The organism is Chryseobacterium sp. UF-81, from assembly GCF_058245105.1.
On sequence record NZ_JBSIBX010000016.1, the window covers coordinates 1 to 114,101 of the forward strand.

The following is a 114,101-nucleotide window of genomic DNA, read 5'->3' on the forward strand; positions in this document are numbered from 1 at the left end:
AAGCAAATACAAATTTGCTCTGGTTTAATTATTTATTTTTGTCCTTTAATCTGTATCGGATTTTCAGGACTAGTCATTAAATAAGATTTTAGAGGTTAGAGGGTTAGATATCAGCTAAAAGCTCCCACTTAATTTCTCAAATCTTTAAATCTTCAATTTTTCAATCTTTAAATATTAAAAAATATGGATACCAATTTTTCAGATGACTTCCTGGTAAAGGGAAAGGTTTCGATAAAAAAAATTTCAACAGAGTATAAAGGAAAACTTACAAAAGAAGAAGGTGCGCAGTTGTTGATCGCAGAAAAGGAAAAGCTGCGCGAACTGCAGGAAAAGCTTTATGCTGATGGCAGCAAATCCCTGCTCGTGATTCTTCAGGCGATGGATGCAGCGGGAAAAGACAGTTTGATAGAGCATGTTTTCGGGGGTGTAAATCCACAGGGATGCAACGTTACAAGTTTTAAAGCTCCAAGCTCGAAGGAATATTCCCACGATTTTCTGTGGAGACATTATCTGGCTCTTCCACAGAAAGGAATGATTGGTATTTTTAACAGATCCCATTATGAAAGTGTTCTGGTATGTAAGGTACATCCTGAATATAACCTCAGCGAGAAAACGTGGTCTTCTGTAAAGGAGTTCGATGCAAAGTTCTGGGAAAACAGGTATGAAAGTATCCGAAATTTTGAACAGCACCTTTCACAGAATGGAACTACTATTGTTAAAATATTTTTAAATGTTTCTAAGGACGAGCAAAAGAAAAGGCTTCTGGACAGAATCGATGAACAGGAAAAAAACTGGAAATTTTCTGCTGCAGATCTTCCCGAAAGAGCTCTTTTCCCAAAATATATGGAAGCTTATGAAACCGCTATCAACGAAACTTCAAAGGATTATGCGCCCTGGTATGTGCTTCCGGCAGATAATAAATGGTTTGCAAGAGTGGCTGCAATACAAATTATTATTGATACTCTGGAGAAGATGGATCTTAAGTATCCGCAACTGGGTGAAAAAGAAAAATCCGAGCTTCTGGAAGCTAAAAAAACACTTGAAAATGAATAAAATAATGTAAAATATTATCTCATAGCTAAAGACATATAAATAAATTTAACAAATAAGACACCAAAAAGTGTATAATTTGTTGTTCGTGTGATTTTTTTTTATAAATTTATCAAAAATTAATTTTAAATCACTAATCATTAAACTTTAGCTATGAAAAAACATTTATTATTATCAGCAATCGCTATAATAAGTCTTATTTCCTGTAATAATGAGGGAACAGCTGTAAATACGGTACAAAGCATGAAGACTCCACAAATGGAAAACTTCGACAAAGCTTTCAAAAGCCTTGGTGATCCTCAAAACAGACCTACTGAAGAAGAAAAGAAAAGGAATACTTCTGAATTGAGTGACAGAAGAAAGGCCCTTCTTGTTCCGGCATCCAAAGAACTGATTATCTCATCAGGCGTAACGGAAGCTGAGCTGATGAGAAAAACCGGCGGTGATATGAGCCAGATTATTGTCTGGGCAACGCAGATTTACATGCAGAAAAGTGACGACATCCGCAGAAACTTAAAATCTGATAAATAGATCATGAAAAAGTTTCTACTTGTTCTGGGGATCTGTTCAATTTCCTCAGCATACGCCCAGGGAGGCACACTTATCATTCAGAATTTCACTTCCAATTATGATTTTCATGGAACTATCTATGCCAATAACAACGTAGGAGGAGGCTGTTATCCATTGGTTATCTCCAAAGATCCTGACCCCATAATCATACCGCCAGGCACTACTGTAAAATATGAGAATTACAGAGATCAGTATTCTTTTTCCGGTTACCCGATTTCTACCTGGGATGTTATTTTAGGAGCAGGATCCCCTGCCTCACCAAGACCATGGAACCATCCCAGCCTGATACCCGGCGGTGTTATTTCTAATAATACAAAATGGTCTATGTCTAAATTCCAGATGTATCATGCCGGAACTTCAGTACCCGAGACCTACTTTAATGGAGATATCGGGGGAACTGCCGCTCCGTGTAATACTGCCCCTGACACTGTTACAACAGCGTGGGGAAGCGCTAAATGGTTTACCATCACTTCCGGAACAGATGTTTACACTTACCTGCTCATCCAATAACCCCTTATTACTATGAAAAAGATATCATTACTTTTATCAGCTTTGGCAGGAGTTCTTTCTTTTGCCCAGACTTCTTCTTTGGTTATACAGAACTACAACACTTTTGATGCTGTAGGAAGACTGCGTACCGGTATGCCCGGCGGTGCTCCCGGACCTTATATGTATGCTGCTCCCAATGCTCCATACGGAACATACACTGTACCTGCAGGAGCGGGCACAGTGTATAATACATTCGATACTTCCGGTACTGCCTCACTTCCCATAACGTTATGGTATGTTACAGATCCTACCAATCCGGCTAACAGCGGAACATATCCTTATAACCATCCTTTTATCACAAGTGTAATGAACCCTTCGAATGTTTGGGGAGGATTCCACTTCTGGCTGACAGACCCTTCAACCGGAGTTACGGATACTTACGAGTTGGGGGATCCTACGGTATATCCTGGATTTAGTACTTCAGGAACGGGTACTTTTTCAAGTGCAGACTGGTTTACGATAACCACACCCAGCGGCCCAACCACTTACCTGCAGATCTTTTAGATAAACGGCAGCTGTTCTGCAGCTGCCTATTTTATTGAACAGCATGATACGGAAAACAGCAGTTTTGCTTTCCGGGGATATTATATGTCCAAATTTCACTAATCATTCACCTTATATTTTAATACAATTAACCATGAAAAAAATCTTTTTATCGGCTTTATTGGCCGTTTTGACATTAGCGTCATGCAGCAATGAAAATACTGTTGCAAATACTGTGGAAAGCATGAAAACCCCACAGATGGAAAACTTTGACAAGGCGTTTAAAAGCCTCGGCGATCCGGAGAATAGGCCTACTGAAGAGGAAAGAAAAAGAAATACTTCTGAGCTAAGCGACAGAAGAAAAGCCCTTCTTGTTCCGGCTTCCAGGGAACTGATTCTTTCCACAGGTGTTACAGAAGCTGAACTTTCAAGAAAGACCGGCAGCGATATGAGCCAGATCATTGTCTGGGCAACGCAAATCTACATGCAGAAAAGTGACGATATCAGAAAAAATTTAAAATCAGAGAAATAATTATGAAAAAGTATTTAACTATGATAGGATTAGTATCCTTATCTTTTGGTTATGCACAGGGCGGTCCTCTTGTTATCAACAATTATACATCGTATGATTTCCACACCAGAGTTACTGCAGCTAATCTTGCTACACCGGGGTGTTATTTTCATGTGGCCTTAGACAATCCTGAACTTGTAATTCCAGGTGTAGGTTCTGCTACGTATAACAGCTACAATATTCCAGGTACCAGCTGGAAGGTATCTACATCACCTTCGCCTGCAACCCTGAGACTGGGGAGTCATCCAAGTCTTGCGCTGGGAGGAGCAATTTCCAACAATACGAAGTGGGTGGTATCTCAATTTCAGTTTTATCAGTCGGGAACGCCTTTATCGGTGGGAGCTGTAGGTGATACTTCTTATACATGTGATCCTGTTCCCAATATCTTCAATGCTCCTGAGGCAATGACAGAATGGTTTACCATTACTTCCGGTACAACCACATCTACCTATATCCATATATATTAACCAGTTATCCAATTAAAATCCTATTCCTATTATGAAAAAACATTTTTTACTGACCGCTTTTACTGCTCTGGTTTTAGCATCATGCAGTAATGAAAACTCTGTCGTAAATACTGTGGAAAGTATGAAAACCCCACAGATGGAAAACTTCGACAAAGCTTTTAAGAGTCTCGGTGATCCGCAGAACAGACCTACTGAAGAGGAAAGAAAAAGAAATACTTCGGAACTGAGCGACAGAAGAAAAGCGCTTCTGGTCCCTGCTTCTAAGGAATTAATTCTTTCTACAGGGGTTACAGAAGCTGAACTGATGAGAAAAACAGGGGGAGATGTGAGCCAGATCATTGTCTGGGCTACACAAATCTACATGCAGAAAAGTGACGATATCAGAAAAAGATTGAAATCAAATCAATAACACCAATCCTTAAACAAATTATAACATGAAAAAACTAAGCATTATTTTAGGTACAGTTGCAGGAATAACCATGGCTGCCCAATCTTCTATGCTGGTGATCAATAATTACAGCAGTTATGATGCTGCAGGAAGGTTTATGACGGTTGGATCAGCAGGCTCCGGATCATCCCAGCCTTATATGTATGCTCTTGCCAATGCCCCTTATACCAGATATACAATTCCTGCGGGTGGCTATACCAAATATGATAAATTCGACAATACAGGAGCGGGCAACCCCATTCCTATTCCCGGTTGGTATTATATTGATCCATTAAACAGTGCCAATACAGGGAACTACCCTTATAATCATCCTGTCATCACAGCGGTGACCGCCATAGACGAATGGATGGGCTTTGCTTTTGTACTTACAGACAATACCGGATACAGCTATGACAGTTTTGAGGTAGGAGATCCTGTGCTTTCGGGAGGCTTTTTAAGTACTACCCAAACCGGAGCTAATACAGGCATTACCGCAGACTGGTACACGATCACAACAACCGGAGGGCAAATTACTTATTTCCAAATCTATTAACATCCCATCATATAATCAAACTGAACAATTAAAAAATATCCCTATGAAAAAACTACTGTTATCTGCTGCTTTTGCCATTTTAACTTTGGCATCATGCAGCAATGAAGGCTCCGCCGTAAATACTGTGGAAAGCATTAAAACCCCACAGATGGAAAACTTCGACAAAGCTTTTAAAAGTCTGGGCGATCCGCAGAACAGACCTACTGAAGAGGAAAGAAAAAGAAATACTTCGGAATTGAGCGACAGAAGAAAAGCACTTCTTGTTCCGGCATCCAAAGAACTGATTATCTCATCAGGTGTTACGGAAGCTGAGCTGATGAGAAAAACCGGCGGTGATATGAGCCAGATCATTGTCTGGGCCACTCAGATCTATATGACAAAAAGTGATGAAATCCGTAAAAATATTAAATCTGATAAATAATGACTGCCATGAAAAAAATACTGACAATAGTAGGAATTACAATAGCTTCTCTGGCTTATTCGCAGGGAGGAACAATGATCGTAAACAATTATACCCCTTATGAATACCGAGGAGCCTTAATCGCTAATAATTTTTCCGGGGGATGCTATCCTATCATCGGGACCGATGCCGGAGTTATTATTCCGCCGGACTCTCATACAGGCAATGGCAATGCCTTGATATATACCAATTACAGAGATCAGTATACCACATCGCTGTATCCTACACCGAACTGGACGGTTAGCCTTGCAGCCAACAGTAACAGCATAAGACCATGGAACCATGGCAGTCTTATTCCCGGAGGAACACTTTCCAATAATACAAAATGGTCTGCATCAAAGTTTGAAATGTATGATCCTGCAACGTCTGCTTATGTTCCGGGGTTCAATACGACCGTAAGCTTAGCAGGAAACTCATGCTATATGGCACCAGACTACTTTGTAACTCCAAGCGGGGCCAACAGTGCAGAAATATTTACAATCACAACAAGTACAGGTCTGGTAGAAACCTATCTGCAAATTTATTAATCTGATTTTAAATCATGAAAAAAATATTAACCATTATTACATTACTATTTCTGTTGTCTGTTCATGCCCAACACAGCCTGATGATCGTTAATAATTATTCTACAACCTATGATTTTCAGGGAACAATTGGCGCCCATAATTTCGCCGGGAGCTGTTATCCTTATGTAACGTCAAGTACCCCAACAGCGATCATCGTTCCAGCAGACTCACATACAGGTAACAGCAAAGAACTGGCTTACAAAAACTTCAGGGATCAGTTTACAGGGTCTTTGTACCCTACTACAAACTGGACACTGCAGGTTTCTCCCACTAACTCTTCGGTAAGGTCGTGGGATCATCCGAGTATAGCACCGGGTGGTGTTATTTCTGAGAATGTAAAATGGGCTTCTTCGCAGTTTCAGATGTATTATGCCGGAACTTCTACACCGGAACCTGGTTTCAGCGGTCTTATCGGAGAATCTCCTGACCCCTGTACAGGAGCCAGCGGGTATATTTCAACACCGTACGGAGATGCAGAATGGTTCAATATCACAGTAGCCAATATTACCTATTCTTATTTACAAATTTATTAATCAAAAAAATCAACTCTAAATTCTAATTAATTATGAAAAAACTTTTTTTATCGGCAGCTTTTGCCACTTTAACTCTGGTTTCATGTAACAACGAAGGAAGCGCTGTAAATACGGTGGAAACCATGAAGACTCCACAAATGGAAAACTTCGACAAGGCTTTTAAAAGCCTGGGTGACCCACAGAACAGACCTACCGAAGAGGAAAGAAAAAGGAATACTTCCGAACTAAGCGACAGAAGAAAGGCTCTTCTTGTTCCGGCTTCCAAAGAATTAATTTTATCCACAGGCGTTACCGAGAGCGAATTAATGAGAAAAACAGGCGGCGACATGAGCCAGATCATTGTGTGGGCTACCCAGATCTATATGCAAAAAAGTGATGAGATCCGTAAAAACATTAAATCTGATAAATAATGAAAAAGCTATTAACCATATTGGGAATCACTGCAACGTCGTTCGCATATTCCCAGGGGATGTTTATACTTAACAATTATTCTCCTCACGATTATTACGGAAATCTCCTGGCCATCAATCTCAGTGGCTGTGTTCCGGCTGTCATAAACAATGACCCTGCTACCATTATTGTTCCAGCCAACTCACACATGGGGAACAACCTTGAATGGAAGATCGATAATTACAGGGACCAGTTTGTTAGTTCTCTGTATCCTATCACTAGCTGGCTTGTAACACTGGGACCATCACCTTCAACCGTAAGACAATGGAACAATCCCAGCCTTATGCCGGGCGGTGTAATCGCCAACAATACCAAATGGATGACGTCTAAGTTCGCCATGTATTATGCAGGAACAGGCAACAAGGTTTGGGGATTCAATACGAATCTGGGAGATGCTACCCCGAATACATGCGTCACCAGTGTTGATTATTTTTCTACTCCGGACGGTTCCGCAGAGTGGTTTACCATCACAACAGGAACCACACCAACAACTTATCTACAAATATACCCATGAAAAAAACAGCAGCTTTATTATTGGGCTTAGCGGGAATACTTTCCTCAGCCCAGACTTCTTCTTTTGTGTTTAATAACTACAATGTCTATGATGCTGTAGGAAGGCTGATGACCTGCAGCCCCACCCCGGGAATGATTAAGTATATGTATGCTTCTCCAAACGGGTCCTACGGATCATATACGATGCCGGCAGGAATTTCTTCTTCCTATGCATCGTTTGGGACTACCGGTCTGGCTCCTTTCCCCATGAACATGATTTACTGGAATGTAACGGATCCTGCCAATACCGCGAATAATACATCATATCCTTATAACCATCCTTATATTACCTCTACCATGTCTTCTATTAACGAGTGGGCCTCATTCCATTTCTTTCTGAAAGACAGTGCAGGAAATAACATTGACTCTTACCTTGTAGGAGACCCCGCCGTTGCCATTAATGCAGGAGTAACAGCGAATGCCTATCAGGTGGGAACCAACAGTGGTATAGAAGCGGAATGGTTTACCATTTCAACATCTACAGGAAAGGTGACCTATTTCAGTATTTATCCATAAATAGAAAAAAGCGGAGACTGGTCTCCGCTTTTTTATTTTAAACAGTTTGTATTGAATAAAAATCACGAGAAAATCTGTAAGCCGGATTTTGTTCTTCCGAAGAAGTGCCTGTTATTTATCTGCGTCTTACATTGCTGCAAGACTTGAGCTGATTACCCCTCGGCTTTCAGGACGAGCCGCCCCTATTTCCATTACTGAAAAGAACCGATATACTTATCATTGCACCGCAAAGAGTTTACCTGGTTTCACTACAGCCGAACTGTACCTGCTTTCTGTTGCACTTGTCCTACCCTCACGGGTGACGGATGTTATCCGCTTTGCTGCTCTATGGTGTCCGGACTTTCCTACCCCTGCCGAAACAGGAATCAACAAGCCGATTTTCTCGCGGTTGCAAAGATACGCGATAATTTCGACAATTGAGAATGTGGAAACAGGTCAATTTGAGATCTTACAGTGCAGGGCTTTTTCAAATAAACAAATTATGCCATCACATATCAACAAATTACCGCATTATTATTATCTTCGTGCCATTATATATCTATGACTTCCAGGGAAAAAGAATTTGCGCAGCTTATTAAGGATAATCAGGGCCTGATTATTAAAGTTTCGCGCTTGTATACCAATTCTCTTGAAGATGAAGAAGATCTGTTTCAGGAGATTGTACTCCAGCTTTGGAGAAGCTACGATTCTTTTAAAGGAAATTCTAAAATTTCTACGTGGATGTACCGCGTAGCACTTAATACAGCCATTACTCTTTTCAGAAAAAAAAGCAAAAGCCTTCTTACGAACGAGCTGGATATCAATCACAGAGATTTTGTAGAGGATGACGACGAAAAGCAGCAGCAGATATCGCTTCTGTATACTGTAATCAAAACACTTCCCAATGTAGAACGAGCAATTGTAATGATGTACCTTGACGACCTGCCTTATAAGGATATTGCAGAAAACCTCGGAATCACCGAGGTCAATGCGCGTGTGAAAATGAACAGATTAAAGAAAACCCTTAAAGAACAGATGCAAAAATATGCCTGATTTTGATTTAGACAGTTTTAAAAAAACATGGCAAGAGCAGCCTGTTCAGCCAAAATACGACAGTAATGAAATCCTGCAGATGCTGAACAGAAAATCACGCAATTACGTGAAGTATATTTTCTGGATTAGTGTGGCAGAATTCCTATTCTTTTCCGTTCTTGGATTATTCTATTTCTTTCAGGATGAGGAATCGGATAGTTTCCGTAAAATTTTAGAGAAATTGGGAGCTCAGAAAGCTCCTGAAATAGAGACTAATTTTGACCATGCTTATTTAGCTATAAAAATTTTAAGCCTTTTAATCACGGCCTACTTTGTCCTTAAATTTTATCAGAATTACCGCAAAATAAGGATCGAAGAGAATCTCAAAGGCCTTATTATACGGATCATCAAGTTTAAGAAAACCGTGAATGCTTTTATCCTTATCAGCATCGTGCTGCTGGTAGCTTTTACATTTGTATTCACAGCCTTCATTTTCTACGCTTTAAATTCTCAGAATGTACGCCCGGATAATTCCAACCTGATTATTGTTATTATCGGAATCATTGTAAGTACGGTATTATGCGTCCTGCTGATCTGGCTCTACTATAGGCTTGTGTATGGAATTATCATCAGAAAACTGGACAAAAATCTAAAACAGCTTAAAGACATAGAATCTCAGGAAAATTAGGATAGGCGGGCAGCATTTCAAGATTTTTCATTAATTTTATTCCACCAAATCTTAAACTATGCCATTATCTTATGTCTATGGAGCCTCCGCCATTCCATTACTGGGACAAACTATCGGGGGAAATCTTAAAAAGACTGTTGAAAAATTCTCAAATCATGACGCCTTAGTCTGTGTACATCAGAATTACAGAGCAACCTATCAGGAATTTTATAATCAGACCACTGCTGTTGCAAAAGCTTTAATCTTCTTAGGAGCCAAAGCAGGAGACCGGATCGGGATCTGGTCCTCGAACCGTTATGAATGGGTTCTGCTTCAGTATGCTACAGCCCGGATAGGAACCATACTCGTCAATATCAATCCTGCCTACAGAACACACGAGCTTACCTATGTGATCAATCAATCCGGAATCCGGCTGATGTTTTCTTCTTTAAGCTTTAAAACGAGCAATTACAGGGAAATGGTAGAATATGCCAAGGAAGTCTGCCCCAGCCTGGAACATGAAATTTTCTTTGATGACAACTGGGAAGATTTTTTGAACAACGGACAGGATATTTCGGATGATACGCTTCACAGCTTTGAAGAGCATGTACAATTTGATGACCCTGTCAATATTCAGTATACTTCGGGAACTACGGGCTTCCCAAAAGGTGTTACTCTTTCCCATCACAATATTTTAAATAACGGGTACTTTATCGGCATACGTTTAAAATACTCGGAGAAAGACCGTGTCTGCATTCCTGTTCCTTTCTATCACTGCTTTGGAATGGTGATCGGGAATATATGCTGTACAGCTCACGGTGCATGTATGGTGATTCCCAATGACAGCTTTGATCCTGAAATTACCTTAAAAACAGTTTCTGAAGAAAAATGTACCTCTTTATACGGAGTTCCAACAATGTTTATCGCTGAACTGGCTGTTAAGGATTTTGATACCTACGATTTTTCAAACTTAAGAACCGGTGTCATGGCAGGATCCGTTTGTCCGCCTGAAATTATGAAAAAGGTGGAAAGTCTTATGAACATTAAAGAAATGAGTATCTGTTACGGAATGACGGAAACTTCTCCTGTTTCTACACAAACGCTCATTGGAACGCCATTGGAAAAGCAGGTCAGTACTGTAGGAACCGTGCAGGACCATCTCGAAATAAAAATTATTGATGACAATGGAAAAACCGTAGAGCGTGGTGAACACGGCGAATTATGCACCAGAGGCTATTCTGTGATGTTGAAATACTGGAATGATCCGGAAAATACAAAGAAAGTACTGGATGACGCCCGATGGATGCACACCGGTGATATGGCTGTCATGGATGATGACGGGTATATTACGATCTCCGGAAGGATAAAGGACCTGATCATTCGCGGCGGTGAAAATATTTCTCCTAAAGAGGTTGAAGATTTCCTGTACACATATCCTAATATCCTTGATGTACAGATTATCGGGGTTCCAAGTGAGAAATTCGGGGAGGAAGTGATGGCCTGGGTAAAAGTAAGAAAAGGATTTGAAGTTTCGGAAACCGAGCTTTTAGAATATTGCCAGGGAAGAATTGCTCACTACAAGGTTCCGAAATACTGGAAATTTGTGGATGAATTCCCGATGACGATATCCGGAAAAATAAGAAAAGTGGAAATGCGCGAAATTTCTGTAAAGGAGCTGGGAATGGATAAATTGAAACAGCGTTCTTAAGGAAAATATTTTCTTTTTTTAACGCAAAGTTTTATTTTAAATACGTTTAATTTGAAGAAAGACAAGGAAGTACGGCTGCGCCGTTGATTAAGCTGTATGGATAAAACAAATGCTTAGTCAGATCAATGGAATTGATCCTTCTTAGCTCACTTAAATATGCAATGTTATCATAAAACTTTGCGTGGTAAAATTTCTCACAGAACTAGCCGATTGAGCAGATTTTATTCCATTACTAGCTAAACTGACTTATTTTATTTTCAAGAAATAAAAAAAGCCCAGAAATACTGGGCTTTTATCTATTTTATAGGTATCACTTTTTAAAGTTCTTTTCTTAATCTTGCTACCGGGATATTAAGCTGTTCACGGTATTTGGCGATCGTTCTTCTGGCAATATTATAGCCCTGTTCTTTCAGCATCACTACCAGAGCATCATCTGTAAGGGGTTTTCTTTTATTCTCCTTTCCGATTACTTCCTGAAGATGAGTCTTGATTTCTTTGGTAGAAACTTCCTCACCGTCATCATTTGTCAGGCTGTCAGAGAAAAGATCTTTCAGATAAACGATTCCGTTCGAAGTGTCGGCATATTTACTTTTTACGACTCTTGAAATGGTGGAAATATCAAATCCGGTAATATCGGCAATATCTTTCAGAATCATTGGTTTCAGTGATTTTTCATCACCTGTAATAAAATAATCCTTCTGAAATTTTACAATCGCTGTAATTGTCTGCAACAGGGTATTCTGGCGCTGGTTAATAGCATCTATATACCATTTTGCTGCATCTAATTTCTGCTTGATAAATAACGCAGCCTGTTTATGCTCAGAAGAGTTTTTATCGTGTGAATAAGTAGTCAAAATATCTTTATACTCTTCAGAAACTCTTAAAGTTGGCGCATTTTTACTGTTAAGCATCGGGATGACCATTCCATCTTTCACCTGGATCACAAAATCCGGAATAATTTCCTGATTGATGGTAATCGTCTGGGTATCAAAATTCCCTCCTACTTTTGGTGAAAGTTTGGAAATTTCGTCCAAAGCATCTTTAAGATCATCTTCTTCAATATCATATTTCTGGATAATCTTATTATAATGCTTATTGGTAAGAGCATCGAACTGATATCTTAAAATATTGGCTGCCAGAGATACCGCCTTATCAGAGCTTACTTTTTTCTCAATCTGAAGCAGCAGACATTCCTGAAGACCTCTTGCTCCTACTCCTGGCGGATCAAGCTTCTGAATATAATTTTCCAGAATATCTTCCACCTTTTCTTTAGTCGTATAAATTCCCTGGGAGAAAGCAAGATCATCTACAATAGCTTTGATCTCTCTTCTTAAATATCCGTCGGTATCTAAATTTCCAATTACATATTCAGCAATCTTCTCATCTTCTTCATTGATATTGACTAAATGGATCTGCTCCAGCAGATAGTCGTACAAGGACTGTCCTTCAGTAAGAAGGCTTTCGTTATCGAATTCCTCATCATCCGGAGAATAGTTGCTTGATGCGGTTTTATAGCTAGGTTCGTCATCGTAGATATATTCGTTGACGTCAAAATCTGTCTGGATACTTTCTGTTCCTTCATCCTGATAAGCATCTTCAAGAGAAGAGTAATCATCTTCTTTAGGATCTTCCTTTACAATTTCCAAAGCAGGATTTTCCTCTAGCTCTCTTTCCAGCTCCTCTTCAAATTCCAGTGTATGAAGCTGAATAAGCTTCATCAACTGAATCTGCTGAGGTGCCAGCTTCTGTCCTAATTTGAGTTGTAAGTGTTGTTTAAGCATATTAGTTCCTTGTGTTTTAACATAACATATCTACGAATTTAATAAATTAATTCGACAAAAAACACATTTAGCATGATTTTTGCATTAACTTATTAACATAATAAACTATTAGAAAATAAAAAAAGCCTTAATTTTTACATTAAGGCTTTTTTATTGATCTAGAACTCAGCGCTTTTCGGTGTTCTTGGGAAAGGAATTACATCTCTGATGTTAGTCATTCCCGTTACAAAAAGAACGAGCCTTTCCAGACCTAATCCAAAGCCTGCATGTGGTACAGAACCGAATTTTCGGGTATCAAGGTACCACCAAAGCTCATGTTCATCCACGTGCATATCTGCCATTTTCTGTTTTAATACATCTAATCTTGCTTCTCTTTCCGATCCTCCGATGATTTCTCCGATACCCGGGAAAAGAACGTCCATTGCTGCAACGGTCTTATTGTCATCGTTCAGTTTCATATAGAAGGCTTTGATCTCTTTCGGATAGTCGAACAACACTACCGGGCTTTCAAAGTGTTTTTCAACCAGGTATCTTTCGTGTTCAGACTGAAGATCCGTTCCCCAGTTTTCAACCGGATACTGGAATTTTCCTTTTTTATTTTCTTTTGAGTTCATCAGGATCTCAATTGCTTCCGTATAGCTTACCCGTTTGAAGCGTTTAGCGATGACATTCTGAAGTTTTTCGATAAGTCCTTCTTTTGCTCTGTCTTTTTCTGGTTTTCCTTTTTGCTCCTCCTCAAAACGTTTGTCGAGGAACTCAAGATCATCCTTACAGTTATCAAGAACGTACTGGATTACATATTTTAAGAAATCTTCCGCAAGGTCGATATTGTCTTCAAGATTGTTAAATGCCACTTCCGGCTCTATCATCCAGAATTCTGCAAGGTGTCTCGTTGTGTTTGAATTTTCAGCACGGAAAGTTGGCCCGAAGGTATAAATTCTTCCCAATCCCATTGCTGCAGTTTCTCCCTCAAGCTGTCCGGAAACCGTAAGGTTAGTTTTTTTCCCAAAGAAATCCTGTGCAAAATCAATTTCACCGTCTTCAGTTCTTGGAATATTATTCAGGTCAAAGTTGGTTACCCCAAACATTTCACCTGCTCCTTCTGCATCAGCCCCGGTAATCACCGGTGTGTTGATATAGAAGAACTGGTTTTTGTTGAAGAATGAATGCACTGCAAAGCTAACCGCATGACGCACTCTGAAAACAGCTCCGAACAAATTCGTTCTGAATCTTAAATGAGCCTGGTCTCTTAGAACTTCCAAAGAGTGTTTTTTAGGCTGAAGAATCGTTTTGTCTCTGTCTTCTGTAAAGTTATCCCCTAAAATAATAATTTTTTTAGCTACAATCTCTACATTCTGTCCGGCTCCCTGGCTTTCCACCACTTCACCTACTACCTTTAATGAGGCAGCTGTGCTGATTTTACTGATTACTTCCTCATCGAAATTTTCAAAATCAACAACAATCTGCAAATTATTAATCGTAGAACCATCATTTAGCGCTATAAAGCGATTTGCACGGAATGTTCTTACCCAACCGTAAACCGTAATGTCATGATGTAATACTTTCTTGTAATCCTGTAGGATTTCTTTAATCGTTTGCTTTTTCATTTGTTGATTATAAATTTTCTTATAAAAATTAACGTTGGCAAAGTTACAAAAAAACAGCGTAACCTGATGATTACGCCATCTTTTTAAAAAACCATTTATCCAAATACTGAATCAAAAACTATGTCCTGAATATTATTTAATTAAAGAATACTGTCTTTTTTCTTTCTTTCCCGTTTCGGATTTTCCAGGCGTGATAGGAACTTGGTACATCATATTGCCATTTCGGAAGCAGCAAAACAATCAGAATCACATCAATATGAGATACAAACCCTAATCCTACCGCCAGATAAAACGCCCATCCCGTTTGTTGAAAACCTATTAAATAGGTAAAAGCAATCAGCAGGCTCAGGCTCCACATTTTTGACAAAAAAGCATGGGTACAGGTTTCCTTTCTGAATTTATAGATACTGACAATATAGCAGAGCGCTTCCATAATGAAGATTAAAAGAATTCCCTGGCATTCACTTTTAATGAGTTCAGGATTGAGAAAGTAGGAAGCCAACCCTAATGAAAGCCAGAAAACCAAATCAGTCTGACTATCTAATCTTCGTAATTTTTCCGATGAAACCCCGGTTTTTCGGGCAATAATTCCATCAAAAATATCAGTCAACAATCCGAAATACATTAATCCTACTATCAAAAATCGTGATTCTGCACCCTTACCATAAGCTAATAACAGAATAACCGGAGCAAGGACAAACCTGGCTGCAATCAAAAGATAAGGTAACTTTTTCATGATTTTTTGTTTTTAAAATTCCAGTTGACCAAAGGAAATTTTCTTTTTTCATTTTCGTTCCAAAAGCCAACCTGAATCCCTCTTGAATCTTTGCAGGCATTAATCAATGAAACCTGAACGCCTCTGCATTTCTGGCTTATATTGGCAATAGTGGAAATGGCTACCCCTCTTGTTGTATGATGAAAATTATACAATGGTGAAAAAGCAACGCCATTTGTCACAGAAGGTGCACTTATATTGCTGGATACATTGACTTCCAAACCATTGGTAACCGTAGGTTCCATATTGATGATCGATAGTTGCATGCCATTTATCTTATTTATTTTTTCAGGCAAGGGCTCAACAGCAATATCACTGATAGCCCAATTATCAATGGACGGTATACTTACGAGCAGTAATGCGGGAAAGAAAATCCCCAGACCGTTAAATCCCAATCCAATACCATTAACTTTCTTAGGCTGTATTTCATTATCAATCTCATCATAATATTTAATAAGCAATCCATTAACACTTTTCGTTTTTTTGGAAGGTGAAAAACCAATAAACCTGGGCTTATCCAATTTAGTATTCAAACTGTCCTGGGCATTCATGATCATTCCTGTAAACAGACCGATCATCATCAAAAATCTTATTTTCATAACTTATTGTTTTAAAATTATGAGTCAAAATTATCTGTGAAAATCACAAATCCGAATGCGGAAAAAAATTAAAATAAAGAAGTACATTTGTGAAAATCACAAAACCATGTATCAGGAACTTTTACTTAAGGAAATCCGCAGGAAAATCAGGAATCAATCGTTGAACGATGAGATTGCCAATATCCTCAATATAAGTTATGATGCGGCACACAGAAGAACCTCACTTAAAGCAAAATTCAGCTTTGAAGAGGCGCTGGAACTGGCGAAATATTATCAGATCTCCCTTAACCAATTCATTACCTCGGACCGGCAGCTTGTCGTTCAGAAAACTTCTGCGGTAGACAAAACGGAAGACCTGCAGTCATTTTTCCAGAATAATCTCAGCATTTTTGAAAACCTGCCTCTTTCTGATGAGATGACGATTTATTATTCTGCGAAGGACATTCCTTTTTTCTATACTCTTTCGGATACCTTACTTTCCCGTTTTAAAATTTATGTATGGATGAATCTGCTTAATGCGAAACAGGTCTTTATTCCTTTTCTGCAGTTTTCGCCACCTTATTTTGAATCCAATACTCAGGAGCTCAAGAAAAAATATGAGACCCAAAATGTGGTGGAATTGTGGAATGACAGGACCATTTCCAGTATTCTGCAGCAAATCCTGTTTTATTTTGAGACCGGACTTTTACAAAAAAATGAGGCCGATATTATTCTGAAAGAACTGGTAGAACTTATAAAATACATTGAACAAAAAACGGAAAACAATCCAAAATTCCACCTGTATGAAAATGAGCTGATGCACCTTTCCAATGATATCTTTTTTCACCATCCGCAACAGTCGCTTTTTGCCATACCTACCAATATGTTCGGGTATATTCTGGTTAATGATGCGAAAACCTGCACTGAAACGCGGAATTATTTTGAACACCAGATTAAAAATTCAAAATCCCTGAATACTTCGGGAAACCGGGACAGAAAAATATTTTTCAATAAAATGTATGATCAGGTTGAACATTTAAAACAAAAAATGATCCTATGAAAAACCTTCATAACGGTGAATTTTTCGGAAAAACCAATGAAACCCTGCGTTTCGACGGGCTGACCATCACGGATACTGAATACACGCATCCCTACGTAGACTGGCACTATCATGAAAATGCTTATTTCACATTTCTTTTGCAGGGAAATATGACGGAAGGCAACAAAAAAGAGATTTATGATTGCCAGGCAGGAACATTACTTTATCATCATTGGGAAGATGCCCATTATAATACTAAGCCTGATATTTTTACAAGAGGGTTTCATCTGGAACTTACTGAAAACTGGTTTGAAAATTTTCAGGTCCCAAAAGAAGCTGTTGAAGGAAGCTTTAATTTGAAAGATCCTGCTTTAAAACTGTTGATGTACAAGATTTTCAAAGAAACAAAAATTAATGATTCATCATCTGAGCTGTCTGTTCATGAGCTTTTACTCAGTATTTTCAGCCAATTATCAGAGAAGGGCCGGAATTCCGATAAAAAGCCGGAATGGACCCGTAAGATTACTGAAATACTTCACGAAAATTTTATAGAAAAGCTTAGCCTTACAGAACTTTCAAAAACTTTGGATGTTCATCCTGTTCATTTAAGCAGAGACTTTCATAAACATTTCCAATGTACTTTAGGGGCTTATGTAAGAAAACTGAAAATCAATAAATCTTTGGCACTTCTCAATAGTGGTCTGTCTTTAACCGAAATAGCCCTCGAATGCGGTTTTACAGATCAGAGTCACTTCATCAGATCTTTCAGGGAAACTACAGGGGTGACTCCTTTGCAGTACAGAAATCTTCTGAAAAAATAAAAATGTTAATTTCATTCTATTTTTCCTAAGGGCCAATTTATATTTTTGTCTATATAAAACATTACCATGAAATCTATTCTGCTGTTTGTCTTATTCCTTGGTTTCGGATTTTCTTTGGGACAGTCCAAAAATAGTACAGATCCTGAACCCATTGTACATCCTGTTCAAAAAAAATACCTCAACAGAATTGTTTTTCTGGACAAAACGATTCCCTTAGACCAGTTAAAAGAATCCGATATTATTACTGCTACAGAATTTCAGGAGGATAAAAATCTTGACATCCGTATTTTCATGGACAATTCCCTGGTCAATTATTTACACCAGATCGATCCCTCTTTAACCTCCGATGAATTGCTGAAAAAAGGAAATTATCAATTCAATTTCTATGTTGACGGAAAATTAATTTATACAGAAAATTTAAATACCGGAGCAGGAACGCCGGAAGACAAAAAGAAGAAAACCACATTCAGAATCCCTTTATTAAGTTCAAAAAATGAGGATTCATGGGGAAAATATATGTGGATGAGATTTTATCTGGGCAATGGCGGAATTGACGCACTGGCAGAAGGAAATCATCTTTTAAAAATTGAAATCAAACCTTATTTAAAAACTTCATCGTTAAAAGTTGGAAATACCATTGCAGCGGGTGAAATTCAGCTAACCGTTCCTCACAAAAATATTTCGGAGAAACAAATTGCCATTCAGAAGATCCAGCCTGGCAGTGGATGGAAAGTATCTGATGAACAGCTTGATCAGGAAAAGATCAGACTTTTAAATACCAAAATTGCAGAGAACAGGTTCAGGGACATCACCAGTATCGTGGTCATCAAAAATGAAAAGCTTCTTTTGGAGGAATATTTCAGTAAGTCAGGAAGAGATTCCCTGCAGGACACACGTTCAGTCGGAAAATCTTTTGCCTCTGCCCTGATGGGGATTGCCATTAATGACGGATATATTAAAAGTGAAAACCAGCTGCTGAAAGAATTTTATGATCTGAAACAGTTCAAAAATTATTCATCAGCAAAGGACAGCATTACCGTTAAAAGCCTCCTGACAATGAGCTCGGGATTTGACGGAAATGATTCTGATGAAAATTCTCCCGGTAACGAGGAAAATATGTATCCTACTGAGAATTGGGTAAAATTTGCGCTGGATTTGCCTGCTACAGAAAACAAACCGGGAAAAACCTGGAATTATTTTACGGCAGGTGTTGTGCTGACAGGAGATATCTTAGACAAAACGGTTCCCGCAGGCCTGGAGAATTATGCTGAAAAGAAGTTGTTTCAGCCGCTTGGAATCACCCATTATAAGTGGCAGTTTACGCCACAGCAGAAGCCTTCTCTGGCTGGCGGTCTGCGGATGAGAACGCTGGATTTGGCAAAATTTGGTCAGCTTTATAAAAATAATGGTGTGTGGAACGGCCAGAAGCTTATTGACAGAAACTGGATCAGGAAATCTTTCAGCAATTATTTTATGAATGATAAAGATTTTGAAGGATACGGATATCTGTTCTGGAGGAAGGTTTATAAGGTAGGAAACCAAAATTTTGAAGCTTACCAATCCAGTGGAAACGGTGGAAATAAAATTATCGTTTTCACAGAAATTCCTGTTGTAATCATTATTACCGCTAAAGCTTATAACAGGCCGTATGCTCATGCACAGTCGGATAAAATAGTTGAAGACTATTTACTACCTGCAATAAATGATAAATGATAAATGATAATGATATGATCAGCCAGCCTGAAAAGCCAGATGATTCTACGAAGAGGTCATACAGAATAATCGCTTCTGATCCTAAGAATCGAAACAGAAATATTCTTCAGTAAGTTATTTGAAATAGGCAGGTTTCAGATCTTTATCTGAAATTGATTATTCGTCTTTTTTGGAGGAAACCAAGAAGACATCGATAAGTCCTTCCGGCAGCTGCATTTTGATGAATCTTTCTTCCCGGTTCACCTCAAGAATCCAGTCTTTGATGATAGGAATTACCACTTCTTTGCCATTCAGATTGGTCACGAAATAGTTTTGGGCAGTCTGATCATTTACAGATCTTATGACCCCACATTCTTTGTCATTTTCATCCAGGATATCGAAACCGATGATCTCATGATAATAGAACTGCTTCCCGGAAAGTTTTGGAAGTGTAGAAAGCGGTAAGTAGACATTTTTCCCTAAGGATTGGTCTACCAATGCTTCGGAAGAGTTTTTAAAAGCAAGGTTCAGCGCATCATTTTTACTCCACGCGGATTTTGCAATAAAAAAAGGAACCAATAATCCGTTGATTTCAACGAATATTGATTCCAATTTATTGTAAAGCTCGGGCTGATCGGTATCCAGTTTAAGGATAACGTTTCCCGCAAGGCCATGTCTGCGTGTGATTTTTCCTAATAAATAGCAATCTTCTTTACGCATACAGGGGTATTCTTAAGCTTCAGTGTTTTCTTCAGTTTCAGCAGCAGGAGCTTCTCCTTCTGTAGCTTCAACAACTTCTTCAGCAGGTGCGTTAGCAGCTTCTTCAGCAGCTTTAGCATCAGCTTCAGCTTGTGCAGCAGCAGCGATTCTAGCTTCGTTTACTTTAGCTTCAGCTTCTAAAGCAGCTTTCTTAGAGTCTGCCTGAGCTTTAGATAAACCTTCAACTTTACCTTGTACTTTTTGTTCTTTAGATTCTACCCAAGCATTGAATCTCTTTTCAGCTTCAGCTTCGTCAAAAGCACCTTTAGCAACACCACCTTGTAAGTGTTTTTTGTAAAGGGCACCTTTATAAGAAAGGATCGCTCTTGCAGTATCAGTTGGCTGAGCACCGTTGTTTAACCACTTTACAGCAGAATCAACGTTCAAATCGATAGTTGCAGGGTTAGTAATTGGGTTGTAAGTTCCTAGTTTCTCGATGAATCTACCATCTCTTCTAGCTCTAGAATCTGCAACCACGATGTGGAAGAAAGGCTTACCTTTTTTACCGTGTCTTTGTAATCTGATTTTTACTGACATAATGTTGTGAATTTTATGGGAACTCGTCCCAGTTAAATATTTAAGAGTGCAAAGATAATACTTTTTCTGATATGTTAATAAGCTGATACAATAATTTGTTGATTTTTTCTGTCTCGTATCAAATTATTCTCCTGCCAGGGTACCCATGTAGAAAAGCCCCAGGCATTTCTGGTTTTCTTCGATGGTTAAAGATTCCTTAAGGTGATTTACAATCGCCGGAGAACTCCAATAGCAGCCAATATTATTGGCGGTACAGGTAAGGTACATATTCTGAACGGCCATGGAAACAGCAGCAATTTCTTCCCATTCAGGAACCATGCCACTGAAATTGACCACAATAGAAATTACAACATCTGCTTTATTGATTTTGAAACCAATATCCTGGTATTTTTTCTCCAGAAAAGTCTGTTCGGGTTGTGTAGCTTTGTAAATAGCCTGCATTTCTGAGGCTAATTTCGCTTTTTCTTCCCCTTTGAAAATCTTGAAACGCCAAGGTTTTGTGCGCTTATGATTCGGGGCCAGTGTTGCGGAGTGTAAGATATCGTCTAGGATTTTCTGGGATATTTCGTTTTCAGAATAATCTTTTGGAAAAATACTTCTCCTTTGTTCTATGATTTCTTTTAAAATTTCTGCATTATTCATACTGCAAATTTACAATATGTAATTGAATGCATTACATTGATTCAATCCTGATTTTTAACAATAATTGCCCATAATACTTTTTACTGTGTTGATATAAAGATAAGCAACACTATAATGGTAGATCTTATAGAAATTTTTCGGGATATGGATTTCGGAGCTTCTCAAAAATCGTATAAATCCTGAGTCTCATATCTTGACTCTTGGTTCTTAAATCTTGGTTCTTAACTCTTGACTCTTGACTCTTGGCTCTTACAAACACAATCAAATCACCTCTACAATCTTCTGGTGGATATTATTCAATGTAAAAGCATCACCGGATTTCATTCCCATCATTTTTTTAGCCATGGGACTTTCCGGGGAAATGGCATAAAACCGGTCACCTTCATAAAAGAATTCCCCCAGGGAAACGGAAATATAGAAACGGGCCTTGTTGGTGATCACCAGTGAACCCAGCTGTATTTTTTCCGTGGAGGCATTCAGAACTTTCGACATGTTTCTTTTAAGATCATTCAAAGCTCCTAGCTGGCGCTGCATCTGATAAATTTCCTCCTGCATTTCCTCCCTCATGCTGTCATATTTCGGAGTTTTTTTAATATCACGGCTTGCTTCCAGGGTAAACTCTATAAAATTTTTAAGCTTTTCTATTTTTTCAGAAATCACTGTTTTCACGTAATCTCTTATATCACTTTTCTCAAATACGATCTTCTCCATGAATCTAATCTTTACATAAAGATAATAATTTTTTAAAATAATAATTGATATTTTCGTTCTTCCTCAGCAAACAAATGACTCACAAAATATATTTTTCAAAAGAGCAGATCAGGATATAAATACCACTCCCATAATTCAAAAAACAATAAAAAAGCCTTGTTAGTTCTACAAGGCTTATATTTTTTATTTTTCAGCAATTTTTTTAAGGTCTCCCAACCCTTGACCAAACATCTTTTTCATATTCATATCCATCATAGGTTTCATGATCTTCATCATAGTAGTCAGTTCATAATCAATTGCCCAGGTTACTTTGGTTCCGTTTCCTTCAGGAGTTAACACAAAAGCAGTTTTAGCGTCGCTCTCAAAAGGTTTGATAAAATGAAGCTTGGTAATTAATTTTTCATTCGGAACACTTTCTGTAATGGACTGCTCGCCCTCTCCTACTTTATCATTTCCTTTCCAGTGGTAGGAATCTCCTACTTTGTCGCCGGCTCCGGAATAGGTGATCACGATATCTTTGTCAGCTTTGGAAAAAGGATCCCATACATTGTATTCTTTCAGCGATCCCACATGCTGCCATACCTTTTCTTTAGGGGCATTGATCGCTACGGATTGTTCAAAATGATAATCTTTACTGAAAGCCAGCATTGCAATTACTGCATAGACGATAGCCAAAAGGATGATTACGCCAATAATTTTTAAGAGTGTTTTCATAGTTTTTTGATTATTTTGAGTTATTTGTTTAATTTTTAAACTCTGGCAGTTCAGTAGCTGCCTGAAGTTTATGATTTTCTGTTTTCAAAATTAGTCATTCCACCCTCGCCGCCTCTTTTCATATGACAAGATTATTAAAGATAAAGTATTTTTGTCACATCTTGATATTCGGGCATTATTTTTGTGTATTTCAGCTCTGATTCCCGATGAATCATTAAATTTACGTTTATATAAAAATCGAAAAATGAATATTTTAACAGAGAAATTCAATACACCATATCACGCAGCACCTTTTAACGGTATTAAAAATGAAGATTTTCTTCCTGCCTTCCGGGAGCTGATTCAAAAATCTGAAGATGAAATCAATCATATTGTCAGCAACCCTGAGGCGCCGACATTTGAAAATGTTATTGAGGCATTGGCTTATTCAGGGGAACAGCTGGATGTGGTTTCGAATATTTTTTTCAATCTGAATTCTGCAGAAACAAGTGACGAAATTCAAAAGATCGCCCAGGAAGTTTCTCCGATTCTGACCGAATATTCTTCAAAGATTTCTCAAAACGAAGCTCTTTTCAGCAAGATCAAAAAAGTATACGACGAAAAAGAAAAATATAATCTGAATGAGGAGCAGAAAATGCTGCTGAATGAAACTTATAAAGGTTTTGTAAGAAGTGGTGCTCTTCTGAATGAGGAAGATAAAGAGAAGCTGCAGAAGATCAATATGGATCTTTCTTTAAAATCATTACAGTTCGGACAGAACGTTTTAGCCTCTACCAATTCTTATTTCAAACATATTACCAATAAAGAAGACCTGGCAGGAATTCCGGAAGCTATCCTTGAGCAATATGCTGAGGAAGCTAAAGAAAGAGAACTGGAAGGCTGGGTTGTTACATTACAGTATCCAAGCTATATTCCGTTTATGACCTATGCCGAAAACCGTGAGCTGAGAAAAGAACTTGCTCTGGCCAGCGGTAAAAAATCTTTTGACGGCGGAGAATTTGATAATCAGGAGCTTATCAAAGAACTTCTGCAATTAAAACAGCAGAAAGCAGAATTATTAGGCTATCAGAATTATGCAGACTATGTTCTGGAAGAAAGAATGGCAAAATCTCCGGCAAAAGTTTTTGATTTTTTAAATGAGCTTTTAACGAAAGCAAAGCCCTATGCAGATCAAGAGATTGAAGAGCTGAAATCTCTGGCTAAGGCTGACGGAATAGAGGAACTGCAGGGCTATGACCATACTTTCTATGCTGAAAAGCTAAGAAAACAGAAATATGATTTCAATGATGAAGAACTTAAGCCTTATTTTCCATTGGACCAGGTACAGGAAGCTGTTTTTGGGCTGGCAGGAAAACTTTTCGGACTTCATTTTGTGGAAAGAAATGATATTCCGAAATACCATGAGGATGTGAAAGTGTACGAAGTTTCCGAGGCTGGAAGCACAAATACGGAAGAGAAGTTCAAGGCTTTACTTTATGTAGATTATTTCCCAAGAAAAGGGAAAAGAGCCGGTGCATGGATGACCAGCTATAAAAATCAGTATAAAAAGGATGGCGAAAACTCCCGTCCGCATATTTCTATTGTCTGCAACTTCAGCAAGCCAACGAAAGATACCCCAAGCTTACTCACCTTCCAGGAAGTAACGACTTTATTCCATGAATTCGGGCATGCGCTTCACGGGATGCTGGCAGATACCCAATATCCGGGTCTTTCCGGAACTTCTGTGAAGTGGGATTTTGTAGAGCTGCCATCACAGTTTCTGGAAAATTTCTGCTACGAGCCTGAATTTTTAAAAACATTTGCCAAGCATTACAAAACAGGCGAAGTTCTTCCGGATGAAAAAATTGAAAAGATTGAACAGTCTAAAAATTTCATGGAAGGCTACCAAACCATGAGACAGCTTGGTTTTGGGCTTCTGGATATGAATTACCATACGAAAGTTGGAGAACTGGAAAGTGTGAGTGTGAAAGAATTTGAAGACAAATATACAAAAGCCACTTCGCTTTATCCTGTCAATCCGGAAACGGCTATGAGTCCTAGTTTTTCTCACATCTTCCAGGGTGGCTATTCTGCTGGATATTATTCTTACAAATGGGCTGAAGTTCTGGATGCGGATGCTTTCCAGTACTTTAAAGAAACCGGAATCTTCAATCCTGAAACAGCAGCAAAATACAAAATCCTTCTTTCTTCAGGGGGAACAAAAGATCCTATGGAACTATATAAAAGTTTCAGGGGAAGTGAGCCGAAGGTGGAGAGTTTGCTGAAGAGGGCATTCGGATAATCAATATTGTAACTAATTAATTTATAAAAAGAACAGTGAATAGCTGTTCTTTTTTGTTTAAACTTAAACTATTGAGTAAACAATAAGTTGTAATTTGCATCTCTATAAAAATGTACAACAGAATTTATATGACCCTACAGGAACAGATTGCAGAATACATCAACAGTCAGCCGGAATCCAAACGCAATGATATGCTGGAACTGCACCGCATCATTCTGGAAATAAATCCGACATGCCAGCTATGGTTTCTGGATGGGAAAAACGATGAAGGAAAAACGGTGGCCAACCCCAATATAGGTTACGGACTCTATACTATACAATATGCCGACGGAAAGACCAGAGAATTTTATCAAATCGGTCTCAGTGCAAATAAAACAGGAATCTCTGTTTATATCCTCAGCATCAGGGATAAGGATTATTTAGCGGAAACGTATGGAAAAACAATCGGCAAGGCAAGTGTGACCGGATATTGCATTAAATTCAAAGCCATGAAAGACATCAGCATTGAAATACTTAAATCTGCCATACGGGATGGGTTTGAGGCAAAATAATACCGTCTCAAAAGCTACGACAAAGGACAAACTGAAATTTCTTTACCTTCAGCATAGGTTTTTCCCCAATCACAAAGATTTTCCAAAATTGGAATTAGATCCTGGCCTTTATTCGTTAAAACATATTTAACTCCGGCAGGAACAGTCCCGGGAATTTCTTTCTTAACAATTACTGCATGGGTTTCCAGCTCTTTGAGCTGCCGCCCTAAGACCTGTTCAGAAATATTCGGCAACTCCTTTTTCAGCAAATGAAAGCGGTTGTTTCCCTGTGAAATGGAATACACAATTTGCGATTTCCAGCGGCCTCCAATCATAGCTATCGCCGAATTTAATTCACAAACCTGGAACAGAAACTGTTCATTGATCGCATTGGTAGAATTTTCTTTACGCATAACTCCTCGTTTAATAGCTCACAATTTTGTTCGTTATTGTCAACCACAAATTGCTGGCCGAAATTTGCAATAAAAATACGAAATATGAACAAAGCAATATTTATGATCATCGGACTATTAACCGCAATCTCATCAAAAGCACAGGAAAAATGGATTATAAAATCCAAATATGTAGCAGAATCCGATACTGTTCTGGTTTTTAAGCCAAAAGCATATAACAGAACGGAAAAATTCCCTTTGGTTTATCTTTTACATGGTTACAGTGAAAACTATAAACAATGGTCGCAAACTACAGATTTACAAAAAATGGCTGATCAATACGGTTTTATCATCGTTACCCCAGACGGTTTTACCTCTTATTACATGAACAGCCCGGTCAACAAAGGTTCGCAGTATGAAGATTTTTTCTTCAAAGAATTGGTTCCGAAAGTGCATCATTCTTTTAATATTGATGACAAAAATATTTTCATCAGTGGTTTGAGTATGGGTGGTTATGGAGCTTTACGGTATTTCATTTCACATCCTGGTTATTTTAATACAGCAGGTTCCACAAGCGGAGCCCTGGAAATTGATTATCCTAATTTCCAGAAAGTAAGCCAGCAATTTTGGCAGAACAACAGAATGCCGGCCGACTTAACAACAAAATTGGGAAATCCCAAAACTACAGATTGGAATCAGTTCAGTATATCAACCCTTTTGAAACAGCATCCGGATTTTAAGAAAGCATTTATCTTTGACTGCGGAACAGAAGATATTTTATATTCAAATTCTGTCAGTCTGAAAAAACAAACTGAAAGCCTGAACATTCCTGCAACTTTTATCAGCCAGCCGGGCGACCATAATACGGAGTACTGGAGTAAGTCTATTGAGCATCATTTTGTGTATTTTAAACAGCATTTGATAAAATAGTGAATCAAAAGCGGCTGAAAAATCACTTAAAATCTATAGATTTAAAAATAAAAGTTAATTAGATTCTTTCTCCGGTACGTTTATGAATTCACCATTTTCAATCACAATCCGGTTGCCCCATTCTGTAATTGCTTCTAAAACAGGAATAAACGTTTTTCCAAGATCAGTAAGGCTGTACACTACTTTGATGGGAGGTTTTTTACCAAAAACTTTCCTTGACACCAACCCGTCCTTTTCTAATTGCTTCAACTGTAAGCTCAACGTCATCTCGGTAACCGTTGCCAGCTCTTTACGAAGTTCGCTGTATCTTTTAGCCTCGTTTTTTAAATGGTAAAGTATAACTGCTTTCCATTTTCCGCCTACCAAATCCATGGTAAGACTTACGGTACAGGGATATGTTTTCCCTTTCAATTTCACGTGATCACCAATACATTCTGTTTTCATTTCAATTGTATTTAACCTATCTGTTTAGATAGTTATTGCATATTCATTGTACTAAAAATAATTTTGTAACTCAATTAATTATAGTATAAATTTAGAAAAAATGAAAATACTTATTATTCTTGCTCATCCTGAAGAAAAAAGTTTCAATGCAGCCATGTTTAACACCGCCATCAGCACTTTGGAAAAGGAAGGCCACGAAGTCAAAACGACTAACTTATACCAGGAGAACTATCAGCCTGTAAGCGGAAAAGGAAATTTCACCCGATTAAAAAATGCAGATTATTTCAAACAGCAGGACGAAGAAGTATTTGCCTTACAACAGTCTACATTCATGCCGGATATTGTATCGGAACAAGAAAAGATTGAATGGTGTGAAATGATGATCTGGCAGTTTCCATTGTACTGGTTTTCTGTTCCTGCCATCTTAAAAGGCTGGATCGACAAGGTTTTTACCATGGGGAAATTTTATGACAACGGAAAAATTTTTGAAAATGGATTTTCAGCAGGGAAAAAAGCCATGCTCTCTGTGACGACCGGCGGTCCTGAAAAAAATTATGTGGATGACAGATACGGAAATATCAATTCAATCTTATTTCCAATACATCGCGGAATTCTCGAATTTCTTGGCTTTTCAGTTGTACAGCCGGAAGTGGTTTATTCTGTTGAACGGCTTTCTGAAGAGGAAAGAAACAGGGTATTAGATAACTGGTCAAAAAGGTTAATCAATATTGAGAGTGAAATCACAAGGGACTAAGGAGCAAACCGGATTGAAGTAGTACATTTGTATTTGCGATATAACCTACCCTAAAACCATTCAGGAAATTGAAAAATATACTAAGCTTAATAATCCTATTTTTAACCTGTATCCATTTATATTCTCAAAATACATATGTCTTTTTTGGCTCATTTAACCGGGATAAAACAACCGAAGGATTATATGTTTATAAGCTGGATACTATTAGGGGGAGATTATCCAAAGTAACTTCCGTAAAAGGAATTTTGAACCCCTCATTTCTGACTGTATCTCCAAACGGTCAATACATTTTTGCCTGTACGGAAAGTAAAACGCCCAATGCAGGAAGTGTCAGCAGTTTTAAGTTCAACCCCAAAGATGAAACGCTTACTTTTATAAACAGCCAGAAAAGCGGCGGTGAAAATCCGGTTTATGCAACTGTTCATAAAAATGGTAAATGGTTGGTTAATGCCAATTACACCGAAGGCAGCGTTTCTGTATATCCATTGTCTGAAGACGGAACGATACATGCATATGTACAGAATTTTCAGTTTTCAGAGGGAAGCATCAATAAGGAAAGACAGGACAGATCGCATATCCACGCAGCTGTTTTTTCTCCGGATTTCAAACAGCTGTTTTTACCAGATCTCGGTGCTGATAAAATCAGGTCTTATAAGTTTGACACTGATAAAACAGAACCTTTGCAACCGGCCAGGCAACCGTACATACAATCCGCATCAGGAAGCGGGCCAAGGCATTTTACTTTTCATCCTAACGGAAAATTTGCCTATTGTATCAATGAGTTATCCGGAACTGTCAATGCCTACCGGTATGAAAACTCTGGTATGGAAAGTATTCAGAAAATCAATACACATACTGACCAATACAAAGAAGAGTTTGAAAGTTCTGATATTCACATTTCTCCGGATGGTAAATTTCTTTACGCTTCCAACCGTGGGTACGAAAATAATATCGCCATTTTTTCAATCCTTGAAGACGGGACGCTAAAAAATATTGGTTATCAGCCGACTTTTGGGAAACAGTTAAGAGTTTTTGACATGGATGAGACCGGAAAGTTTTTAATTGTAACCAATGCAGCCACCGGAAATGTTTTTGTATTCAGGCGGAACCCTGAAACAGGTTTATTAAAAAAAGCAGGAAGAAGAACAAAAATTCATGGGGTTTCCAGCGTGAAAATCAGAAAATATTAATCAAATAAAGATTCCCCGAATTTACTGATTTTGATTCTGTTTTATTCAGGTTCATTATTAACGGTCTAGTAACAAATAGGCTTGCATTCATACTTATCTTTAGGGTTGTCGGAAAATCAAATAATCCAATAAAAATATCATCAAAACTTAAAATCATGTTACTAGCCATCTTACTTCCTTTTCTTTCCTTTATGGTTCGTGGAAAAATTCTTACCGGGATCATCTGTCTGATTTTGCAAATTACCCTCATTGGCTGGCTTCCTGCTGCCATCTGGGCTGCTTTATCCCTAAACAGTGCAAGAGCAGAACGGCGCAATGAAAAACTGATTCGCGCGATCAAGCAAAATCAAAGATAATAGATGAGCCCCGTACTTTTCAGATTATCTTCTTTTAGGAAGTATATGTTCCGGAACTTTTAAAATCGACAATAAAACGATAAAAAGACAAATAATATTCACCCCCAAAGCGATAGAGAAAGCACTACGATAATGCTGTGATGAAGGCTTTGCTCCTAGAAAATAGTAAAAGATACTTCCTACTATAATAATTCCGACTATTGCAGCCGCCTGCTGAAAAGTGTTATAAACTCCCGAAGCATTTCCGGCAAGCGTTTGCGGCAATCCGGACAGAGCGATATTAGCCAATGAAGGAATAACGGATCCAACCCCTAAACCATGAAAAAACAGCAGCAGACAGAGCATAAAAAAAGATACTTCTGCATCAAATAAAAAGATCTGCAGAAGAAGAACTGCTATAATCAACCCCAACCCGCTAATTAAGAATGTTTTGCCGTACCTTAAAATAAGCTTTGCAGAAAACAGCGAAGCAAGGATAAAACCAAGGCCCTGGAAAACAATAATTTCTCCTGAAGCCATTGACCCGATCTGCAACCCATCCTGAAAAAACAACGACAGGATATAGAAATAAGAATCCAGCATTATAAAGAAAAAAGAAACGGCCAGTATCCCCAGATTGAAATTTTTATAGCTGAATAAACTGAAATTCATCAGATAAGTTTTGCCTTGCCTTAACCTCATCCTTTGATTTTTAATAAAATAAATTAATATGAGGATTGAAGCCAACACCATTATTATACTTTTAACCTGTATTCCCTGATGTTCGGACATGGTAAGCGAATAAGTAAAGCAGAAGAGCCCTGCAGCCAATATTATTACACCAACAAAATCAAAAGTATTTTTTCCTGCTGAAATTCTAGATTCCTGTAATATTTTCTGACTGAAAAACAGGGCGAGAATACATACCGGAATATTGATAAGAAAAATAAGCCTCCAGGATTCCTGCATCACAGTCATTGATGAAAAATAGCCACCCAGAAACTGCCCCAGAACAGTTCCCGCACCAATCGTGATTCCGTACCAGCTCATCGCTCTTGTTCTTTCTTCATGCCCGGTAAACAGGATTTGTATCATCGATAATACCTGCGGAGACATCAATGCTGCACTGATTCCCTGAATACAACGCGAGATCACAAGAATCACGGCACCCGACGAAATCCCACACGCAACAGAGCTCAACATAAAAAACAGCAAACCTATCATAAAGATCTTTTTCCTTCCATACAAGTCCCCAAGCCTTCCCCCTGTAATGAGAAATGAAGCAAAACCGATCAGATAGGACGCAATTATCAGCTGCATTTCTCCATTGGATGTATGAAGATCACGCTGAATTGACGGTATGGAAACATTAATGATGAAAATATCCATGATCGTTAGCAACTGACCGGATAATATAACCATCATTTTCAAATATTTAGTATTCATTTTTATATAGATATATCTATTTTTTAATAAGTAAAAAAATTAAGGTAGCTGAGCCTTAACCATTTTTTGGATCTGGTCAAAAGAGTCTGAATTTTTATTGATCGTGGAATTTACTACTGCTCCTTCTATCAGCAGGAAAATATTTTCAGTAAGCAGATCAGCATCCATGTTTTTTTTATTGCCCACATAGTCACTTACCAGCTTTCTGATCAATTCTTTCTGTTTCAGTTTGTGTTGCCTGACAAAATCAGAAACTGCCGGGCTGCTGTCTCCTACTTCCGAAACAATTTTGATGAAATGACAGCCTGCGAATTTTGATGATAACTGTAATTTTTTACGGTAATCAATCAACAAAAATATTTTTTCTTTCGGCTCAGAGACTTTTGCAGCATGTTCTTCAAACCCTTTGAACCATTCAACTTCTTCTCTGGTAAGGTAAGCCTGAAGAAGATCATTTTTGGAGGAAAAATGATTATACAGTGAACCTATTGCAATATCAGCTTCGGCAATAATCTGGTTGATTCCGGTTGAATTAAAACCCTGTCTGTAAAAAAGATCTGAGGCCACCCTGATAATCCTTTCCTGTACTTTCTCCTTTTTCATCTGAAAAATTTTTACAAATCTACATAAAAAATAGATAAGTCTATCTATTTTACTTTGCATGTGTGTAAAAAATGAATGATGTTAAAACTAGAATATTGATAAAGCAATGATTGAGATACTTTTATCAAAAAACACCAAAAATATGGATATCCTACAGCAGAATTTAAGGATTACGAAGGAAGTAAAAGATAATTTTATAAAAACATAAATATGATTAATAATTTACTGCATAATATTTTTAGTTTAAATCACTACATATTTCGTATCTTTAGTTACCACTTTACAAAAAGATCATGTGGTACAAAGCAATGGCAGAAGAACTTTATTTCATCAAAACGAATCCGAATATTGCTAAAATCAATTTGTACAATAAACTTTGCCGTGAAGAAGAAAATATCATAAACTTTCTTCAGGCCGATCCCAAAGTAAGTCTTGAGATCATCAAAAATAAAGTAAAAGACTCGGTAGAAAATCTCTCGAAAGAGGAGCTTTCAAGCATTTTTAAGTGGTTCAGCAGTATTTATCCGGCTGACCGTGAAGAGGCTAAAACCCAGCTTTTCATCCATGGACTTGATCTTTTTTATGAAATTCCGAAAGAGCAGAATGTAAAAACTTTCCAGGAGATGCTTTCAGCATATGAAAATTACTCTAAAAAGAAACTGGATTTTATGGTAGACGCTCAAAATTTCAACCAGTTTCTTCTCTACGGATTGTTTTTCACAGACATCTCCTTAAAAGAAAAAGGGAACTCCACCACTCTTTCTCATTATTTGAAGACAGATTATCCTTCATTATACGCCCTTGCGGAAGATCATTTCCGGACAAAGGGTTCTGCTGAGAATAATGATCTTGCTTTGCAGAACTACTTTGGAGAACTGTATGATCTGACTAAGTTTTATAAAGGATCAATTATTCAGCTTCACACCTTATAAATCCTTCTTGCCATTTAAAGTATTACTACAAAATTTAGAAATACTGCCAGATTCAAATCAGGGCAATTGTTCGAATTTTGAAATATGATTTAAACTCTCTTATATTTGGGCCATGAAAACCAAGGATAAAATCTTGTCAAAAGCGATGGAGCTGTTTAATGAAAAAGGCTATAACAATATCACAACAAGGCATATTGCAGCCGGCCTGAACATCAGTGCGGGAAATCTGCATTACCATTTTAAACATTCAGAGGATATTATCAAAATCCTTTTTTCCGAGCTGGTTATTAAAATGGACATTTTATTCAATGATTTACAGACTATAGAACATAAAACACTGGAGGATCTCTATCATTTTACTTTTTCAATGTATGAAATCTTTTATTCTTTCCGGTTTATTTTCATGAATTTCTTTGATATTTTAAATCATATCCCAGCCATACAGTCACAGTATGAATCTATTAACATTACCAGAAAGAAAGAATTTCAGATGATTTTTAAAGGTTTTCAGAAAAATAATATTTTTAGAGATGATATTCCTGATTTTATCATGAGAGGCCTTACTACCCAAATATTCATCATCGCAGATAACTGGATTACCCATAACAACCTTTCCTTTAAACTGGGCAAGGAAGAAGCTATAAAACATTACGTATTGATCCAGATGAACCTGTTTTATTCGCTGCTTACCGAAGAGCAGCAGAAACTTTACGAAGAAAAATATATATTCGGGGCATGAGCAGCAGAAAAGGCAACACAAGGGACCTGACAGAAATGCGTGCGCTTTTGATATTGAATCGGATGACCGATTCCGGAAGATTTTTCGATGATCTGCTTGAGCAGGTCCTGTGAGAGGAATTGGATACTACGGAAGTCTGGCTCAAAAATGGATCTTATAAATAACTTATGAACACGACTATCACTTACAGAAAAGCCTCAGAAAATGACATCGATTATCTTCTTGATCTGAGAACGAAAACCATGAATCCGCACTACGCTGATTCCAATCTTCCAACGGATAAGGAAACAACACTTCAGAGAATCCTGTATCAATTCGATAAAGCCCATATTATCCTTTTAAACAATGAGCCTGCCGGATTACTCAAAATCAGCAGAGCTGAAGACAAAACAGAGGTTCTGCAGCTTCAGATAGATCCCAAACAACAGGGGAAAGGATTAGGAAAGACGATTTTAACAGGTATTCTGAAGGAAGCTTCAGCAGAAGGAAAAACAGTTTCATTAAGTGTCTTAAAGACCAATAAAGCCCAAAATTTATACAAGAGCTTAGGCTTTAGGATAGTGAATGAAGATGATTATTCTTTTTTTATGGAATTTCAAGTTGGCTTCGAGAACCTCAGCCAACTTTAGAGAATACTTACTTCATGACATCAGTCTATCATTAATGACGAAGCTCACCGACTACAAAATCATTAATGAAAAACATTCTGGGAGCTGAGTCGAAGCCCCCTACCAACTCAAATTCTTTTACCACAAAGTCACAAAAGCTTAACATTTAAGTTATTTTTAAATCTAAAACTATCTAGAGAAAGTACACTTAAGTTTCTAAAAAATCTGGTAGATTTTTATGACTGATTAGCCAAAGTAACAAATATCAGCCTCCCGCCTTCTTCGGCAGACAAAAGTACTTTCTTTCCATTCGTCAATTCAACCATAGAACCGGGCGAAATCTCTTTCTGCTCCGTAACATCTTTCATGGAGGTCAGGCTCTGATTGACCAGTACCCATCTTCCTTCATGAAAAGTGAAATACCCTACAGGCATTTTATCCTGCATCGTAAGGTTTTCATTTCTGATCACCTTTCTGGAAACATGCCATTTGAATAAATACTGGTTGTTATATACCATCAGTCTGTGATTTTCAGGTTTCCATACCTCATCATCAAATTTAAAATACAGGTCCAGTACAGGAAGCGTACCGCGGTGTTGGGTACCGCAGAAAGGACATTTCGGATTGCTGCTGTTATCAAAGACATACCATTTTTCAGTACATTCCGGATTGTGGCAGGGCTGGATCAGATCAGCAGTCTTTAACAGTGCAGTTTCCCATTCATTGGCTGTAGGACGCCTGATCGGGTCATGAAGCCCATCTATAAATGCTTTTTTAAACAGTTCGGAAAGATAAGGTCCCGCTGCTGTAAATGGAATTTTTTGAGGATCGCCCCAGAATGCGTCCCATTTTCTGAGATGATCAGCTTTTACTTGGTTGGACGGATCTGTGGGATGTTCTACGAACAGTGCTTGTTCACCCATAGAAATAATTTCATCTTTTTCAGAATCCAAATCCCATATTTTTCCTCCTCTCAAAGGATGCCTCCGGAAAAGATACATATAGATGAGCACTGCCAGTGCATGAAGGTCGGTTTTCTGATTAGGCAGATGCCTGCCGGGATCCTGCATGCTGAGATGCTTGGTCTTTAAAACTTCGGGCGCAATAAAATCCGCGGTCCCGATAACTTCCGGCGGGAAAAGTTTCGGAACTACCAATCCGTCTATATCAATAATACAGGCGGATTTCGTGACCGGATCTATCAGAATGTTATTATACGAAAGATCCGAGTGTGCCAGTCCCATCTGATGAAGCTTTTTCACTCCTCTGCTGATATTGATGGTAATCTGGAAATAACTCAGCCAGTCTCCGAGCTCCGAATGATCCAGCCTCAGCGGATACTGCTGATTCCTGAACATGGGAGCAGTGAACCATTTTCCGACTTTATCCTGTCCCTGAATATTATCTGATCCGACATATCCTTTCGCAAAGAAGAATTTTTTATGGTAAACAGGAACTACAATTCCCGTCAGTTTATCTTTTTCTACAATATCATACGGCCATCTGAATATTTCGTTCAGAAAGTAATCCGCTGAATTTCCGTTCTGTATATTCCCAAGATAAGTGGAAACAATCCTCATAATACGTTCTTTCTGCCCTGCATCCAGAGGGTTCCGGTAAAAAGCTACGACATATTCTCTTTCCGGCGAAAAATAAACATCTTTCACTCCGCCACGGACAGGACTTTCATCAACATATTCATAGGATTTTGCTGTATCCAGAATAGAAACAACTTTAACAGTGTTTTTCATATTTAATAAATTATGGCCAGTGTTCTGTCGTCATGATTTCCCCGGCTCCAGAAATCGGTCCATGCCAGAAGCTGCTGATCAATGTCTGCATCACTGACAAAGTCTACTTTTGTGCAGTCATCGTTATTTCCTTCAAGGTCATTAAAAAATGCTTTCCAGCTTTTTATATCTTCAAGCCTGCTTTCTGTCATGAATTTAGGATCATAAATACCATCGGTCATCAGTACGAGATAGGAAAAATCATCCACACAGGTTATTCCAAATCTTGAAGCCATGTCATCACCGAAGATTTCTTTCATTGTGATAAACCGGGTACCGCCACCAAATTCTCCCACATCCATCCGGTTCAGAAGCTTTACTTCAGAAAAATCGGGACTGATCAGGTTGATGGGACAGTCTCCCACTCCAAAAGTGAGAATGATATAACCGAAATCAAACTTTTTAACCAATGCAAAGATCAGTGTTGTATGAAGGTCTTTTATAGAAAATGAATTCTCTGTGGCTGTTTTGTCCAAAATATTATACACGTTCAGAATTCCTTTATACAGAGTTTTTATAACATTTCCTTCAGCTTCCGACTGTATTTCTTTTGATGATTCAGAGATGGCACTGTTAACAATTTCAATATTTTTTTCGATTTCAGTTAAAATTTCTTCTGAATTGAAAAAACTGTTCACCGAAGATGTAGCCAGCCTGGAACCTTCTCTTGCCATTACCGCAGAACCGGCACCATCCGCAACTGAAACAATGCTCCAGCCTCCGGGAAACTCGTTCACAGCAAAATCATCATCCCTGAATTTTCCTTCATGGGCATGAGAGCGTCCTCTTTTAGAGACAACAGCAATTTTTTTGTTTAAAAACGGTCCTTTGTAAGAAGCCTCATCAGGTTTATAGAAAACAGTATTTTTATCAGCAGGAATATTTTTCCAAAGATCTTTCGGATCAGCATTAACAAACAAATGCACCTTTTTAATCTCGATACTGCTTTCATCATGAGTATGATAGAACTCAAGATCAAAATCATGGACGCTGTTCACATCAGGAATTCCGGATATTTTATTATTTTCAAACGTAAGTCCCGTTTCCTGAAGGTTGGTGATATTTTTGATCCTGATATTCGGAAATTCATCCATTTCAAAACGGTATTCATAAAATCGCTTTGAACTGGCATTTTTAAGCACCAGATGGGCTTCTTTGAATTCTTCTTTTTCCCTGTAAATAACAGATTTCTCCATGGTCTTATGTTTGATCGGAAATAGTTTATCCCAATGTTCTGTTAATATCAAATCCTTCACTGGAAAATCCATAATAATCCGAAGTTCCGCACCACGGACATTTATTGTATCCTTCTCCTTTCAGACAGTGAATTCCGCCACATGAACAGGTTGCCAGTGCAACGGGATTGGCACAATGAGGACATGATGTACCTCCCTGAAGTTCTTCTATGGAAATTTTAAGGTTATTTTTCTGGGAAGATGACAGCCTCAAATATGCTTTTTCATCAATTTTATAGGCTCCGTCCAGCCTGTAATATCTTGTAGACATTCCGGGTATGCTTGATTCGGCAAATGTTTTTTTAAACTTCATCAAATACAGTTTCTCCGTTTCTGAGCATTTTCCGTTTAAAACAACAAAGTTATTGTCCGGAAACTTCTGCTCCAGCTCTGGATCTACTTTTTCAAGGATAATGGAATCGATCTTGGAAAGGTTAATTCCTTCTTTATTGGCTTCGGTAACACTCTGACTGGTCGTTTTGATGGAATCTGTCACCCATTTGAAAAATTCTTTATAGGAATTCTCATCAGAATTATTGAACAGTAAAACATTGTCTGATAAAGTTCCGAGCAGCTTATAATTCGTATTTTCGCCGATAGATACAGCTATGGTATTGGATTTTCCGTGGTATTTGTTGTTCCATCTTTCGATAGCTTTTGTAGCATCATCGGTAGGAACACCGTCTGTAAAAAGAAAAACGAGAGGCTTCCAGTCGCCTTTTCTTTCGTAGGTGGTTTTCACAATATCCCTGTCTATACAGTCCATCACTTTAATCAAACCCTGAGACAGCGACGTACCGCTTCCAATCGGGATCTTTGGCGGATAAAAACTGATGATGTCCTGCAATGGCGTAATAACTTCAGCCTCTCCGGCAAAGCCTATAATGGAAATATAGACCGTTTCCAGTGAATACGGATCTTTCTTTAATTCTCTGATGATATTGGCAATACCTTCCTGTACCTGCTCAATAGGTTCTCCAACCATAGATTCGGAGACATCGACTAAAAAATAAATGGGCAGTCTTCTCATGATTATAAAGACAAATAATTAGATGATAATATTAAGCTCGGAAGGCGGCGGAGGCAGCGGTGTGTTTTCTCCGGTTCCCTGTGATTTCCCTCCCATGGTGATTGAAGAACTTACCCATCTGAAAAATGAGGAAAGTGTAATCGCATCGGTGGTGTCCAGTTTTACTACATGATCTGTAAGCTCCTTCAGAAACTGCTCATCCGCTTTCGGACCTGCAGCGCAGCCTACAATAGCCCCGAATTCCAGATCTCTGATCACAGGAATCATCTGTCTGTATTTCTGGATATCAGATGGTTTTCCGTCCGTAAATATAAACAGCAGCGGCCTCCAGTCTTCTTTTTCATCCGGAGATCCTTTGACCAGCTCTTTTTTCACCAGATCCGAAACCATCTCCAGCGCTGCACCGGTATGGGTAGGTCCGCTGTCCGGACAGGTAATCTCCATTGGATAAAAACTGGCAAGATCGGTCAGAGGAATGATATTTTTAACTTCACGGTCAAAAGTGATCACACTCAGATGAAGGCTGTCCATTGCCTGCGGATCTGCGCGAAGCATGCTTATCAGCCCGTTAAATCCATTATTCAGTGCCTGGATAGGTTCTCCGTTCATAGATCCGGAAGTATCCAGTAAAAAGTATGCTAATAATCTCCTGCTCATGGTAAGACAATATTAATTCTGAAGCCGGCAGCGGAAGTTGAAAACTTCCCTGCCGGCTTGTAAGTTGATAAAAATTCAGGTTTAATTGCTGTAGGCGTATTGCTTCAGAATCTCAATAAAGTTATCCGTCTGATGAGGTTCTCCAATGGCGCGGAACTTCCAGTCGCCATTGTGACGGTATGCTTCGGCAAAAACCATGGCACATTTTCCGTTCATGCTTGCATCTCCTGAAAGGCTGTATTTTGTAATTTCTTTACCTTTGGCGTCTACGGCTCTGATAAAGGCATTCTCGATCATTCCGAAATGTTGGTTATTCTGTTTTCCCTGGTAAATGGTCACCAGGAATAATATTTTCTGATAAGTCTCGTCCAATTGATCCAGTTTAACGATGATCTGCTCATCGTCCCCGTCTCCGGCACCGGTTCTGTTGTCTCCCGTAAGCCATATATTGCCGCTTGGATGCTGCATAGAATTAAAGAAAACCACATCCCCCTGATACAAGGCGATCTGCCTGCCTTCATTGGTCTGTACTGTTTTTCCCAGATTGGCTACTTTACCGTTTCCGTCTAAAAGAAAAGCTACTGCATCAAGATCATATTCTGCTTCTTTACTGAACAGCTTTCCAAAGAAGCCACCCTGCTTTCTTACATCCCATCCCAAACCGATCGTTACTTTTGAAAGGTCGTAAACACTTTCTCCACGGTCATTTTTTCTTAAATCAATCGTCTGACCTTTCTGTAAATTAATTGCCATAGTTATCGTTTTTTTGTATTTGAAATATAATTATTTAATGATCTGTCCTTTGTAATATTTCTCAAGGAAAAAAGCCAGGTCTGCTCTGTATCCTATTCCTGAGGCCTCAAATTTCCAGCTTCCGTTTCTTTTGTACAGTCGCCCGAATTCTACTCCGGTTTCAATAGAGAAATCCTCATCCAGCTCATATTTTGCGATCTCCTGATTGGTACTGTTATCCACAATTCTGATGTATGAATTTCTTACCTGCCCGAAGTTCTGCTTTCTTCTTTCGAAGTCTTCAATGGTTACCACGAAAAGAATTTCTTCAGCTTTCGGATCTACTTTTTCAAGATCTACAATGATTGCTTCATCGTCGTCACCATCACTGTTTTTGCCACTCGGATCATCTCCTGTATGAGTCAGCGCACCATCGGGAGACTGCAGGTTATTATAAAAAACAAAACATTCTTCATTTATCAATTTTCTGTCGGAATCAATCATGATGGCAGAGGCATCCAGGTCAAAATCAAAACCTGTTCCTTCATTCGGGTCCCAGCCCAGTCCTATCGTCATTTTTGTAAGTCCTATCTCGATCTTCTGTCCTTTCTGTAAATTAATTGCCATAGTGTTTTAGATTATTAATTATTTTTTTGTTTAAGATAAATGTGATTTGTGGATTGACCAAATTTATTGATAAAAAAATGAATGGCATGCGGTAATGTTCCATTTTAATAGGGTTTTAACATAAAAAAAGTCCAATTAAAAAATTGGACCTGTATTATTAAAAGTTATTGTTGAACTTAGTTTTCAAATTCTTTATCAGAAACTGCTTTTTCTCTTGCTTTAGCCAGCATAGGAATAGAAATCAAGCCCATTACCAACATGATTGTGATCTGCAACGGAAGAGAAATGAATGAATAAGTCAATCCCATTTCGCCACCCAATTCTGCACTTTTCCCTACTGAGATAAACAATGCCATAAATCCATACTTCATAGCCAGATTAAATGCTCCAATCCCACCGCTGGCAGGAACGATCATTCCCAAAGTACCGACAACAATGATGAAAAAGCCGTCAGCAACAGTAAAATCAGAAGTTTCAGGAAGTGCAAAACACACAAGGTAAGCTGCAAAGTAATAACAAACCCATATTCCTATTGTATAAAGGATAAATTTTCCTTTTTCTTTTAGTTTAAATATTGTTGCTAATCCTTCGAAAATTCCGTCAATAAAATTAACAATCTTTCCCAAAAAAGGAACGTTTGCAAGTCTCTTTCTAAATACAAAAAACAGAACCATTCCCACTGCAAGTATCATGAGAATAATCAGAATCTTATTGGGAATCTTAATATCTGAACTTTTATAAAAAGACAGAATAGCATCATATTTAAAAAGCAATGTCAGCCCCAGAAATCCCAACATACAGATTAGGTCCACTACCCTTTCCAGAATAATTGTTCCGAAAGATTTATCCACCGGAACTTTTTCCACACCATATAATGCTGTAGCTCTTGCTACTTCACCGCTTCTCGGAATAGTAAGATTCATTAGATATCCGAAAGATATGGACCAAAGTGAATTTGAATTGGAAATTTTATGTCCCATCGGTTCCAGCATCAGATTCCAGCGTACCGCCCTGAACCAGTAAGCCAGTATACCGAAAACGGAAGCAAACAGGACCCAAAGATAGTTAGCTTTTGCCAGAGATGCCTTAATTACTTTAAAATCAAGACCTTTTAAGGCCAGCCATAAAAAAAAGCCTGCAAAAGCAAGCGATATTACTATTGTGAGTATAGATTTTAAAGGATTTTTTGATTTTTTCTCCATGGATCAGGTCAGAAGATTTGTTTTTTCATCCGGGAAAACGATTTTCGGCTGGAAAACTTTTGCTTCTTCAGGCGTCATCTGTGCATAGGCAATGATGATAATGATATCGTCTCTCTGTACCTTTCTTGCAGCAGGCCCGTTTAAGCATACTTCTCCGGATTTTCTTTTCCCTTTGATAACGTAGGTGTCAAAACGTTCCCCATTATTCACATTGACGATATAGACTCTTTCTCCCACTACCAAACCGGCAGCTTCTATAAGATCTTCGTCGATCGTTATACTCCCTATATAATTAAGGTCTGAGGCCGTAACCCGTACCCTATGGATCTTAGACTTGAAAACTTCTATTAACATTCTGCAAATTTATTAATAAAAATTAATAAATCGGGCTTTTGAAATCATTTTAAAACTCCCACAGGCCCAGGTATTTAATTTTATATTACACAAGCTTTCAGGCCATTATTTATAAAATCAACAAACATATCGGTAAAAATATTAATACTTTATACGTAATTTAGGATTTAATAAATACAGAAAATAATATTAATTTTTTGCTAAAGTCAATACTCATAAGCATTTGGCATGATTTTAGTGAGCGGTAACGTAGATTTTACGTGAAAAGTGAAATTATCATATTTTAACTGTTTTCATCAAAAAGCAAAAAAATTTTATAACTTTTAATAAAATAATTGCACAATTAGAAAATAGTATTATATTTGCTATAATTACGAACTAACTTAATATTAAAAATTATGAACAAGTCTGAATTAATCGACGCAATCGCAAAAGATGCAGGAATCACTAAAGTTGCAGCTAAAGCTGCTTTAGAATCATTCATTGGTAACGTAACTACTACTCTAAAGAAAAAAGACGGAAAAGTTTCTTTAGTAGGATTCGGTACTTTCTCAGTAGCTGAGAGAGCTGCTAGACAAGGGATCAACCCTGCAACTAAAAAACCAATTAAAATTGCTGCTAAAAAAGTTGCTAAATTCAAAGCAGGAGCTGATTTATCCAATGCAGTTTCTGGTGCTAAGAAAAAATAATCATTCAGATTAAAAAATTCAAAGGCTGTTTCCTAAGGAGCAGCCTTTTTTTATGGATATAAATGACTGTAAGCAGTCATCACAGGAAAAACAGTAATTCTGATACTTTAATTTTGGCTAAAGCCGTTTCATGTGTATAAAATTGAAAGCGGGCTAAAGCCCGCTCCTATTAATTTTAAATGATATTTTTCAAAATTAAAGAGATCAGGAATGTTCTTTGAATAAAAGACTATCAAATTCTGATAAATCTATCAAAACTCCCATCTTCCGGCATCCACTCTCTAACTTCTAATCTCTAATTTCCAGCTTCTAATTCCTATGGTGCCAATCTAGAAATCTTCCAGTCCAGATCTTCCAGCTGATAAATAATTCTGTCGTGAAGGCGGTTGGGTCTTCCCTGCCAGAATTCAATTTCGTAAGGTTTTGCTATATATCCGCCCCAGTTGGCAGGTCTTGGAACCTCACTGGTTTCGTATTCTTTTTCCAGCTCTTTTAATTTTTCTTCCAGAAATTCCCTGTTCGGAATCGCCTGACTCTGGGGTGAAACGACCGCTCCAAGCTGACTTCCTTTGGGCCTTGAATGGAAATATCCGTCACTCAGGTTTTCTGCAATTCTTTCAAGGTCTGCTTTAATAATGATTTGTCTTTCGAGATTAGGCCAGAAAAAACTGAGACATGCCTTATGGCTGTTTTCTATTGCTTTCCCTTTTCTGCTGTTATAATTGGTATAGAAAATGAATCCTTCATAAGTATATTCCTTGAGCAACACCATTCTGGTTCTCGGGCAGCCATCTTCTTCTACTGTAGAAACAGCCATGGCATTGGCTTCTGAAACTGCCGGGCTATTGCTGGCGTCGAGAAACCAGTCCCGGAACTGTTCAATGGGATTTTGTTTTATCTCACTTTCAATAAGTTGGGATTTCTCATACACTTTTCTTTTGTCGTGCAGGTTTTCCATAAATATTTTTTATTAAATTTGAGTATGAATTACTCATACAAAGGTAAAATATTAATTTCCACACCTGACATCTCCGGCGATATTTTTTCGAGATCGGTAGTGCTGATCGTTGAGCATAACGAAAGCGGGGCATTTGGTTTGATATTGAACAAAAAAAACAGCCAGATGAGTAGTAAGTTCAAAAACTTTTTTGATTTCAAAATAGAGGTATATGACGGCGGTCCTGTGGAAAACGACAAAGTCTTTTTTATCGTTAAGGAAAAGAAGGTTACCGAGATGTATTCTGAGATCAGCAAGGGGTTTTATATTACGGAAGACATTGAAAGCATTATCAGTGCTGTTCTTAATAAGGAATTAAGCATCCATGACGTGAAAATTTTCTCAGGATACTCAGGATGGTCTGCCGGGCAGCTTGATGAGGAGGTACAGAGGAGGATGTGGACCGTGGTAGATATTTATAATTTAGACTATACACTTCCTAATGACCAGACTCTGTGGAAGTCAATTATGCAGAATCTGGGCGGAGAATATCTGCTGTGGGCCAATTCCCCTGAAGACATCTCTCTTAACTAACTGATATTCTATTTCATACACTTTAAAACATTAACAAACTTTTAAGATTATGTTAACCAATTTTAAAGAAAGAATTCACGTTATTTGAAAAAAAAATTCACAGACATGAAAGGAATCAAATTACTTGCTTTATCAGCCTTTTCTGCTTCATTTTTATCATTTACCCCTATCAATAAAAAATATATCGTTATAGATGCCGGACACGGTGGAAATGATACAGGAACAGTCTATGAGGGATTCTCAGAGAAAGAGATTACCATAAATATTGCCAAAGAGATTAAAAAACTGAATGAAAATCAGGATCAGTATGAAGTAGTATTAACCAGGGATTCTGATACCTATCCTACTCTTCAGGAGAGAACTGATATGATCAACAAGCTGAACCCCGAAATGGTTATTTCTCTTCATATGAATAACAGCCCTCACAAAGAAACTACGAAACAAGGGACTGAAGTGTATATTCAGAATACTGACGGTTCAAAAAAACTTGCTGAAAAAATTTCCAAGAAATTTAATGTCGCTAAAATCGAGGAACGTAACCTCCATATGCTGAGGGAGACGAAAGCTCCTGCGGTATTGGTAGAACTTGGCTTTATTAATAATACTAAAGACAGAGAATATGTTACCAGCGAAGCAGGCCAAAAGGAAATCGCTCAAAAATTCACAGAGATCATCCGTGAATATTAAATAGAAACAATTTCTGATGTATTCAGAATAAAACCCGGTAAAGGACTTGGGTACTTTGTTGTTTACCGGGTTTGTCAATTTTAAAAACTATTCTTCCAGCTTTCCACCATTTCTATAAAACGGGAGCTCTCAAAAGTCTTATTTCTTATTTTACCTACAGAAAATATGCCTTTCTCATCAGAGATCATTAAAATCTCTTCTGCCTTTTGCGATTCAAAAGCTATTATCTCATGCTCCTGAACGTCTGCAAGGCTGTTTTTGTGTAAGAAAGTCACAAAATTTTCCATCAAAGGTGAGATGTATGCACCTTCGGACTGCTTAGGAACTTTGATCACATTTCCTTCTAAAAATAATAAATTTCCGGAAGTTGTACGGGCAATCCTTTTGTTCGGGTTAAGCAGGATCACATCATCCAGATCATTTTCTTCTGCATAAATGCCTCCGTAAATATTTTCCGGACAGTGAACCCTGATGTTGCTTAATAAATTATTATTTACGTTAATTTCCTTAATAAGATCCAGTTCGAACGGCCTCTGATGAACAGCAAGCACATCGTCTGATTCTGTCACTTCATAAAAATAAGATACGGAAGATTTTGAAACAGTCACCGCATCATTATTTCTGAAAACCTGAAAATTAATTATTGCGTTTTTTATTCCTTTGCCATCGATAACATCTTGATGAAAAAGTGTCTGAAAAAATTCCAGGGTATAGGTAAGCGGAATATTCATTCTCATTTTTCTCATGGAGGCCATTAGAAAGAAATAGCACTCTTCATCCATAATCAATCCTCCGTTTCTCACAAAGAAAGAAACCTTCACTGCGTCGCCCAAAAGGAACGCTCTGTTCTTTACATTTAATCCGTCTGATGTAAAATATTGATTTTCCAATTTTTGATGTGATTTATTTATAAAAAAATAATGAACGATAAATCGTTCATCAGTTTTACCATTTAAGTGTACGGCTTATGCCGCACCTAATTTTATTCTAAGGTTTTCTATAAGGTTTTCCCAATACAATGCATTTTCTTCTTCATCACCTTCCTCACAGAAATCTGTAATATTTAAAGCCAGGTCTTCCGTAATATCATCTATTGTGATAGTCATTTCAAAGAAATGTTTAGTCCCCTCATCTTCTTCCCATCTGAAACGAACAAAACCTTCAGGCTTATATCTAATCAAAGTTGCCTTTTCGGCAGGTCCTCCGCCCCAGCTAAAAAAGAAATCATCGCCTTTCTCTGTTACCTCATCCGCAAACCATTCAGATAGCCCCTCTGCCGTCGCCAGATATTCGTATAAAATCTCTGATAAACAATGCATTGGAAATTCGTAATGGACTTTATGTTTCGCCATATAATCTTTGTTTTTATCGTCCCGCAATATATAAATTAATTTTTTTATTACACTAAAAAGCAATTATTTTTTTAAATAATGTTCATGATATTTATCACAGCTTTTACTATTTTATGAATATGATTTTTCAGACCAAAAACTGCCATGTAACGCATAAAAAACTCTCCAAAACGGAGAGTTTTAGTATCTATTTTTCATTTAGAACATCCAGAATGATCTGGCATCCCTTTCTGATTTCGTCCATTGAAATGGTAAGTGGCGGTGAAATTCTCATATACTCATTTCTGTAGAGCTGCCAGAATACAATGAGGCCCTTTTCCATACATTTTTTAGCCACTTCAAGGGTATATTCCGGTGTTTCGAGATTCACTGCCAGCATTAAGCCTTTCCCATTGATATTTTTAATCTTTGGATGTACAAGAAGCGCTCTGAAGAGTTTTTCCTTTTCAGCGATTTCATTCATCAGCCCGCTTTCTAAAACTTCTTTCAAAGTAGCATAACTGGCGGCTGCGATCAGAGGATTTCCTCCAAATGTTGTAATATGTCCCAGCTTTGGTGAATGTGACAGAGTTTCCATAATCTTCCTGGAACTCATAAAAGCACCTACCGGCACTCCTCCGCCCATTCCCTTACCCATTACAAGAATATCCGGGACGATGCCGAAATGTTCAAAAGAGAATAGTTTACCGGTCCTTCCGAATCCCGGCTGGATTTCGTCGAGAATAAGAAGAGCTCCTACTTCTTCACATCTTTGTTTAAGCTTAATCAGGTAATTGTCTTCAGGGACTAAGAATCCTGCTGCTCCCTGAATGGTTTCCAGGATCACACAGGCTGCTTTCTCTGTAATTTTGTCCAAATCATTTTCATTGTTGAATTCTATAAAGCTGACCATAGGCAGCAACGGGCGGAATTCTCTTTTATGGGTTTCATTTCCTGACACACTTAATGCGCCATGCGTATTCCCGTGATATGAATTTTTAAAGGATATAATTTCTTCTCTTCCTGTATAACGTTTAGCCAGCTTTAGGCTTCCGTCGATAGCTTCTGCCCCACTGTTGACCAGATAAGTAATTTCCAGAGGATCTGGAGTGGCTTCTGCCAGAAGTTTGCATAATGCTACAGGTTTTTCCTGTGCATATTCTCCATACACCATTACGTGCAGGTATTTGTCTGCCTGCTCCTTGATAGCCGCCACCACTTTAGGATGTGAATGCCCTAAAGTATTGGCAGAAACGCCTGCCACGAAATCCAGATATTTTTTTCCATCTGTTCCGTAGATATAACTTCCTTCTGCTTTTTCAACTTCAAAACCTGCTGCAAATTTTGTGGTCTGTGCCTGATATATAAAAAAGTCTTTATGCATTTCCATTTCGCAAAAATTTTCAGCAAAGCTAAAAAAGATTCATCACATGCAGAAATTATCAGTCTTAATAAAAAAATTACCCTTAAAATCTTAAGAGTAATTTTTAAAAGTATACACAGTTATTACAATACTTTTTCGACTGTTACATAACTGTTGTTGATTACATTATAAGCAGTTGTTCCCCCTACTTCAGAAATAGCTTCTAAAGTTATATACTGCCCCTGAACCGCATACACTGAAAAATCAAGACTGATTTTTCTGATCGTGCCATCAAAATTCACTGCATTTTCCAGAAGCTGGAATCTTTTAGCATCATTAACATATAAGCTTGCTCCTAATCTACTACTAAATGTACCTGCAGCTCCTGTAAAGTTCAGGCTTACATTAATTCTGTACAAACCGCTTTGCCGGATATAAAGCCTGTTTAAATCTGCTCCAGTTGTAAGAACATTGGTTTTAAGCTTTAATGGATCCGCTAAAAAATTAGGCTTATCAATTAAGGAATTAATGGGGAGCATCACAGCCCCGGAGGTCGTATTCACAGGATTTATAGTAAATCTGGAAATATTATCAGATTCAATTTCGAAGGCTTTACTCCAGACAAGCCCGTCGAATACCATTACCTGGCCTGTACTTTTCACAAATATAAGCATGCCTCTTAGGACTTCTATCCTCGTAGCAGGAGCGTTTATTCCGGTGTAGGGTAAATCGGTAGGAGTTTCAACCGCAGGTAAGCCGAAACCTTTAACTCCGGTTGCTTCATTTGTATTTGTTATGTACATCATTACCTGATCATTACCGTTAGCATTAGAATCAGGATTGGGTATGTTTGTAAAGTTAACTTGCGCACTGTAAATGCCTAATGAAAACAAGAACAGGCAGAATATATATTTTTTCATCATTAATAGGCTTTAATTAAACGAGCTCCAATATATGAGTTTATAGAATTGGAATCTGTTCCGTATGCGGCAAGAGATCCCCCGGAGCCACCAATAGTGGTTATCGTCGGAACAACTCTCAGCTCAGCGCCAGCAGGTAAGGATATTGTTTGTGAAAAACTGGATGTTTTACTTCCCTGGGTGTCAATAATAAATATTATAGAATAATTACTTTTGGTAACAATAGTTTCCCAATCCGAAGCCGGCGTATATTTAACCTGTAGTGTCAGTTTAAATTCTGTAATACCTATCTGGGCACCAACGCTACCTCCTGTAAAACCTAAGGCTGCAGCTACGTCGTAAACTCCATTCTGTTTTATCGTCACTGAACTTGGATTTTTCAGGAGCAGATTATCAACAAGAACCTGGCTTTTATTATCCGGTGCAAGATAAACGGGTGCCCCTAAAGAAAGACATATTCCTAGACCAAAAGCTAAGCAGGGTATTGTAATTCCTGAAGAAATTCCCAATCTTGAACCTTTAGGCTGAAAAATTCCCTGTATCTGTCTTGCGGGATTCCATGCATAGCCGTCATACTTATAATACTGGTCATCAGCTTTATTATAGATAACCCCACCTACAAGATTAGGATAGTCACTAAAGAGATCCGGTGATGCAGCATCATATTTAGGAAAAGTAGTATACGTATTGGAATATGGAAGTATTGCTCCCCTGGTTCCGTCTTTTATTTTTAATATGTTCTGATTGCTGACAGTGTTGTCACCGATGACTACCTGTGCATTTAAGCCGCATTGAAATAAACACACTAAAATTAATATTATCCTTTTCATTTTATTGCATATTTATTTTTTCAACAATGATTTCTGACACTGCATTTCCTGTAGTATTCATTGAAAAAGACAATATATTTCCGCCAATAATGCCGGTACAGACCCCTGTTCCAATGTTCTGATTCCCATAAAACCTGAGTCTCAGATTATCACCTGCTTCAAAGCTGCCTATATAAGTAAGAACCAGTGACTGTCCTACATCAATTGCTCCCGGAGACAGACTTCCTAAGGATAGTGCACCGCTGGTGGAACTGGTGGTATTATTTGTAATAGGCCTCCATGTAGCAGGAGCTGCTGCAGTACTTGTTTCTAAATCAACCTTTGAATATAGATTAATTGTTACTCCTACGCATAGCGCCGGTGTTTTAACGTCTATAGCACCACTTTTAAAGGAAATTTTATACAGGCCTCTTGTTTTGATATTAATAATATTGCTTGTAGCTGATGCAAGAGCAACATCTGCCGAAATATCATTATAACTTGGGCTGGCACTGGTAAATGGAACATCAATTGCTCCTCCTGCCTGCGGGCAAAGCCTGTTTACACCTCCACACCCCAATCCACATGTTCCGCAATCAGCTGTTATGGCAGCACTTCTTATAAAGCGGGCCATTTTATTGTTCTTCAGGGCCGTTACAATAGGATCTGATATTTTCCATACAGTACCGTCATTCTGAACAATACTTCCTGTTTCTTTGTTAAAGATAATAGAAGCCTGGGTCCCGTTTCCTGTGGTACCAGCAGCAGATGTCGGCAGTACCGAAGCCGTGTTAGCCCTTGGCAATCTGGCTGCGTTATCATCCTGTTTTACATGTAAAAGTGATCTTGTGTCGGGTTCGAAAACTGGATTTTTCGAAATCCCAACCTGTGCGTTAATCCTTATAAAGCAACAAATAAGGACTAAGAGGAAATAGTCGATTTTCATTCTAAATTTTTTTTATCATTCTTAGGTTTAAATTTATGAAATATTATGACTTGGATCATATCATTCATTAAAAAAAAAATGTTAAATAAAAAAAGGAAAAAGAAAAACATAGATTTAAAGCGGTGTCTGGGAGCTAAGCAATCTATTATGATGATTGAAAAAACAATTATTTTACTCCGTTTCGTGCCATTTCCACATTTTTTACAGTAAAAAAAATCACCATTTTAATTCAAAAAATGGTGATTTCATGTTCTTCACTGAAAAATATTAAGGTTATTTCCGCACCCTTTTAGGTTTTTGGGCTTCTTCTTTAGCTCTCTCTTTGTCTATAGCTTCCTGAGCCTGATTAAAGAGCTCATTATCTGCAGAATATTTGATTTCTTCATAATTAGGACTGTCTACAAGGATATCCTGCCATTTTCTGATCCGGTCTTTGGTATTCCAATTAAAATCGGGGAACTTTCTTTTTTCCGGCTCTATTTTACTCATTGGGTAGGTATCTGAATTGGCACCTATACTGCATGATATGATCTGTAAGGCTCTTTCTTCAAATAAAGCTCCGATGATCCCGCAGGTAGAAAGGGTAATTCCTATTCTCTGAGGCTGCTTGGTTTCCTGATCTACGTCATCTACATAAACAATTGACTGTGCATTTCCTACGACTCTGGCTTCTTTAATATCATTATTCTCATAGTAAACGGTCATGAATTTACCTTTCACCTGGTTAAACTCATCTTTAAGGTTTAATGAATCTACTTTGCTGATCGCGAAGGCATTTCCAATGACTTTAAGTGAGTCTATATTTTCAGTCTTGGTATTAAAATAAGCTTCAACCTTATCTCCTGTTACCTGCTTTTCGCCACTCCAAAGAATGGGGTTGGTATACATATGCATGATGCCGTCTGTTTCATTGAAGGCGATGGAATCTGCTCTTCCCTGGGCATTTGATTTGAATATACGTGCTTTTTTATAAGCTCTTAAAAAGCTCTTCTTTACACTTATATCTGCTGAATCGGCCCTCTGGTAAGAAAGAATCTTTTCTGCAGCAAAGTAAATAGAGTCTTTTTCCATGATTTTAACAGCATAAGGACTGTTGGTCATCATGGCAGAATCTTTTTTCTGAAAGACTTCCCCGTAACCGCCTTTGATATATCTTTTTTCTATGGGATCATCGAGTGTAACGTTTCCGGTTGCTTTACCGAACCCGGTGATATTGTTAAAATACATATCATCCCCGGTAAGAATTTTGTCGTTATAAAAGATTCTGGAATTTTTGTTGAGGAAAGCTTCCTTGGTTTCCATTCTATAGGTTCCTCTTTCTGTATAAATACGGTTTTTAGGATTGGCCCGGTTGGTGATCGTAGTGGGTCCGAAAAATTCAGCGACCTTCGTATTTTGATTCTGTTTGATATTGGGACCTTCTATAATGTAATCCGGACTGTCAATTTTAACGTTTCCAACAAAATCGATCATTTTGGTATTGAGAAAGTAGGTCGCAGATTTGGTATACATTACATTCTGCGCATCCGAAATTGTTCCTCCGGTATTGAAGTAGGCCTGGTTGGCCAGCCTGTCGTAATACAGAATATCGGTTTTTATGGTCTGTTTCGGATCGGTAAGAACAACATCTTTTTTAGCGACACCTTTCTGAGTAACCCCATTGTACTCCATTTCATGGGCAGTAATCACAGAGCCGTCAGCATTTTGAAGTCTGGCATTACCAATAGCTTTTACAAGACTCTGATCGTTATAAAGAATAACTTCGTCAGCATAGAGGACAGATCCCTGATGCTCGATCTGAACGTGGCCTACCATGTACTGGTTTCCTTCATACTTGGTGTCTTTTTTAAATTCATCGGAATGGATGATTTTCACCTTATCTTCGGGTCTTACTGCAGGCGAAGGTTTTCCTTTATTTTGGATATAAGGATCCATCTGCGTGGTTTTATTGTCCTGTGCGGAGCTGAACGCAGAAATAAAAATTAACAGAAAAAGGATTATTCTCATTGATTAATCATTCTTAGTGCCATAGAAATACAGCGAATGCGAATCAATATTTACGCCAAATGCTTCTTCAATTGCTTCTTTAATTCCCTGTATTCTCGGATCACAGAATTCGATAATTTCTTCAATTTCTTTATCAGAGCCTTTTTTGTAGATCACCAAATGGTCATGCTGCTTGTCAAAATAAGACTTCTCATAAGATGAAGAGGTCAATGTTTTTTCTCCAAACTGATGCTTACGGATCAAACCTGCATCGAGGAAAATTTCAATAGTATTGTAAATCGTTGCTTTTGAAACATGATATTTCTTCTGCATCATGAGAAGATACAGATCATCCACATTGAAGTGATGATCCATACTATAAATCTCTTCTAATATCGTATATCGTTCAGGTGTGTTTCTGAAACCCTTTTCTAAAAGGTAGTTTCTGAGAACATCCTTAATCAAAGCAATATTTTTTTCTTTTTGTACTGTATCCATCAAAAAAATTATCTACAAATTTATTGATTTTTATTTAAATAGACGATAGCGTTTACCACTCCATGTTTTTAGGAATTATGACGGAAGAAACCGGATTGCTCAATCTTGTTGTCATAAACCGTAAGTTCTGTAATTGGGGCAGATTCCACTTCTACGTTGTGCGAGGATACGCCCCAGGCTTTGAAATCATCGCTTCCGATGTATTTCACAAAGCTGTAGATATTGAGGGTAATCTTTTGTTTAACGGTTAAAAGTATATCGTTGATATATGTATTATCAATAATTACATATTTCAGATCCGGCGGAATGTTGTGCGCTCTCAGGGAAGGATGGCTGCTTCTTGATGGAATGGTTCCTTCTGCCATAAGATCTTTGAGTACCATATTAAAATAGTCATTAATCCTACGGTCTACTTTAAATCCTAAGAGGAAATTGACTTTATATACCGTTCCGGGCAGAATTTCGTCTACCGTATATTTAAAAGTATACGGATCTTCCTGGTTGACAATACTTAATATAAAATAATGATCTGCTCTTTTAGGCTGTTTTTTGATAATGGAATAGATAATTTTTGATTCTACCTCATCATTTCTTTTAGCTCTGCTCAGGTAAGCAAGATTGGTGGCATATTTGGGAATGCTTTCATCCAGCTTCATATCTTTTATGATGGAGACATATTTATCTATTTTTACAAACTGGATAAATCTTGTTTTTATAAGTCTTCCATTATACCATGCGTACATTGAAATTCCGATAGAACCGGCCAGAACAACCGTAATCCATCCGCCTTCCATGAACTTGATGATGTTTGCACTGAAAAATCCTAGTTCAATAGCCATATAAACCAAAGCGAAAAATACAATTAATACTTTGCTTACTCTGTGCTTCAGCAACCAGAACACCAGCAGGACTGTTGTCATCAGCATGGTTACTGTAATGGAAAGTCCATATGCGGCTTCCATTTTACCTGATTCCCTGAAATGGAGTACTACAATAATACACAGAATAAGAAGTCCCCAGTTGATTCTTGGAATATACATTTGTCCTTTAACTCCGGAAGGATAATCGATTTTTTGATTCGGCCATAAATTAAGAGACATTGCTTCTGAGAAAATGGTAAAGGAACCTGTAATCAAGGCCTGACTTGCAATAATTGCTGCTGCAGTTGCCAAAATTACTCCCGGTACAATCATCCACTCTTCCATGATTCCAAAGAATGGGTTGACTACAGAGAATCCAGGTTTCCCATGATTGGTTAATAACCAGGCACCCTGTCCAAGATAGTTTAAAATAAGCATGATCTTAACAAATCCCCAGCTTACTCTTATATTTTTGGCACCGCAGTGTCCTAAGTCCGAATAAAGAGCTTCTGCACCCGTTGTACACAGGAAAACAGCACCAAGAATAACAATTGCGCTTGGAGAATTTGCAATAAGCTTGTAGGCATAATAAGGATTGAAAGATCTTAAAATTTCTAAATTTTCACTTAAATGCATTACACCCAACCCACCTAAAACTAAAAACCAGACAACCATTACGGGTCCAAAAAATTTCCCTATAAAACTGGTTCCGAATTGCTGTACCACAAAAATTGCAATCAGAATTCCAATCGTAATAGGCACAACAGGTGTATGGGGGTTATAGATCTCCAGACCTTCAATAGCTGACATCACTGTAAGCGACGGAGTGATTACCCCATCCGCGACAAGTGCTGCTGCACCTATGATAGCAATAAGATACAGCCATCCTTTTTTAAGATTTTTAACCAAAGAGAACAGCGCTAAAATACCTCCTTCCCCTTTGTTATCTGCCCTTAAAGCGATGATCACATATTTTATCGTAGTCTGAAGAGTAAGTGTCCAAATAATACAGGAAAGAGCTCCTTCTATGTATTCGTTGAAAGGCATATTACTACCTCCGTCTTTTGCATTTACAATTGCTTTCATTACGTAAAGCGGGGATGTTCCAATATCTCCGAACACAATTCCGAGAGAGACTAAAACTCCCATAAAAGAAAGTTTCTTTATGTCAAAATGATAACCATCTTCTGTAAGGTCTGCCATATCAGCTTATTTTTTTAAACGCGCAAATTTATACTAAATTTATGACGTCGAGAACTATTCTTCATGAATAGAATAAATGAAAAAACTTCCTTTCGGAAGTTTTTCTCTATAATAGTTTATTTTACGTACATCGCTTTTTTAATCTCCTCTTTCACTTTTTCAAGCTTAGGGAACCATTCTGCAAATAATGCAGCAGAATATGGCGCAGGCGCATCAGGAGTGGTGATTCTCTTGATAGGTGCATCCAGATAGTCAAATGCTTTCTGCTGTACCATATATGTAATTTCAGAAGATATGGACGCGAACGGCCAGGCTTCTTCCAGGATTACCAGTCTGTTCGTTTTTTTAACGGAAGCTAAAACGGTATCAAAGTCAAGGGGACGAACGGTTCTAAGGTCGATAACCTCTACAGAGATTCCTTCTTTAGCCATATCTTCAGCTGCCTGGATAGCCAGCTTCATGATCTTACCGAAAGAAACCAAAGTAACATCTGTACCTTCTCTCTTGATATCTGCTTTACCTATTGGCAGGTAATATTCTTCTTCAGGAATTTCCATTTTGTCGCCATACATCTGCTCAGATTCCATGAAAATAACCGGATCATTATCCTGGATAGCTGTTTTCAATAATCCTTTTGCATCGTAAGGGTTAGAAGGAACTACTACTTTAAGTCCCGGAACGTTAGCAAACCAGTTTTCAAAAGCCTGAGAGTGTGTAGCTCCCAATTGTCCAGCTGAAGCTGTAGGCCCTCTGAAAACGATAGGACAGTTCCACTGGCCACCGCTCATCTGACGGATCTTAGCTGCATTATTAATAATCTGATCAATACCTACCAATGAGAAATTGAACGTCATATACTCTACAATTGGTCTGTTACCATTCATCGCAGCCCCTACAGCAATCCCTGTAAAACCAAGCTCAGCGATAGGTGTATCGATTACTCTTTTAGGACCAAATTCATCCAGCATTCCTTTAGAAGCTTTATACGCACCATTGTATTCTGCAACTTCCTCCCCCATTAAAAAGATGGATTCGTCTTTACGCATTTCCTCGCTCATTGCTTGTGCAATTACCTCACGAAAAGTATATTCTGCCATATTTATTTGAAAAATTTAGACTACAAAAATAGTGTTTTTTTATTAGTAACATAACAAAAAAGCCATCTCATTGAATGAGAAGCCCTAATTATCTAATCAGAGAGGTTTTTCTTCGATCCGGCTGAGTTCTCTGTAGTTTTTCCTGAGGGCGGACAGAATCTTGCCATATGTTTTTTTATAAATTATATATATAATATAAAATACAAGCAGCATACAAAATGTAAATACGGCATAATTCCCCAGTTCGGGCATCATCCTTTCAGGGCTGGTATGCACTATAATATTATGCCCATTATTCCACCCGTCTTTTGTTCCTGCCATAAAATCTTTTGTATAAAGATCAAAATGGATAAGGTTATCCAGAATGATAAGGAGAAAAGAAATTCCTGCGTACCCGAAAATAAGCTTTCTTATATTCATAATATTTTTCATTAATGACAAGGAATTATTTCCTGTTTTTAATCTTCTGAACAGCAAAACTGCCAGGATTATAAATCCGAAAAACAGGGCTATCCTTAGATATGGAAATTCACCGTTAATATATCCATAGACAGACCATAATACAATTTCTATTACACCGATCAGGAATAAAGTTTTAGCCACAGAAACGGAGTTCTGCTTAATCATGGTATAAATTTCATTTTCGGAATAATCTTTAAATCCGGCTTCATTTTTATTCCAGTCTTTTTTTAAAAGTTCCAGTTCTTCCATATTATTTTATGCTTATTTTGGTTTTCAAATTATTCTTTGCCCTGTTCATTTTCACTCGTGCATTTCCTTCTGTAATTCCGAGAATCTCTCCTATTTCCCTGTAAGACTTATCTTCCAGATACATCATAATCAGCGCTTTTTCTACATCGGACAGTTCATGGATGGCTTTGTACATTTTTTTCAGTTTGTGTTCATCGTCTTCATACACTTCATACTCCATTTTTAAGGAAGAAACATCGATATCCGAATGCTGTAATGCCTTTTTCTGTGGTTTCCTGAAAAGGGTCATCGCCGTATTGAGTGCTACTTTATACATCCAGGTAGAGAATTTAGCTTCTCCCTTGAATCCGGGAAAGGATCTCCAAAGCTGGACGGTAATTTCCTGGAAGAGATCTTTATGGTCTTCGGCATTATCTGTATATATCCTACATACTTTGTGGATAAGCCTTTGGTTGGGCTTAAAAAAATCAACAAAGTTTTTCTCCAGTTCTGTGCTCATATTTTATGAGTGGGGAATTTTTATTTTCGTTACAGAATTTTTTCAAAAAAATAAAAAAACGGCATCTCATTTCTGAAATGCCGTCTGAAATTCTATTTAAACTTATTTAGTTTACTTTGTCCCAAACCTGGGTTCTTCCTAAGATGGAAACTCCCATATACCCTCTTACATTCAGCTTATCACCGCTTCTTGTAATCGTACATTTGTAAGTTTTACCGGTTTTAGGGTCAGTAATAGTTCCCCCGGTAAATTCATTTCCTTCTTTTTTAAGACCTCTGATGATCTCCAATCCTAAGATCGGCTTTCCTTTTCTGTCATCCTTACATCCCGTACAGTTTGGATCTGCCGGCTTTATAAGCAGCTGGGAAACTTTTCCATAATATTTCCCGTCTGATTTTTTATAGATCTCAACAACAGATTTGGCCTGCTTAGTTTCATCATCTATAGTCTTCCATTTACCTTCAATCTGTGCAAACGATAATACGCCAAACAGGGAAAGCACGAATGTTAATAATAATTTTTTCATATTTCTTATAGTTTTAATTCCGATATACGTTTTTGTTATCTATACTATTGCTAAATGTATAAATTAAATTTTAAACAGACAAAAACTTTTACTATACAGAGCATATGATAGGCCAAAGTGTAAAAGGTTAAATTTAACAGTTATGATGATTTCAGGTTTCAGACACGAGATATGAGGTTTTTTGACTGTAGATTTTAGTATCCCATAAGGCTTCGGAGTAAGAACTAGCAACCAGTAACTATACTCTAAAACCCTAAAACTCTCCGACTCTCAAACTTATTTAAGTTTTCTATTGATTACCCTGTCCATATAATCCTGATACCACGCTTTTGCCGTCTTCATTTCCTGTTCTATTTCCGGGGTCTTTAATTTTCCTATTAAATTGTTTGCAAAGCCAAGGTCATTCTTCTCATATACTCCTGTAATTTCCTTGCCGTCGAAACGGTACATATGATTTCCAATGATGAACTGTTCCGAGCTACCATCTGAATTCACTACAATAGACGGATATTTCTTATCACTTACAAGGCTTCTTCCCCAGCTTCTGATCTGTTTATTGTATCCTATAAGGTCTGCCAGCGTAGGATAAATATCTATCTGCTGAGCGGTTTCAGGGTTTACACCTTTAAGGTTGTATGCCGGATTTGGGGAATACAATATCAGAGGAACGGCAAAACGGTTCATGGCTTTTTCATATTCACCGTAAGCGATCTGGTTGGTATGATCTCCTGTGAAAACAAAAATTGTATTATTGAACCAGGGTTCTTTTTTAGCGGTTTCAAAATATTTTTTAATGGCATAATCCGTATATTGGATCGGTTCATGCATTTCTATGGTCCCTTTTTTAAATTTCCCTTTGTATTTTTCAGGGATTTTAAAGGGATGGTGTGACGAGGCCGTAAATATCGTGGTCATAAATGGCTGCGTCTTTCCTACGTTTTTTGCAAAGTACTGAAGAAACGGTTCATCCCATATGGCCCACATTCCGTCGAAATCTTCATCGTGATTGTATTCATTTTTCCCGAAATAATGTTTAAAACCTAATATATTTCCAAATCCAAGGAAGCCCATCGATCCGTTGGGAGCCCCGTGATAAAAAGAAGTATCATAGCCCAGATCATTACACACTGAAACAATAGACTGGATTTTCTGATTGGAATACGGCGAGCTGGTAAAAGCATCGGTCAAGCTTGGAATTCCCGCCAGCACACTGCTCATCCCATGAATGGACTGCCTGCCATTGGCAAACATATTAGGAAAAATCAGACTCTGCCCTGCAAGGCTGTCTATAAATGGTGTATAGGAAACATAGCCGTTGATATTTTTATCTTTATTAAAAGCACCTGAATATTCTCTGCCAAAAGATTCAACGATAAAAATAACAATATTGGGACGGTTCTCCACTTTCCGGTCATATATTTTATAAGGCTGAACATGGTCAGCAATATATTTTTCGTCTACAAAATGAACTTCTTTGAAGTTATTGGTTCCCAATGTTCTGAAAAACGAGAATGTACTGTTCAGAACTATATTGCCCTGAAGCGGGTTCACTACAAAACGATTGGCATCCACTAAATTAATGGGTCTCGTGCTGTGCTTGAAGTCTCCACGGATTCCTCCAACAACCAGAACAGCCGTACCACAAAGAACAAGTACCGACCAGATAAAATAAGGTATAAGTTTTACAGGCTTCTGTTCTGCAATCTTCACTTTTTTGTAAAGGAAGACCCAAAGTGCCATTAAAACAATAAACCATATGAGAACAAAAGGATGCTGCCCTATGGAAACAGTGAACACTTTAAAAACATTGGATTCATGTTTTGCAACTTCTAATGCGGTAGAGGTTAATCTTGCCTGTGAAAATTTATAATAGACAAAGTCCCCGAAATTCATGGCATAGGCAATTCCGTTGGTAACGAAGTACAGCCAGAATAAAACGGTCTGGTATCCTTTTTTTGTATTGATGACAACAGGAACCAGGCTTAACAGAATAAATAAAGAGTTGACATATAAGATCGCCGTGGTATCAAAGGCAGTTCCATGAAATGCCAGGTTGAAATAATCTGAAACGGAATCTACTTTGATGAGCTCTTTATTGAAGTACCAAAACAAAAGCCGGGCAATCTGATAAAAAACGTATGCTAAGAAAATCCGGTAAAAAAGGACCAGAACTTCTTGTTTTCTAAATTCTTTAAAAAATTTCATTCGGCAAATTTACATCAAAAACATATTAATGTATTTTTTCCTTCATAATATTTCGGGATAAAATTTGGAAAAACTGTACTTTTGTTGACATGAATTTCATAAAAAACAATCTTGCCAATGCATTGACCCTTGCCAATTTATTTGCAGGCTGTGTAGGAGCGATACATCTTATTCTGGGCGATTACCAGACTACGGCGGTCTGTGTCATTCTTTCTTCCATTTTTGATTTTTTTGACGGGTTTGTAGCCCGGGCTCTAAAGTCGAACTCCAATCTGGGACTTCAGCTGGATTCGCTGGCAGATATGGTAAGCTTTGGACTGATTCCCGGACTTACGATGTACAAAGCGCTGGAACCATTCGGAAATGAAATATTAGGGTTGCACCTTCCTTTTGATATAAGTTATGCCGGCCTTCTGGTGACTGTTTTTTCATGTCTCAGACTGGCGATCTTTAACCTGGATGAGGAACAGCGTTATTATTTTAAAGGGTTGAATACACCTACCAACACGGTATTGCTGTTTGGATTGTATTATGCTTTCAAAGAAACCGGAACGTTCGGATTTTTATTTGAGAATTCTTTATTTCTAGTTTTATTGACGGTTATCACATCATGGCTTCTGATCAGTCCTGTCAAGATGATGGCGATGAAATTCAAATCGAAAAAGCTCCAAGATAATTATCCTAAAGTTATTTTACTGGTTGGCGGAATTGTTATTCTGGCTCTGTTTCAGATCGTTGGTATTCCTATGCTTGTTATTTATTATATGATAGTATCACTGGTTTTCCAGAAACAGCTGAAGTAGATTTCAGGCTTCAGACATCAGATTTCAGATTTATATTTAGAGAAGAAGAAATCAGATGTCAATCCATTTCAAATCAAACATTTTTAAATTTTCAAATTATAGACATGAATTTAAAACTCCATAAACCTCTCTGCATTTTTGACCTTGAAACCACAGGAACCAATATCGGAAAAGACAAAATTGTAGAAATCTGCATTTTAAAAGTAAACCCGGACTCCTCGAGAGAAAGCAAAACATGGCGCGTAAATCCGGAAATTCCTATTCCGAAAGAGTGCAGTGAGATCCACGGAATTTATGATGAAGATGTAAAGGACGCACCAACGTTCAGAGAAATTGCTCCAAAAATCATGGAAATGCTTTCAGGAAGTGATTTGGGAGGCTTTAATTCCAACCGCTTTGATGTTCCGCTTCTGGCTGAAGAGCTGTTGAGAGTAGAAATTGATTTTGACCTGAGCAAATTCAGACTGGTAGATGCGCAGACTATTTTCCACAAGAAAGAGCCAAGAAATTTAGGGGCTGCCTATCAGTTTTACTGTGGAAAGGTTCTGGAAAATGCCCATTCTGCGGAAGCTGATGTGATGGCCACTTTTGAAGTACTGGACGCACAGGTCGGAAGGTATGAAGATATTCCTAACGAGATTGCTCCTCTAAGCGAATTTACATTCCACAATAAGAATGCTGACCTTGCCGGATTTATTGGATATAATGATAAAACGGAAGCGGTTTTCAATTTTGGGAAATATAAGGGACAAGTGGTAAAAGCTGTTTTCCAGAAAGATCTGGGATATTACGGATGGCTTCAGAATGCTGACTTCCCTCTTTACACGAAGAAAGTCTTCACAAAAATTCAATTGTCAGGTAAATTTTAAAAAATGTCAAACCTAGTCCGTTTTAAATTTTACGAAACTGCCCTTGAAGCCAACAGGGACAAGCAAATCCTTGCCGAAAACGGAGTGAATGGGTTCATTGCCAACGAACAGCTTATCCAGTCTGACTGGCTGCTTTCACAAGCCGTAGGCGGTATTCAGCTTCAGGTTTTTGAAGATGATCTGGAAAAGGCAAAGCAGATCCTGCAGGATTATAATGATAACGAAGCTTATTCCCTGGAAGTTGAACATACTATAAAAGACCCGGCATTTGATTTTGTATGCCCGAAATGCGGTTCAAACCATATTTACAGGGACGACCGGGCGACGAGCTTCTTTGGAATCTCTATTTTGTCAAGCCAGAAGTTTGTGTGCTATTACTGTGGGAATGAATTTACTCATTAATGGTTTAGGATTAAAGAATATAAAAAACTGCTTGGTCATGACTGAACTGTATTCAGATCTACAGTCTGTTAAATTAAATAATTAAAGAGTTATGAAAATCATTTGTATAGGAAGAAATTACAGCGAACATGCAAAAGAATTAGGAAACGAAATTCCTGAAAAGCCGGTTATTTTCATGAAGCCTGATACCGCGGTTTTGAAGGGAAATGATTTTTATATTCCTGAATTTTCCAATGACGTTCACTATGAGCTGGAAGTTGTTGTAAAAATTTCAAAAGGGGGAAAATACATTCAGAAAGAAGCAGCTCACAAGCATTATGAAGAGATCAGCTTAGGAATAGATTTTACAGCCAGAGATCTTCAGAGCGAACTTAAATCCAAAGGCCTTCCCTGGGAATTGGCTAAAGGCTTTGACGGTTCTGCAGTGGTGGGTAACTTCTTCAAAAAGGAAGATTATGATCTTCAGGGACTGCAGTTCTCTTTACTGAAAAATAAGGAAGAGGTTCAGGACGGCAATACAAAAGATATGATTTTCAGTTTTGATGATATCATCGCTTTTGCTTCCCAGTATTTTACATTAAGGGTAGGTGACCTTATTTTCACCGGTACTCCAAAAGGGGTAGGAAAGGTTAATGAAAATGATGTTCTTGAAGCTTATCTGAAAGATGATAAAATTCTTGATATCCGAATATTATAAGTATTTAACATAAAAAACTGGGCAATTTTTCTTATCTTTAAATAACAAAATTAAAGGTCATGATAAATATTGTACTACCCGTAGATTTTGGGGACAAAACAGAACAGCTTGTAGATGGAGCTGTAAAATTTGCAAAACAGCTGAACGGCAGAATTTTTCTGATTCACGTAGCACCTTCGGATATTGGTTTTGCTATCGGTGATATGGGATATCAATATTTTCCTGAAGTAGAAGCCAATGAGATCAGAGAGGAGCTTATACAGCTGAACAAGATTGAGCAAAGGATTATTGCTCATGATATAGACTGCGAGCATTTATTAAAACAGGGCATTGCAAAAGATACCATCCTGGAATATGCAAAAGCCAAAAATGCCGATTATATTGTAATGGGATCGCACGGAAGAAGCGGAATTTACGATGTGTTTGTAGGAAGTTTAACGAAAGGACTTACGAAAGACTCTCATGTTCCTGTACTGGTGCTTCCTATCCACGACTAAAAAATAAATTTTAATCGTTAATAAAAAAACCGATCAGACCAAAGTCCGATCGGTTTTTTACTATATAACCAATTAATTAACCTTCTTTTTTATAGATCTTAGGATCGTAGTAAGGGTTCTTACCCTCAGTCGGAGAATAATAGTCTTTATCTTTATCCCCACCTAGTTTTACAACCAGTACATAGCACCAGTAAGTAAACAATACGCAGCAAACGATAAATAAAATCCAGTTTAGAACATTTCCAAATGTATCAAAAAAACCGAAGGTCCATTTGAAAACTTTACTTAAGAATAACCAGAAAGACGTCATTATTTTCCTTTTTTAAATTAACTTTGTACAAATTTATAAAAAATGTTTAAATTACTTTCAAAAGAAAGCAATATTTTTTCAATTCCTGTTTATATTGGTTTTCTTCTTTTAGTAGTCATAATATTTAACATACTGAATTTCAACACTTATGAAGCAATCATCGCAGGAATAACTTTCCTGGGAATCGCTTTGGGATATTTTTGTTTTCACAGTATTGCTCTTAATTACCAGACGCATCTGCCGTTATTTTTATATACTTTTTTTATTTTTGGACTTTATCCGGGGAATCTGGATATCGGAATTGCTGTTTCACTGCTTACCAATTCTTTTCTGCTGCTGCTTTTAACCAGTGCGGATGAAGATATCAGAAAAAAATCCTATGTTCTGGTAGGAGCCATCGTTGCGCTGAACTTTATTTTTCTTCCTACCACATGGCCCATGGCTCTTTTCGTGATTGTTCACGTAATAGCAACTTCCCAGAAAATAAGCTTAAATCTGTTCAGGTTTCTTTTAGGAACTATATTGATTGCTTTCAGTTATTTTTCGATTATGTTCTTCTTCCGGTTCACGACATGGAATATTGATTATTTTCCTTTTGGAAAAATGAGGCTTATGACAGATTATATTGATCTGGTCCCTTTAATTCCTATTCTCCTGATGCTTATTTATGCCGTATACGACCATTTTAAAAACTATAATAAGAAAAGTCCGATAAGCAGATATAAGTACACGTTTTTGCTTGTATTCTCACTGGCCCAGCTGGTGACTATTATTCTGTACATGAATAAAAACTATGAATATTTACTGCTTCTGGCATTCCCATCGAGCATTATCCTGAGCAGGATGATGAGATTTTTGCCTAAATACTGGATGCAGGAGGTAAGCTTATGGCTTATCATTATAAGTTTGATTGCTTTTAAAGCAGGTACGTATTTTAATTTATTTTAAAGATTATGATTCAGATAGACGATAAATTGATTTCAGAGGATATATTTTCCGAAGAATTTGTTTGCAACCTTACGAAATGTAAAGGTGCATGCTGTGTGGAAGGAGATGTAGGGGCTCCGCTAGATAAGGATGAACTTGAGATTTTAGACAGTATTCTTGATAAAATAAAGCCTTATCTTACACAGGAAGGCATCAAAGCCCTTGAGGAACAGGGAACATGGACAACCGATCCGGAGGACGGAATGTACGTGACGCCTATGGTAGAAGACCGTGAATGTGCCTATGTAACCTTCGACGAAAGAGGAATCACGAAATGTGGCATTGAAAAAGCGTATGAAGATGGTGCCGTAGACTGGCAGAAACCGATCTCCTGCCACCTTTACCCGATCCGTGTCACGGAATATTCTACTTTTACTGCCCTGAACTACCACGAATGGAGTGTATGCAGCGATGCCTGCACGCTTGGAAAAGAACTGCAGGTTCCTGTCTACAAGTTCCTGAAAACTCCGCTGACCAGAAAATATGGTGAAGACTTCTACAATGTTTTAAGTGAGGCTGCTGATGAATGGAAAAAAGCATATGGCTCTTAAATAAAAAAACCGCAGACAGATAACAGCAGATTTCTGATCTTACATATAGAATTTGTTTAAACTTTCTTTGTTGGAAAATCGCAAAGACGCAAAGTTTTTAAACTGTATAGATATTTTCAGGCGCATGGAAATCAAAGATTTCAGGAAAACTTTATAGTAAATTTTATCGCAGATAAAATCTTTGCGCCTTAAAAAACGGCTTTTTCATTATAATCTGCGACTTTGCGACTGAACAGCTATATATGATATAAGTTTAAACAAATTTATATTCTAAAACCGGAAAAACAAGTCTTAAGAGTTCATCAATTCCTGATTTTGTACGCTGATCACAGGACATCCTTCAAAAAGATTAAGAAGGATTTTAAGAATACAATTTAAATTCGCATTTTTGTAAAAAAACAGGCTATGCAAAAAGAAAAATTACGTGCCATAAGAAAACAGAAAGGCTATACCCAACAGCAGATCGCCGACATCATAGCCACTGATGTATCCAACTACAGCAGAAAAGAAAGCGGCGATGTAAGAATTTTCAAAGATGAGTGGGAGAAAATCTCACGATTTCTGGATCTCCCTATGGAAGAAATTTATGAAGATGACGAAGCGAAGACCATTATCCAGAATCCGGTATTCAATGACAGCCCGGGATCTTATGCTATGGGAAATGTTACCCATTTCAACAATGAAATGAGTCTTTCCATTATAAAAAATCTCCAGGAATATATAGAGCTTCTGAAGGATGAAGTGAAAAAGCTGAAGGAGGGGAAGAAATAAATTGATCCAATTTGAAATAAAAAAACCATTTCTTTTACGGAAATGGTTTTTCAAGTTTTATTTTAAAATTTTATAGGTTGTATAATCTTTAATCGTTTTTAATTCATAAATTTCTTCTTTATCTACATCTATGATCCTGATATTATCTAATGGAACATTCTGGCAGTGAATGAAGCTGATGAACATAGCATTAAAATCACCTTTTACAATAATATCAAATCCTTTTTCGGTTTCTAAAGAGCTGTACCATTCCCATTTTTTAATATCTTGGAAGTTATAGATAGTCATATCTATGTCATCTAACAATTCATCATATTTATAGTCATCATCATTTAGCTGTTTTATTTTATTTACAATTCCTTGTGGAAGAAGTCCCTCCCATTTCGGATCTTGGTAATGAAGATTTTTATTCTTTAAAAATGTCAATACAGCATTTTTAAAATTATCTAAAACTTCTTTAGCATTAGTTGTATTTCTCACCCTCACAATTTGATAGCCTTTTGAGAGCTTTTCACCTTTTATATTGTATTTTATGTTTCTTTGTTCATTCATGAATTTATTTACAAAACAGCATTTACAAAATCATTTTAAAATTTTATAGGTAGTATAATCTTTAATCGTTTTCAACTCATAAATTTCTTCTTTATCTGCATCTATAATCCTGATATTGTCTAATGGAACATTCTGGCAGTGGATAAAGCTAATGAATTGTCCAGCATTAAACTTTCCTTTTACAATAATATCAAAACCTTTTTCCGTTTCTAAAGAGCTATACCATTCCCATTTTTTAATATCCTGAAAGTTGTAGATAGTCATATCTATATCATCTAACAACTCATCATATCCATAATCATCATCATCTAATTGTTTAATTTTATTCACAATTCCCTGAGGCAATAATTCATCCCATTTTGGATCTTCATAGTGAAGGTTTTTATTTTTTAAGAATGTTAATACTGCATTCTTGAAATTATCCAAGACTTCTTTTGAATGGATTATATTTCTTACTCTAACTATCTGATAGCCTTTTGAAGGTTTTTCTCCTTTTATATTGTATTGTATCTTTCCTGATTCTGTCATCACTTTATTTTTTAATAATTACTGCTTTTTTATTAAATATATTTTTAAAATCTTCTATCTTCATAGAATAAGAGGTTCCTTGATTCATAGGTAAAGGATCTCTTAAAAATACTTTTTCAGCCTCCACCTTTTCAATTACTACAGCATGACCTTTAAATTCATCCGTCCATACACTTACAATTGCTTTATCTCCATCTTCTAGTTTTTCCAATAATTTAGGGAAAGTTATTCTGTTTTCTGCTATAACAACTATTTCATCTAAATAACTGTTATATAATGCCTCAGGAATATCTTGAATTCTTGCTCCATCTGTTGTCGTGTTTAAAGCACTGGCAAGATATTTTTCACTCTTAATAATTCCCTTATCATCTAAAACCATTCTTAAAGAAGTTGAAACACAAGTGTAATCCATAGATTGTCCAAAGACCTTATTTTCACTTATCCATCGTTCAATTCTGATTCCTGCATTTTCAGCAAAAGATTTTGTTGGGTCACCTCCTCCTCGTTGAAGTTTTCTTCCTCTGATGATTACTTCTTCCAGATCATGAACCTCATCAGCCAGATCCTCAGCTTTAGCCCCATTCTTCGCCCCCTGCATCAGTTCTTCTATAAACCTGAAAAAACCTTTGAACCCATTGGTACAAGCTTTTCCAAATCTAACAATAAATCTTGAAAGAAAAGCCAACAGATCCGGAATTCCAAGAGTCACAACAGAAAAAGTCTCCCGGGACAAAACTTTTAATAGGCTCGTTATTTTAGCCAGATATGTTTCTCCTTTTACAATATTTCCGGCACCTCCTGTAAAGATAATAAGCAGAATATTAATCAGGACTTCAAAAGCAATAATACCTATAAAGAAGGCCACCGTATAACGGGAAACATCTCCAAAGTATTCTTTCATCTTATTCAGCATTCCTTCCATGTCAGAGATTGAAATACCATTTGAGCTGAAAAGGTCTTTTATTCCCTGTAAGAATTTAGGAACATTTTCCGTCACCCAATCCAGTACATCTTCCGCTTTTTCCATCAGATCTCTTCTTTCAAGATATTGCTGGTACGAAAAAGTGGTTGTAGGCTGTAAAAGAAATTCTAAAATATATAGCAGACACTGTATAAGACTGACAAGGCCACTGTGAATACCACAATAAAAAGCATTAATCAGCTTAAGGATTTCTATACCCAGTTTTGCGAGTTCATCAAGATCCTCTTTTACATTGATGAGAAAAGATTTAATATCACTAATGACGCCATAAATTTTATTAATCATCTTTTTAAAGGCATCTGGAAGGTGGTCAATGGAAGCATTCGCAATCTTATTGGCTGCCTGCTCAACCATTGACCACACTTTTGAAAAAGCAATCTCAGCACCCTGAATAAAAGGATTATCTCCCAAACCTTCAAAGAACTGCACGGCCTTATTCATATTAACGGGAACCGGAATACCTCCGATAAGAGGAATTAATGGTGCATAATCTTTAAACTCAGGATTATAATTTTTTTCTGTTGGTTTTAACATTTCCAGCTGTTCTGCACACCATCCTATAGCATCAGCCGGAATAGAAGAAATATTTCCTATGATCTCTTGAAACCTTCTGTCTCCGGTATAAAACTGATATTCTCTCATTAACGCCTGATGAACAAAACCCGCATTAATTTTATCATTTTCAAAAGTATAAGCCAACTGTGTAAGATAGGCTGCTTCATCTTCCATAGAAGTAATATCCCTGAAAAACTGACCGTTTACTTTAGAAGATAATGGTTCTGGAAATCTTTTGAAAAGCTGCACAAAATAATCTCCCATCTTGGCAATGTAAAAGTCACCTGAAAAGTTTGATTTTTTGGAATCGGGCTTCTCGTAAAACAGAAAAAGAGCCTGCTTTTTTCTTTCGTTGACCTGATAGCTCCCGTAAACCTGAGAACCTGTTTCACAAGGAAGAACCTGTGCATAATATTCATATCCTTTTGCCCCCGCTTCATTCACTCCTGTTGAAGCAAAAGAAGAAACAGGATCATCTGTAAGATAAGAGTAACCCAAAGGAGTACCTCTGTAATCATGGAAAGGACTGCGGTAATCTTCAGAGCCTTGATCTGTCATTATACTTTGCAGGGCATTAACAGGCTGGTTCTGAAAATTAAAGATCTTACCTGAAGTAAAAATATTATTCAGTAAAGCCTGACTTTCTTCATCAAATTCATCAAGACTGTCTATTAAATTTTTCATAAATTGTGTTTAAGGAATTAATAATCTTTCTTAAAACGTTTCTGAAACAAAGCTAGCCTTTGAATGCGACAGAACTTGACGTATCTCATTAGAATTAGAAACTTAAAATGGTATAACAAAAAACCGCAGACTGATCTGCGGTTTTTCTTTATCAATTATTTTAAAATTAACTACTGTTTAACTACTGTTGCTCCCATTACGGCTGTTTTCGACTCTTCTTTTTTAGCATTTTCCCATCCGTCTTCCGGCATCAGCGTTGCTGTAATTTTTCCTTTTGCCAGGTATTTTTTAGCAACATCCTGAAGGTCTTTCACGGTAAGTGCTTTCACTTTTTCCTGATAGTTCAGGATATCGTATTTATCACTTCCATCCAGCTGATTTTTAGCAAGAGCGTTCAGCCAGAACATATTATCCTTCAGCTCCGTTTTGTTGTCGTTGTACTCCCCTTCTTTGTATTTGTCAAGGTCTTTCTGTTCAGGACCTTTATCAATCAGCTTCTGAAGTTCGGTAACAGCACTTTTCGTAAGCTTTTCTGCATTTTCAGGTCCGCAAGGGAAACTGATGCTGAAATTGTAAGCACTGTAAGGGATTTTATTCATGCTTCCTCTTGCTCCCCCTCCGTAAATTCCGCTTTCATCTTCTCTAAGCTTTTCAATCACTTTAATGGTAGCTACTTCTCCAAGCGCCGCAAGGGCCAAAGCTTCTTTCTCGTTGTAAGGAGTTTCCCCGCTGTAAGAGATTGTTACCAGACTCTTAGGGTCTTTTCCTTTTTTGTAAACTTTGGAATGATCCCCGGTCAGCTGTCTGTAGCCCGTATCTTTATATGTTGACGTTTTTCCGGATGAAGGGAGACTGCCGATATACTGCAGCACCTGCTCTTTAAATACAGCTTCGTCAATATTTCCTACGAAATAGAACTGGAAATTTCCGGCATTGCCAAATTTCTCTTTGTAGATGTCGTATGCTTTTTTATAATCTGTATTCGCCCAGTCTTTTTCCATTGGGAATAGTCCGATGAATCTCGGGTTCTTCTGGTTCATGAATTTGGCATGTTCATTGGAAAAATAAGCCTGAGGGTTAGACAGCAGGTTGTCCAGCATTGCAGACTGCTTTTCTTTATAAGCATTGAAAGCAGCAGGGTTGTAATTTAATTCTGTAAAATAAGCGTACGTAAGCTCCATAGCAGTTCCTAAATCTTTCTGGGATGTTCTTCCTGAAATCCCTTCATAATAAGGTCCTATCATTGGATTTACACTCACCTGCTTTCCTGCAAGATAGTTGGTAAGATCTGCTTTTGACAATCCACCTACTCCTGCTTCAGATAATGCCGCAAAAGCGAACTGAGTTTTGATAAAGTCTGCGTCTGAGATCAGAGAATTTCCTCCTAAGCTTCTTGCTGAAAATACAATTTCATCATCTTTGAAATCTGTCTTTTTGAAGGTCACTTTTGCTCCGTTGCTTAATGTCCAGGTTGTTGTTCCCAGTTTGGCATCCGTTTCTGTTTTAGCTATTTTTCCTTCTGATTTGAAAGGCTTCACTAAGTTTTTGATAGCTGCTTTCTCCTCGTAAGGCTTAAGATCTGCCATTTTCACAGATTCAAATGTATTCAGAACCATTGCTTCTGTAGGCATTGTAACGTTATCTTTCTTAGGTCCTGTAATGACAATCACTCTGCTGTCATCCTTCACCATTTTCTTGATCACTTCATTGGTTTGAGCCAAGGTAACTTTAGGAAGGAAGGACTTGGTATCTTCATATTCCCAGGCAATTCCCGGCATCGGTTCCTGCTCCAGGAAGTTTCTTACATACTCATCTACCAGCATATCACTTTCGGTCTTGTCGCGGTTGTTATAAGATCTTTCAAGATTGGACAGCATTTGTGATTTTGCCCTGTCGAGCTCAGTCTGAGTAAATCCGAATCTTTTCGCTCTCTCTACTTCTTCCAAAAGAACTTTCAGAGCGTTTAACTGGTTTCCTTCTTTTACCATGGCAAATCCCTGGAAAGCTTCTTTACTTCTTGCATAAGTTCCTCCATGATAAACCGATCCGAAGGTAAAAGGTGGATTATTTGAATTGATCAGTTCCTTTAATCTATTGTTAAGCATTGTGGTGGAAAGACCTTCTACAATGCTTTGGTTGTACTGCTCAACGGTTACATCCGGCCGATATGCCTCGGCATCTTTCATAATGAACTGAACCATTGAATTTGTAGCATCCGGATCAGTTTCTATGGCTACTAATGTTTCTTTATGATTAGGCAGATCAAATACTTTTCTTTCTCTTGGTTTGGAAGGGTTTTTATATTTGCTGAAATTATCTTTGATTTTCTTCTCAACTTCATCTACATTGATATCTCCCACCACTACAATCGCCATAAGATCCGGTCTGTACCAATCCTGATGGAATTTTCGGATCACATCCGGCTTGAAGTTTTCCAGTACCTCTTTTTTACCGATCGGAAGTCTGTCTGCGTATTGAGATTTGTATAATAATTTGGGAAGATATTTATCAGCCATTCTTTTGTCGGCACCAAGACCCAGTCTCAGTTCTTCCAGAACAACTCCTCTTTCTTTATCGATCTGTGCATCGGAAAGGGTTGCATTAAAAGCCCAATCTTCCATTACTTTAAGTCCTGCATCCAGATTTCCTGGTTTATCCAATGGGACAGGAAGCATGTATACGGTTTCGTCAAAGCTTGTGTAGGCGTTAAGGTGCTGTCCGAATTTCACCCCGATAGACTGTAGAAAATCCACCAGTTTATTGTCCGGATAATTCTTGGTTCCATTGAAGTTCATATGCTCCATAAAGTGCGCCAAACCTCTCTGGTTTTCATCTTCAAGAATAGATCCGGCATTGATAGCCAGACGGAAGTCTACTTTCTTTTCAGGTAATGTATTTTTTTTAATGTAGTACTTCATTCCGTTGGGAAGGGTACCAATTCTCACGGAAGAATCCAAAGGGATATTCTGTCCGAAAACATTTGAAGACATCAGGAAGATGACCGCAAATGAGGATAAAACTTTCTTCATATTATTAATTTTATTTTGGGACTAAAAGTATCAATTATTCACCACCTGAAGAAATCTTACAATTTGTATTATAGTTAAATTTGAGTTAAAATTAAAAAGACAGCAAAAAAGCCGGATATTCTCCGGCTTTTCGTACTGTAAATTGGAAGTTCTTATTTAAAATCCGCATCAGATGTAACGGTATTTAAAACCACTTTAGTTGTTTTTATTGTTACTTTTTGTCCTTTCCCGTCAATATCTACTTCAGAAGGGAACTTTATGCCTTCTGCTGTCATATAATTTTTTATGGTAACATTTCCTTCTCCCATGGAAGATTTGTATAAAAGCCCGGTAGCGGCATCAAAGTAAAATTTTCCTTTATCGGAAGACAATACATTGTACTCTTTAGCGTCCAGTTTTTCTACTGTTACTGTCTGAAAATTGGCAGGGTTAAAAGCTAACGCCTCAATAGTTGTTCCTTTTTTCAGTTCTGCAATATTATCGGCAGGAAAATCGGTTTTCTGTCCGGCTCTTTCTATATATCCTTTTTCACCGTCAAAAACCTGGCTTACCGTCTGTCCCATTGCAGTCTGTACAGATTTAAATTTATTGCCCATTTTTGTAGTGCTCATGGTAATATCCATTCCCTGAACATTCAGAGTATTATCAATAACCGTAGATTTTACTGCTTCTAATTTGCTTTTACCACCCAAAGCTTTATAATAATTATCAATAACTTCTTTTGGGGTCAGCTTAGATTTCACGGCTTCCGTCTTTGCGGGAGCTGCACTGGTCTGTTGAGCTGCTGCCGGTACGGCAAAGAGTACGGCACAGAAAAACGGGATGATGATCTTTTTCATATCTATAATAAGTTTAGGGTGTAAATATATGAATATTGACCGCAAGAAAATAAACACAGGGTATTTATAGAGAATATGGGATAATTCCGCCCTAAATATATTAAGGTTTTTTAAGAATATTCGAAATTAAACGATAAGATTATCTCTGTAAAATGGGCATATATGATGACTTCGGGTAATAAAAGATGAGGAATATATTAAAAGAAATATAAATTTGGCCCTGAGATAAAAAAACCTCCGATTTCTCGGAGGTTCTGAAATATTTATATCGGAATACATTATTTTTTAAGCTCTTCTAAAAACTCGTCGTGAGAGATTTTAGTTTCTTTTTTAGATGCTTTTTCAAGAATTACATCTTTCAGTTTAGCCATAGCCACTTCAGAAGAAATCTGTCTTACCTGCTCCTGATCTTTCAACATTTCAACAGCATATTTCTGGATTTCCTCATCACCTAAGTGGTGGATTCCGTAGATAGCCAACTGGTTTCTTACCAATTGCTCAGCCTGTGCCAATACATCAGCATAGTCTAACTGGATATCGTTATCCGTCATTAATTTACCTTCAATGATCTGGTATCTTAACTGGTTTTTCTCTGCTTCAAGAATTCCTTTAGCCTGTTCTTCAGACTGGATATTCTGGTTAGAGAACAATAACCATTTTACAAGGAAATCTTCAGGAAGCTTCACTTCTTCTTTTTCAGTAACCTGCTCCAATACTTTATTCACATAGTGAACGTCAGCATTCTGCTGGAAGTACTCATCCAGCTCAGATTTTACTTTTTCTTTAAGTTCTTCTTCAGATTTGATTGTCCCTTCTCCGTAAACTTTATCGAATAGCTCCTGGTTAAGTTCAGCAAGGTTCAATGAATAGAAATCTTTTACTTTAACTTCTACTTCAGCATGGTGTAAATGCTCAACTTCTTCTTTGCTGAATCCTAATTCTTTAGCCAATTCTTCGTCACCTGCAAGAGTTTCTTTAGATACTTTTACAGAACCGTCCATTTTCAAAGCTTTTACCAATTTGAAAGCTTCTTTGTTTTCAGCAGTAATGGTAACGTTCTTTGGGTGGTGGTGGTGCTCTCCTTCAGCATCTTCTTCTACAACCTGAGAAATCTCCAAAGCTACATAAGAATCTTTAGTGATTTTATCCTGAGGAACCTGCTCTGCAAAACGCTTCTGCATGTTCTCAATGCTCTTCGTAATTTCTTTGTCAGAAGCCTCTACTTTATAATGAGGAGCTTCATATTTAGCTAAATCTATAGTGAATTCAGGCTCGTATCCTACTTCGAAAGCAACTTCAATTTTTTCAGCGTTGTAATCCAGTTGGTTTACTGGCTGAGGAACAGGCTGACCAACTAATCTTAACTTGTTTTCGTTAACATAGTTATTCAATGCGTCAGAAACCTGTTTGTTGATTTCTTCGAATGCAATACCTGCTTCATATTGTTTTTTAACCATACTCAAAGGCACTTTCCCTTTTCTGAAACCAGGAACTTGCGCATTTTTAGCATAATTAATCAACTGCTTTTCTACTTTTTCTTTGTAGTCAGATTTTTCCAATGTCACTGTAAGTAATGCACTTACGTCATCATGGTTTTGTGCGGTAACCTTCATTATTGATTAAAATTTTAGGTTGCAAAAATATGAAATTTTTATGAGAATTACCTACTTATAATCAATTCTTAGCATTCAAATGTGCATAAATAAAAAACCGCTGAAAATCTCAGCGGCTTTACCATTAGGTTTATCTTTTTAATTGATCAGATTGTAGGTTGCCTGAGCATCAGTTTCCCCGCCGGACTGCACACCGTATACTACTCCATTTCCACTTACAGCAGAAGCTTCAGAGACAGAAACCGGCTCATGGTACAGCGTCAGAACAAGTTGACTTGGGGCAGAAGCATTTTTAACCGCTGTATTGACTACCCACTTCGTTTTGAGTCCTACACGTTTGCCGTCTGCTCTTGTAGAAGCAGCACCGTCAGTACGCGTCATTACAATATCAGAATTAGGGAAGTTGTATACTAAAAAGTGTTCGTCTTTTGCCGTTTCGATCTCTTCGTTGGCGTCTTCGTCCCCATTTTTGAAAATAACTTCCACATTGTAGGTATGTCCGTTGACTAATTTAACATTAGGGTTACTGGTGCTGTTTACCTGATAATCATAAGTTACCGCTGTTCCCGTAGCTTCATCCGTTACTTTCAGCAGAACATCAGAAAGTTCCTCCTGTGGAAGATCATCTTTTTCATCGTCATCTCCACGGTTACAAGAAGTTAGGCTTAAAGAAAAAGCAATCATCAATAGACTTATAATAAGTGTTGTATTTTTAAAAATATTTTTCATTTTTTTGATTTAAATAATTAAAATTGATATTTAAGAGTTACAATAAAATTTCTCCCCATTTCGCTGGAGAAGTATCGTAACCTGTTCAGATAATCTCTGTAAGAAGTATTGAATACATTTTTGACAGAGAAATCAACTCCGAAATTTTTTGACAGATTCACCCCTGCCTGAAGGTTCCAAAGCGAATATGCTTTGGGAGGAGTAGAAATATCTACTTCCTGACTGTAAGAATTTCCCTCCGAATCATATCTTTTGATAAAAACATTATAAATTGGGAATCTTTTTTGGGCAAGAACTGTTTTGTTACTTACGTTCACATAAAAGTTCTTCCACTCTTTTTTACTGAATTCCAGTGAATTGTTGAAATTAGCAGGCATCATCATGATCAGTGGCACATCATGGGTAAGGTCCTGACCGTATACATAAGACAGATTTCCCTTGTAAGCCAGATTATCATTAATTTTCAGGGCCAGATCCAGATCTGCTCCATACATTTTCACATCGATCTGCTGATAGCCATACACTACAAAGTCGCCGCCCCACTGGGTATTCCGGTACCCTATAGGAACCTCATTGATAAAGTTTTTGGTATAAAAGAAATATGGATTTACAGAGATATCCAGGCCACCCAGAACATTTAATTTGACATCAGCAATTAAATTAAACTGATTTCCGGTTTCGCTTTTAATCCCCATATCTCCTTCTTCTATAATGGCTGCAGAATGGTGAAGCCCGTCGGCAAAAAGTTCAGCAACATTGGGAGATCTTGAAACCCTTGCATAGTTTAGCTTCAGATTAAAATTATTTGACGGATGGTAGCTGATACCGGCATTACCTGAAAAATTATTATAATTTAATTCAGGCTTGGTAAGGATTCTATTCTGATTAATCCTTACTACAAAATCTGAATAATCCTTGGCATATAATCTATTCCAGTCACTCAGATCATACCATTTGGTCACTTCATAACGGTCAAAATCATAACGTGCTCCAGCCTCCAGATCGAGCGAAGGCAGAAGTTTATATTTATAGACAGAATAAACTCCAGCATAAAAACGGTCATAGTTAGGCACCAGACGTCTCGCTTCTGTTTCCGGATTGGAGTAATTATTCTGATATCCACCATTAATTCCTGTTTCAAGACTCCATTTTGGTCTTTCAATAAGATGGTTGATATTTAAATCATTTGTAATCAGTTCCAGATCCAGTCCCGGTTTTTTGCTAAGCTCTTCACTCCGGCGGATGTCATATTCTTTTCTGTGATTGTACTGAAAACTGTAGGTAGCCGTAAGCTTTCCAAAGTTTTCAAACCTGTGATACCCCGAAAGTTTAGCTATATGATGTTCGATCTCCTGTCTTGGATTATCGATATCATAACTGAAATCTCTTTTAAAAATAGGTTCCTGACTTGACAATGCCTCATACAAATCTTCAGCAGATCCTACATGTGAACTCCTCAAAATGCCTATTGAATTATTCGTTAAATAATAATCAAAAGAAAACCCTGAATTAAAAGTCATTTTTTGAACCCCGAAATTAAAACCGGAATTCTGAATTCCCGTATTCATCAATCCATAGTCAGGAGCTGTAAGGTCACCCAATTTTCTAAAGCTTCCGTTGGTTTTAACAGCCCAGCCGCTTTCCCAGGTTTTTGCCAGCTTTACATTGACATCTGCTCCACGCCCGTTTGAAATACCGGACAGAGAAACAGATCCCATAAGGGTATCTTTTTTAGGTAAGATCTGAGGCTGTAAAACCACGACCCCGCCTACGGCACCATTTCCATATTTAAGGGCTGATGCTCCTTTTACAACATCAATATGTTCGAAATTATTTACATCTACATTCGGAGCGTGTTCTACACCCCATTCCTGTTCGGCCAATTTTACACCGTCATTCAGGATGGAAACCCTGCTTCCATACAGTCCGTGGATGATGGGTTTAGCAATATTATTCCCCGTTTTAAGAACATTGACTCCCGAAATATTGGTAAGTAAATTTCCTAGATTCTCGGTAACATTTCTAGAAAGCACGGATTTATCCAGTGTTTTCATTACCAGACTTCCATTATTTTTATGACTGCCATGAACGGTCACCGTTTCAATATCATGGCTATGATGCTCCAAGGTAATAACTAAGTGTAAATCCTGATCAACTCCTATATTTTCAGTATAATCGTTACAATCAGGATGCTTAGCAATGAGTATATATTTTCCCGCAGGAATTTTATTCAGCGTAAACTTACCTGTATGATCTGTTTTGGCGGTAAATCCCCCGATCTTCACCACTGCATTTTCTAATGCCGTTTTATCGTGAAAATCATGAACAGTTCCTTCTACAGTATATGTTTTTTGTGCATGTATCAACGTCAGTCCACATAGAACCAACATCAGACTATATATCAATTTCATTGTTAATAGATTGATTACGTACCTTTTGCAGGTACATTTTTTTCGTAAAATTAGGTTGAATGGGTTTATTTTAATTGTAAAGTCAACAATGTAAAAAAGCATTTAATGAGTGATAATTAGATGTCAGATATGAGATTCAGATGTCAGACTTGAGATTATTAGAACAATTAATTCTGCCCGGGAACATCAAACTAAAAACGTTCAATCCCCGAATCCCTTAACCTGTATATCCTATCCCTAAAATCCGGAATTCTGAATCACATCTAACAGCTATCTACCAATAGCCTTAAACCCAAAATATTGAACTTTAAACCAAATTAAAGTCAATAAAAAATTTATGATTTATGCAACTGCGGGAGGCCCCCGAAGCTGAAAAGTGAATTTGGTCTGAGACCATACTTTCTCCTGAACAGCAATGACCTGTTTTACTTCGTGCGTAAAATGTTCGAAGGAAAAGCTGAATTCTTCAGGAACCAGTGTATGTCCTGTAGCTAAGAAATGACATGCCAGACAGTCGCCGGGCTTTTCTTTAGCCGAAGTTTTAGCCATCGTATTTTCTGTCTTTTTAAGATTGAAGATCTTAAAATTATCGACAGCATCATGATGGTGAAAACTTTGGGAAAACAGGGCAATGAAGTATATCCCAAACAAAAGTTTGGAGATAAAGTTCTTCAGATTTCTGCTTTCCTTAATCATTCTGTAAAATTATAAAAATAATTTAAGTTTTAAATTAAGTTTTCGTAAAACTATTGAATACGTCGGTGGAAGTGTTTTTTTTTGTTACAAAAAGATACTGCAACGTATATGATTATCTTTTCTATTTATTTTCTATACTAAAAATCCTTCGACTCCGGCTCAGGATGACACTCCTACTACTAACTGCCATTTACCGTGATGATTCACAAAAGTAAAAACATTATTATTGTAAAAGGGTCATCCTGAGCGAAGTCGAAGGATCTGTATTGTATTGTTTTTTATAATAATTGGATATTCAAGAACTCTTAAACTCCAAAACCTACAATCTTAACTTAACTGAGAACCCAAATGCTCCCATTCCTGCAGGGCTACTTCTAATTCTTCTTTAGTTTTATTGTATTTTTCTAAAGTTTCTTCAGAAGGGTTTTCTTTTGCGAATGAAGCTTCCAGTGTTTCAATTTCCGCTTCAAGCTCAGAAATCCTTTCTTCTACTCTCTTTAATTTATTCTGAATATTTTTTTGTTCTTTGCTGACAATGGTTGATGATTTCTCTTCCAATTTTACTTCTTTGGGAGCTGGTTTTGCCTCAACTTTTACATCATCGCTGTGAAGTTTTGCTTTTTCAGCAGATATTTCCCTAAGGGTTTCCTTTTGTCTGTATTCAAGATATTCACCAACACTTCCCAGGAATTCTTTCATTCTTCCGTCACGGAATTCATAAATTTTATCACAGAGCCCGTCCAGGAATTCCCTGTCGTGAGAAATCACGATCAGTGTCCCTTCAAAATTCTGTAAAGCCAGTTTAATGATCTCCTTAGACTGGATATCCAAGTGGTTGGTAGGCTCATCCATAATCAACGTATTGAATGGACGAAGCAACAGTTTACAAAGGGCCAGACGGTTTCTTTCTCCCCCGGAAAGAACTTTTGTTTTCTTGGTTACTGCTTCTCCCTGGAAAAGGAAAGATCCTAAAAGGTCTCTTACTCTGGGTCTGGTTTCTTCCGTAGCTGCATCTTCAGCCTCTTCCAGAACTGTTTTATTCGGAGTCAGTACTTCTTCCTGGTTTTGGGCAAAGTATCCGATGTTGACATTGTGCCCTAAATTCCATGTTCCTGTATAATCTTTGATGTCTCCGGCAAGAATTTTAGCTAAAGTTGTTTTTCCCTGTCCGTTCTGTCCCAAAAGGGCAATTCTGTCTCCTCTCTGAACAATAAAATCTACATCGTCAAAAATTTGTTTTTTTCCGTAAGCTTTTCCTAAATGATTGGCCTCAAAAATAACTTTTCCGGGAACCATAGACTGTACGAAACGGATATTGAATTTTGAAACATCTTCATTATCCACCTCAATACGCTCGATTTTATCCAATTTTTTAATAAGTGACTGTGCGAAAGATGCTTTGGTAGCACTGGCACGGAACTTATTGATGTTATCTTCCATCTGCTTGATCTCCGCATCCTGATTCTTTTTAGCCTGAATCAGCTTTTCACGGCGCTCTTCACGCATGACAAGGTATTTGGAATAATTGGCTTTATAGTCGTCAACTTTTCTATTGTTGATGTCAAAAGTCCTGTTGCAGACAGCAGTCATAAACTGTTTATCGTGACTAACCAAAACAATAGCTCCGGGATAATCTTTCAGGAAGTTTTCCAGCCAGATGATGGATTCCATATCGAGGTGATTGGTAGGCTCATCGAGAAGCATGATGTCATTCTTCTGAAGAAGCAGTTTGGCCAGCTCAATTCTCATTCTCCATCCTCCGGAAAATTCATCTGTAATTTTATGGAAATCATCCGCTTTAAAACCTAAACCGAATAATATTTTTTCCATGTCGCCTTCCAGGTTGTAGGCGTCATGGTTCATCAGAAGATCATTCAGCTCTGTCATTTTGTTGATCAGATCTGTGTAGGCATCGCTTTCGTAATCGGTTCTTGTTGCCAGTTGGTGATTAACTTCTTCCAGCTCATCTTTCCATGCATTAATCTGCTCGAAAGCCTGCATTGTTTCGTTCCAAACGGTTCTTCCTTTTACAAAATCAAGATCCTGTTTCAAGAAACCGATAGTAACATTTCCCTCAGGTACCACGCTTCCTTCGTAGAAATTAATTTCTCCGGAAAGCATTTTCAGCAAAGTAGATTTTCCGGCTCCGTTTTTTCCAACGAGACCTACTTTATCATCCTTTTTAATGGTGAAATTTGTATTTTGAAACAGATAGTTTCCTGAATGATGTAATCCTAAACCTTGAACCGAAAGCATTTTGTTAAATAAAAATTAGTGATGAATAATGAATTTTCGGGTGCAAAAGTACGGAAAAAGAAATGAATAGCCCAGAAATAAAAAGTGTCAGCTCTGGAATACAGCAAAAAGGGATGTCCTGACAGACATCCCTTCGCAACCTAAATTTAAAACTGAAAAGTACTGATGTTATTAACTTAATTCTGTTCGGCAACATAGGACCTCATCTCTATGGTGCGGCTCCAGAGATTATTATTGGGGACATTGGTCCCATACATAAAGTCTGCAATAAAGCTGTCTTCGGGAAGATGCAGCTCGGTAAGAAGATTGGGATGGATTCCTTGGTCTGCGGATGTACTGCTGGGCACATTCAGTCCCATGTTGATCAGTTCCGCTTCTATCTCATCAGCTGATTTTTGTAATGCATCATCATGGTACAGCCCAAAGTTGGCTGAAATATGAGTATATCCTGCAAAACCTGCATAATCATAGTGGGGTTTCGCAGCAGGTGAAAAGTTTTTAACATATGCTGCAAGATCTGTATAAAAGACTTCCAGAAAAGTATCGTCTATGATTTCCAGACCTGAACCGGTAAGATCTGTACTGAAAATTCCGGACACAGCATTATTGGTTTCCTCCAGCATTATTCTGCCGTACACAAACGGAAGCGTATTAAAGACGAGGTCTCTGGAAACGTAAGCCTGGGTGAGAACGACTCCTTTTTCGATCTGAAAATCTGACAGAAGTGCATTCCAGATTTTACTTCCTTCGGCATCGGTTTTTGTATTTCTCACTTCTGAAACATAGGCCTGCAAATCGCTGACATTCATAAAATCGGTAGAAATATAAACTGATTGGGGAGCCTGAAGATACCCACCACCCACATCGGCATGAGCTCCGGGAACGAAAACTTCTTTCCATACGGAACCGGCTGTCTCAATTTTGGTATCCTGCGTATTTTTTGAATTTTCAAAAAATCCGGTGAGCGGAAAAAAGAACCTGCATTCATTCACCGCACACAGATGAAGGGCATTTTCCACTTCCTGAGGCAGACTCATATCGTATGTGTTAAAAGGCTTGGACTCCACGGTATCAAAAACACCTAAAAACTTTATGGTAACATTTGCTGCGGGATAATCTGCCACCAGCTGGTTACAGAATTCTCTTGCCAGCATACTTCCCCTGCTAAATCCATAGATATAAAAATGATAGTCAATATTTTTGTCATTAACTGTATTCTGCACAAAAGTATTGGCTTTCTGCAGCTTGTCATCCGAAGAATACCCTTGTGCATCCGGAGGGTTAGCGCAGGTTCCCATTGCAAAATTGCTGTCTTCCCCGCCAGTAATCGTTCCTATTCCTTCGACATATATTTTGCTGTTTCCGTTGAATAAATTGAAGAGTTTATAAATATTCGTCGGTGCTCCTTTATAGCTTTCATTGTTTGCTGAGGGTATATCGGTTGAGCCTGCATTGATCCCGTTATTTCCGGTACCGTCAAAAAAAATCCCGACAGGCCATACTGTATTGTTTTCCATCGCTGTGCTTGCTTTAATTGTTGAAAGTTTTCCAGTACAGCGTTTTTGAGTTCGGTTCTGCTTTGAAATCTGTAAAACTTATTTTTCAAATTAACGGAAGAAGGAAAAGCGATACTAGCGTGAAAAATACCAAATAAAAAAATCCGTAGAAATACGGAATTACATTTTATCAAGAGAATATATGTTGTTCACAACAGCATAAATAACAATGCCTACTGTATTTTTGGCCCCGATCTTTTCCAGGATTCGCTGGCGGTGGCTTTCTACCGTTCTGGGGCTGATGAAAAGCTTTTCTCCGATCTCATTATTGGTATATTCCTGACAGATCAGCTTTACGACATCTTTTTCCCGTTCGGAAAGCTCATCTTCCATTTCAAAAAGAGATTTCTTCTTTGCGGAACTGTTCATATAGGTAAACAGCATCTGATGGTCTTCTGCTGTAAAGAAAACTCCATTTTTGTAAACCATGGTAATGGCATCAATAAATGTTTTACGGTCTGAATTTTTAGGAAGAAAGGCTGAAACCCCCAGCTTAACCATATAACCTAAAATGGAGGTTTTGTAATGGGAAGAAAGAATAATGATCCTGAGATCGGGGTATTTTTCTTTAAGAATTTCCACAAGTTCAAAGCCGTTCATAGGCTGCATCTGTACATCAACAAGAGCTATGTGGGGAAAATCATCTTCGGAAAGGCTTCCCAGCTTTTCAATAAAATCCGGGCCGTTATTGGAGGTAAGACAGACGGATATATTCTTTTCATTCGAAAGCAGCATTTTTACCCCTTCCAGGATCAGCTGTTCGTCATCAATTAAGGCTATTTTGATTTGGGAGTTCATGGTTGTTTGGAATTAAAATGATTAAACGGCTTCCTTTATTCGGGGTATTTTTCCATTTATGGACAGCATTCATGGATTTTATTCTGGATTCAATATTTTTGATGCCCATTCCTTTTTTTACGAGATCATAATCAAATCCCTGTCCGTTGTCAGAAATAATGACCGCCATATGCCGGGGATAATCTTTAATGTAGATCCATAGGTCTGTAGCTGTAGAATGCTTAATGACATTGGTCGTAAATTCCTGAATGATCCGGTACAGCTGTACTTCTATAAAGATATCTTTTTTCTGATATCCCGGCATTACCCGCATAGAGATATTGATTTTATGGGAAAGGTTGGCAATCATCTCTTCTACATAGAGTACAAATCCTACCGATTCGAGGTTGACCGGATACAGGGAATGGGAAATACTCCGGGCTGCATCAATAAGAGACGACATCTGGCTGTAGATTTTTTTCTTGATGATTTCGTCCCCTTTCGTATCAAGGTTGTTGAGCCACAGGGAAAGGATATTGAGCCTGTTTCCGATATCGTCATGGATCATAACGGCTATTCTTTTTCTTTCTTCTTCCTGGGCTTTGATATTTTCAAGCACAAGTTTTTTCTGATGGAGCACCTCAGCTTCATGCTGAGCATTCTTTTCTTTGATAATCCGGCTGATAAAAGACCTGTAGGCTAAGAGAATAAAGGATACTATAACTGTTATGGTAACAATTATAAGGATCAGCAGGCTAATATTTAAGGTTACTTCTTTAATTTGATGAAGGTATATAAAAATGAACAGTATAAAATGCTTGACAGAATATTATTCACACTGAGAATAATTAAGTAATCATTTTCTGAAAGATTGGCGATCTGATGCTGGATAACAAAAATAAATACTGAAACTGAATAGTAGAAAAAAATACAGGCATCCACAAGAAGAAAACGGTTCTCCGCGGAAGCGCCTCTGATTTCCCGGATCAGGGTAAATCCTGAAAGACAGATAATGATGATATTTGATATTACTTTTACAATATCGCTGTTGAAGGGATCATCAAATCCATATTTCGAGATCATAAATCCGACTGCAAGAAGTGCTGTAATGCCTAAAAAGTATTTTGGAAGCCCGAGTTTCCGGATAAATAAAGCGGTGACCAGAAAAAATTCACCGGCGATATACAAAGGATACAGGAAAGAAGTATCATTAAAATTGAAAAGATAAGGCAGAGCCAAATTTAATAATTCGATAAAAAAAAGAAAAGCAATACAGTAAAAATATTGCTTTTCTTTGGTATTCAGTATACGGTATTTTGCTGCTCCCAAAAATGTAATGGACAGAAGCAGACCATAGTTCAGGAATAAAATTGCTTTAAAAAAATCTGTCATTCCTATTGATGCTACATATTAAGTTCCAAGCTCGGGAATACGGCAGACAGGCGGGCATGGTTTCGCCCAATCATAGGTATTTGAAATAGTTGCCACGTTGCTTCCCTCCTGTAAGAGTTCATGGAAAGAAATAAAGATCAGTGTTACCAGCATTCTTTGGTAAATGTCGTTATATCTGAGTCCAAAAGAGCATTTAATGCCTAAAATCTCCGGACTCGGGTGGGTAAGGTCTTCCATAGAAACATAAAATCTTCTGAAAATTCTTTCCCCTCCAAATTCATTGCATTCACGGAAGAACCATTCCATTCCTTCATCTCTCCAGCGTTCAATAGCATCTACAGCAATATCCTGGTCCAGAACCGGCTGTTCGGTTACCGGGACGGAGGTATTGGTATTGCCGTCTATTTTGGTAAGGTCGCTGGAAAGAACTGCATTTTTGGTAACCGTAAATTCTTTGGTTTCCTGCAGCCTGAGATCATACTTAAGAGGTCCGAGGGTAGTATACTGGTATTCGGTAATACTTTTATCCACATGTCCCTGTGCATCCAGAGGGAGAAAAATCAGGACCAAACTGCCGTTGAATACGCCGACTTCTGCGCACACATCCACATATTTGTTTTGTTGCTTGATTTTATCAATCTGTTCTGAAGAAAGTTCGAAAATGTAATTGGTAGGAATTAAATTTGCGATTCTGGGATAGTCTGACACACATCTGCCCCATTCGGCGGTGGCCAGTTTGTAATCGTTCTCATTCATAAGTTCATAGTTATTTAGTTGCATAAAATTATACAAACTAAATATCTTGCACAAATAATCGCATCATAAATTTATTATTCGTAAAATAAATTTAATTTTAGCCCATAAAAATTTCAGATTACAAAGCGATTAAGGATCAGCTGCCCTATTAATAATTCCTCACTGTGATGTGATAACAACTCTGCTGCCGTTCCCTGATGTAATAAATTCTCCCGGCATTGGCATAATACTTTAAAACTTTTTCCAGTGCGGCCTCCATTTTAGGGTTGTATTTCAGTACATCATTGAACCTGATATAGGAAATATCAAATGAATTGCCGTAGTTATGGGAACTTATTCCTAAAGACGCATTGGAATTCACTCTTCTCAGCCTGCATTGATCTTCCAGTGTTCTTGTGATGGATGAAACGGTAAAAGTATGACCTTTTGTCTGTTTACTGAACCTGGATGCGATATTTTCGAGGGTAGTTTTTGCTTTAGAAACCATATAAGGTCTGCTGTAATCGAGTTTCTGAACCCGGTATCCTTTTCCGGTCTTTTTTATTTTATGAAATTTTCCACTGCCTATATATTTTTGTACTGTTTTGGAATCTTTCAGCAGTTTTACATTAAAACTTTTGGAGGCATCCAGATGCGGTTTGTACAGAGCGGTAGGCTCTACTTTCAGGACCGAGGTCAGATCATAGCAGGGAAGTGCTTTTTTTGCTGCCTGCGGGTAATAAAAGCTATACATAAAGGGCACGAAGGCTACACAAAAATACTTTCTCATTAACCACACTTTTAAATTACTAAACGAAAGATAAACATTTATGATATACTATTCAACTTACTGAAAATGTCATTACAAAAAAATTCTCAACAAACATTAAACCAAATTACTAAATATGTAATTTTATATTAAGAAATCCTGAAACTTTTTTAAGTTTTATCTTTTTATTTCAAAATTTAAATTTTACATTTGAGATACATTTTAATAATAAACATATGATAAAAAAACTTTTTGCTGAATTTTTCGGCACATTTTGGCTTGTTTTCGGTGGCTGCGGAAGTGCAGTTTTTGCTGCCGGAGTTCCCGACATCGGTATTGGACTTTTAGGGGTTTCTCTAGCCTTTGGTCTTACTGTTCTTACGATGGCTTATGCTGTCGGACACATTTCTGGCGGTCATTTCAATCCGGCTGTTTCTTTCGGACTTCTGGCTGGAGGGAGATTTTCGGCTAAAGATCTTATCCCTTATGTTGTATCACAGTGTCTTGGAGCTCTTCTTGCTGCAGGATGCCTGTATGTAATTCTTAATGGCTCAGGAGCTGTAGACTTTTCGAAACCGGGGGCATTTGCTACCAATTTCTATGGAGAAGCAGTCTACAACGGAAAGGCATTCAGTATGGGAGCGGCATTCCTTGCAGAGTTTTTATTAACAGCTTTCTTCCTGATTGTTATTATGGGAGCTACAGACAAGTGGGCTAACGGGAAATTTGCGGGTATTGCCATCGGTTTGGCTCTTACCCTGATCCACCTTATTTCCATTCCTATTACCAACACTTCGGTAAACCCGGCCAGATCGCTTTCACAGGCTGTTTTTACAGGCGGACTCGCGATGTCCCAGCTTTGGCTGTTCTGGGCAGCACCTATTTTAGGCGGAATTACAGGCGGACTGATCTACAAGTTCCTTCTTCAGAGAGATACTATTGAAGTTACTGATTAACATTAATTTTAATATTTATACAAAATCCTGTCGTCTGGCAGGATTTTTTTTATGTTGAGAATCATTCGTTTGTAAACAAATTTTAGTTTATTCCTTCTCATTTACGGGGCTGTTGCTGTTTTACATTTATGAAAAGAACAGAAACAGTTACTGGATAATCTTCCACATTTGCTAGTTACTCTTTTGGCAGGTAAATAATAAGCTTCAACTTTAGTTAAGATTAAATAAAATAATAACTTAAAATTTAACTAAAATGAAAAAAATTCTCTTTTTACTATTCTTTGTATTGATTTGCGAAAACCAATTGACCGCACAAAGAAATACAGCTCCCGCACCAACTTATAACATCACGGTTACCAGAAATGATATTTTTGGCGAAAATGTACCCGGTCATGCCCATACGGATGTTAAATTTGACATTAAAATCGGGTCCAATGAACGGGTCGCTACACCTTTTCCTCCAGATATCAGTACATTCAGAACTTATAACTTTCCTGTAACTTTCACACTTCCCGGAGGAACTCCCCCAATCAGATACGGCAAAGTAAGCTTTAGCAATCCGTCTACATTATACAGCGGATATTACCCGCTTCCAACTGCCATTGGAGACCACACTACAATTCCTTCAGATCCCACTATGATCTATTATCCGGGTCAGTTTGGATATGGCGTAGACATTACCTGCACAGGCCCTAATCAATATCTCATAGGTGTTACCAGGTTTGAATGCTATATATGTGTTCCGGGTGGTGGCACAGTATCAAAACAGGTAACATCACAGCCTAAAACAGCCATAGTATCAAATCCTGATATGGGAATAAGCGAACTTTACTATACAGCTGCAGACAGAGAAACTGTTTCAGTACGTGTTATTGACCTTAACGGTAAAACTGTGAGAGCATATACTACGGATATAGGAGCCGGACAAAATAAACTGCCGATTGATCTTCAGAATCACCCGGGAGGCACATATCTTGTTAAATGGAGCTCCAGCACCGGCGCAAACGGCACATTAAAAGTGGTGAAAAACAAATAACCATGGTTTAATACTTATACCCGACTCCTGTAGAAATGCAGGAGTTTTTTATTTATTTTTTCCTGATTTCAAAAGGATTTCTGAAAATAAGTTCTTCCTGCCTGCCTTTGATCTCCATTTTACGCTGGAGTAAATTCAGGGCCATTTTCCGGATAAAAAGATCTTTGTCAGTCAGTTTCCAGTAAGGATCCTCATGGACTCTTTTGGGCTTGCGTATAAGATAGAATTCAGTTTCCCAGGCATCTGCATTGTGGTAAAATTCAATAATCCCGCAATGCTCCGGAATCAGACTATGCTCTATCATGCCCATGGGGAGCAGAAAGCTGAAGGCATTGCAGATATAGTCGCCGCATGAGATCTTATCATGTTTCAGGAATTTCTCACCGGTATCTTTATTGAGGTACGATTTTTTGAAATCGTTTTTGAAATCACTTTTTGAAAGCTTAATTTCAATTTCATGGCTAAATCCTTCAGCATCTATCAACAGCATATCCGCTTCCCAGTCGGCCTGGAAATAATTCGTCAGTACGATCTCTTTTTCGAAATCGCAGTGGGAATGGATGTATGCGTGAACAAGCTCTTCTATTTTCAGCATTACAATTAAAATTTTTTAATTAAGTTTACTTTTTTTGAAGCTCTACTATCCCATAGTGCAGCCATATTCCAAATACACCTGTTTTGGTAACATACTTTTCATCTTTTCCAAATGTGACGGAAGTACCGGGCTGTGTCTGGCAAATAAAAAAATGTCCACCATCTATGCAATTCATTTTCCCGGCTTTATGCAGATTTGTCCAGCCGAATTCTTTATAGGCATCACGGCCATTTTCCACATCAAATATGAATCTCTTAATCGTAACCTCATCTTTGCCTCCATCTCTTTTTGAGGTCATAGACCACCGTACCAGATCAGATTTTTCTTTAGCAGGAATTTCGTCTGGATCAGCATCTTTAATTCTCGAAACTACTAAAGTATCTGTAATCCCGGCAACTCCGTTATTGATTTCATTTACCAGGTAGGTTCCGGACCAGATATCTTTTCCGGCCGTTTTTTGTGCTGACAAAAGGCCGGATAAACTTATGAGCAGTAAAAAGAAATTTTTCTTCCAGTCCATCGTAAAAATCTTTATCTGTTTATTTCTGATATCAGGAGACCAATAAGCTGCATCCGCGGATATCGGAATGATCTATTCTTCCGAGCACCTGGAATGTATCTCCCGGAAGGATTTTCCCCAAGTCCTGCGTTGCTATAAAACAACAAGAATGGATATTGGCAAGATCTATAATATTTATCGCTCCGGTTCTTCCCTCTTTTTCGTAGGAAAAAGGGTCTTCTGCATTCCGGACCATTATCTTCATCCAATTAGGGCATTTATATTCATTGTTTCCAAGAGAATAGGCTTGCGAAAGCAATTCTGTCATTGAATATTCTGAGTAAATTTTTTCTGTTTTAAAGCCATTCTGCAGAATCTTCAACAGCTCATCTTTGGTCATTTCTTCTTTTCTTCCCTTCATACCCCCTGTTTCAATAATCGTCAGGTTCTGAGATCCGGAAACTGAAAGGTTCAGAGATTCAACGGAATCCAGAAAGTCCAGCAGGGCAAAAGATACTCCGAAAAGAATGACTTTTTTGTCTTTCAAAGTGCTTAAAAGCTGAAACAATTCTGAATGGTTGTAAAGAAAATATCCGTTCTCCGGCTTAGCAGATTTCTTCATGAGATAATCCACCATATAGATCAGTGAAGAGTTCTTCTTTTCCAGATAGCTTGGAAGCAGACCGAGAAAAATAAAATCTTCCGGTTTTCCTATAAACTGTTCAAAGCTTTTATAGATACTTTCTTCATAGACCGCCGGATCTGCAATAAAATGTTTCGAAAGATTCATCTGGGTGGTTCCTGAACTCTGAAAAAACAGATCAGCCGATGTACTTTTGTCTAAGATCTGATGGTTTTTAAACATTTCTATCGGCAGGAAAGGAATTTTTTCCAGACTGCGAACCTCATCCGGGTTTATTTTCAGAAAATCCACGAACTTTCTATATATCCCAACATTTTCATACTGATAATGAAAAGCTGCCAATGATGCATCCAGGAAATCCTGTTCTGTCTGTATGCTGAATATATTTTTCAATTTTTGGGGATTTTTTTTAAAGCCATTACCAACTCATAATGAATCAGTTATACAAAAGACTGTTTTTTTAATTTTTTTTTAATCTAAGATTTACACTTTGGTAAACTTCTTGCAATCGTTAATTCGGAATATGGATTAAAAACAAGAGTGGACCTTGGTTCATTCGGAAATTACCTCTCTCAGGGGTAATTTTTTTTTGTTCCGTCCGCAAAGGTTTTGAGTTCAAATTCCTGCTCAAATACTCCATAGGTAAAGTAGGAAATCCAATCACCCAGATTAATGTATTTTGCTTCAGAATCAAGATCCAGCACCATCGGAAGGTGGCGGTGGCCATAAATAAAATAGTCAATTTTCTGAGTCTTCAGCTTTTCTTTTGAATAGATAACGAGAAATTCTTTATCTTCTCCTAAAAATGCTTTATCTTCTTCTCCGGAGATCATTTTATTTTTCTGTGAAAGATACAGTGCCACCTTCATGGCAATATCGGGATGAAGCCATTTGAAAAACCATTGTGCCACAGGATTTGTGAACAGTTTTTTCATTCTTTTGTAACCTTTATCGCCGGGCCCCAGGCCATCTCCATGAGCCAGCAGAAACTGTTTTCCGCCCATTTCAAAATACTGCTTCTTATAAAAAACGGTACATCCTATTTCTTCTTCCAGATAATCTTTCATCCACAGATCGTGGTTTCCCACAAAGAAATAGATATGAATTCCGCGGTCTTTCAGTTCGGCTATTTTTCCGAGAACACGCACATATCCTTTAGGAATAACGTGCTTCCACTCGTGCCAGAAATCAAAAAGATCACCCATCAGAAACAAAACCTGGGCATCTTCCTTAATCTCATCCATCCAGCGTATAAATTTCTCTTCACGCACTTTGCTTTCCTTCGGTGTAGGAGCACCAAAATGCTGATCTGAAGCGAAATATACTTTTTTTCCAGGTTCTAAATTAATAATCGTTTTTAACACCGGTCTGAATTTTTATTGGTCAATACTGTTACTTATTGTCTTCTGCGAACCATTCTCCATAGGAGTTTTCTGTTTCGTGAAGTTTAAGATAGGCCAGAGAAACCTCAGCAGGAAGCCTTGATTTTATTTTGGCAGCAATGGCATACAGCATATTCTCACAGGTAGGCTGAAAGCTGCAGTAGATCACTTTGTGACCTTTATTTTCAAGGTCTTCGCCCAATCCTTTATGGGGAGACAATGCATTAACAAGAACTGCATGATCCCAGACATCCACAATTTCAGATTTTACGATACTTTTAATATCTCCAAAATCCACCACCATCCCGTTTTTGGGATTTTCCAAATCATTAACCGGCTTCCCCTTTACTGTTACAAAGAGCTTATAGGAATGGCCATGCATATTTTTACATTTCCCATCATAGTTATACAGCACATGGGCTGTCTCGAATGTGAAAATTTTTGTAATACGTATCATAGTGCAAAGATATGACAAAACATAATGATAAGTTGCGTACGGGGAAAACAGAATTTAATGGAAGGTGTAAATTAGTGCAGTTTACTATCTTAGTATGGTATGAATAATTTTTTTATCATTTCAAAAATTTCTTTTAGTCACTAAATAAGTAAGAGCAGGCTATCCTGCTCTTACTGTTTAAATTTAATGGTTTTATTTTATTTGATATTCATAGCAGTTAATTATAGTAGTAATAGAATCACTGCTTTAAAATATTTACTCATTATCCCTTAATATATTCTTGACAATAGAATAAAACTTAAAACAAAAAAGGCCAAAATACCTACTATAATTCCAAAACTAATCCCAGCCCATTTGCGTCTTATTTCTTTAGGCTCTTTATCAAACTCACTGAAATATTTTAAATATTTATCATTTTTAAATAATAATTGTTCATTGACAATCCATGGAATAGCTAAAAAAGCTATTATAAATATCCATTTATATGAGTTCCCTGGTTCCCAAACAAATTGTATTAATGATTTCTCTAATATTGCCTGAAAAATATTGAATAATCCATATTCTATAAGAATTATTAAACCACCCATTTGAATACCTGAAATAATAATATTTTGACCAGATATACGGTTATTTATTGCATTCTCACTCGCTGCTCTTATTTCTTGTGGCGAACTATTTTTCTTCTTTAGTGCATTTGCTATAAAAGGAATTTTATAAATTAAATCAAAAATTAGAGTAATAGGATAAGTTATTATTTTGGAAGCTATTACTTCAAATAAATAAATAAAATAGTGAATATAATTCCAAATTCTTTCCATAAGTTCTATATTTTTAAATTTTAATAGCTTTATTAAAAAAATCGCGTTGATTTTCACCGCGATTTTTCATTATCAGTATACTTGGAACGTTGTCCAAAGTCGTTAAAAATTAATGGCTTTTATATTCATTATAAAATTTTGAAATAACTTTTTCAAGCTCATCAAAATTATAAGCTAATGTATTTGAAGAAATCGAAATGGGTGTATCATATGTTTTATAGGTTCTCTCTAATAATTTTTTCTTTATACCACTTTCGTTATTTAAGTATTTATTAGGATCTTTTACATTAATAATCAAAAATTTTGTTGACATAACATTAATACTTTTTATTGAAGTAATATCACTCCAAAAAATCATTCCTACACTTACATAACTAGAATTATCAATAATTCCTTTTTCATTTATGATAAGATTAAATTTCTTTGTGAAAAAGCTTTTTATTAAAATAATTAAGCATAATCCAAAAAACAACATTGCTGCAATTCCTGCAATACGTATAAATATTACATTTCTAAATATAGCAGAAGTAAATTTGTCAGGATTAACTGTTAAAAAGATACCTAATATTATAAATATTAGTGAACCTAATAGCAGTAATATTAATTTTGTTCTACTACTTTTGATTTCAATTGTATTCATTATTTTATTTATATTTAATTATCTGCTTTATTCAATGCACTACTCACCCAATCTTCTGCAATATCACCACCCCAAACTCCTCCTACAATACCTCCTACAATGCCACCAACTGCGGCACCAATAAGTGTTCCCTCGGGTCCAATAAGAGTGCCTATAGCTCCACCAGCTTTACCTAGTGCCCACGCACCTGCTGCGGCTCCAGCCATTCCTCCAGCTACATTCGCTGTTGCTACTTGAGCCCTAACACCGAATTTTCCACCATCTTGATAAACTCCATAAGTGATTTGTGCAGCACTAATTGCATAACCCACGTATCCTGCTCTATTGGCATATTTTCCATACATTGCTGTAGTTCTTAAATAGCTACTTCGCAAACCTATTTGTGAATCTACAGCTCTACCCGCGTAAGCAGTACTTCTTACATTTCCTAAATTATCTACCCAACTTCCACTGTTGTAAAAAGAGGTACGTTGATCAGCAACATATTTAAATCCACCTCCTATCGCAGTTGAGCCCCAGTCTGCCCAATTTTTATAAGCATCCAATGGTAAATCTCCTAAATTTTGAAGTGGAATTCTATGCAATACTCCTAAATCCAGTTCGACATTTGCCTCACCATTTGTTAAAGATCCACTTGAGCTCATTGCTCCAGTCCAATATAGCAGATGACCATTACTTATACCACTGGCACGTCCAGACATAACGTCTCTATAAGCCTGTGATTCTATAAACAATCCTCCAGTGCCAGGAGTTCCCCCCTGATTTCCCGAACCGTCTCCTCCGCCTCCGGTAAAGCCTTGAGATAAGAAAGAAGATCCTCCAAATCCACTATATCTTACATCTGGACCTCCAAACCAATCTGAACCGTTTATAGTAGTTAGTGGGTCAAATTCCCAACGCATCACTCCGTTCGCATTATAAATCATTGGCTTCCATCCGGATCTGTAAAACTTACGGGATTATTAAATGCATAATTGTATGGAGAATATCTTCGCATCTGCTCTGCCAGTGGGTCTATCACACCCCATCGGCCAATGTCAGCCATATACATTCTGGCTCCATAATCACTCCATCCGGTTTCTTTCTGCAGCTCTTTGCCTGGTAATTGTAAGCCGCATTTCCTGATAAGGCATTATAACTTTCAAGTTTTAATCCAAAAGCATAATAGGCATTTAAAATTTCAGATTGTCTGCACTATTTTTATAAAATAAGAGTATTGACTTCAATACTCTTATTTACTATTTAAAACTATTAATAATTCTTTCTTGGAACTACCATGAACATTAAAATTATAGTTAATATGAATAATATAAATAATACTAAATATCCTTTGTAATTTTCTTTAAAATTATAATCTAAATATGCTTGCTTATTTATTAGTAAATAATAAACAAAAAACATAAATATTGGTATAATCAAAATAAAAATATACTTATGGTAAATGTGTAAATAGTTACCAAAAAATACATTATCAATACTTGAAAAATTTAATTCGAGAAAAATAGTAATAGCACCAGCTAACCAAAATTTCTCATAACCAATATCTTCTGTTTTGAATGTATTCATTTTTTGAAATAATATTCTTAAATGGAATATAAGATAAAATATGAATTTTACCATATCAATGCTTTACAGGCTTAACCATTGCCATTAAAATGATCATTATTACAAATAAAATAAACAGTATAAAATATCCTTTGTAACTTTCTTTAAATCCATATTCTAAAAATCTTTCATTTTTTATAAAGAAATAATAATAGAATAATAATTGTGCCGGATATAGTAAAAAAAATATGTATTTATTAATTAAAAATAAGTAATTGTTAAAAAATATACTATCTATACTTGACAATATTAGACCCGTAAACATTGACATTATCACACATAACCAAAACCTCTCTGTCCCTCTATCTTTATATTTAAATTTATCCATTCTTTTATAAAGACAATCCATATGAAAGATCAAATAATCTATTAGTTTTATCATTATTATCATTTTTTAGGACCTAGTCCCATATCATTAAAAATACTCCTTCCAGTTACTACTTGATATCCCCCTGTTACAACTCCATATAACAATGCTGCGCCCATTGTCCAAGGGCTTGGAATGACACCAACACCTGTCATTATATGGCTTACAATCCTCTCAGTATCACCTATTTGACCATCCCTATACTGAAGCTCTGTAGCATAAATGGCTGCTCCCGCTAGAGCATATCCTCCATATCTGGCTACTTTACTTAAAGTTGCAGCCGTAGCTGGCTTTATTTTAATGCCTGCCATAGTTGTTATTCTATAGGGTTTCGCTGCATCATCTAAAACCGTATAATTTACAGAATAATCAGGCCTTAGGGCTTTGCTTAAGGAATATGCTCCAAAGCGGGCTACAGACTCACTTGCAATTAAGTGCCCAGCACTAAAATATCGATTGTTTGCAACATCTGTAAGACTATTTTGAAGTCCATTAGCTAGATTTATCATATGTGCAACCATTTCCTGAGAAGTACTTTCATATCCTGCAGCTCCTCCTGTCCAATATGACAGATAGCCATTCTTTGAGATTTTGGCGTCTATACCTCTTGATGCCCATCCAGCTCTAAGATTATCCAGCAAATAGTCATTTGAGTTACCCAATGATGATAAAACAGAATAGCCATTTCCTCCTCCATACCCTCCTGATTCAATACTTCCGGTATTTCCTAGTCCTAGCCAGTTTGGATTATTACCTCCTGAATAAGCATCAGGGCGGGAATCGCCAGGCATCTTAAACTGATGCGGTGCCATCCCATCCGGATCTATAAAGCTTACAGGATTGTTAAAGGCATAATTATACGGAGAATATCTTCTCATTTGCTCTGCCAGGGGATCTATCACACCCCATCGGCCAATATCCGCCATATACATTCTCGCTCCGTAATCTCCCCAGCCGGTTTCCTTCTGCAATTCTTTGCCGTTATACCCGTAATTATAGGCAGGATTTCCGTCTAAAACATTATAACCTTCATGCTTTAAACCAAAAGCATAATAGTTATTTTCTTCAAGAGCTTCTGCGCTGCCAACTGCGTTTTTAAAATAACTTAAACGAACATTTCCCAAGTGGTCCGTATAGCTGTAAATATACTTATTATTTTCAAAAATTATTTATAACTAACTCTGATACACTAGGAATAATCTTCAACCATTTAAAATGTTTTTTAGTGGCTAAAAAAGTAAGAGTAGGCTAGCCTACTCTTACTTTTTAAATTTTTATGTTTTATCTTGTTTGATTCAATAAGGAATATATTTTTTAATGTATTTTTTTTAATATAAACAAATTAATGAATATTAGACACCATGAAAAAATAATTGTTAATATAATTATTAAGCCATTGACTGTTTTTTCATTCTTTTTTTCATTAACCCATTTATTTCTTAATTCCAAATATTTATTCTTATATTTTCTTTTGTTGTAAATTAGAATTCCAACCATTACTAATAGAAAAACAATCCATCCATATTTAAGTTTCTCATTTTGAAAAAAAAGTTCTTTTATAAATAATAAAACATTAATTATAATCCAGGTCTGGACTGCTGATACGCTTATCAATGCGGTCGTAGCATCCGCTCCGTCTCTTTTGTAATAGAATTTTGCAACCCTATAATAATGGTAATCAAAAAAATCTTTAATCATAAATTAATTATTAAAATGGCTAAAAATATTATAATCTGTTCCTAGCCGACTATTATCTATTCCTGAAGCAATCCTGTCGGTAATAGTAGTTCCTGTAATTGCTCCAACAGCCAAGTCTGTAATACCATATACTATTCCTATGGGACCTGCATATATTAAACCAACACCTAAAGCAACTTTAGCTACAGTTCCCCAACCAACTTTATTGTCTGAAACATCTTCTATTATACTTAGACCCACACCTAGATAGCCTAAATACTTTCCAGCTTTTCCAACTGTTTTTAAGTTTTTTGATAAATTTCTCAAAGTACTAATGGAGCCTCCTTTTGCCCCAAATCTTAAAAAAGCTTCATACTTATTTAAATGAAGACCAGTATAACCTATTAAAGCAGACCCAGATAAAAAATTGCTCTTGTCTGAATATTTAATGCCTTCAATAAAATCTCCAAAAAAGCTTGGTTCATAAGTATTTTGCATTGATGCTAATGACTTATCATTCATTACGCTTATCCTATGCCCAACTCCCCAATTACCTTCACTGTATATTTCGTTACCTAACCTATAAGTGGTTTGACTAGCATTTCCAGCCCACCAGATAAGATCGCCATTACTATTCATACTGGAAAATATTCCCTTATCCCTACTGGCCCATGCAGCTCTAAGATCATCCAAAAGATAATCATTTGAGTTACCTAATGATGATAAAACAGAATAGCCATTTCCTCCACCATATCCTCCTGATTCAATACTTCCGGTATTTCCTAGTCCTAACCAGTTTGGATTATTACCTCCTGAATAAGCATCAGGACGGGAATCACCAGGCAACTTAAACTGATGCGGTGCCATCCCATCAGGATCTATAAAGCTTACAGGATTATTAAATGCATAATTATATGGAGAATATCTTCTCATCTGCTCCGCCAAAGGGTCTATTACACCCCATCTGCCAATATCAGCCATATACATTCTGGCTCCGTAATCTCCCCAGCCGGTTTCCTTCTGCAATTCTTTGCCGTTATACCCGTAATTATAGGCAGGATTTCCGGCTAAAACATTATAACCTTCATGCTTTAAACCAAAAGCATAATAGTTATTTTCTTCAAGAGCTTCTGCGCTGCCAACTGCGTTTTTAGCATAGCTTAAACGCACATTTCCCAGATGGTCTGTATAGCTGTAAATATACTTATTATTTTCAAAATTGTAATAACCTTCAGCTGTTGGTACAAATCTTAAGGTGAGAGGAGCAGTTGCTGACAATCCCTGTGTCTCATACTGGAATCCGTCAAGGTATTCCGTTGTTTTGGAAGTCTCTGTATTCTGCCTGCCCATACCATAGCTGTATATCTTTTTCAGCTTGGTACCATCTGCCCTGTAGAAATGCCTGGTATTGACATTATAGTCACCATCTGTGGCTCTTGGTACGAAGGTCTGATCAAACTTTACATAATTTGGTAAATTAAAGAAGTTATAATCAATCTGTAAAACCCCTTTATCTACATGATCCTTCATATTCCCGTTATCATCATAAGAAATAGTGTTCCCGGAAGTATCAGGATAGCCACTGTAGTTTCCTGAAGCATCAGTAACGGTATTGAGCTTATTTCCTGTATAATTATAGGTAAGATCGTCAATAAGCTGTGCTGTTCCTGAGCTGCTTTTCCCATTTCTCTGCAGAGAGGTGATGTTTCCGTTCAGGTCATAGGCTAAGGTTTCATCAAAGAATCCGTTCTGCGGAACAGAAGCCGCCGGTTCAGAATAGATTCCTTTTTTTAGCCTGTTCAGACCATCATACTGGTAATTATACTGTTTTAAAACCTGATCTAAAGCTGTTTTCCAGGTCACTTCCGTAATATTGCCGTTGTATTTCCCTGTAGAACCCTGAGAGGTATTCTGGGGATTAAAATACTTCATCTCATAGCCGAATAGCTTGGTTCCGAGTGCAGCCGGATCATTGATTTTGGTCAGCGCACCACGGATGTCATACTGGTAATCGATGCTTTGAAGCCCGCCCCCCACTTTTTTATTGGAAAGCTGTGACAGCTCATTATAGGTATTTTCCGTCAACAGTTCCACAGGACCGCTGTCTACCTGATGACGGTGCCTGGTTACCCGGTTCTGGTTGTCGTAATCAAAGCTTTGGGAGATTACCTTTTCTGTATCCATGTTCAGTCTCTTGTGATACACCTTGGTCTGTTTGGCCATCCCCACAAAATCCAGCTCCGATTCTGTTCGGGTATATCCACCCAAATGATTAATGCTGTACGTGCCTAATGCTCTTCCTTTTTTATCATAATAGACATAGCTTTTGGTCCAGTTATCATCTTCTATATTCTTTACAAGGCTCAGGGTAGGCATCGTCTGGGTATTCACCGGAGCATTCTGTGTATCGGTAATCACCGGCTCTCCCAATATGGTGGTAGGAAAAGCAGGATTAAAATCATATCCCGGATAGGTATCGTAATAATTTAAGGATAATAAGGTGACCCATTTGGTAGAATTCGGATAGGTACTGTCCTGGTTTCCATAATATACATTCATTCCCTGCCTTTCAAAAAGAGCCGCACTTAACCTGTTTACATTATTGGAATCATACCCGTCTACAACAGATTGTTCAGTGCTTCTTGCCGCTCCAGTTCCTATCCCTGTAATGGCAATTCTCCCAAACTGATCATATTTTGTATACAGCCACTGTCCTTTCACTCTCAGATTGGCATCCTGAGTAGCTACTAACCGGTCCTGATTATCATAAAGCATATATTCCCAGCCTTTCCCCGGAACTTTTTTCTCCACCAGTCTTCCCAATCCGTCGTAGCGGTACTGGTAACACAGCTTGTCCAGCATCGCCTGATCGGGAGCCGAAGTGCCCACCGCCAATGGCGGAATCACATAGACCAGCTGGCCATATTCATTGTAAAGGTAATAGGTATCTACATTCTGGGTGCCGTCATTTTTTCTCACCAGTATGGTCTGTCCTTTGCCATTCCTGAATTCCGTGGTGATGTTTCCATCCGGATCGGTAACGGAAGTTTTCATCAGCTGGTTCGTAGCATAGGAAGCTGAAAAGGAAATCCCTGAATCCGTTCTCCCTTCTATCCAGCTTGTTGTGATCCCATATTTTTTTACTTCATTAGCTGCGTTGGTACCGTAAGCCATATTGGCAGGCTTCTGGGACCAGGCGGTTCCGGCCGGCACAACCTGGCTTACTCTTGTGGTAAACAGGTCGTCATAGCGTTTTTCAGCATAGATCTTTTCACTTCCGTATCCGGCGGAAGGGGCATTGGCCAGCGGATTGGTATAGATGGCTCCGTTCGCTGTGCCCGGTTGGGGAACAGGAAGGTAGCTTTTGGCCTGTCTTCCTTTTGCATCATATTCTATAGGAACAACAACGTCTCTTCCAAGCGGCGTAGCTTTGATGGCAACGGCCTGAATAGGTCTTCCGAGCCCATCAAAATACTGCACATTCTCTGCTTTCTTAATACAGTCTGCATCCAGACAGTTTTTGGTATAGGTATAATTCTCAGTGGTACTGGGAGTTGTTTGCGCGGAGATGGTTAATGAAAAGAGAAGAGTGAAGAGTGAAAAATATTTTTTCCCCGATAATTTTTTTTCGGATATTACTTTTTTTCCTCTATCATATTCTTCATTTATCATTTTTATTTTTTCATTATCTGTATTCATTTGTTCAGTTTTAATTTTGAGGTTTTGATGCTTGATACCAGCATGCTGATAAGCTCATTGATGTATTTGGATGATTTCTCAAAACGTTCCGCATCTATATAATGTGTACCATGCAGAAGTTCAAGCCAGTAACAGGTTTCGTTAGCTTCCTTAAGCGAAATAGACAGCTTGCTGATAAAGTCTGCCCTGCTTTGGGCAAATTCTGCTTCACGGATTAATGCGCCAATGGCTGTTCCGCTACGCAATAACTGTTTTGACATGACAAACTCTTTGGATTCTGTTAACCTTTTGTATTGCTCAACGATATGAATGCTGAAAGCAAAACTTTTATCTTTCAGTACATTCTTACTTTTAATTTTTAATTCTTCATTCATCATTCACTAGTGTTTGTAGTTGTACTGGTTCTCCTGCAAGGTTTTTCCGTCTGCGTCCTTTACCCGGATCAATCGACCTGCATTATCATAGATATTGACGGTTCTGATTCCGTTCGCAGAAATGGAGTTTGTCACTCCTACCAGAGGATCATACGTGGTTGCTGTAACACCGAAATTCTTCAGGGCAGGATCTTTTCTAAGGTTTTCCAGGGCTTGTATAAGCGCAGGTTCGTTAGCCGGATTGTCACGATCCGCATTGGAAGCGGCTATGGCAGCGGTCACTGTAGAAAGGGAGGCTACCTGGGAATAGGAGGCTCCTGAGATAACAGCAATAGGCAGGGTCTGGTAATATCCCCAGATCGTTGTGGCCGGAACTCCGCTTTTCCCGGTTACCTGTACCAGATTCCCTTTGTTGTCATAGACATCCAGTGTGGAAGCGGTAAAAGGACCCTGGGTCTGCCTGTTGTAGCCGATTACCGAGCTGGGGTATATATTCGCTGAATGATCAAATCTGGTTTCAGATTTTCCGGTGGTTTTACCCTCTTCTTTTACTTCTGTTTCTACCGGTATACCTGTCATATTAGCAGCCAGCAGCTTGGTGAGGTTTTTATCCTGGGCGTATTTATAAAAGCTTTCAGTCACCGTTCCGTCCGCAGCTGTACTTTTTGAATAGGAAGGTTTGTAATTATCCGACCTTACATTGTTCTCGCTTGCGGTTTGCAGGAAAGATGCTGCAGATCCTGAAGGGTAAGCTATGGATGTGCTCTTTGTCTGGCTGATAAATGCAGTTTTGGAATAAAACCCTTCATCGGTCTGATAATCAAGATTGTCTGCAATACCAAATGTGTACTGATAATCATCTTTTCCCAGAAGCTGGTTGGTCTCACTATACATTTCTTTTTTCTCCAGGATTCCTGATCTTAAAAGGTTGTAGTAAGGCTGGAAATTAACGGTATTGCCACCTACCGTAGTCTGATACGATGGATAATCCTTATCCAGTTTGAAGAAGTATTTTGCATATCCGTTTCCTGAACCATCTGTTACTTTTACATTTTTAAACATGATTCTGCTGTCTTGGGAAGTATAGCCACTTGAAGCGTTTGGAATGGAAAAATCATCATAATTGTAAGAAATTTCTTTTACCGGGGTACTGCTGTTCAGATCATTGTATCTTTTAATGGAGCGTATTCTGTATGATGTAGATGGATTTGCATTACGGTAAGGTCCAGGCTTTGCCACGACTTCTATCAGCCCAAAATTAACCTGCCCGTTCTGCATCGGTACATTGGCGGTGACGGTATACTGACCGGGATAGTTATAAAATTTTATCCCGCTTCCTTTCTGGTTGGTGGTCAGCACCTCAGTCCCTCTTTTCAGGGTATAGGTGATCCTTTTATTCTCAGGTACGGGAGGAAGGAGAATAGGCTCTCCGGTATTGGGATCAACTGAAGTATAAACGTCGCCATAGTTTACCCAGAATGTTTTTTTCTTTGAAGAATCCCCCGGGATCGTAAAAGAATAGGTCAGGGTTTGTTGGGTATCAAAGCTGAAATTTAAAAACTCCTGTTGCTGCTGTGTACATGGATCTGTATAATCCAGGGTCAGGGATTCCAGGTAAGCGGCTGAGTTTTTATCAGTATAGGTCTCTGAATTTTCATATTCATACTGGATAGCGCCTTTTGTAGGATAAATAATTTTATTAAGAACACCGGATGGATTAACGGGTACACTTCCCTGACAGGATCCGCCTGGCGAAGCCTCCAGGTTGAGAGGATTATAAAGAAATGCAGTCTCTTCAAGGGTATTCTGCCCGTCCATTTTCTTTATTTTATCCAGCTGCCTTTTTTTGTAGGTAGCATCCCCAGGATTTGAAGGGAAAGGATAGGAATACTCAAAGGTATATTCCGCCACTTTACCGTAAAAATTATTCAGCATTACTTTTTTAATGCTGTAAGGGTCATTCATGGTTTTTTCCAGGGTCTGGTCATAATCATAAATGATCTCAATATTTCCAAGAGCAGTATTTATTTTCTGAAGCTGGCAGCTTTTATACAGCAGTGTTGTATTATCAGTATCGTACTTTGTATTTTTCTGATAGGTGAAATTCGCAGTTTCCACACCATCGGCATTGGTAATTCTGGTCAGGAAAAAGGCTGATTTGTACTCCCATCCCCAAAGCCCTTTTTCATCATAAAAACTATCATAAACGGCTGCTGTAGAATAATCATTAAAGTAATAGGTGCTGCCATCATCGTCCGTAATGGTAAAGGAGTCTATAACCAGTGTAGCGGTATTATTCTGTTGGGTATACGCTATTTTGACGTGGTTAAGAGGGGTAAGATCCACAAGACGAAAAGTATTCTGCTCAATGTTTCTTTCTATTTTAAATTTCCCGGAAAACCCGGGAAGGCTGTAATAGTATTCATCATCGAAGACGTTTTTTTCATAATGAGCGCTTGCTGCATTCTGAAACGCTTCATCCACCATAATCCCGTTGATTTTTCTTGAGATCACCCCGCCCTTGAAGATAGACCAGCCTGCTCCAACTTCGCCTGCCGCATCGTCTGAAGAAACATCTGTTGGATTATAGCTCAGCTGCAAACCAAAATTCGATCCTCCATATCCTGAAAGACTCATCAGTGGTACGGAAATTTCAGGTATACCCACCGCTACTGATGGCGGCGTATCTGTATGCCCGGCAAGGGAAGCGAGCGAAGGCACCGGATTGGAAGTATCTCCAAAGTTAACACCCTGAAACTGGTGCTGTGCCTTGAGATTTCCAGATAAGCTTACCAGGCTTATAAGACACATGTAGATTTTTTTCATTATTTATGTTTATTTTTTTATTAATTTGGCATTTGCCGTTTTATTCGCATCCGTTTTTATCGTCACCAGATAAGCCCCCTGAATCAAATTCTGGGTATTGATCTTCGTTACTTTATTCTTAGTTTTTAAGCTCTGAAGCTGTCTTCCGCCCATATCATACAGCATAATATCAGCCTCCTTAAAATCAAAGCCTATTTCCACATAAGCATAATCTGAAACAGGATTAGGATAAATCTTAATGTCCTGCTTTTCAATCAGCTGGTCAAGCTGTTTATCTCCCAGCTTCACGATCTTCCAGTTCTCTTTTCCAAGTTCCTCCGCACTTGTTCCTGCCAGAATAATGGAACCGTCCCTGTTCAGCTTAATATCTGAAAGTCTCTCCTCTCTTTTCCTGGATTCTCCTTTGACATGTTTTCTCCACTGCTCATTGCCATCGGCATTGAGATAGAGCATCCAGAAGGTTTCATCATCTGCCTCAATTCTTCCTTCTGCCTGAGTGTAACCGCCTAATAAGATTCCTTTGGTCAGGTCTTGGTTCCTGGCTCCCCGATCCTGGCTCTGAATAACACTCGTTCCCATCAGAATATCACGGTTTCCGAAATTGTAGGATTTCTGCCAGATCTCTTCGCCTCTTTCGTTTAAAGAGATTAACCATAGATCGGTTCCTTCTTCTATTCCTGCAGTTTTGTTTCCTGATCTCTCGGATCTGGATTCGCCACCAATGACGTATCCATTTGAAGTTAAAGCAAGAGTTCTCAGATGATCATCTCCTTTTCCTCCAAAGTTCTTTTCCCATTCTGTTTTTCCGGTTTTATCCAGCTTGATCACCCAATAATCTCCTTCACCAAAATTTTCAGTTTTCTTTGAACCGCCCAGGTTGCTTCTTGAATATATCCCAACCAATACACCTCCATCCTTTGTTGGAATCATCTTTTCAATTTCATCCAAGCCTTTTCCGCCTAAAATTGACTGAGAGATTTCTTTTCCATCCTTATCGAGCTTTATAATCAAAACATCTTTGGAGCCATAACCTTTAGTAGTACCCTGAGCCTGTCGAAGGGTGATATTCCCGGCTACAAAGAATCCGAGATCTGTCGTCTGAATAACTGATCTTGCTTCTTCATCGGATGCTGATCCTAACGTTTTCTGCCAGAGTTCATCCCCAAATTCATTAAGCCTTATCAGCCAGATATCGGAGCCACCTTTGGAGTCTTCTTTTTTATCCAGACCTTTTCCTGAATATGAGGTGCCTGAAATCAAAAAACCTCCGTCCTGTGTAGAAACAGTTGCGGAAAGATAGTCGTGGTTATTTCCTGAGATGTATTTCTCCCAGACCTCTTCGCCTTGTTGGTTAAGCTTTACCAGATGGAAATCGTAGCCGTTATTCTGCTTACTGCCTTCAGCCTGAAGCTTACTGCTTTGAATACTGCTTCCCGTGATCAGATACTGTTGATCTATGGTTGTGGTCACCTGGCTTAGAAAATCCTGTGTAGAGGATTTCATATCTTTTTGCCATAATACTTCCTGGGCCGACAGACCCAAGATGGTGCACATCGTAAATGCACTGATGTAGAGTTTTCTCATCTATTTGTGTATATTAGTTCGTATATTTTTGCAAATTTAACATTTTTTAACACACATGCAAATCTCATTGCTGAGATTTAATATAGATCATGTCACTTATCTGTGTTTTATAATGTTTCTTATACAACAAAGGTATTTCTTCAAAGCGACAAAGCGTGTCGTATTATAAATTTTACAAAATAAATTACAGTTGTATTAACTGAAAGAAAAACATAATGTAATGACCCTAAGGTCAAGCGGTTTATCCCAGCTTATCCAGCCAGTCGCTTTCCAGTCTTTTAATCTTTTGAGTTTTTGAATCAACCAGGACCCAAAGGGTGCTTGAATCAACAACAAGCTGATCATTGCAGTAGAACTCGACTTTTCTGGGCTGCCGGATTCCTTCCGGAGCTTTCGGATAGGTTTTAACGGTGATCACATCTCCAAGGTAAACCTGCTTTTTGTATTGGATATGATGATCAACGAGCATCCATATATCTTCCGGATACTCGGTCTTTTCCTTTACTTTTTCCCAGTGTTCACCAGCTATTTCTTCTACCCAGTGCACATACTGCACATTGTTGACATGGTTGTTCCGGTCTATATGTTCTTCCGTTACCTGAATCTGTTTTTGGTATATTAAATTCATTTTTTTCAGCTCCATTAATAATCAAATATATGGACTTTAAGTTTTTTTATTCTTATTTGAACGAAAAACCTTCCCAAAACTGAGAAGGTTTCACCTCTGAAAATTTTATTTTAATATGGAAAATGATCAATGGAACTGTGCTGTTTCCGTAGAGTCTTTCATGGCTACGGTCGTCGAAGAACCGTTAGTTACCACATTCTGAACCTCATCAAAATAGCCGGTACCTACGAATGATTGGTGTTTTACCGCTCTGAATCCTTTCTGCTGAAGGGCAAACTCCCGTTCCTGAAGTTCGGAATAGCCTGCCATTCCTCTTTCTTTATAAGCCAAAGCAAGTTCAAACATTGCAGTATTCAGTGCATGGAAACCTGCCAGCGTAATGAACTGGAACTTATAGCCCATTTTTGCAAGCTCCTCACGGAAATTAGCCATTTCTTCCACACTAAGCCTTGCAGCCCAGTTGAAAGATGGCGAACAGTTATACGCCAGCATTTTCCCGGGAAACTGAGCATGGATTCCTTCTGCGAATTTTCTGGCCTGTTCCAGATCAGGATTAGAAGTTTCCATCCAGATCAGGTCAGCATAAGGTGCATAAGAAAGACCACGGTCAATACCCTGCTCCACTCCATTATTTACAACGTAAAAACCTTCGGAAGTTCTTTCTCCGGTTACAAATTTTTTATCTCTGTCATCAATATCCGAAGTCAGAAGATCTGCCGCATCTGCATCTGTTCTTGCGATAATAATACTTGGCACACCCAATACATCCGAAGCCAAACGGGCCGCAACCAGCTTATTAATAGCTTCCTGGGTAGGAACCAAAACTTTTCCACCAAGATGCCCGCATTTCTTTGCCGAAGAAAGCTGGTCTTCAAAATGAACCGCCGCCGCTCCGGCCTCGATCATCTGCTTCATCAGCTCAAAAGCATTCAGGTTTCCTCCAAATCCTGCTTCTGCATCTGCAATAATCGGAACTAGATATTCTTTATCCCCATTACCACTTACCGACTGGATCTGATCTGCTCTCAGTAGAGCATTATTGATCTTTTTCACGACAGAAGGCACTGAGTTGGCAGGATACAATGACTGGTCAGGATACATTTCCCCGGAAAGGTTCGCATCAGCAGCCACCTGCCATCCCGAAAGATATATCGCTTCCAGCCCTGCATCAACTTCCTGAACCGCCTGATTTCCGGTTAAGGCACCCAGCCCGGCTACATAATCCTGGTTATTCAGCTTGTCCCAGAATTTTTTGGACATTTCTGTCGCAATGGTATACTCAATGGTATAGGAACCGCGAAGCTTCAGTACTTCTTCAGCCGTATAGGTTCTTTTTACTCCTTTCCAGCGGGGATTGTTCAGCCAGTCCTTTTCCAGAGCCTGGATTTGTTCTTGTCTTGTTTTCATAATATTTGGATTTATTGTTTGTTTATTAGGGATTAGGTGAAAGGTTGCAGGGATTAGGGTTTGAGGGTTGTTTGAGTTATAATTTATGAAATATGAAGGTGAGTTAAAGCAGATTGCTTCAGTATAGTAGAATCTTCTGGTTTTTTTACAAAGTCAATTTTCCTACACTCAAAACTCTCCTACACTCCTACTCTAAGACTCTTAAACTCTCCCACACAAAACTCCTTTCACTCAATAAACGGGTATGCTTTCAGAGTCAGGAATTCTTCAAATTGTTCTGAGAATATCAGTTCATTGAAAAGTTCTTTGGCTAAATTGAATTTTCCGTTTTTGAAACGCTGTTCGCCTACATATTTTTCGATATGTTCTATTTCTTCGGCCTCCCATTGGAGGATCATTTCACGGGTCAGGGTGAGACCGTTGTCCAGTCTGGCTTCGTTTTTCAGCCATTGCCAGATTTGTGTCCTTGAGATCTCAGCAGTGGCGGCATCTTCCATCAGATGGTAAATGGCAGCCGCACCGGTTCCCATCAGCCAGCTTTCAAGGTAAAGAATGCCTACATTGATGTTTTTTCTCACTCCTTTTTCGGTAATGTCACCTTGTGGAACTTCCAGCAGATCTGTTTCTTTGATATGGTATTCAAATTTTTTATCAATCTGATTTTCTGCCGGCATATATTGATCAAAAACATCTTTTGCAACAGACACTAAAGCCGGATGCGCCACCCAGGTTCCATCATGCCCGTTCTTCACCTCACGTTTTTTGTCATTACGCACTTTTTCAAAAGCAATACTGTTGGCTTCATAATTATTTTTTACAGGAATCTGTGCAGCCATTCCTCCAATAGCATGAACGTTTCTTTTATGGCAAATCTCGATCACTCTTTTTGAATAAGCGCTCATAAACGGAGAAGCCATAGTTACCTGATCTCTGTCCGGAACCATAAATTCGGGAAGGTTTCTGAATTTTTTGATGAATGAAAAAATATAATCCCATCTTCCGCAATTCAGACCTGCACTGTGTTCCTTTAATTCAAATAAAATTTCATCGATCTGAAAGGAAGCTGTGATCGTTTCTATCAAAACGGTAGCTTTAATAGTCCCTTCAGGAATTCCCAGGTAATTTTGGGCAAAAACAAAAACTTCGTTCCACCATCGGGTTTCTTTGTAATGTTCTAATTTCGGAAGGTAGAAATAGGGACCACTCCCGTTTTTCAGCAACTGTTCAGCATTAGAAAAAAAATAAATTCCAAAATCGGTCAGTGAGCCGGATGCTTTTTCGCCATTGATCTCGATATGTTTTTCCGGAAGATGCAGTCCTCTTGGCCGTACCTGAAGAACAGCTGTTTTTTCATTGAGCTGATAAGATTTTCCATTTTCAGCAGTAAAATCTATCTTACGCCGCACAGCATCTGCAAGATTAATCTGTCCCTGGATACAGTTTTCCCAGGTTGGCGAACTGCTGTCTTCAAAGTCAGCCATAAAAGTTGATGCACCGGAATTTAATGCATTGATGATCATTTTCCGGTCTACAGGGCCTGTGATCTCTACTCTTCTGTCCAACAGATCGGCAGGAAGTGGTGCGCAGCTCCAGGTACCATTTCTCACTTCTTCAGTTTCAGGCAAAAATGCGGGAAGGTTTCCCAAATCAAAAAACTGCTGTGTATTTTTTCTTTCTTCTAAAAGTATCAATCTTTTTGGATTGAAATTTTGATGAAGAGCTACCAAAAAATCTGTTAATTCCGGAGTAAAAATCTCTCCAAACTGCTTCTGAGCTTTTATTTTTAATTGAGTTTCTGTTTCCATAACCTGTTGATTTTGTGATTTGACATTACAAACATAAATAAAAATATTCACAATCAGCGAACGTTCGCTATTTATTTTTAAAAATTATTATGCGAATAATCGCATTCATTTTTCTATATTTGATTATGAATTCAGAAAGTGATTTTATTAAAACCGTGTTCGGACTGAAGCTGAAACAGCTGAGACAGAAGAAAAACTGGTCTCTGCAGGATCTTGCTGTAAAGACCGGTCTGTCGAAATCTTATTTAAACGAAATTGAAAACGGAAAGAAATATCCAAAGCACGATAAAATCATCCAGCTTTCAGAATCCCTGGGCTGCACCTTCGATGAACTGGTTTCCACCAAGCTGGATAAAAGCTTAGCTCCTTTTAATGAGATCCTGCAATCGGATTTTTTCAAGGAAGTACCGCTGGACCTTTTCGGTATCAGTAAAAATAATCTTATCAGCATTATCAGTGATGCTCCCAAAAAAGTAACCGCATTTATCAATGCACTGATTGAAATCTCCCAGAATTATAATTTAGGTAAGGAGCGTTTTTATTTTGCCGTACTGAGGTCTTTCCAGGAGCTCTACGATAATTACTTCCCAGAAATTGAGGAAAAAGCAACGGAATTTATCCGGGAAAACGGACTGGATATCCGAAAAGACCTGAGATCTTCTGTTTTGGAAAGCATTCTTACAGAAAAATTTAATTACAGCATAAGGTCTGAAGATTTTGAAAAATTCGGAACTCTGGACAACCTGCGTTCTCTTTTTATTCCGGAGCAGAAGCTTCTCCTTCTGAACCGGAAGCTTGAGAAAGACCAGAGAACATTTATTCTGGCCAAAGAAATAGGATTCAATGTTTTGGAATTAAAGATCCGCCCGAACACTTATTCATGGCTGGATTTCGGAAGTTTTGAGGAAATTCTGAACAATTTTTACGCTTCGTATTTCGCCGGAGCTTTATTGATCCCTAAAGAGCAGACTATTGGAAAAACCACCGAATTTCTGCTTCAGCATACCTGGGAACCGAAAAGCTTTGAGGAACTGATCGAAGGCTTTACAGATTCTCCTGAAACTTTTTATTACAGGCTTACCAATCTGCTTTCTTCTGAATTAGGTATTAAGGATTTATTTTACCTGTGTCTGGTGAAGAAAAAGGGTTCTGACAAGATCCAGATCTTAAAGGAACTTCACCTCAACCATCAGCAGGCTCCTCATGCCAATGCAACCAACGAACATTACTGCCGGAGATGGATCGCCGTAAAAAACCTGCACCATTTAAAGGAAAATGAAACGCTCACGGATGCCCAGATCTCACATTACAAAGATCAGGGAGTCAGCTATCTTGTTATTTCAACATCACAGAAAAATCCTTTTTCAGACGGAAGCAACAGAAGCTACTGTCTGGGAATTTTATTAAACACACAAACGATAAAAAAGATCGGTTTTATAAAATCTCCGACTTTAAAAACAATCAATGTAGGAGTTACCTGTGAATCCTGCAGCATTCCGGATTGTGAAGTAAGGCAGGCACCGCCGGTCCGGCTGGAAAAGGAACATTTTAACCTGAGTATGAAGAATGCGGTTGAAAAGATCAGAAAGCAGTTGATAGTTGATAGTTGATAGTTGATAGTTGATAGTTGATAGTTGATAGTTGATAGTGTAAAATTAAAACTTTGAAATCTAACTTCTAACCTCTAGTTTCTAACTTCTCATAAAACACACACAAATGATATTAGATTTATTTTTCCCTAACCGGTGTATTGAATGCAACCGGATCATAGATGCGGATCTTTTAGTCTGCAGTTTATGTTTTGAGCAAATTCATTTTACCCATTTTGATTATTTCAGTGAAAACATCATCAAAGAAAAATGCAGGCTCCTGTTTCCAGTTGAAAACACTTATGGACTGATGAAGTTTGAGGAAAATGGACTGAGCCGGAAACTCATCCATGAACTGAAATACAAAAGCAGGGAAAATGCGGGTAAAACTATTGCCGAATGGACTCTGGAACGTCTGGACTTCAGAGATGAAAAACCTGATATTTTAGTATCTGTTCCGCTTCATCCCAAAAAATTAAGGGAAAGAGGTTACAACCAGCTGCATTTATTTACAGAGGTTTTGTCCAGGTTTTACCAGATCTCATTTGACCATGAACTGATTGAAAGAAATCATTATTCAAAAGCCCAGGCTTTAAAGGATAAGAAACACCGTCTGGAAACAGTAAATCCTTTTTCTCTTTCGAAACCGATCTCCGGGAAACACGTTCTTTTAATTGATGACGTTTTCACTACCGGAAATACGGTATCATCCATTGCCTGGGAGATTTTAAATGTAGGAGATAACAGGGTGAGTGTTCTGGTGATGGCAGTGGATGCGTAATAATGGGTTTGAGGGGATTAGAGTTTGAGAGTTTTAGAGTCTTAAGGAAGGAAAATACAGTTTACGGATTCCAGGTGGAGATGCCTGTGATTTACATGGCTATTAAAACCAATACTTTTACTCATCAAACCCTAAACCTCTCAAACTCTATAACTCTCCCACTCAACACCTTTTCTCTTCCGATTCTTTTTCTTAATTTTCCGGTAAACTATTGATCATGAAAAATTTGCTTTTGCTGCACGGCGCACTGGGACACAGTGATATTTTTAAGCCTTATGAAAAGGAGCTGTCAAAGCACTTTAATATTCATACGCTGTTATTTTCCGGGCACGGGAATACAGAGCTCCCTGAAAAAGAAATCAGTATCGAAACATACACTGAGGAAATAAAAGATTATTTAGAAAAAAAAGATCTACAGGATGTCTGTATTTTAGGGCACAGTATGGGAGGTTATGCAGCACTTTGCTGTGCGCTAAGGTATCCTGAGAGAATCAATTCCATTATGACTTTGGGTACAAAATTCGACTGGACTGAAGAGCAGGCTTTAAAGGAAAGCAAAATGCTTGATCCGGAAGCTATTCTTGTAAAAGTTCCTAAATATGCAGAACAGCTGGAAAATCAGCACGGTGCAAAATGGAAACAGCTGCTGCCTGCCATTGGAGAGATGATGGTTTCGCTGGGAAAAAATCCTCCTTTGAATGAAAACAGCCTTTGGGCAATTAGTATTCCCGTACAGATCATGACCGGAGATAAGGATAATATGGTAAGTATAGAGGAAAGCATCGGTGCTTACCGCAGTATTCCTAATGCAAAATTGGCCATACTTCCGGATACCAAGCATCCTATGGAAAAAGTACGGCCTAATTTATTATTTGATCTGATGAAAGATTTCTGGAACCTTTCTTAGAGACTGTTTAAATTTTTAAAATATCGCTGATTTGACAGATTACGCAGATTTTTATAACTGAAATAAACCTGCTGCATCCTCTTAATCTGCAAGAGAAATATTTCTTCAGTATTATTTCTGGATAATAATTATTGAATGCAACTTAAACAGGTTCTTAGTATTTATCGTTGAAGTTTTTCACCGTAGCTTAAATCTCCGGCATCACCAAGTCCTGGTGTAATGTATCCTTTTGAAGTCAATCCCTCATCGATGGCCCCTACCCATATTTTTGCATCAGGATAAGCTTTCTCAATGGTTTCCACCCCTTGTCTTGAAGCAATTGCCGCAACAATATGCAGCTGGGTCGGAGTTCCGTTGGTCAAAAGGTCTTTGATAGCCTCAATTAAAGAAGCCCCTGTTGCCAGCATAGGATCTGCTACGATCAGTGGTCTTCCTTCAATATTCGGACAGGTAAGATAATCCTGTTTGATGGAGAAGTAATCATTGGCATCGTGCTTTCTGTAAGCAGCCACGAAACCGCAGTCTGCCCTGTCGAGATAACTCAGGATTCCTTCAAACAAAGGCACTCCTGCTCTCAAAATTGTAGTGATGACTGGCTGAACGGCTATTTCCTGAACCTTAATCTTATCTAAAGGGGTCTGGATCTCTACTTCTTTATACTCCAGTCCTTTGCTGATCTCAAAAGCTGCAATTTCACCGATCCTTTCCATATTTCTGCGGAATCTCATTCTGTCATGCTGGATGTCTATATTCCTAAGCTCATTGATCCAGGAGTTTATTAAAGAAGACTGTTTTGAAAGTTCTGTTACCATAGTCAATTTGATAATATAATGATGTGATGATTTGGTAATATGTTGATGTGATGATTGTTGAATCGATTACTGTTTCTTGGCAGTTGAGATTATTTTAGATAATAATTTCTGAATACTTAATAACTGTATTTTCAAAGCCGGGTCAAAGTTATAATTTTCAGAGTTTTCACAAAGCAATAACCAATATTCCGTCTCTTTTGCTTCTTTATCTGCGATTTTCAGCTTGTGGATAAAGTCTGCCCTGCTTTCAGAACTCTGTGCTTCAAAAATATTAGCTCAATCGATGTTCCTGATTTCATGAGCTGGTTTGCAATGACAAACTTTCTGCTAATCTCAAGTAATTCAGTATATTTAATGATGTCCAATGAAAACCTGATACTTAAATCTAAAATTTCATTCTTCTTTTCCATATCTTAATTGACATTAGCACATCATCAAATTAACTTATCAGCAAATATCTTATTTCTGTCTGAAATACACTTCAATAGGAACACCGGTAAATCCGAACTGCTTCCTCAATTGGTTTTCAGTAAATCTTTTGTATGGCTCTTTTACATACTGAGGAAGGTTGCAGAAAAATACAAACTGAGGTGACGGCGTAGGAAGCTGTACACAGTATTTGATTTTAATATATTTTCCTTTGTTGGCCGGTGGCGGAGTCTGCTCAAAAATAGGAAGCATTACCTCGTTCAGTTTTGAAGTTTTGATCTTTTTCTTACGGTCTTCGTACACAACCATGGCCATTTCCACAGCTTTCAAGATTCTCTGCTTCGTTAATGCTGAAACAAAAAGAATTGGAATATCGCTGAACTGACCGATCTTTTCCTTAATTGAATTTTCAAAATCCCTAACCGTGTTGGTTTTCTTATCTTCAATAAGATCCCACTTATTCACGACAATTACAATTCCTTTTCTGTTCTTTTGTGCTAAACCGAAAATATTCATATCCTGAGATTCCCAGCCCAGCGTTGCATCCACCATAATGATCACAACATCTGAAAATTCAATAGAACGGATGGATCTCATCACGGAATAGAATTCCAAATCCTCATTTACTTTAGATTTTCTTCTCATCCCGGCAGTATCGACTAAAACAAATTCGTACCCGAATTTATTATAAAGAGTCTGAATACTGTCTCTTGTAGTCCCTGCAACATCAGTTACAATGTTCCTTTCCACATCAAGCAAAGCATTTGTTAAAGTAGATTTCCCAACATTGGGACGACCAGCAATTGTAATTTTCGGCAATCCCTCGAAAGGATCTTTATAATCTGTGGTAGGGAAATCTTTAACGATATCATCTAAGACTTCTCCTGTTCCGGAACCGGTTGCTGAAGATAAAGTGTAATATTTTTCAATTCCTAACTGATAGAATTCAGTAGCGTTTATTTCCTCTTTGGCTGAATCTACTTTATTGATAACGATATAAACGGGTTTGTTTGATCTTCTAAGAAGTTCGTGAATTTCGTAATCGGTATCAGTAAGACCTTCCTCCACATTCATCATAAAGATGATGGATGTAGCTTCGTCTATTGCCAGCTGAACCTGCTTGCGGATCTCTTC

Annotated in this window: 120 protein-coding genes and 1 other RNA gene (1 of these 121 running past the window's edge); 45 read left to right on the plus strand and 76 right to left on the minus strand. The window is 37.9% G+C overall.

Going from position 1 to position 114,101, the window contains the following annotated elements; all coding sequences use genetic code 11:
• Positions 1-183 precede the first annotated feature (183 nt).
• From AC4IFE_RS18505 to AC4IFE_RS18570, 14 genes are all read left to right on the plus strand, one after another.
• A complete protein-coding gene (locus AC4IFE_RS18505) occupies positions 184-1,053 on the plus strand; it encodes a polyphosphate kinase 2 family protein (protein WP_490758606.1) in 870 nt (289 codons plus the stop codon).
• A gap of 150 nt (positions 1,054-1,203) precedes the next feature.
• Positions 1,204-1,581 carry a hypothetical protein gene (locus tag AC4IFE_RS18510; protein WP_490758607.1) on the plus strand — a complete coding sequence of 126 codons (378 nt, stop codon included), beginning with the start codon at positions 1,204-1,206 and terminating at the stop codon, positions 1,579-1,581.
• Positions 1,582-1,584: 3 nt separating this feature from the next.
• Positions 1,585-2,130 carry a hypothetical protein gene (locus tag AC4IFE_RS18515; RefSeq protein WP_490758608.1) on the plus strand — a complete coding sequence of 182 codons (546 nt, stop codon included), beginning with the start codon at positions 1,585-1,587 and terminating at the stop codon, positions 2,128-2,130.
• A gap of 12 nt (positions 2,131-2,142) precedes the next feature.
• Positions 2,143-2,673, plus strand: coding sequence for a hypothetical protein (locus AC4IFE_RS18520; protein ID WP_490758609.1), 531 nt, complete (start codon positions 2,143-2,145; stop codon positions 2,671-2,673).
• 133 nt (positions 2,674-2,806) lie between these two features.
• Positions 2,807-3,184, plus strand: a complete 378-nt coding sequence (locus AC4IFE_RS18525; RefSeq protein ID WP_490758610.1) for a hypothetical protein — start codon at positions 2,807-2,809, stop codon at positions 3,182-3,184.
• A 2-nt stretch (positions 3,185-3,186) separates the two neighbouring features.
• Entirely contained in the window at positions 3,187-3,690 is a 504-nt protein-coding gene (locus AC4IFE_RS18530; RefSeq protein ID WP_490758611.1) for a hypothetical protein, read from the plus strand.
• A 31-nt stretch (positions 3,691-3,721) separates the two neighbouring features.
• A complete protein-coding gene (locus AC4IFE_RS18535) occupies positions 3,722-4,099 on the plus strand; it encodes a hypothetical protein (RefSeq protein ID WP_490758612.1) in 378 nt (125 codons plus the stop codon).
• 25 nt (positions 4,100-4,124) lie between these two features.
• Complete coding sequence (locus AC4IFE_RS18540; RefSeq protein WP_490758613.1) at positions 4,125-4,670, plus strand: hypothetical protein; 546 nt, start codon at positions 4,125-4,127, stop codon at positions 4,668-4,670.
• 43 nt (positions 4,671-4,713) lie between these two features.
• A complete protein-coding gene (locus AC4IFE_RS18545; RefSeq protein WP_490758614.1) occupies positions 4,714-5,091 on the plus strand; it encodes a hypothetical protein in 378 nt (125 codons plus the stop codon).
• Positions 5,092-5,099: 8 nt separating this feature from the next.
• Positions 5,100-5,657: a hypothetical protein gene (locus AC4IFE_RS18550; RefSeq protein WP_490758615.1), complete on the plus strand. Its 558-nt coding sequence runs from the start codon at positions 5,100-5,102 to the stop codon at positions 5,655-5,657.
• A 14-nt stretch (positions 5,658-5,671) separates the two neighbouring features.
• The gene (locus AC4IFE_RS18555) at positions 5,672-6,229 is read left to right on the plus strand and encodes a hypothetical protein (RefSeq protein WP_490758616.1); all 558 of its coding nucleotides are present in this window, start codon (positions 5,672-5,674) and stop codon (positions 6,227-6,229) included.
• Positions 6,230-6,261: 32 nt separating this feature from the next.
• A complete protein-coding gene (locus AC4IFE_RS18560; protein ID WP_490758617.1) occupies positions 6,262-6,639 on the plus strand; it encodes a hypothetical protein in 378 nt (125 codons plus the stop codon).
• The gene (locus AC4IFE_RS18565; RefSeq protein WP_490758618.1) at positions 6,639-7,193 is read left to right on the plus strand and encodes a hypothetical protein; all 555 of its coding nucleotides are present in this window, start codon (positions 6,639-6,641) and stop codon (positions 7,191-7,193) included. The genes AC4IFE_RS18560 and AC4IFE_RS18565 overlap by 1 nt, the downstream gene beginning before the upstream one ends.
• Positions 7,190-7,747, plus strand: a complete 558-nt coding sequence (locus tag AC4IFE_RS18570; protein WP_490758619.1) for a hypothetical protein — start codon at positions 7,190-7,192, stop codon at positions 7,745-7,747. The genes AC4IFE_RS18565 and AC4IFE_RS18570 overlap by 4 nt, the downstream gene beginning before the upstream one ends.
• 61 nt (positions 7,748-7,808) lie before the next feature.
• On the opposite strand, the gene rnpB is transcribed toward AC4IFE_RS18570, so the two are convergent.
• An RNA gene (rnpB, locus tag AC4IFE_RS18575) (RNase P RNA component class A) lies at positions 7,809-8,132 on the minus strand.
• A gap of 155 nt (positions 8,133-8,287) precedes the next feature.
• Between rnpB and AC4IFE_RS18580 the strand changes: the two genes are divergently transcribed.
• Genes AC4IFE_RS18580 through AC4IFE_RS18590 form a run of 3 tightly spaced genes read left to right on the plus strand, consistent with a single transcriptional unit; the run spans position 8,288 to position 11,133 of the window.
• Positions 8,288-8,779 carry an RNA polymerase sigma factor gene (locus AC4IFE_RS18580; RefSeq protein WP_034706592.1) on the plus strand — a complete coding sequence of 164 codons (492 nt, stop codon included), beginning with the start codon at positions 8,288-8,290 and terminating at the stop codon, positions 8,777-8,779.
• Entirely contained in the window at positions 8,772-9,446 is a 675-nt protein-coding gene (locus AC4IFE_RS18585) for a DUF8845 family protein (RefSeq protein WP_490758620.1), read from the plus strand. Before AC4IFE_RS18580 ends, AC4IFE_RS18585 begins: the two co-directional genes overlap by 8 nt.
• Positions 9,447-9,504: 58 nt before the next feature.
• Positions 9,505-11,133 (plus strand): AMP-binding protein, encoded by a 1,629-nt coding sequence (locus AC4IFE_RS18590; protein WP_490758621.1) that lies wholly within the window; start codon positions 9,505-9,507, stop codon positions 11,131-11,133.
• A gap of 317 nt (positions 11,134-11,450) precedes the next feature.
• On the opposite strand, the gene rpoN is transcribed toward AC4IFE_RS18590, so the two are convergent.
• From rpoN to AC4IFE_RS18610, 4 genes are all read right to left on the minus strand, one after another.
• The gene (rpoN, locus tag AC4IFE_RS18595) at positions 11,451-12,914 is read right to left on the minus strand and encodes an RNA polymerase factor sigma-54 (protein WP_490758622.1); all 1,464 of its coding nucleotides are present in this window, start codon (positions 12,912-12,914) and stop codon (positions 11,451-11,453) included.
• A 158-nt stretch (positions 12,915-13,072) separates the two neighbouring features.
• Positions 13,073-14,521, minus strand: coding sequence for an asparagine--tRNA ligase (gene asnS / locus AC4IFE_RS18600; RefSeq protein WP_490758623.1), 1,449 nt, complete (start codon positions 14,519-14,521; stop codon positions 13,073-13,075).
• A gap of 136 nt (positions 14,522-14,657) precedes the next feature.
• The gene (locus tag AC4IFE_RS18605; protein WP_490758624.1) at positions 14,658-15,257 is read right to left on the minus strand and encodes a CDP-alcohol phosphatidyltransferase family protein; all 600 of its coding nucleotides are present in this window, start codon (positions 15,255-15,257) and stop codon (positions 14,658-14,660) included.
• Positions 15,254-15,895, minus strand: a complete 642-nt coding sequence (locus AC4IFE_RS18610; RefSeq protein WP_490758625.1) for a hypothetical protein — start codon at positions 15,893-15,895, stop codon at positions 15,254-15,256. The genes AC4IFE_RS18605 and AC4IFE_RS18610 overlap by 4 nt, the downstream gene beginning before the upstream one ends.
• Before the next feature lie 106 nt (positions 15,896-16,001).
• On the opposite strand from AC4IFE_RS18610, the gene AC4IFE_RS18615 reads away from it, so the two are divergent.
• The 3 genes from AC4IFE_RS18615 to AC4IFE_RS18625 all read left to right on the plus strand — a co-directional run bounded on the left by AC4IFE_RS18615 (position 16,002) and on the right by AC4IFE_RS18625 (position 19,447).
• Positions 16,002-16,934 (plus strand): XRE family transcriptional regulator, encoded by a 933-nt coding sequence (locus tag AC4IFE_RS18615; RefSeq protein WP_490758626.1) that lies wholly within the window; start codon positions 16,002-16,004, stop codon positions 16,932-16,934.
• Positions 16,931-17,734 (plus strand): AraC family transcriptional regulator, encoded by an 804-nt coding sequence (locus AC4IFE_RS18620; protein WP_490758627.1) that lies wholly within the window; start codon positions 16,931-16,933, stop codon positions 17,732-17,734. Before AC4IFE_RS18615 ends, AC4IFE_RS18620 begins: the two co-directional genes overlap by 4 nt.
• A 66-nt stretch (positions 17,735-17,800) precedes the next feature.
• Positions 17,801-19,447, plus strand: a complete 1,647-nt coding sequence (locus AC4IFE_RS18625) for a serine hydrolase domain-containing protein (RefSeq protein WP_490758628.1) — start codon at positions 17,801-17,803, stop codon at positions 19,445-19,447.
• Between the two features lie 156 nt (positions 19,448-19,603).
• Here the strand turns inward: AC4IFE_RS18625 and rimM are convergent, their stop codons facing one another.
• The 5 genes from rimM to AC4IFE_RS18650 form a co-directional block, all read right to left on the minus strand.
• A complete protein-coding gene (gene rimM, locus AC4IFE_RS18630; protein ID WP_490758629.1) occupies positions 19,604-20,146 on the minus strand; it encodes a ribosome maturation factor RimM in 543 nt (180 codons plus the stop codon).
• 12 nt (positions 20,147-20,158) lie between these two features.
• Positions 20,159-20,722 carry a 30S ribosomal protein S16 gene (locus AC4IFE_RS18635; RefSeq protein WP_490758630.1) on the minus strand — a complete coding sequence of 188 codons (564 nt, stop codon included), beginning with the start codon at positions 20,720-20,722 and terminating at the stop codon, positions 20,159-20,161.
• Between the two features lie 123 nt (positions 20,723-20,845).
• Complete coding sequence (locus AC4IFE_RS18640; protein ID WP_490758631.1) at positions 20,846-21,364, minus strand: nitroreductase family protein; 519 nt, start codon at positions 21,362-21,364, stop codon at positions 20,846-20,848.
• A gap of 261 nt (positions 21,365-21,625) precedes the next feature.
• A complete protein-coding gene (locus AC4IFE_RS18645) occupies positions 21,626-22,075 on the minus strand; it encodes a hypothetical protein (RefSeq protein WP_490758632.1) in 450 nt (149 codons plus the stop codon).
• A 183-nt stretch (positions 22,076-22,258) separates the two neighbouring features.
• Positions 22,259-22,789 (minus strand): SRPBCC family protein, encoded by a 531-nt coding sequence (locus tag AC4IFE_RS18650; protein WP_490758633.1) that lies wholly within the window; start codon positions 22,787-22,789, stop codon positions 22,259-22,261.
• 244 nt (positions 22,790-23,033) lie between these two features.
• Between AC4IFE_RS18650 and AC4IFE_RS18655 the strand changes: the two genes are divergently transcribed.
• On the plus strand, positions 23,034-25,070 hold the full coding sequence (locus tag AC4IFE_RS18655) for a M3 family metallopeptidase (protein ID WP_490758634.1): 2,037 nt from the start codon (positions 23,034-23,036) through the stop codon (positions 25,068-25,070).
• Positions 25,071-25,180: 110 nt separating this feature from the next.
• Positions 25,181-25,621 carry a DUF1801 domain-containing protein gene (locus AC4IFE_RS18660; RefSeq protein ID WP_490758635.1) on the plus strand — a complete coding sequence of 147 codons (441 nt, stop codon included), beginning with the start codon at positions 25,181-25,183 and terminating at the stop codon, positions 25,619-25,621.
• A gap of 14 nt (positions 25,622-25,635) precedes the next feature.
• On the opposite strand, the gene AC4IFE_RS18665 is transcribed toward AC4IFE_RS18660, so the two are convergent.
• Positions 25,636-26,013, minus strand: coding sequence for a winged helix-turn-helix transcriptional regulator (locus AC4IFE_RS18665; RefSeq protein WP_490758636.1), 378 nt, complete (start codon positions 26,011-26,013; stop codon positions 25,636-25,638).
• Between the two features lie 84 nt (positions 26,014-26,097).
• Between AC4IFE_RS18665 and AC4IFE_RS18670 the strand changes: the two genes are divergently transcribed.
• A complete protein-coding gene (locus AC4IFE_RS18670) occupies positions 26,098-26,922 on the plus strand; it encodes an alpha/beta hydrolase (RefSeq protein ID WP_490758637.1) in 825 nt (274 codons plus the stop codon).
• Positions 26,923-26,976: 54 nt separating this feature from the next.
• Here AC4IFE_RS18670 and AC4IFE_RS18675 read toward each other — a convergent pair whose 3' ends face one another.
• Positions 26,977-27,366: a winged helix-turn-helix transcriptional regulator gene (locus AC4IFE_RS18675; RefSeq protein ID WP_490758638.1), complete on the minus strand. Its 390-nt coding sequence runs from the start codon at positions 27,364-27,366 to the stop codon at positions 26,977-26,979.
• A gap of 100 nt (positions 27,367-27,466) precedes the next feature.
• Between AC4IFE_RS18675 and AC4IFE_RS18680 the strand changes: the two genes are divergently transcribed.
• The 3 genes from AC4IFE_RS18680 to AC4IFE_RS18690 all read left to right on the plus strand — a co-directional run bounded on the left by AC4IFE_RS18680 (position 27,467) and on the right by AC4IFE_RS18690 (position 29,666).
• Positions 27,467-28,120 (plus strand): NAD(P)H-dependent oxidoreductase, encoded by a 654-nt coding sequence (locus tag AC4IFE_RS18680; RefSeq protein ID WP_490758639.1) that lies wholly within the window; start codon positions 27,467-27,469, stop codon positions 28,118-28,120.
• A 68-nt stretch (positions 28,121-28,188) separates the two neighbouring features.
• Positions 28,189-29,310: a lactonase family protein gene (locus tag AC4IFE_RS18685; protein ID WP_490758640.1), complete on the plus strand. Its 1,122-nt coding sequence runs from the start codon at positions 28,189-28,191 to the stop codon at positions 29,308-29,310.
• Positions 29,311-29,465: 155 nt separating this feature from the next.
• Positions 29,466-29,666, plus strand: a complete 201-nt coding sequence (locus AC4IFE_RS18690; RefSeq protein WP_306843268.1) for a YqaE/Pmp3 family membrane protein — start codon at positions 29,466-29,468, stop codon at positions 29,664-29,666.
• A 24-nt stretch (positions 29,667-29,690) separates the two neighbouring features.
• Here the strand turns inward: AC4IFE_RS18690 and AC4IFE_RS18695 are convergent, their stop codons facing one another.
• On the minus strand, positions 29,691-31,070 hold the full coding sequence (locus AC4IFE_RS18695) for an MFS transporter (protein WP_490758641.1): 1,380 nt from the start codon (positions 31,068-31,070) through the stop codon (positions 29,691-29,693).
• Between the two features lie 60 nt (positions 31,071-31,130).
• Positions 31,131-31,694, minus strand: coding sequence for a TetR/AcrR family transcriptional regulator (locus AC4IFE_RS18700; protein ID WP_490758642.1), 564 nt, complete (start codon positions 31,692-31,694; stop codon positions 31,131-31,133).
• 293 nt (positions 31,695-31,987) lie between these two features.
• Here AC4IFE_RS18700 and AC4IFE_RS18705 point away from each other — a divergent pair, with 293 nt between their 5' ends.
• The 3 genes from AC4IFE_RS18705 (at position 31,988) to AC4IFE_RS18715 (ending at position 33,994) form a co-directional block, all read left to right on the plus strand.
• Positions 31,988-32,626 (plus strand): hypothetical protein, encoded by a 639-nt coding sequence (locus AC4IFE_RS18705; protein WP_490758643.1) that lies wholly within the window; start codon positions 31,988-31,990, stop codon positions 32,624-32,626.
• Between the two features lie 112 nt (positions 32,627-32,738).
• On the plus strand, positions 32,739-33,365 hold the full coding sequence (locus AC4IFE_RS18710; protein ID WP_490758644.1) for a TetR/AcrR family transcriptional regulator: 627 nt from the start codon (positions 32,739-32,741) through the stop codon (positions 33,363-33,365).
• Between the two features lie 167 nt (positions 33,366-33,532).
• The gene (locus AC4IFE_RS18715) at positions 33,533-33,994 is read left to right on the plus strand and encodes a GNAT family N-acetyltransferase (RefSeq protein WP_490758645.1); all 462 of its coding nucleotides are present in this window, start codon (positions 33,533-33,535) and stop codon (positions 33,992-33,994) included.
• 215 nt (positions 33,995-34,209) lie between these two features.
• Here the strand turns inward: AC4IFE_RS18715 and AC4IFE_RS18720 are convergent, their stop codons facing one another.
• The 8 genes from AC4IFE_RS18720 to panD all read right to left on the minus strand — a co-directional run bounded on the left by AC4IFE_RS18720 (position 34,210) and on the right by panD (position 41,600).
• On the minus strand, positions 34,210-35,724 hold the full coding sequence (locus tag AC4IFE_RS18720) for a helix-hairpin-helix domain-containing protein (RefSeq protein ID WP_490758646.1): 1,515 nt from the start codon (positions 35,722-35,724) through the stop codon (positions 34,210-34,212).
• A 2-nt stretch (positions 35,725-35,726) separates the two neighbouring features.
• Positions 35,727-36,959 (minus strand): PP2C family serine/threonine-protein phosphatase, encoded by a 1,233-nt coding sequence (locus tag AC4IFE_RS18725; protein ID WP_490758647.1) that lies wholly within the window; start codon positions 36,957-36,959, stop codon positions 35,727-35,729.
• A gap of 25 nt (positions 36,960-36,984) precedes the next feature.
• Positions 36,985-38,028, minus strand: a complete 1,044-nt coding sequence (locus AC4IFE_RS18730; RefSeq protein ID WP_490758648.1) for a TerY-C metal binding domain-containing protein — start codon at positions 38,026-38,028, stop codon at positions 36,985-36,987.
• Positions 38,029-38,046: 18 nt separating this feature from the next.
• The gene (locus AC4IFE_RS18735) at positions 38,047-38,685 is read right to left on the minus strand and encodes a vWA domain-containing protein (RefSeq protein ID WP_490758649.1); all 639 of its coding nucleotides are present in this window, start codon (positions 38,683-38,685) and stop codon (positions 38,047-38,049) included.
• A gap of 81 nt (positions 38,686-38,766) precedes the next feature.
• Positions 38,767-39,438 (minus strand): TerD family protein, encoded by a 672-nt coding sequence (locus AC4IFE_RS18740; RefSeq protein ID WP_490758650.1) that lies wholly within the window; start codon positions 39,436-39,438, stop codon positions 38,767-38,769.
• 30 nt (positions 39,439-39,468) lie between these two features.
• Positions 39,469-40,044, minus strand: coding sequence for a TerD family protein (locus AC4IFE_RS18745; protein ID WP_111956392.1), 576 nt, complete (start codon positions 40,042-40,044; stop codon positions 39,469-39,471).
• A 176-nt stretch (positions 40,045-40,220) separates the two neighbouring features.
• On the minus strand, positions 40,221-41,246 hold the full coding sequence (locus tag AC4IFE_RS18750) for a lysylphosphatidylglycerol synthase transmembrane domain-containing protein (protein ID WP_490758651.1): 1,026 nt from the start codon (positions 41,244-41,246) through the stop codon (positions 40,221-40,223).
• Between the two features lie 3 nt (positions 41,247-41,249).
• A complete protein-coding gene (gene panD / locus AC4IFE_RS18755) occupies positions 41,250-41,600 on the minus strand; it encodes an aspartate 1-decarboxylase (RefSeq protein ID WP_034706528.1) in 351 nt (116 codons plus the stop codon).
• Positions 41,601-41,998: 398 nt separating this feature from the next.
• On the opposite strand from panD, the gene AC4IFE_RS18760 reads away from it, so the two are divergent.
• Positions 41,999-42,289: an HU family DNA-binding protein gene (locus tag AC4IFE_RS18760; RefSeq protein ID WP_002976900.1), complete on the plus strand. Its 291-nt coding sequence runs from the start codon at positions 41,999-42,001 to the stop codon at positions 42,287-42,289.
• A 316-nt stretch (positions 42,290-42,605) separates the two neighbouring features.
• Here the strand turns inward: AC4IFE_RS18760 and pdxH are convergent, their stop codons facing one another.
• Positions 42,606-43,247 (minus strand): pyridoxamine 5'-phosphate oxidase, encoded by a 642-nt coding sequence (gene pdxH / locus AC4IFE_RS18765; protein ID WP_490758652.1) that lies wholly within the window; start codon positions 43,245-43,247, stop codon positions 42,606-42,608.
• Positions 43,248-43,271: 24 nt separating this feature from the next.
• Between pdxH and AC4IFE_RS18770 the strand changes: the two genes are divergently transcribed.
• Complete coding sequence (locus AC4IFE_RS18770) at positions 43,272-43,820, plus strand: YqgE/AlgH family protein (RefSeq protein WP_490758653.1); 549 nt, start codon at positions 43,272-43,274, stop codon at positions 43,818-43,820.
• A 105-nt stretch (positions 43,821-43,925) separates the two neighbouring features.
• On the plus strand, positions 43,926-44,507 hold the full coding sequence (locus AC4IFE_RS18775; protein WP_490758654.1) for an N-acetylmuramoyl-L-alanine amidase family protein: 582 nt from the start codon (positions 43,926-43,928) through the stop codon (positions 44,505-44,507).
• Between the two features lie 80 nt (positions 44,508-44,587).
• Here AC4IFE_RS18775 and AC4IFE_RS18780 read toward each other — a convergent pair whose 3' ends face one another.
• The 14 genes from AC4IFE_RS18780 to AC4IFE_RS18845 all read right to left on the minus strand — a co-directional run bounded on the left by AC4IFE_RS18780 (position 44,588) and on the right by AC4IFE_RS18845 (position 59,461).
• Positions 44,588-45,397: an aminotransferase class IV gene (locus AC4IFE_RS18780; RefSeq protein ID WP_490758655.1), complete on the minus strand. Its 810-nt coding sequence runs from the start codon at positions 45,395-45,397 to the stop codon at positions 44,588-44,590.
• 75 nt (positions 45,398-45,472) lie between these two features.
• Positions 45,473-45,859 (minus strand): START-like domain-containing protein, encoded by a 387-nt coding sequence (locus AC4IFE_RS18785; protein ID WP_490758656.1) that lies wholly within the window; start codon positions 45,857-45,859, stop codon positions 45,473-45,475.
• Between the two features lie 187 nt (positions 45,860-46,046).
• The gene (locus AC4IFE_RS18790; RefSeq protein ID WP_490758710.1) at positions 46,047-47,222 is read right to left on the minus strand and encodes an aspartate aminotransferase family protein; all 1,176 of its coding nucleotides are present in this window, start codon (positions 47,220-47,222) and stop codon (positions 46,047-46,049) included.
• Between the two features lie 122 nt (positions 47,223-47,344).
• Positions 47,345-48,121, minus strand: a complete 777-nt coding sequence (locus tag AC4IFE_RS18795) for a hypothetical protein (RefSeq protein ID WP_490758657.1) — start codon at positions 48,119-48,121, stop codon at positions 47,345-47,347.
• A gap of 2 nt (positions 48,122-48,123) precedes the next feature.
• Positions 48,124-48,951: a hypothetical protein gene (locus AC4IFE_RS18800; protein WP_490758658.1), complete on the minus strand. Its 828-nt coding sequence runs from the start codon at positions 48,949-48,951 to the stop codon at positions 48,124-48,126.
• 1 nt (position 48,952) lies between these two features.
• Positions 48,953-49,876, minus strand: coding sequence for a hypothetical protein (locus tag AC4IFE_RS18805; RefSeq protein ID WP_490758659.1), 924 nt, complete (start codon positions 49,874-49,876; stop codon positions 48,953-48,955).
• Positions 49,877-50,149: 273 nt separating this feature from the next.
• Positions 50,150-51,883, minus strand: coding sequence for an OstA-like protein (locus tag AC4IFE_RS18810; RefSeq protein ID WP_490758660.1), 1,734 nt, complete (start codon positions 51,881-51,883; stop codon positions 50,150-50,152).
• A 3-nt stretch (positions 51,884-51,886) separates the two neighbouring features.
• Positions 51,887-52,360 carry a Fur family transcriptional regulator gene (locus tag AC4IFE_RS18815; RefSeq protein WP_034706517.1) on the minus strand — a complete coding sequence of 158 codons (474 nt, stop codon included), beginning with the start codon at positions 52,358-52,360 and terminating at the stop codon, positions 51,887-51,889.
• A gap of 68 nt (positions 52,361-52,428) precedes the next feature.
• A complete protein-coding gene (locus tag AC4IFE_RS18820) occupies positions 52,429-54,423 on the minus strand; it encodes a KUP/HAK/KT family potassium transporter (protein WP_490758661.1) in 1,995 nt (664 codons plus the stop codon).
• 116 nt (positions 54,424-54,539) lie between these two features.
• Positions 54,540-55,520, minus strand: coding sequence for a pyruvate dehydrogenase complex E1 component subunit beta (locus AC4IFE_RS18825; RefSeq protein ID WP_034709939.1), 981 nt, complete (start codon positions 55,518-55,520; stop codon positions 54,540-54,542).
• Between the two features lie 96 nt (positions 55,521-55,616).
• Positions 55,617-56,231 (minus strand): DUF8845 family protein, encoded by a 615-nt coding sequence (locus AC4IFE_RS18830; protein ID WP_490758662.1) that lies wholly within the window; start codon positions 56,229-56,231, stop codon positions 55,617-55,619.
• A gap of 1 nt (position 56,232) precedes the next feature.
• Positions 56,233-56,730, minus strand: coding sequence for an RNA polymerase sigma factor (locus AC4IFE_RS18835; protein ID WP_490758663.1), 498 nt, complete (start codon positions 56,728-56,730; stop codon positions 56,233-56,235).
• A 106-nt stretch (positions 56,731-56,836) separates the two neighbouring features.
• Positions 56,837-57,256, minus strand: coding sequence for a DUF2147 domain-containing protein (locus tag AC4IFE_RS18840; protein ID WP_490758664.1), 420 nt, complete (start codon positions 57,254-57,256; stop codon positions 56,837-56,839).
• Between the two features lie 276 nt (positions 57,257-57,532).
• Positions 57,533-59,461 carry an LTA synthase family protein gene (locus AC4IFE_RS18845; RefSeq protein WP_490758665.1) on the minus strand — a complete coding sequence of 643 codons (1,929 nt, stop codon included), beginning with the start codon at positions 59,459-59,461 and terminating at the stop codon, positions 57,533-57,535.
• Between the two features lie 89 nt (positions 59,462-59,550).
• On the opposite strand from AC4IFE_RS18845, the gene AC4IFE_RS18850 reads away from it, so the two are divergent.
• From AC4IFE_RS18850 to AC4IFE_RS18870, 5 genes are all read left to right on the plus strand, one after another.
• The gene (locus tag AC4IFE_RS18850) at positions 59,551-60,264 is read left to right on the plus strand and encodes a CDP-alcohol phosphatidyltransferase family protein (RefSeq protein ID WP_490758666.1); all 714 of its coding nucleotides are present in this window, start codon (positions 59,551-59,553) and stop codon (positions 60,262-60,264) included.
• A 104-nt stretch (positions 60,265-60,368) separates the two neighbouring features.
• Positions 60,369-61,133 carry an exonuclease domain-containing protein gene (locus AC4IFE_RS18855; RefSeq protein WP_490758667.1) on the plus strand — a complete coding sequence of 255 codons (765 nt, stop codon included), beginning with the start codon at positions 60,369-60,371 and terminating at the stop codon, positions 61,131-61,133.
• 3 nt (positions 61,134-61,136) lie between these two features.
• Positions 61,137-61,535, plus strand: coding sequence for a putative signal transducing protein (locus AC4IFE_RS18860; protein ID WP_306843203.1), 399 nt, complete (start codon positions 61,137-61,139; stop codon positions 61,533-61,535).
• A 91-nt stretch (positions 61,536-61,626) separates the two neighbouring features.
• Complete coding sequence (locus AC4IFE_RS18865) at positions 61,627-62,232, plus strand: fumarylacetoacetate hydrolase family protein (RefSeq protein ID WP_490758668.1); 606 nt, start codon at positions 61,627-61,629, stop codon at positions 62,230-62,232.
• 59 nt (positions 62,233-62,291) lie between these two features.
• Entirely contained in the window at positions 62,292-62,729 is a 438-nt protein-coding gene (locus tag AC4IFE_RS18870; protein ID WP_111956352.1) for a universal stress protein, read from the plus strand.
• Positions 62,730-62,805: 76 nt separating this feature from the next.
• On the opposite strand, the gene AC4IFE_RS18875 is transcribed toward AC4IFE_RS18870, so the two are convergent.
• A complete protein-coding gene (locus AC4IFE_RS18875; protein WP_474928414.1) occupies positions 62,806-63,039 on the minus strand; it encodes a DUF6341 family protein in 234 nt (77 codons plus the stop codon).
• 42 nt (positions 63,040-63,081) lie between these two features.
• Here AC4IFE_RS18875 and AC4IFE_RS18880 point away from each other — a divergent pair, with 42 nt between their 5' ends.
• From AC4IFE_RS18880 to AC4IFE_RS18890, 3 genes are all read left to right on the plus strand, one after another.
• Positions 63,082-63,987: a DUF6427 family protein gene (locus AC4IFE_RS18880; protein WP_490758669.1), complete on the plus strand. Its 906-nt coding sequence runs from the start codon at positions 63,082-63,084 to the stop codon at positions 63,985-63,987.
• 5 nt (positions 63,988-63,992) lie between these two features.
• Positions 63,993-64,577, plus strand: a complete 585-nt coding sequence (locus AC4IFE_RS18885; RefSeq protein WP_490758670.1) for a DUF3109 family protein — start codon at positions 63,993-63,995, stop codon at positions 64,575-64,577.
• Positions 64,578-64,982: 405 nt separating this feature from the next.
• Positions 64,983-65,348, plus strand: a complete 366-nt coding sequence (locus tag AC4IFE_RS18890; protein ID WP_490758671.1) for a helix-turn-helix domain-containing protein — start codon at positions 64,983-64,985, stop codon at positions 65,346-65,348.
• A 57-nt stretch (positions 65,349-65,405) separates the two neighbouring features.
• Here the strand turns inward: AC4IFE_RS18890 and AC4IFE_RS18895 are convergent, their stop codons facing one another.
• The 16 genes from AC4IFE_RS18895 to AC4IFE_RS18970 all read right to left on the minus strand — a co-directional run bounded on the left by AC4IFE_RS18895 (position 65,406) and on the right by AC4IFE_RS18970 (position 85,472).
• Positions 65,406-65,900, minus strand: coding sequence for a hypothetical protein (locus tag AC4IFE_RS18895; protein ID WP_490758672.1), 495 nt, complete (start codon positions 65,898-65,900; stop codon positions 65,406-65,408).
• A gap of 30 nt (positions 65,901-65,930) precedes the next feature.
• Positions 65,931-66,428: a hypothetical protein gene (locus AC4IFE_RS18900; protein ID WP_072921720.1), complete on the minus strand. Its 498-nt coding sequence runs from the start codon at positions 66,426-66,428 to the stop codon at positions 65,931-65,933.
• A 4-nt stretch (positions 66,429-66,432) separates the two neighbouring features.
• Entirely contained in the window at positions 66,433-68,649 is a 2,217-nt protein-coding gene (locus AC4IFE_RS18905; RefSeq protein ID WP_490758673.1) for a cysteine peptidase family C39 domain-containing protein, read from the minus strand.
• A 170-nt stretch (positions 68,650-68,819) separates the two neighbouring features.
• On the minus strand, positions 68,820-71,678 hold the full coding sequence (locus AC4IFE_RS18910; protein WP_490758674.1) for a M16 family metallopeptidase: 2,859 nt from the start codon (positions 71,676-71,678) through the stop codon (positions 68,820-68,822).
• A 152-nt stretch (positions 71,679-71,830) separates the two neighbouring features.
• Complete coding sequence (locus tag AC4IFE_RS18915; RefSeq protein WP_490758675.1) at positions 71,831-72,517, minus strand: hypothetical protein; 687 nt, start codon at positions 72,515-72,517, stop codon at positions 71,831-71,833.
• Positions 72,518-72,795: 278 nt separating this feature from the next.
• A complete protein-coding gene (locus tag AC4IFE_RS18920) occupies positions 72,796-74,130 on the minus strand; it encodes a trigger factor (RefSeq protein WP_490758676.1) in 1,335 nt (444 codons plus the stop codon).
• A 138-nt stretch (positions 74,131-74,268) separates the two neighbouring features.
• The gene (locus AC4IFE_RS18925; RefSeq protein ID WP_490758677.1) at positions 74,269-74,859 is read right to left on the minus strand and encodes a hypothetical protein; all 591 of its coding nucleotides are present in this window, start codon (positions 74,857-74,859) and stop codon (positions 74,269-74,271) included.
• A gap of 17 nt (positions 74,860-74,876) precedes the next feature.
• A complete protein-coding gene (locus tag AC4IFE_RS18930; protein WP_490758678.1) occupies positions 74,877-77,270 on the minus strand; it encodes a TonB-dependent receptor in 2,394 nt (797 codons plus the stop codon).
• 342 nt (positions 77,271-77,612) lie between these two features.
• Entirely contained in the window at positions 77,613-77,966 is a 354-nt protein-coding gene (locus tag AC4IFE_RS18935) for a hypothetical protein (protein ID WP_490758679.1), read from the minus strand.
• 327 nt (positions 77,967-78,293) lie between these two features.
• Entirely contained in the window at positions 78,294-80,222 is a 1,929-nt protein-coding gene (locus AC4IFE_RS18940; RefSeq protein ID WP_490758680.1) for an ABC-F family ATP-binding cassette domain-containing protein, read from the minus strand.
• Between the two features lie 176 nt (positions 80,223-80,398).
• A complete protein-coding gene (locus AC4IFE_RS18945; RefSeq protein WP_490758681.1) occupies positions 80,399-81,739 on the minus strand; it encodes a T6SS phospholipase effector Tle1-like catalytic domain-containing protein in 1,341 nt (446 codons plus the stop codon).
• A 159-nt stretch (positions 81,740-81,898) separates the two neighbouring features.
• Positions 81,899-82,576, minus strand: coding sequence for a response regulator transcription factor (locus tag AC4IFE_RS18950; protein ID WP_490758682.1), 678 nt, complete (start codon positions 82,574-82,576; stop codon positions 81,899-81,901).
• Positions 82,545-83,174 carry a sensor histidine kinase gene (locus tag AC4IFE_RS18955; RefSeq protein ID WP_490758683.1) on the minus strand — a complete coding sequence of 210 codons (630 nt, stop codon included), beginning with the start codon at positions 83,172-83,174 and terminating at the stop codon, positions 82,545-82,547. Before AC4IFE_RS18955 ends, AC4IFE_RS18950 begins: the two co-directional genes overlap by 32 nt.
• Positions 83,175-83,323: 149 nt before the next feature.
• Positions 83,324-83,947, minus strand: coding sequence for a hypothetical protein (locus AC4IFE_RS18960; RefSeq protein ID WP_490758684.1), 624 nt, complete (start codon positions 83,945-83,947; stop codon positions 83,324-83,326).
• An 18-nt stretch (positions 83,948-83,965) separates the two neighbouring features.
• A complete protein-coding gene (locus tag AC4IFE_RS18965) occupies positions 83,966-84,703 on the minus strand; it encodes a hypothetical protein (protein ID WP_490758685.1) in 738 nt (245 codons plus the stop codon).
• A 148-nt stretch (positions 84,704-84,851) separates the two neighbouring features.
• Positions 84,852-85,472: a DUF5715 family protein gene (locus tag AC4IFE_RS18970; RefSeq protein ID WP_490758686.1), complete on the minus strand. Its 621-nt coding sequence runs from the start codon at positions 85,470-85,472 to the stop codon at positions 84,852-84,854.
• Positions 85,473-85,690: 218 nt separating this feature from the next.
• Between AC4IFE_RS18970 and aqpZ the strand changes: the two genes are divergently transcribed.
• Together aqpZ and AC4IFE_RS18980 are read left to right on the plus strand one after the other, a co-directional pair.
• Entirely contained in the window at positions 85,691-86,407 is a 717-nt protein-coding gene (gene aqpZ / locus AC4IFE_RS18975) for an aquaporin Z (RefSeq protein ID WP_490758711.1), read from the plus strand.
• A 253-nt stretch (positions 86,408-86,660) separates the two neighbouring features.
• Positions 86,661-87,443, plus strand: a complete 783-nt coding sequence (locus AC4IFE_RS18980) for a T9SS type A sorting domain-containing protein (RefSeq protein ID WP_490758687.1) — start codon at positions 86,661-86,663, stop codon at positions 87,441-87,443.
• Positions 87,444-87,495: 52 nt separating this feature from the next.
• On the opposite strand, the gene AC4IFE_RS18985 is transcribed toward AC4IFE_RS18980, so the two are convergent.
• The 19 genes from AC4IFE_RS18985 to aceB form a co-directional block, all read right to left on the minus strand.
• Positions 87,496-88,038 carry a hypothetical protein gene (locus tag AC4IFE_RS18985; protein ID WP_490758688.1) on the minus strand — a complete coding sequence of 181 codons (543 nt, stop codon included), beginning with the start codon at positions 88,036-88,038 and terminating at the stop codon, positions 87,496-87,498.
• A gap of 25 nt (positions 88,039-88,063) precedes the next feature.
• A complete protein-coding gene (locus AC4IFE_RS18990; protein ID WP_490758689.1) occupies positions 88,064-88,558 on the minus strand; it encodes a phosphate ABC transporter permease in 495 nt (164 codons plus the stop codon).
• 31 nt (positions 88,559-88,589) lie between these two features.
• The gene (locus tag AC4IFE_RS18995) at positions 88,590-89,573 is read right to left on the minus strand and encodes a LuxE/PaaK family acyltransferase (protein WP_490758690.1); all 984 of its coding nucleotides are present in this window, start codon (positions 89,571-89,573) and stop codon (positions 88,590-88,592) included.
• 179 nt (positions 89,574-89,752) lie between these two features.
• Entirely contained in the window at positions 89,753-90,544 is a 792-nt protein-coding gene (locus tag AC4IFE_RS19000; protein ID WP_490758691.1) for a UDP-2,3-diacylglucosamine diphosphatase, read from the minus strand.
• Positions 90,545-90,572: 28 nt separating this feature from the next.
• Positions 90,573-91,019 (minus strand): 6-pyruvoyl trahydropterin synthase family protein, encoded by a 447-nt coding sequence (locus AC4IFE_RS19005; RefSeq protein WP_490758692.1) that lies wholly within the window; start codon positions 91,017-91,019, stop codon positions 90,573-90,575.
• Positions 91,020-91,288: 269 nt separating this feature from the next.
• A complete protein-coding gene (locus tag AC4IFE_RS19010; RefSeq protein ID WP_490758693.1) occupies positions 91,289-91,837 on the minus strand; it encodes a hypothetical protein in 549 nt (182 codons plus the stop codon).
• A gap of 109 nt (positions 91,838-91,946) precedes the next feature.
• Positions 91,947-92,477, minus strand: coding sequence for an STM3941 family protein (locus AC4IFE_RS19015; protein WP_490758694.1), 531 nt, complete (start codon positions 92,475-92,477; stop codon positions 91,947-91,949).
• A 14-nt stretch (positions 92,478-92,491) separates the two neighbouring features.
• Positions 92,492-93,403, minus strand: coding sequence for a hypothetical protein (locus AC4IFE_RS19020; protein WP_490758695.1), 912 nt, complete (start codon positions 93,401-93,403; stop codon positions 92,492-92,494).
• Positions 93,400-93,528 carry an RHS repeat-associated core domain-containing protein gene (locus AC4IFE_RS19025; protein ID WP_490758696.1) on the minus strand — a complete coding sequence of 43 codons (129 nt, stop codon included), beginning with the start codon at positions 93,526-93,528 and terminating at the stop codon, positions 93,400-93,402. Before AC4IFE_RS19025 ends, AC4IFE_RS19020 begins: the two co-directional genes overlap by 4 nt.
• A 200-nt stretch (positions 93,529-93,728) precedes the next feature.
• On the minus strand, positions 93,729-94,043 hold the full coding sequence (locus tag AC4IFE_RS19030) for a hypothetical protein (RefSeq protein ID WP_490758697.1): 315 nt from the start codon (positions 94,041-94,043) through the stop codon (positions 93,729-93,731).
• A gap of 426 nt (positions 94,044-94,469) precedes the next feature.
• Positions 94,470-95,573 carry an RHS repeat-associated core domain-containing protein gene (locus AC4IFE_RS19035; RefSeq protein ID WP_490758698.1) on the minus strand — a complete coding sequence of 368 codons (1,104 nt, stop codon included), beginning with the start codon at positions 95,571-95,573 and terminating at the stop codon, positions 94,470-94,472.
• Between the two features lie 190 nt (positions 95,574-95,763).
• Complete coding sequence (locus AC4IFE_RS19040) at positions 95,764-96,147, minus strand: hypothetical protein (RefSeq protein ID WP_490758699.1); 384 nt, start codon at positions 96,145-96,147, stop codon at positions 95,764-95,766.
• Positions 96,148-96,150: 3 nt separating this feature from the next.
• Entirely contained in the window at positions 96,151-99,825 is a 3,675-nt protein-coding gene (locus tag AC4IFE_RS19045; RefSeq protein WP_490758700.1) for a DUF6443 domain-containing protein, read from the minus strand.
• Positions 99,822-100,202: a four helix bundle protein gene (locus tag AC4IFE_RS19050; RefSeq protein ID WP_490758701.1), complete on the minus strand. Its 381-nt coding sequence runs from the start codon at positions 100,200-100,202 to the stop codon at positions 99,822-99,824. Before AC4IFE_RS19050 ends, AC4IFE_RS19045 begins: the two co-directional genes overlap by 4 nt.
• 3 nt (positions 100,203-100,205) lie before the next feature.
• Positions 100,206-103,025 carry a hypothetical protein gene (locus AC4IFE_RS19055; RefSeq protein ID WP_490758702.1) on the minus strand — a complete coding sequence of 940 codons (2,820 nt, stop codon included), beginning with the start codon at positions 103,023-103,025 and terminating at the stop codon, positions 100,206-100,208.
• 9 nt (positions 103,026-103,034) lie between these two features.
• Positions 103,035-104,609, minus strand: a complete 1,575-nt coding sequence (locus tag AC4IFE_RS19060) for a T9SS type A sorting domain-containing protein (RefSeq protein WP_490758703.1) — start codon at positions 104,607-104,609, stop codon at positions 103,035-103,037.
• Positions 104,610-104,850: 241 nt separating this feature from the next.
• Positions 104,851-105,237: an acyl-CoA thioesterase gene (locus AC4IFE_RS19065; protein ID WP_490758704.1), complete on the minus strand. Its 387-nt coding sequence runs from the start codon at positions 105,235-105,237 to the stop codon at positions 104,851-104,853.
• Between the two features lie 126 nt (positions 105,238-105,363).
• Positions 105,364-106,644, minus strand: coding sequence for an isocitrate lyase (aceA, locus tag AC4IFE_RS19070; RefSeq protein WP_490758705.1), 1,281 nt, complete (start codon positions 106,642-106,644; stop codon positions 105,364-105,366).
• Positions 106,645-106,871: 227 nt separating this feature from the next.
• A complete protein-coding gene (gene aceB / locus AC4IFE_RS19075; RefSeq protein WP_490758706.1) occupies positions 106,872-108,449 on the minus strand; it encodes a malate synthase A in 1,578 nt (525 codons plus the stop codon).
• Between the two features lie 125 nt (positions 108,450-108,574).
• On the opposite strand from aceB, the gene AC4IFE_RS19080 reads away from it, so the two are divergent.
• From AC4IFE_RS19080 to AC4IFE_RS19090, 3 genes are all read left to right on the plus strand, one after another.
• Entirely contained in the window at positions 108,575-110,059 is a 1,485-nt protein-coding gene (locus AC4IFE_RS19080; RefSeq protein WP_490758707.1) for a helix-turn-helix domain-containing protein, read from the plus strand.
• Between the two features lie 106 nt (positions 110,060-110,165).
• A complete protein-coding gene (locus AC4IFE_RS19085) occupies positions 110,166-110,819 on the plus strand; it encodes a ComF family protein (protein ID WP_490758708.1) in 654 nt (217 codons plus the stop codon).
• 217 nt (positions 110,820-111,036) lie between these two features.
• Positions 111,037-111,726 (plus strand): alpha/beta fold hydrolase, encoded by a 690-nt coding sequence (locus AC4IFE_RS19090; protein WP_490758709.1) that lies wholly within the window; start codon positions 111,037-111,039, stop codon positions 111,724-111,726.
• A 161-nt stretch (positions 111,727-111,887) separates the two neighbouring features.
• On the opposite strand, the gene upp is transcribed toward AC4IFE_RS19090, so the two are convergent.
• The 3 genes from upp to der form a co-directional block, all read right to left on the minus strand.
• Complete coding sequence (gene upp / locus AC4IFE_RS19095) at positions 111,888-112,538, minus strand: uracil phosphoribosyltransferase (protein WP_259839156.1); 651 nt, start codon at positions 112,536-112,538, stop codon at positions 111,888-111,890.
• 66 nt (positions 112,539-112,604) lie between these two features.
• The gene (locus tag AC4IFE_RS19100) at positions 112,605-112,808 is read right to left on the minus strand and encodes a four helix bundle protein (RefSeq protein WP_490758712.1); all 204 of its coding nucleotides are present in this window, start codon (positions 112,806-112,808) and stop codon (positions 112,605-112,607) included.
• Between the two features lie 189 nt (positions 112,809-112,997).
• Positions 112,998-114,101, minus strand: partial view of a ribosome biogenesis GTPase Der gene (gene der / locus AC4IFE_RS19105; RefSeq protein WP_111961019.1) — the 3' portion only. Its footprint extends 207 nt past the window's final position; only the last 1,104 of its 1,311 coding nucleotides appear in the window; its start codon lies beyond the right edge, outside the window; it ends in the stop codon at positions 112,998-113,000.

What these genes read in the sequence shown, in the direction of transcription:
- AC4IFE_RS18505 (WP_490758606.1), top strand. Translation starts at nt 184, where the DNA reads ATGGATACCAATTTTTCAGATGACTTCCTGGTAAAGGGAAAGGTTTCG.
- AC4IFE_RS18510 (WP_490758607.1), top strand. Translation starts at nt 1,204, where the DNA reads ATGAAAAAACATTTATTATTATCAGCAATCGCTATAATAAGTCTTATT.
- AC4IFE_RS18515 (WP_490758608.1), top strand. Translation starts at nt 1,585, where the DNA reads ATGAAAAAGTTTCTACTTGTTCTGGGGATCTGTTCAATTTCCTCAGCA.
- AC4IFE_RS18520 (WP_490758609.1), top strand. Translation starts at nt 2,143, where the DNA reads ATGAAAAAGATATCATTACTTTTATCAGCTTTGGCAGGAGTTCTTTCT.
- AC4IFE_RS18525 (WP_490758610.1), top strand. Translation starts at nt 2,807, where the DNA reads ATGAAAAAAATCTTTTTATCGGCTTTATTGGCCGTTTTGACATTAGCG.
- AC4IFE_RS18530 (WP_490758611.1), top strand. Translation starts at nt 3,187, where the DNA reads ATGAAAAAGTATTTAACTATGATAGGATTAGTATCCTTATCTTTTGGT.
- AC4IFE_RS18535 (WP_490758612.1), top strand. Translation starts at nt 3,722, where the DNA reads ATGAAAAAACATTTTTTACTGACCGCTTTTACTGCTCTGGTTTTAGCA.
- AC4IFE_RS18540 (WP_490758613.1), top strand. Translation starts at nt 4,125, where the DNA reads ATGAAAAAACTAAGCATTATTTTAGGTACAGTTGCAGGAATAACCATG.
- AC4IFE_RS18545 (WP_490758614.1), top strand. Translation starts at nt 4,714, where the DNA reads ATGAAAAAACTACTGTTATCTGCTGCTTTTGCCATTTTAACTTTGGCA.
- AC4IFE_RS18550 (WP_490758615.1), top strand. Translation starts at nt 5,100, where the DNA reads ATGAAAAAAATACTGACAATAGTAGGAATTACAATAGCTTCTCTGGCT.
- AC4IFE_RS18555 (WP_490758616.1), top strand. Translation starts at nt 5,672, where the DNA reads ATGAAAAAAATATTAACCATTATTACATTACTATTTCTGTTGTCTGTT.
- AC4IFE_RS18560 (WP_490758617.1), top strand. Translation starts at nt 6,262, where the DNA reads ATGAAAAAACTTTTTTTATCGGCAGCTTTTGCCACTTTAACTCTGGTT.
- AC4IFE_RS18565 (WP_490758618.1), top strand. Translation starts at nt 6,639, where the DNA reads ATGAAAAAGCTATTAACCATATTGGGAATCACTGCAACGTCGTTCGCA.
- AC4IFE_RS18570 (WP_490758619.1), top strand. Translation starts at nt 7,190, where the DNA reads ATGAAAAAAACAGCAGCTTTATTATTGGGCTTAGCGGGAATACTTTCC.
- AC4IFE_RS18580 (WP_034706592.1), top strand. Translation starts at nt 8,288, where the DNA reads ATGACTTCCAGGGAAAAAGAATTTGCGCAGCTTATTAAGGATAATCAG.
- AC4IFE_RS18585 (WP_490758620.1), top strand. Translation starts at nt 8,772, where the DNA reads ATGCCTGATTTTGATTTAGACAGTTTTAAAAAAACATGGCAAGAGCAG.
- AC4IFE_RS18590 (WP_490758621.1), top strand. Translation starts at nt 9,505, where the DNA reads ATGCCATTATCTTATGTCTATGGAGCCTCCGCCATTCCATTACTGGGA.
- rpoN (WP_490758622.1), bottom strand. Translation starts at nt 12,914, where the DNA reads ATGCTTAAACAACACTTACAACTCAAATTAGGACAGAAGCTGGCACCT.
- asnS (WP_490758623.1), bottom strand. Translation starts at nt 14,521, where the DNA reads ATGAAAAAGCAAACGATTAAAGAAATCCTACAGGATTACAAGAAAGTA.
- AC4IFE_RS18605 (WP_490758624.1), bottom strand. Translation starts at nt 15,257, where the DNA reads ATGAAAAAGTTACCTTATCTTTTGATTGCAGCCAGGTTTGTCCTTGCT.
- AC4IFE_RS18610 (WP_490758625.1), bottom strand. Translation starts at nt 15,895, where the DNA reads ATGAAAATAAGATTTTTGATGATGATCGGTCTGTTTACAGGAATGATC.
- AC4IFE_RS18615 (WP_490758626.1), top strand. Translation starts at nt 16,002, where the DNA reads ATGTATCAGGAACTTTTACTTAAGGAAATCCGCAGGAAAATCAGGAAT.
- AC4IFE_RS18620 (WP_490758627.1), top strand. Translation starts at nt 16,931, where the DNA reads ATGAAAAACCTTCATAACGGTGAATTTTTCGGAAAAACCAATGAAACC.
- AC4IFE_RS18625 (WP_490758628.1), top strand. Translation starts at nt 17,801, where the DNA reads ATGAAATCTATTCTGCTGTTTGTCTTATTCCTTGGTTTCGGATTTTCT.
- rimM (WP_490758629.1), bottom strand. Translation starts at nt 20,146, where the DNA reads ATGCGTAAAGAAGATTGCTATTTATTAGGAAAAATCACACGCAGACAT.
- AC4IFE_RS18635 (WP_490758630.1), bottom strand. Translation starts at nt 20,722, where the DNA reads ATGTCAGTAAAAATCAGATTACAAAGACACGGTAAAAAAGGTAAGCCT.
- AC4IFE_RS18640 (WP_490758631.1), bottom strand. Translation starts at nt 21,364, where the DNA reads ATGAATAATGCAGAAATTTTAAAAGAAATCATAGAACAAAGGAGAAGT.
- AC4IFE_RS18645 (WP_490758632.1), bottom strand. Translation starts at nt 22,075, where the DNA reads ATGGAGAAGATCGTATTTGAGAAAAGTGATATAAGAGATTACGTGAAA.
- AC4IFE_RS18650 (WP_490758633.1), bottom strand. Translation starts at nt 22,789, where the DNA reads ATGAAAACACTCTTAAAAATTATTGGCGTAATCATCCTTTTGGCTATC.
- AC4IFE_RS18655 (WP_490758634.1), top strand. Translation starts at nt 23,034, where the DNA reads ATGAATATTTTAACAGAGAAATTCAATACACCATATCACGCAGCACCT.
- AC4IFE_RS18660 (WP_490758635.1), top strand. Translation starts at nt 25,181, where the DNA reads ATGTACAACAGAATTTATATGACCCTACAGGAACAGATTGCAGAATAC.
- AC4IFE_RS18665 (WP_490758636.1), bottom strand. Translation starts at nt 26,013, where the DNA reads ATGCGTAAAGAAAATTCTACCAATGCGATCAATGAACAGTTTCTGTTC.
- AC4IFE_RS18670 (WP_490758637.1), top strand. Translation starts at nt 26,098, where the DNA reads ATGAACAAAGCAATATTTATGATCATCGGACTATTAACCGCAATCTCA.
- AC4IFE_RS18675 (WP_490758638.1), bottom strand. Translation starts at nt 27,366, where the DNA reads ATGAAAACAGAATGTATTGGTGATCACGTGAAATTGAAAGGGAAAACA.
- AC4IFE_RS18680 (WP_490758639.1), top strand. Translation starts at nt 27,467, where the DNA reads ATGAAAATACTTATTATTCTTGCTCATCCTGAAGAAAAAAGTTTCAAT.
- AC4IFE_RS18690 (WP_306843268.1), top strand. Translation starts at nt 29,466, where the DNA reads ATGTTACTAGCCATCTTACTTCCTTTTCTTTCCTTTATGGTTCGTGGA.
- AC4IFE_RS18695 (WP_490758641.1), bottom strand. Translation starts at nt 31,070, where the DNA reads ATGATGGTTATATTATCCGGTCAGTTGCTAACGATCATGGATATTTTC.
- AC4IFE_RS18700 (WP_490758642.1), bottom strand. Translation starts at nt 31,694, where the DNA reads ATGAAAAAGGAGAAAGTACAGGAAAGGATTATCAGGGTGGCCTCAGAT.
- AC4IFE_RS18705 (WP_490758643.1), top strand. Translation starts at nt 31,988, where the DNA reads ATGTGGTACAAAGCAATGGCAGAAGAACTTTATTTCATCAAAACGAAT.
- AC4IFE_RS18710 (WP_490758644.1), top strand. Translation starts at nt 32,739, where the DNA reads ATGAAAACCAAGGATAAAATCTTGTCAAAAGCGATGGAGCTGTTTAAT.
- AC4IFE_RS18715 (WP_490758645.1), top strand. Translation starts at nt 33,533, where the DNA reads ATGAACACGACTATCACTTACAGAAAAGCCTCAGAAAATGACATCGAT.
- AC4IFE_RS18720 (WP_490758646.1), bottom strand. Translation starts at nt 35,724, where the DNA reads ATGAAAAACACTGTTAAAGTTGTTTCTATTCTGGATACAGCAAAATCC.
- AC4IFE_RS18725 (WP_490758647.1), bottom strand. Translation starts at nt 36,959, where the DNA reads ATGGAGAAATCTGTTATTTACAGGGAAAAAGAAGAATTCAAAGAAGCC.
- AC4IFE_RS18730 (WP_490758648.1), bottom strand. Translation starts at nt 38,028, where the DNA reads ATGAGAAGACTGCCCATTTATTTTTTAGTCGATGTCTCCGAATCTATG.
- AC4IFE_RS18735 (WP_490758649.1), bottom strand. Translation starts at nt 38,685, where the DNA reads ATGAGCAGGAGATTATTAGCATACTTTTTACTGGATACTTCCGGATCT.
- AC4IFE_RS18740 (WP_490758650.1), bottom strand. Translation starts at nt 39,438, where the DNA reads ATGGCAATTAATTTACAGAAAGGTCAGACGATTGATTTAAGAAAAAAT.
- AC4IFE_RS18745 (WP_111956392.1), bottom strand. Translation starts at nt 40,044, where the DNA reads ATGGCAATTAATTTACAGAAAGGACAGAAGATCGAGATAGGACTTACA.
- AC4IFE_RS18750 (WP_490758651.1), bottom strand. Translation starts at nt 41,246, where the DNA reads ATGGAGAAAAAATCAAAAAATCCTTTAAAATCTATACTCACAATAGTA.
- panD (WP_034706528.1), bottom strand. Translation starts at nt 41,600, where the DNA reads ATGTTAATAGAAGTTTTCAAGTCTAAGATCCATAGGGTACGGGTTACG.
- AC4IFE_RS18760 (WP_002976900.1), top strand. Translation starts at nt 41,999, where the DNA reads ATGAACAAGTCTGAATTAATCGACGCAATCGCAAAAGATGCAGGAATC.
- pdxH (WP_490758652.1), bottom strand. Translation starts at nt 43,247, where the DNA reads ATGGAAAACCTGCACGACAAAAGAAAAGTGTATGAGAAATCCCAACTT.
- AC4IFE_RS18770 (WP_490758653.1), top strand. Translation starts at nt 43,272, where the DNA reads ATGAATTACTCATACAAAGGTAAAATATTAATTTCCACACCTGACATC.
- AC4IFE_RS18775 (WP_490758654.1), top strand. Translation starts at nt 43,926, where the DNA reads ATGAAAGGAATCAAATTACTTGCTTTATCAGCCTTTTCTGCTTCATTT.
- AC4IFE_RS18785 (WP_490758656.1), bottom strand. Translation starts at nt 45,859, where the DNA reads ATGGCGAAACATAAAGTCCATTACGAATTTCCAATGCATTGTTTATCA.
- AC4IFE_RS18790 (WP_490758710.1), bottom strand. Translation starts at nt 47,222, where the DNA reads ATGCATAAAGACTTTTTTATATATCAGGCACAGACCACAAAATTTGCA.
- AC4IFE_RS18795 (WP_490758657.1), bottom strand. Translation starts at nt 48,121, where the DNA reads ATGAAAAAATATATATTCTGCCTGTTCTTGTTTTCATTAGGCATTTAC.
- AC4IFE_RS18800 (WP_490758658.1), bottom strand. Translation starts at nt 48,951, where the DNA reads ATGAAAAGGATAATATTAATTTTAGTGTGTTTATTTCAATGCGGCTTA.
- AC4IFE_RS18805 (WP_490758659.1), bottom strand. Translation starts at nt 49,876, where the DNA reads ATGAAAATCGACTATTTCCTCTTAGTCCTTATTTGTTGCTTTATAAGG.
- AC4IFE_RS18810 (WP_490758660.1), bottom strand. Translation starts at nt 51,883, where the DNA reads ATGAGAATAATCCTTTTTCTGTTAATTTTTATTTCTGCGTTCAGCTCC.
- AC4IFE_RS18815 (WP_034706517.1), bottom strand. Translation starts at nt 52,360, where the DNA reads ATGGATACAGTACAAAAAGAAAAAAATATTGCTTTGATTAAGGATGTT.
- AC4IFE_RS18820 (WP_490758661.1), bottom strand. Translation starts at nt 54,423, where the DNA reads ATGGCAGACCTTACAGAAGATGGTTATCATTTTGACATAAAGAAACTT.
- AC4IFE_RS18825 (WP_034709939.1), bottom strand. Translation starts at nt 55,520, where the DNA reads ATGGCAGAATATACTTTTCGTGAGGTAATTGCACAAGCAATGAGCGAG.
- AC4IFE_RS18830 (WP_490758662.1), bottom strand. Translation starts at nt 56,231, where the DNA reads ATGGAAGAACTGGAACTTTTAAAAAAAGACTGGAATAAAAATGAAGCC.
- AC4IFE_RS18835 (WP_490758663.1), bottom strand. Translation starts at nt 56,730, where the DNA reads ATGAGCACAGAACTGGAGAAAAACTTTGTTGATTTTTTTAAGCCCAAC.
- AC4IFE_RS18840 (WP_490758664.1), bottom strand. Translation starts at nt 57,256, where the DNA reads ATGAAAAAATTATTATTAACATTCGTGCTTTCCCTGTTTGGCGTATTA.
- AC4IFE_RS18845 (WP_490758665.1), bottom strand. Translation starts at nt 59,461, where the DNA reads ATGAAATTTTTTAAAGAATTTAGAAAACAAGAAGTTCTGGTCCTTTTT.
- AC4IFE_RS18850 (WP_490758666.1), top strand. Translation starts at nt 59,551, where the DNA reads ATGAATTTCATAAAAAACAATCTTGCCAATGCATTGACCCTTGCCAAT.
- AC4IFE_RS18855 (WP_490758667.1), top strand. Translation starts at nt 60,369, where the DNA reads ATGAATTTAAAACTCCATAAACCTCTCTGCATTTTTGACCTTGAAACC.
- AC4IFE_RS18860 (WP_306843203.1), top strand. Translation starts at nt 61,137, where the DNA reads ATGTCAAACCTAGTCCGTTTTAAATTTTACGAAACTGCCCTTGAAGCC.
- AC4IFE_RS18865 (WP_490758668.1), top strand. Translation starts at nt 61,627, where the DNA reads ATGAAAATCATTTGTATAGGAAGAAATTACAGCGAACATGCAAAAGAA.
- AC4IFE_RS18870 (WP_111956352.1), top strand. Translation starts at nt 62,292, where the DNA reads ATGATAAATATTGTACTACCCGTAGATTTTGGGGACAAAACAGAACAG.
- AC4IFE_RS18875 (WP_474928414.1), bottom strand. Translation starts at nt 63,039, where the DNA reads ATGACGTCTTTCTGGTTATTCTTAAGTAAAGTTTTCAAATGGACCTTC.
- AC4IFE_RS18880 (WP_490758669.1), top strand. Translation starts at nt 63,082, where the DNA reads ATGTTTAAATTACTTTCAAAAGAAAGCAATATTTTTTCAATTCCTGTT.
- AC4IFE_RS18885 (WP_490758670.1), top strand. Translation starts at nt 63,993, where the DNA reads ATGATTCAGATAGACGATAAATTGATTTCAGAGGATATATTTTCCGAA.
- AC4IFE_RS18890 (WP_490758671.1), top strand. Translation starts at nt 64,983, where the DNA reads ATGCAAAAAGAAAAATTACGTGCCATAAGAAAACAGAAAGGCTATACC.
- AC4IFE_RS18895 (WP_490758672.1), bottom strand. Translation starts at nt 65,900, where the DNA reads ATGAATGAACAAAGAAACATAAAATACAATATAAAAGGTGAAAAGCTC.
- AC4IFE_RS18900 (WP_072921720.1), bottom strand. Translation starts at nt 66,428, where the DNA reads ATGACAGAATCAGGAAAGATACAATACAATATAAAAGGAGAAAAACCT.
- AC4IFE_RS18905 (WP_490758673.1), bottom strand. Translation starts at nt 68,649, where the DNA reads ATGAAAAATTTAATAGACAGTCTTGATGAATTTGATGAAGAAAGTCAG.
- AC4IFE_RS18910 (WP_490758674.1), bottom strand. Translation starts at nt 71,678, where the DNA reads ATGAAGAAAGTTTTATCCTCATTTGCGGTCATCTTCCTGATGTCTTCA.
- AC4IFE_RS18915 (WP_490758675.1), bottom strand. Translation starts at nt 72,517, where the DNA reads ATGAAAAAGATCATCATCCCGTTTTTCTGTGCCGTACTCTTTGCCGTA.
- AC4IFE_RS18920 (WP_490758676.1), bottom strand. Translation starts at nt 74,130, where the DNA reads ATGAAGGTTACCGCACAAAACCATGATGACGTAAGTGCATTACTTACA.
- AC4IFE_RS18925 (WP_490758677.1), bottom strand. Translation starts at nt 74,859, where the DNA reads ATGAAAAATATTTTTAAAAATACAACACTTATTATAAGTCTATTGATG.
- AC4IFE_RS18930 (WP_490758678.1), bottom strand. Translation starts at nt 77,270, where the DNA reads ATGAAATTGATATATAGTCTGATGTTGGTTCTATGTGGACTGACGTTG.
- AC4IFE_RS18935 (WP_490758679.1), bottom strand. Translation starts at nt 77,966, where the DNA reads ATGATTAAGGAAAGCAGAAATCTGAAGAACTTTATCTCCAAACTTTTG.
- AC4IFE_RS18940 (WP_490758680.1), bottom strand. Translation starts at nt 80,222, where the DNA reads ATGCTTTCGGTTCAAGGTTTAGGATTACATCATTCAGGAAACTATCTG.
- AC4IFE_RS18945 (WP_490758681.1), bottom strand. Translation starts at nt 81,739, where the DNA reads ATGGAAAACAATACAGTATGGCCTGTCGGGATTTTTTTTGACGGTACC.
- AC4IFE_RS18950 (WP_490758682.1), bottom strand. Translation starts at nt 82,576, where the DNA reads ATGAACTCCCAAATCAAAATAGCCTTAATTGATGACGAACAGCTGATC.
- AC4IFE_RS18960 (WP_490758684.1), bottom strand. Translation starts at nt 83,947, where the DNA reads ATGACAGATTTTTTTAAAGCAATTTTATTCCTGAACTATGGTCTGCTT.
- AC4IFE_RS18965 (WP_490758685.1), bottom strand. Translation starts at nt 84,703, where the DNA reads ATGAATGAGAACGATTACAAACTGGCCACCGCCGAATGGGGCAGATGT.
- AC4IFE_RS18970 (WP_490758686.1), bottom strand. Translation starts at nt 85,472, where the DNA reads ATGAGAAAGTATTTTTGTGTAGCCTTCGTGCCCTTTATGTATAGCTTT.
- AC4IFE_RS18980 (WP_490758687.1), top strand. Translation starts at nt 86,661, where the DNA reads ATGAAAAAAATTCTCTTTTTACTATTCTTTGTATTGATTTGCGAAAAC.
- AC4IFE_RS18985 (WP_490758688.1), bottom strand. Translation starts at nt 88,038, where the DNA reads ATGCTGAAAATAGAAGAGCTTGTTCACGCATACATCCATTCCCACTGC.
- AC4IFE_RS18990 (WP_490758689.1), bottom strand. Translation starts at nt 88,558, where the DNA reads ATGGACTGGAAGAAAAATTTCTTTTTACTGCTCATAAGTTTATCCGGC.
- AC4IFE_RS19005 (WP_490758692.1), bottom strand. Translation starts at nt 91,019, where the DNA reads ATGATACGTATTACAAAAATTTTCACATTCGAGACAGCCCATGTGCTG.
- AC4IFE_RS19010 (WP_490758693.1), bottom strand. Translation starts at nt 91,837, where the DNA reads ATGGAAAGAATTTGGAATTATATTCACTATTTTATTTATTTATTTGAA.
- AC4IFE_RS19015 (WP_490758694.1), bottom strand. Translation starts at nt 92,477, where the DNA reads ATGAATACAATTGAAATCAAAAGTAGTAGAACAAAATTAATATTACTG.
- AC4IFE_RS19020 (WP_490758695.1), bottom strand. Translation starts at nt 93,403, where the DNA reads ATGATTTATAATGCGAACGGAGTGATGCGTTGGGAATTTGACCCACTA.
- AC4IFE_RS19025 (WP_490758696.1), bottom strand. Translation starts at nt 93,528, where the DNA reads ATGTATATGGCTGACATTGGCCGATGGGGTGTGATAGACCCACTGGCA.
- AC4IFE_RS19030 (WP_490758697.1), bottom strand. Translation starts at nt 94,043, where the DNA reads ATGAATACATTCAAAACAGAAGATATTGGTTATGAGAAATTTTGGTTA.
- AC4IFE_RS19040 (WP_490758699.1), bottom strand. Translation starts at nt 96,147, where the DNA reads ATGATTAAAGATTTTTTTGATTACCATTATTATAGGGTTGCAAAATTC.
- AC4IFE_RS19045 (WP_490758700.1), bottom strand. Translation starts at nt 99,825, where the DNA reads ATGAATACAGATAATGAAAAAATAAAAATGATAAATGAAGAATATGAT.
- AC4IFE_RS19050 (WP_490758701.1), bottom strand. Translation starts at nt 100,202, where the DNA reads ATGATGAATGAAGAATTAAAAATTAAAAGTAAGAATGTACTGAAAGAT.
- AC4IFE_RS19055 (WP_490758702.1), bottom strand. Translation starts at nt 103,025, where the DNA reads ATGAAAAAAATCTACATGTGTCTTATAAGCCTGGTAAGCTTATCTGGA.
- AC4IFE_RS19060 (WP_490758703.1), bottom strand. Translation starts at nt 104,609, where the DNA reads ATGAGAAAACTCTACATCAGTGCATTTACGATGTGCACCATCTTGGGT.
- AC4IFE_RS19065 (WP_490758704.1), bottom strand. Translation starts at nt 105,237, where the DNA reads ATGAATTTAATATACCAAAAACAGATTCAGGTAACGGAAGAACATATA.
- aceA (WP_490758705.1), bottom strand. Translation starts at nt 106,644, where the DNA reads ATGAAAACAAGACAAGAACAAATCCAGGCTCTGGAAAAGGACTGGCTG.
- aceB (WP_490758706.1), bottom strand. Translation starts at nt 108,449, where the DNA reads ATGGAAACAGAAACTCAATTAAAAATAAAAGCTCAGAAGCAGTTTGGA.
- AC4IFE_RS19080 (WP_490758707.1), top strand. Translation starts at nt 108,575, where the DNA reads ATGAATTCAGAAAGTGATTTTATTAAAACCGTGTTCGGACTGAAGCTG.
- AC4IFE_RS19085 (WP_490758708.1), top strand. Translation starts at nt 110,166, where the DNA reads ATGATATTAGATTTATTTTTCCCTAACCGGTGTATTGAATGCAACCGG.
- AC4IFE_RS19090 (WP_490758709.1), top strand. Translation starts at nt 111,037, where the DNA reads ATGAAAAATTTGCTTTTGCTGCACGGCGCACTGGGACACAGTGATATT.
- upp (WP_259839156.1), bottom strand. Translation starts at nt 112,538, where the DNA reads ATGGTAACAGAACTTTCAAAACAGTCTTCTTTAATAAACTCCTGGATC.